The organism is Maricaulis sp. (genome assembly GCF_048268525.1).
In the GTDB taxonomy this organism is placed as follows: Bacteria; Pseudomonadota; Alphaproteobacteria; order Caulobacterales; family Maricaulaceae; genus Maricaulis.
Genome location: NZ_JBLWVH010000014.1, coordinates 1 through 88,873, shown reverse-complemented (window position 1 = coordinate 88,873; position 88,873 = coordinate 1). Strand labels below are relative to the sequence as shown.

The following is an 88,873-nucleotide window of genomic DNA, read 5'->3' as shown; positions in this document are numbered from 1 at the left end:
CCGACGGGGTGTTGTTTGTCGAAGAGCCCCGCCATCGCGATCTGCAACGCCCGCACCGCCTCGCCGAGGACTTCCGCGAGCCGCCCTTCAACCTGTTTTACGAAGACCTGCGCCTGGACGTCGCCCAGCGCACCTTCGCGCTGACCAGCATCCTGCAGGAAGAACGGCGATGGGCGCCGCCTCTCGATCTCATCGAGGACGTGGATGACGCCCCGGTCGTGCCGATACCGGACCGGCGGGACTTTTGACCGCTCAGTAGCCCTTGGCGAGGGCGTCAAACTCCAGCAGACGCTTTACCAGCGCTTCAAACTCGCCCAGCGGCACCATGTTGGGGCCGTCCGACGGCGCGTTGTCTGGGTCCGGATGGGTCTCGATGAAGACCGCCGCCACGCCGACCGCGACAGCGGCGCGAGCCAGGGTCGGCACGAATTCACGCTGACCACCCGACGATGTACCCTGCCCGCCCGGTTGCTGCACCGAGTGGGTCGCGTCGAACACCACCGGAGCGCCGAACTGTGCCATGATCGGCAGGGAGCGCATGTCGGAAACAAGCGTGTTGTAACCAAAGCTGGCACCGCGCTCGCAGGCCATGATGTCGGGATTGCCCGCTGCCGCGATCTTCTCGATCACATTCTTCATGTCCCAGGGCGCCAGGAATTGCCCCTTCTTCACATTGATCGGCTTGCCGGTCTTGGCGGCGGCGATGAGGAGATCGGTCTGGCGGCACAGGAAGGCCGGGATCTGCAACACATCAACAGCTGTCGCGGCAATCCGCGCCTGTTCTTCGCTGTGCACATCGGTCAATACCGGCAACCCGCTGGTTTCACGGATTTCCTGAAACACCGGCAGCGACGCCTCAAGTCCAAGGCCGCGCTGGGCGCTGGCACTTGTGCGGTTGGCCTTGTCGAATGAGGTTTTATAGATCAGGCCGACATCCAGCCGGTCGGCGATCTCGCGGAGCTGGGCGGACACATCCAGCCCATGCTGCCGGCTCTCGAGCTGACACGGCCCCGCGATGATGGAGAGCTTGCGGTCATTGCCGATCTCGATCGGGCTCTGACCGGGGCGCGGGATGGAAATCACAGAATTGACCTGGCTCACGCGGTGTCTCCTTCGTGGATACGCAAATTCCTGTCGGCGATGGGCGCCGAGCGGGCCGCTGCTGAGCGACTGATCCGATATCGGGTCCGCAACGTAGACCGACAAGGCCCTTATTGAGCGACAGGACAGGAATGGCAAGTTCAAGCGCCACCGCAACAGCCCTGGTCTGGTTTCGGCGAGACCTGCGACTGCACGACAATCCTGCGCTGTGGGCGGCGGTCCGCAGTGGCCGGCCGGTGGTCTGCGTTTTTATTGAAGACCCGGATCGGGTTGCGCAACTGGCCCCCGGACGGGCCTCGCAATGGTGGCAGCATCATTCACTGGCAGCATTGTCGGAGTCGATCCGCCAACGGGGGGGACAGCTTGTTCTGCGGCGGGGCGACACGATCAGCGAACTGGTCCGCCTGTGCGAGGAAACAGGCAGCACGGAAGTCTATTGGAACCGGGGCGACAATCCGGCCAGCGACAGCGCCGACACGGCGCTGGCGGCCCGGCTCGCCGACGCCGGCGTGAAAGCACGTGGCTTCGCCGCCGGCATCCTGTTCAACCCGGCAACCCATCTCAATGGCAGCGGCAAGCCCTACCGCGTTTTCACCCCGTTCTGGAAAGCCTGCCTGCGCGCGCCAGAGCCGTCAGCCCCACTGCCAGCCCCGGACAGACTGCCGGATGTCGCTGCTATCGCCAGTGACCAGCTGGACGACTGGGGCCTGCGCCCCCAAGCCCCCGACTGGGCCAGTAGTTTCAGCGCGGACTGGGAACCGGGCGAAGACGGCGCCCTCAACAGGCTCGAGACCTTCCTGGCCAATGACCTTGCCGGCTACCCGCAATCGCGTGACCGCCCGGACGAGGACGGGACATCGCGCCTGTCGCCGCATCTGGCCTGGGGCGAAATCTCGCCGCGCATGATCTGGCATACGGTCCGCGACCATGCCGAACGCGGCGGCAGTTTCCAGGGCGCCGAAAAATTCCTGTCCGAGCTGGGTTGGCGCGACTTTGCCATCTATCTTGCCCATCATTTCGGCAGCCTGCGGATCGAAAATTTCAACCGCCAGTTCGATCACTTCCCCTGGCGCAGCAATGCGGCGGGGCTGGAGGCGTGGAAGCGCGGCCAGACCGGGATCCCCATTGTCGATGCCGGCATGCGCCAATTGTGGACGACCGGGTGGATGCACAACCGGGTCCGGATGATTACCGCGTCCTTCCTGATCAAGCATCTGGGCGTACACTGGCGCGACGGCATGGCCTGGTTCGAGGACACGCTTGTCGATGCCGACCTGAATGTGAATGCCGCCAGCTGGCAATGGGTGGCAGGCTCCGGCGCCGATGCCGCGCCCTACTTCCGGATCTTCAATCCGGTGACACAAAGTGAACGGTTCGACCCGCAGGGCGATTATGTTCACCGCTGGGTGCCGGAACTGTCGGGCCTGTCCGGCAAGTCCGTTCACGCCCCCTGGACCCGTCCGGCAGCCGAGTTGCGCGCTGCCGGCATCACCTTGGGCGAGACCTATCCCGCACCAGTCAAGGACTTGAAAACCGGCCGTGAGCAGGCGCTGGAGGCCTACCAGACAATGAAAGCCCGCGCCGAAGCCGTTTACGAGCCGGCCCTCAACGACTAGCTGTCGCGCAGACGGTATTCGATATCTTGCCCACGCACGGAAAAGGCACAGCCAACCCAGCGGCCGTTCAGATCATACCAGAGATCGACCACAACCGATCCGGTCATCCGTATCCGGCGGGCATCAATCTGTCCCGCCTCGGTCCGGATCGACTCGATGCCAAATTCCTCGATCTCGACCGGCATCGGCTCGCCGGTCTCTGTGTTCAGCACCGCCGGCAGGCCGGGCGGGTAGCCGGACCAGTGACTGGACGGGACCAGGCCCGCCAGACCCTCATCGCGGGTATCGCTGCGTGTGAGGCGGACTTGGACCCGCTCACCATCCTTCAAGGTCGATGCCGACAGGCTGACAAGGTCTTCTTCAACCCAGATCTCCTCGGCTTCATGTTCATAGCGAAAGACGGTCAATGGGCCGAAGCCGACCCGCAACTCGATATCGACCATGACCTGGAGGGAGCCGTCGGCCTGATCATCAAACCGCACCACATGCTGACCAAAGGGTGAGCCGTTGCGGTAGACATCAAAGGCGACGTCGCCGGGCGTGTCGCCCAGGGCGGGCGGTGCGAGACTCAGCGCAACCAGGCCGCCGGCGACCATCAGGGGGAAACGGGTTCGGGTGTTGATCATGATGGTTCTACGCACAGAGCGATCATCCGGATTGCAGCCCTTGCCATTTTCTTCGCCATCCGCGACACCCAAATAACTGCCGTCCTTTGCAATTCAGGAGATCTGCCTCGTGTCCCACGCTGCCAGCGTCATCGATTTGATCGGCAATACGCCACTCCTGCGCCTCAAGGCTGCCTCCGAGGCAACCGGATGCGAAATCCTGGGCAAGGCCGAGTTTCTCAATCCGGGCGGTTCGATCAAGGACCGCGCGGCGCTGGGGATCATCCGCGCGGCCGAGGCCAGCGGCGCCCTGCGCCCGGGCGGCACGATCGTCGAGGGCACCGCCGGCAATACCGGTATAGGTCTCGCCCTGGTCGGCGCGGCCCTGGGCTATCGAGTGGTGATCGTCTTTCCGCGCACCCAGTCGCGCGAGAAAAAGGACGCCATCCGCCTGCTGGGTGCCGAATTGATCGAGGTCGATGCGGTGCCCTACGCCAATCCCAATCACTACGCACGCTATTCGGGCACGCTGGCGGCCGAGCTCAATCAGAGCGAACCCAATGGTGCGGTCTGGGCCAACCAGTTCGACAATGTCGCCAATCGCGATTTCCATGCGGCCACAACAGCGCAGGAAATCTGGGAGCAGACCGATGGCAGGCTGGACGGCTTCATCTGTTCGGTCGGTTCGGGCGGAACACTGGGCGGTGTATCGAACGGGCTGAAAGCGAAGCGCGCTTCGGTGCAGATCGGCTTGGCCGATCCGGGCGGCGCGGCCCTCTATGGATTTTACACCGACGGTGTCCTGAAAGCCGAAGGCAATTCGATTACCGAGGGTATCGGGCAGAGCCGGGTCACCGCCAATCTCGACGGCGTTGCTGTCGATCGCGCCTACCGGATCAATGACGAGGAGGCCCTGCCGCTCATTTTCAATCTGGTCCAGGAAGAAGGCCTGTGCCTTGGCGGTTCGTCGGGTGTCAATATCGCCGGCGCCATGCGCCTGGCGCGCGATCTGGGACCGGGCCACACCATTGTCACCATCCTTTGTGACCACGGCGCCCGCTATCAGTCCAAGCTCTACAATCCGGACTTTCTTCGTGAGAAGGGCCTGCCTGTGCCGGGCTGGCTGAGGTGATGCCGAATTCCCTGATCGCCGCCTCCGACGCGATCGCCCGATCGGGTGACGCCCGAACCGTATTTATCGATGGCAGCTGGACCTTTCCCGCCGGTCCGCAGGATGGCGCCAATGGATGCATTCCGGGCAGTCGCCATTTTGACATCGACGAGATCCGCGACACCGCCAATCCACTTCCGCACATGCTGCCGGACGCCGACACGTTCACGCGACATGCACAGGCCATGGGCATCAACCGCGACAGCCGTCTGATCGTCTATGACCGGTACGGCCTGTTCAGCGCCGCCCGGGTCTGGTGGATGTTCACGGCCATGGGCCACACCGAGGTTCAGGTTCTCGATGGCGGGCTGCCAGCCTGGGTCGCGGCCGGTGGCCCCATCAACAGCGATCATGCCCCCGAACCGGAACCCGGTGACTTCGTCGCCCGTTTGCGGCCGGACCGCCTTGTTGACCGGGACGGCGTGCAAACTGCCATTCGAACCGGGGGCGCTCAGATCTTCGATTCGCGCGGCAAGGCCCGCTTCGCCGCAAGGGTGCCGGAACCGCGCGAAGGCATGCGCGGCGGCCACATGCCTGGAGCCCGCAACCTCCCCTACACCAAATTACTCGACCGGGACGGCAAGCTACAGGTCGACCCGAAGCTGTTCGATGAGGCCGGGCTGGACCCCGACAAGCCGGTGATCACCAGCTGTGGCTCCGGGGTCACGGCCTGCATCCTGTCACTGGCACTGGATTGCCTGGGCCGGGAATCAGCCGTCTATGATGGCTCCTGGAGCGAATGGGGCAGCCGTCCCGACACCGAAATTGAAACAGGACGTGCGCCATCATGAAGGACGATACCAGACTGACACGCCTCGGGCGGCCGCATGATGATCGCGGCCAGGTGAATCCGTCGGTGGCGCGTGGTTCAACCATGCTCGCCCCGTCAGCCTCCGCGCTCTATGACTTCCCGCCGGGCCGAAAGCATTATGGCCGGGTCGGACTGGAAACCCATGACGCGCTGCGTGGCGCGCTGACCGAGCTGCAGGGCGGGGCCGGCTGCGCCCTCACCTCGTCCGGCCTGATGGCCAACACCCTGTCCATCCTCGCTGCCACCGAGGCGGGCGGGGAAGTCCTCGCAGCCGATTGCATCTATGGTCCGGTGCGTAATTTCCTGACCACCCAGATGTCGCGCTATGGCGTCAGGACGCGCTTCTTCGCCCCGCAAATGGGGGCGGAGATCGGCGACCTCATCACCGATGAGACCCAGGCCATCCTGCTGGAAAGCCCCGGTTCCTTGACCATGGAAATGCAGGACGTTCCGGCCATCGCCAAGGTGGCAAGAGAGAAAGGTGTCATCACCATCATCGACGACACCTGGAGTGCCGGGCTGACGATGAAACCGCTGCAACTGGGCGTCGACTACGCGGTCCAGGCACTGACCAAATATGTCGGCGGCCATTCCGACCTGCTGATGGGCGCCGTGGTCGCGCGTGACGACGCCCTGTTCCAGCGCCTGCAGACCACCGAACGGGCCTTTGGCTTCCACACCGGCCCGGACGACGCCTATCTCGCCCTGCGAGGCCTGCGCTCGATGGGCGTAAGAATGCAGCGTAGCGCCGAGAGCAGTCTGGCCATTGCCGACTGGCTGGCGGCGCGCTCAGAGGTTGGCGCCATTCGCCATCCGGCCCGGCCCGACCATCCCGACCACGCCCTTTTCAAGCGCGATTTCACCGGCGCCTGTGGCCTGTTCGCCTTTGAAGTGCCCGGCTGGGACATCGCGACCTCGGAGCATTTCCTCGACGCCCTGGAGGTGTTCGGAATGGGCTTTTCCTGGGGCGGATATGAGAGCCTCGCCATCCATTGCGACCCGCAATTGAAGCGCACCAAGACTGACCACAAGCATGAAGGCGCCCTGATCCGACTGTCGATCGGCCTGGAAGCGCCGGAAGATTTGATCGCGGACCTGGCGCGCGGTTTCAACGCCGTGAATTGACGGGAGCACGGTCCGTGCCCCGACCGCCCGAATATGCAAATTGGAAAAGATGTCCATGACACTCAGCGAAACCCTCATCCCCACCTATCGGCAAATGCTCAAAGGACTCGCCTCTTGGCTGGAAAAGGCCTCGGAACAGGTTGATGATCGCGACGCACTGATGGCAGCGCGCCTGGCACCGGACATGTTCCCGTTGTCGACCCAGATCCGCTTTGCCTGCCTCCAGGCCCATGAAGGCGGGCACCGGCTGAGCCACCAGGACTTTCCCGAAGCTCTCGACATCCTGCTCGAAGAGGGCCGGAATGGCGGCGAAAACCCGGGCAGCATGACCGACGCCCTGAAACGCATCGACGAGGCTGTGACAGCCCTGGACGCGTTTGTTGCAGACGATATGGACAAGGCTGCCGATCAGCCCCTGGCGCTGGAGCTTCCCATGGGCCTCGCCTTCGACCTCGACGGCAAAACCTATGCTCGCGACTGGGCCCTGCCCCAATTTTACTTCCACATCACCATGGCCTACGCGATCCTGCGCCAGCAAGGCGTTGAATTGGGCAAGGCGGATTATGTCGCCCACATGTTCGGCTATCTCCGACAGCCAGCCGATGCCTAGGTTTGCGCGCGCGAAATGATGTGAAACACAGGAAATGGCGCTTCCGGCAGGACTCGAACCTGCAACCATCCGCTTAGAAGGCGGGCGCTCTATCCGGTTGAGCTACGGAAGCGGAAATCCGGACGGTCAGCGCTAGTGCGACCAGGGCTGTTTGCGGTCCGCCGAAAAATTCTCGGAATAGGACTTGGTATAGCGCTTGGGCTCTTGGGGTTCGACCACCTGGAAGGGAATGCCCTGACGCTTGGCGTAGGCCACAGCGTCGTCCTGGCTGTCGAAATCGAGCTTGATCTGGCCGCGCATGTCGGAAGAAGAGGTCCAACCCATCAGCGGATCCGGCTTTTTGGCCATTTCCGGAGAAAATTCGAGCACCCAGCGCTTGGTCTTGCCGCGGCCGGATTGCATCGCATTGCGAGCGGGACGGTAAATCTTTGCGAACATTCGCCTCTCCCAGTCAAATCCTCGTCACGCCAATACCCGCCTGGCGCCTTGTCCGGTTGAGCTCCCGGACAACTGGTCGGGGCGGCAAGATTCGAACTTGCGACCCTTCGCTCCCAAAGCGAATGCGCTACCAGACTGCGCCACGCCCCGACTGACTGACCTTATGTAAGCGCTCTCGCCTTAAGGCAAGCCTACTGAGCGTCGGCAGGTGCATCGAGTGCAGCATCACTCTCATCGACCGGCGCTGCATCGGCACCGTCATTGCCGAAAATGGCGTGCTGGATGGTATCGCCGGGACGGATTCCCATGGCAACGGCCTGACCGGCGCCCAGTTCAAGCACTCCGCCAACAATCGCGTCCGATCCCAGACTGCGCAGTGATTCCGCTTGGGCAAAGGCAATGATCTTCACGACCTGCCCATCCGGATCAATGAAAACGAGATCGAGGTCGACCAGCGTGTTTCTCATCCACATGGAAGCGGTTTCGGCCGGCGCATATTCGAACAGCATACCGGTGCCGGGCTCGACCGCCTCACGCCACATCATGCCGCGCTGTTTCTGCGCCGGCGTCGAAGCGATCTCGGCCATGATCACATGCTCATCCCCACTCGCCGTGCTGATCACAACGCGGTCGGGCCCACCAAAGGCGACTTCGGCGTCCTGGGAGGTGGGATCTGCAACAGGTTGGGAAGCGGGCTGCTGGGCCGAAGCGGCGGCAGCAACGCCAAAAGCCAGAAGGCTGGAAAGGATCAGATTGCGCATGGCCGGAACCTAGCTGCGGGCCCGAATGGACGCAACGCCCAAACGCAAGGCGTGCCGCAGCGCTCTTCGCCCGCCAGGCCGGAATGCTCCGCCCCCCTCCCGACTGAATTCACGCCAGTCCGGCGGCCTTGATCTCGGCGGCCAGCGCCCCTTTGGGCCCCTCGACACACCGGACTTCCAGGCGGTCACCCGGCTGGATGTCCTCGAAACCGGCACGGCGCAGCGTCGCGGCGTGCAGGAAAACATCGCCCTCGACATCGTCACAGGTGACGAAGCCATAGCCTCGCAATGCGTCGAACCACTTCACCACCGCATCACAGAACGGCGTGTTGACCACTGCGTAGGGATGGAAACGTCTCGGGCGCGCCTCGGTTTCGCTGTCGCCGCCGGTCATCTCGACCAGCTCGACCGCCTGACGGCCCTTGTCACCCTGGACCGCCTTGCAAAGGATTTTTGCATTCGGCAGGGCCGGCCCCTGACCGAACCGTCTCAAGCAACTGGCGTGAAGGAGAATGTCACCCTGACCGTCGCTTGCATCGATGAACCCGTAGCCCCGAGCCGGATCGTACCATTTTACCCGGCCTTCGAGCTCAAGCATCTCTGTGTCTTCAAAGACTTCGTGAGCCAAAACCATAATGTCACTCGCTTAAACAACCCTCGAGCGAATGATTGTTACACAAATGACATTGTTAAGAGAAGGTGAAACCGGCGCTTGGTTGCATAACAAGTATTCCAAATATTGATACTGAAATCCATTCTCAGGACTTAAGCCACAATATCTTGTGGCCAGACTGATTTCCCCACGCTACCTGATGCGATTGTGATAACATATTCACGACCTGCTATTTTTCGCCTCAAAGGCGAATTATCCGGTCAGCGTTTGCGGGTACATCCCACAGATCCGGGGTCTGTCGATCGAAATACCGTCCGTGGACGGTCAATCACGAATCAATCATCAGCCAGATCGTCATGCATGCGTTCGACTTCGACCAGCCGCGTCATCGCGGTGGCCGAGCGATAGATGGCAGAGTTGGATGCGTGTTCGGAGCATTCCACGGACTCGACCCAGCACCGCCCACCCGTTGCCGCCCGGACGACTTCGGACGCCTTGTTGAAAGCCATCTCGGCCATGCGCTCGCAACTGGTGCCGGCCACCACCTTGACGCGGGCCAGTCCCCGCTCACCCAGAGCCTCGAGGACCGCCCGCTCGGGATCATCCTCGGCGACAAGAATCGTATGGTCGAACATGTCATGCAGCCAGTCCTTGATCGGCCCAAATCCACCCTTGCCGAAATCCAGGACCCAGCCGCGCTTGTCCAGCTGTTCGGCGGCAAACACGAAATTGAACCCGAATGAATAGCCATGAAGCAGGGCGCAATGGCTGTCGGCTGCCCATTGCCGGGAGCAACAGGTCAGTCCGCGTTCATTGCCATAGGATTTGGTCGACAAATGCGCCATGCCTGAACTCCTGTGTCGTATTCGGTGTCGGCCTATAGCCTGCGGCATGCAACGACGCAAACCCGTGCGCACGCGCGCTTGGTGAGGGTCGACTGAAAGCCATTCGTGTGGGGAAGAACATCGTGGCAGTCCCTAGGGGAATCGAACCCCTCTTTCCAGGTTGAAAACCTGGCGTCCTAACCGATAGACGAAGGGACCGCAGCGATGTGAGGGCCGTCGTATAGAAAAGCCTGAGCGACCTTGCAAGCGGGATTTCCGCAAAATGTCATCGAGCTGCAGTTGAAAGATCTTCCAAGTGAAGCTGGACACGCTCGCGACCCTGCCAAGCGTCCAGTTTAAGTCGACCGAAGGCATGGAACAAGCCTGGCCCGGCGGCCAACAACGCCTCACCGATCGGTGTATCGGCACAGCGAAAACAAATCCCGTCCACGCGCCGGCTGTCCGGGTCACTCAGGGTAAAGCGCACGTGGTCGGTTCCGACCCGCTTGGCAAAACTGACCCGCATGCCCGGCAGGACGAAGCGCGGTTCGGCATTGCCCTGACCGAACGGGGCGGCACGCTCCAGCATTCTGGCAAGCTCGAGGGTGACACCGGAAGCCGTCAGGACACCGTCCGCCTTCAACGCCATCTCGTCAGCCGCGGCAGCGAGTTCCGGAGCCAGGCGCTCGTCAAGGAAGGCCACCAATTCAGTTATCCGGTCCGGATCCATGCTGAGCCCGCCGGCCATGGCGTGACCGCCTCCGGATGTCAGCAGACCGGCCTCGCGCGCAGCCGCGATGGCGCCTCCCAGATTGACCCCCGGTACCGATCGGCCGGAGCCCTTGCCCACTGGCGGCTGAGCCTCGCGGTCAATTCCGATGACAATCACCGGCTTGTCAAAGCGTTCCTTGAGGCGCCCGGCGACGACGCCGATCACCCCGGGATGCCAGCCCTCACCCGCAGCGATCAGGATCGCCCGGTCAGCGGCCTGCCCCTCCAGCTGCTGCGAAGCCGCCTCAAGCACGTCGGCTTCAATCGCCCGGCGTTCGGTGTTGAGACCATCAAGCTCGCCGGCAATGCGCCGTGCCAGGGTCTCATCCTCTGTCGTCAGTAAGGTCGCGCCCAGATCGGCCCGACCGACCCGGCCACCGGCATTGATCCGCGGCCCGATCAGGAAGCCGGCATGATAGGTACCGGCCTCGCCTTCAACGCCGGAAGCCTCTGCCAGGCAGCGCAGGCCGAGATGGCGCCAGCCGCCCATGGCCTTCAGCCCCTGTGCGGTGATCGCGCGGTTGACCCCGGTCAGGGGCACCACGTCGCAAATGGTTCCGAGCGCCGCCAGATCGATCCAGTCGAGCAGGCTGGGCTCATTGTCCGGGGTGATGAGGCCCCGGCGACGACCTTCCCGGTTGAGCGCGGCGAGAAAGACGAAGGTCACACCAGCGGCCGCCAGGTGTCCACAACCGGACCGGTCGTCCGACCGGTTCGGGTTCACCAGCGCCGAGGCGGGCGGCATGTCGGCATCCATCAGGTGATGGTCGATCACGATAACATCCAGACCGATCGACGCGGCATGCGCCAGCGCGGCGTGGGCCGCGGCACCGCAATCCACGGTGATGACCAGTTCAGCGCCACGCGCCTTCAAGGTCTCGAAGGCCGCGCCGGAAGGGCCATACCCCTCCTCGACCCGGTCGGGGACATAAATGTCGGCGGTCCGGCCGAAATGTCGGAAATAGCGGATCAGCTGGGCTGCCGAGGTGGCGCCATCAACGTCGTAATCGGCGAACACCGCCATCGGGCGTTCCGCGTCGATCGCATCCCAGACCAGACCGGCCGCCTTGTCCATGTCCGCGAAGTCCGACGGGTCCGGGAAGCTATCACGCAATCGCGGCGACAGGTAGCCGGCTGCCGTCCCGGGCGTGATCCCCCGCGCCGCCATCACTCGCGCCAGGGCGTCGGGTATCGACTGCTGACGGGCGATCGTCACGACGTCGCCCTCATCCGCCTCGCGCAATCGCCAACGCTTTCCGGAAAGCGAACGGCTCACCCCCAGGAGTGGAGATGAGCCGTCTGTTTCGTTCAGCGTTTCTTCGAGCATCACACCATCAATCAAGGCGCCGCAATCAAATCACCTGCATTCAGGCAACCGGTCGGGCTGACCGGATACGGCGGATCGAATGATCGGCTGAGTCGAGCAAAAGCGTATGGGTGTGCGCCATGCCGCCAGAAAAGCTGACCCCGTCAACCAGATCACCATCGGTGACACCGGCGGCCACGAAGAGGCAGTGGCTGGCGGCGAGTTCGGCCACATCATACTTGCGATCGAGATCGGTCACGCCGGTCCGTGCGGCGCGGGCCCGCTCGTCATCATTGCGGAAAACGAGGCGCGCCTGCATTTGCCCGCCGATACAGCGCAGGGCTGACGCCAGCAACACGCCTTCCGGCGCCCCGCCCTGACCGATATACATGTCGACGCCAGCTCCCAGCCCGGCCGTGCCCATGCCACCCGCGACATCGCCATCCGGGATCAACCGGATACGACCGCCGGCGGCCTTCACACCGTCAATGATCGGCTGATGGCGCTCGCGCTCCAGGATGCAGACCGTGATTTCAGACGTCTCGACACCCTTGGCCTTGGCCAGGTTGCGGACATTGTCAGCGGGCGACGCATCAAGATCGACCACACCCTCCGGCAGACCCGGACCGACCGCGATCTTGTCCATGTAAGTATCAGGAGCATGCAGCAGACCACCCCGCAGGGCGAATGACACCAGGACCAGCGCATTGGCCTGCCCCTTGGCGGTCAGCGTGGTCCCCTCCAGCGGGTCCAGGGCGATGTCGATCTCGGGTCCCTCACCGGTACCCACTTCCTCGCCGATAAACAGCATCGGCGCTTCATCGCGCTCGCCCTCGCCGATCACGATCCGGCCCTTCATCGGCATGGCGTTGAGGCCGGTGCGCAGCGCGTCGACCGCGGCCTGGTCTGCCAATTCCTTTTCCCCGCGTCCGATCCAGTCACAGGCCGCAACGGCGGCACTTTCGGCGGCCCGAACCGCGTGGAAGGCCAGATTGGTCAGGGCTTGGGTATCGCTCATGTCGTCTTCCTTGCATGCCTGCACGGTTCCGGTCCGGCAGGTGTCGTCTCTGTTATTGCTGGGGCGGCTCGGTGCGGGCCTGCCCATCGGTCACAAAATCCTCGGCCGAACCGCGCTGGTTGGCCTCGGTCTGGCGGGCTGCCGCCGCTTCCATCTCGGCTTTCTCCGCCAACAGTCGCCGGGCAGCGTCATCCATCGCCTCACCCTCGCCGCTGGCCAGCGATGTTACCGGTACCACCGCCGGTGCGCGACGTCCATCCCCGGCATTGTCCAGCCGGTCCTCGACCCAATCGGGATGCCGGACCTCGGCGGTCGGCATTTCAATCACCGCACAACCTCCCAAGAGGAGCGTGATGGACAGGACGCAGGGGACGTGTTGCATGAGCTCTCCTCGCGCTGGACGCGCGTCGCGCTTTCTATACGCTGATACGGGTCTGAGTCACCCGTTGATAACAAGGGACCACCATGAGCGAAAAGTCGGAAAAAGGCAGTTCGGCATCCGACAGCAATGGTTGGAGCGCCATGACCGCAAAAGAGCTGGAAACGCTCGATGAGGTCTCCCGCAACATGATGCAGGCCTCGCTCAAATCCCAGAAACTCCTGTCCGACGTGATGAGCAAGGCGCTCGAGGGGGACCCCGTCCTGCCGAATGCCGATCCGTTCCATTCCGCCCCCGAATTCCACCAGGTCTGGGAAAAGATCGCCAGCCAGCCTGACCTGATGATGCGCGCGCAGGCGGATCTGATGAAGGGGTATATCGACCTGTGGTCCAATACATCGAAGCGCATGATGGGCAGCGAGCCCCCCGGCCCCGCAGCGATCCAACCCGAGCCGGGCGACAAGCGCTGGCGCTCGAGCGAATGGTCCGAGAATCCTGTTTTCGACGCGATCAAACAATCATACCTGCTCAACCAGCACTTCATGATGGGCCTGGTCGGCAGCGTCGACGGGGTCGATGACCGCACCAAGCGCAAGGTCGAATTCCTGACCCGGATGATGACCGATGCCCTGTCTCCCACCAATTTCGCGCTGACCAATCCCGACGTCCTGCGGGAGACCGTCGAGAGCCACGGCGCGAATCTCGCGCGCGGCCTCCAGAACCTGCTCGATGACCTCTCCTCGGGAGACGGCCGACTGGCGCTGAAGCAGACGGACATGGAAGGCTTCCAGGTCGGGCGCGACATGGCCACCGCCCCCGGTCAGGTCGTGTTCGAGAACGACCTGATGGAATTGATCCAGTACGCGCCGACAACCGACACGGTGAAACAGCGCCCGCTGCTGATCGCGCCGCCCTGGATCAACAAGTTCTACATCATGGACCTTCGCGAGAAGAACTCGATGATCCGCTGGCTGACCGGTCAGGGCTTCACGGTCTTCCTGATTTCCTGGGTCAATCCGGGGCCCGAGCTGAAAGACAAGACTTTCAACGATTACATGCATGAAGGCCTGTTCGCAGCACTGCACGCCATCGAAGCAGCAACCGGCGAAACATCGGTCAACGCAGTCGGTTATTGCGTCGCCGGCACGATGCTTTCAACGGCTCTGGCCTGGCTGGAAGCGGAAGGGCAAGGCGACCGGATCGCCTCGGCAACCTTCTTCGCTGCCCAGTCCGACTTTGAAAAGGCCGGCGACCTGCTGATCTTCATCGACGACATCTGGATGAAGGAAATCGAGCGGATCATGGACAGCCAGGGCGGCGTTCTCGACGGACGCTCGATGGCCGACACCTTCAACCTGCTGCGCTCCAATGACCTGGTCTGGTCCTTTGTGGTCAACAACTACATGCTGGGACGCCAGCCTCAGGCCTTCGACCTCCTGTACTGGAATGCCGACCAGACACGGATGCCCAAGGCCCTGCACCTCTGGTATCTCGACAATTTTTACAAGAACAACCGGCTGGCCAAGGGCGAGCTGGAGCTGGGCGGGCACAGGCTGGATCTCGGAGCGGTCAAGACGCCGGTCTACATCCAAGCCTCCAAGGAAGACCATATTGCACCCTACCCGTCGGTCTACCGCGCCGCGCGCCTGTATGGAGGCCCGGTACGTTTCATGATGGCCGGGTCCGGTCATATCGCCGGCGTGATCAATCATCCTGACGCGAAGAAATACCAGTACTGGACCAATGATGATCTGCCGGAGACGGTCGAGGAATGGATCGCCGGCGCCAGCGAGACGCCGGGCTCGTGGTGGAGCAATTGGCGCGACTGGCTCAATGAGAATTCAGGCGATGACGTTCCGGCCCGGCGACCCGGCGACGGCAAGCTGAAGCCCCTCCGCAAGGCACCCGGTCGCAATGTCCTTGTCCGAAGTGATGGCGGCAAGACCACGTCTGACGGGCAGGACCAGCCCCCGGAGTAGGGAGCGACGCTGCCCGGATGCGGCATCACGCCGGTGCCGGCGCCGTCTCCGTGCCAAATTGCAGCTCGACATAGCGGGCGTACAGGCCGCCGCGCTTCAGCAACGCCTCGTGCTGCCCGACATCGACCACCGCACCATCCTCCAGCACCACGATCCGGTCAGCCGACCGGACCGTCGCAAGGCGATGGGCTATGACCAGGGTGGTCCGGCCCTCGGACAGGCGCTCGACCGCGGCCTGGATCAGTTGCTCGCTCTCGGAATCGAGCGCGCTCGTGGCCTCATCCAGCAACAATACGGGGGCATCGCGCAGGATCGCCCGAGCGATGGCCAGACGCTGACGCTGGCCGCCGGACAGGGTCGCAGCGCGTTCTCCCAGACTGGTTTCATAGCCCTGAGGCAAAGTGTCGATGAAGCCATCCGCATTGGCGGCGCGTGCGGCCGCCCGGACTTCCTCGTCACTCGCGCCGGGACGACCGAAACGGATATTGTCCGCCACACTTCCCGAAAACAGCGGCGCATTCTGCTGCACGATGGCCAGATTGCCCCGCAGGTCCTGCGGATCGAGAAGGCTGATGTCTGTCCCGTCCAGCCTCACCTGTCCGGTGACCGGGTCATGCAGCCGCAGCATCAACTGGAACAAGGTGCTCTTGCCGGCGCCCGACGGACCGACAATCGCCACGGTTTCGCCAGGCTCGACGGTCAGGGACACAGTCCGCAATGCCGGATCATCCGGCCGGGTCGGGTAGGCAAAGGAAACGCCCTCGAATTCGATGGCGCCACGCACCGGTTGCGCCAGTGTTGCAGGCGGATCGTTCACCGGCAGGGTCGAGCGCGAGGCGAGCAGTTCCATCAATCGTTCGGTCGCGCCGGCGGCCCGCATCATTTCGGTATAGGTCTCGGTCAGCATGCCGACACCACTGACCGCCACAAAGGCGTACATCACGAACTGGGTCATGGCCCCCGGTGTCATGGCGCCGGCCTGGACCTGCAGCGCGCCGAACCACAGCACAGCGATCAACCCGCTCAGAATCACCGAGAAAATCAGCGCGGTCATGATCGAACGCACGCCAATCCGACGCATCGCCGAGGCGAAGGTCATCTCTACCGCTTCGGCGAAGCGACGGCTCTCCTCGGTCTCGCGCGTGAAGGCCTGGACCGTGTCGATCGCCTGCAGGGTCTCACCGGCCCGGGCCGACGCATCGGCCAGATTGTCCTGGCTGACCCGCGAAAGCCGTTGGATACGCCGCCCGAACAGCATGATCGGACCCAGGATCAACGGACCCAGGGCCAAAACCAACAGGGCGAGTTTCCAGCTCACAACGACCATCAGGACAAGCGCGCCGGTGGTGGTGGCAACGGTCCGCAAGGCCACTGAGATCGACGATCCGACCACCGTCTGGATCAGCGTTGTGTCGGTGGTCAGGCGAGACAACACCTCGCCGGTCCGCGTGGTGGCGTAGAAACCGGCATCGAGTGAAAGAAGGTGTCCGAACACATCACGGCGCAGATCGGCAACGACACGCTCGCCCAGGCGGCTGATGAAGTAGAACCGGAAGGCACTCGCCAACCCCAACAGGATGGCGACCCCCATGCCGGCGACAAAGTAGACACCGAGGCCATCGCCAGTCCCCAACGGCGGACAGGATGCAGGCGGTGTCGCACCGGCGAACCCGCAATCAACCACCAGACGGAAGGCCGCCGGCAACAGCAGGGTCAGGCTCGAAGCCAGCACAAGGAACACCGCGAAAGCCAGCAACAGGCCCGGATAGCGGGTGATGTAGGGCAGCAAGCGACGCAATGGCTGCACGCTCTTCGCCTTGTCGCGATGCGCCTGATCGCGCTCAAGCTCGGCCGCGAAGCCGGACCCGCGTGCCTCGTCTACGGCATCGGCCGCCGCTTCGTGTTGGCTCATTTTTTGATCCCGGTCTCCTGGTGCTGGCGCTTGGTCACTCGGCTGGCTTGCGCGCCACCACGAACAGCGCTGCCGACGGCTTCGGTCGCCACTCATAGTCCAGCTCGAAACCGGTATCGGCAATCTCCTGCCTCAGCCGCTTGCTGCCAAACGCCTTTACCGGCGGGAAGGCGCCCAGCATCCGGCCAATCGGCAGGATCGGAACCATGAACCACATGCCATCCATCAGGCAGGCCGTGCTGGTGATGAAGACTCCACCCGGTTTGAGCAGGCGCATGGCCTTGTCCATGGCCGCCTGGCGATCCTCCAGCAGATGCAGGATGCTCATCCCGAGCACCACGTCGAACTCGCCTTCCGGGAGGTCAAGCTCAAGAAAGTCGCCGCGCTGGTAGCGGATATTGGTCACCCCCTCCTCATCGCCCCGGGCCGCGGCGATTCGCAGCATTTCTCCGGAGATATCCGTCGCCAGGATGGATCCGGCCGCGTCAGCGAGCCGGCGCGCCGTGCCGCCTGTCCCGCAGCCGAATTCCAGGAGGCGCGTATCGGAGGTCAGGTTTTCGCGGATTTTCGCCAGCTTGAATTCCCACGACTTCACGTCCGCGATCGGGTCGTTGGAATATTTTTCTGCGATCTTGTCCCACCAGCGGTGCGCTTGCGTCATGTCATCTCTCTCCTGTCGCCCCTCGCCGTGTGCGATGGTGTCAGCTGTCATTTAGACATACACAGACCGGATATGAATTGCGGCGAAACGGGTTTCTGATATACGCAAATCCATGAATTGGTCCGCCATTGCCTTCGACTGGAATCAGATCCGCGCCCTCCTCGCCACCATCGAGGAAGGCTCCTTTTCCGGCGCCGCCCGCGCCTTGGGACAGACCCAACCCACCCTGAGCCGGCAGATCGCCGCGCTGGAGTCGGATCTGGGCATCACCCTGTTCGAACGCAACCGCCGCGCAACCGTTCCGACGGGCGCCGCGCTGGAACTGGTCGAGCATGTCCGCTCCATGGGCGAAGCGGCACAACGGATATCCCTGACCGCCTCCGGCCAGTCCAGCGCCATCGAAGGTCGGGTGACGGTGACGGCGACCAATATCATGGCCTCCTACTACCTGCCGCCGATCATCAAGCACATTCGCGAGACGGCGCCGGGCATCCGGTTGGAGATCATCGCCTCGAACGAGCTGCAGGACCTGCAAAAGCGTGAGGCCGACATCGCCATTCGCCACGCGCGCCCGGAACAGCCCGACCTGATTGCCCGGCTGGTCGGCGAAACCACCGGCCATCTCTATGCCCATCCGGATTATCTCGACCGGGTCGGGCGGCCGACCTCGATCGAGGACATCAACCGGCTGGATTTCATCGGTTTCGAGCAGAATGAGCGTGTCATCGAACACCTCAACGGGATCGGCCTGAACCTCACCCCCGACAATTTCCGCATCAGCTGCGGCAGCAGCACCGTGCACCATGCCCTCGCCATGCAGGGGCTCGGCGTCACGCCGATGACGCGCGACTGGATCGAACAGCATTCAGAGCTGGAAGAGCTTTGGCCGGACCTGCCCGCCATTCCGATCCAGACCTGGCTCGTCACCCACCGGGAATTGAACACCAGCCGCCGCATACGCCTGGTCTTCGATGCCATCGCCGACGGGCTGGACCAGCAAAGGCGGGCGAGCCGGGACCGGATGGCGACGAGCTAGCCGTTTTCGTCAGGCGACGTCGTGGCAGCGGCTCCGCCTTCTGCCTCGTGCGGCGTTTGCACCGGGTCGGTCGAGGTGTGAGGCGTCGCCGCCTGTGCCCCGGGACGGACCGGATTGTGGGTCGAAAGAAAGCCGAGCACATTGCGTAAAATCGCAACTCGCTGAGGCACGGACATGGCGCTGTATTGGTGTCGGGCGCCGTCGATGGCCGCACCGCTGACCAATGCTCCCCGACCGGCCTCATTGGCCGCTTCGGCAAAAATCTGACTTTGCGCAATCGACACGATTTCGTCGGCCGATCCGTGCAAAAGCAGAAGCGGGCGGGTCAGGTTGGCGGCACTCAAGGCCGGAGACAGCCCGATCTCATCCCGACCCCAGGCCCGCCAGTCCCCGATCACTCGCGCCCAGTACAGGCGTTGGTAATTGGCCCGCACGGTGGCTGAGTCCATCAATTCGCGAATGTCGGAGACACCGGCAATCGCGACTGTGCACAGGAAACGATCGGTCTGGTCGACCGCCGACTGAAGCGCGACATAGCCGCCATAACTCCAGCCCACCATGCAGGCGGCATCGCCATTGACCGCCGGATTGGCGAGCGCGGCGTCCATACCGTCATAGACGTCGTTTTGCATCGCCAGCGCCCACTGCCCTTCACCGGCATCCTGCAAGTCGAGGCCGAACCCTTCCGAGCCGCGAAACTGCGGTTGGAACACTGCATATCCGGCATGAACGAGGCTTTGCAGCAGTGGATCATACTCGTCATCGTCGCGCGATTGTGGCCCGCCATGCGGCATGACGATCAAGGGCGCCGGCGCGGCCGCTGAAGCCCCCTCGGGCAGCGTCAGATAGCCAAATTGCGACATTCCATCTCGTGTCGTGTACTCGACGATGCCGGGCGTGCTGAATCCGCTGTCTTCGATCTCGGGGTAAAGCGCACCGAGTTCGGTCACCGCACCGGTCGCCGGGTAGTAGAGCCGCAAGGTCTCGGGGTGCCCGACCGCACCGGTCCTGAACAGGACCACTTCGAGGTCGGCGTCCCAGTCTTCCAGTGAAACGCGTTCGCCCGGAAAGGCGGTCTCAAGCGCTGCCTGGATCTGCGCGAAGGTCGGCGACACAAAGACATCATGACGGATCGGATCCTGGATGCGTGCGCCGATGACCCGATTATTGCGCCAGTCGGTCCAGGTGGAGTTGACGTCCACAATGTCCGAATTGAATACCGGGCCATCGATGACACCATCCTCAAGGTCCATGCGGTATATCGCGCGGCGCCGGCCCGGGCTCCGGGCCTCTGACGGGGCGGCGGCGGTCGGGGAGAAGAACACGAAGTCGCCGGGTTCATCGAGACCCTCAAGCCGCTCGACAATGCCACTCCAGCGCGACCAGTTATTGGCCTCGAAGCGGACTTCGCGGTCCAGCGAAAAGTCCTCGCGGTGAATGATTCCGCGACGCTGCGACGAGGTGGACGAATGGACACGGAAACGACCGTCCTCACCGATCAGGGTCGCCACACGTCGCCCGCGGCGCGACAGCGCAAAGGAGGCCGGTGGACCGTCCTCGCTGACAATCCGCGAGTGCCGGTCCCAACCGAAGCCGTCAAACTCGAATTCGAATATGTTGGCTCCGCCCGCAGTGTATTCGACAAACAGGGCTGAATCGTCATGGCCGAGAGCCGTTGATTCCAGCGCCACCCCCCAGGGCAGGACGACCATGACGGCATCCTCGATCCGGTAGATCAGCTGCAGGTTCCGGAATGTCCGGTAAAAACCATCCTCGGTCTGGGCGACATAACCGATCCGGATCAGCAGGTGCTCGTCATCCAGCCAGTGGATTGCATCCAGCCGACGATAGTCCGGCAATTCCAGATAGGTCACTTGGGCGGTGCGCGAGCTGCGCGTGGGCGCCGCCTCACGAATGCCGCGCGGAATGGTGATTGTTTCAAGCTCGATGGTCCGCAAAACCGTGTCCGGATCGGCGGTATCGGCGATCACGATCGAACGGTCAGCCACCGTTGGCCCCGAAATATACGCGATCTGCTCACCATCCGGCGACAGGTCCGCGGACTGGAATTGTTGCAACTGGGCAAATCGTGTCGGCCAGTCCTGAAAGGCTGCGGCTGGCGCGGACAGGGTGAGGAAGGCGGCGACCGCGCTCAAGCAGATGCAGATACGGAACATGGGAACACTTTCGTTTCAGATCCGTGCGCAGCTTAGTCCGGTCAGCTCTGGTTGCAATCTCAAGCCTGAAACGAAAAACGGGCGGTGCCAGTGGCACCGCCCGTCTTGCATGCGTGTTGTTCTGTAAAGCTTAGCGCTTCGAGAACTGGAAGGAACGACGGGCCTTGGCCTTGCCGTACTTCTTACGCTCAACGACACGGCTGTCGCGGGTCAGGAAGCCACCGGCCTTCAGGACCGGGCGCAGGCCCGGTTCGAACAGCTGGAGGGCCTTGGAGATGCCGTGACGCACAGCACCGGCCTGGCCGGACAGACCACCACCGGTGACGGTGGCGATGATGTCGAATTCATCGACGCGTTCGGCAGCTTCCAGCGGCTGCTGGAGCAGCATGCGAAGGACCGGGCGTGCGAAATAGGTTTCCTGATCGCGGCCATTGACCGTGATCTTGCCATTGCCGCGCTTGATCCAGACGCGGGCGACCGCGTTCTTGCGCTTGCCGGTGGCGTAGGAACGGCCATGCTCATCAATCTTGGGCTCAGCCGGAGCAGACTCTTCGGCCACCACGGCGCCGGCATCGGCTTCCTTGATGACTTCCTTGAGGTCTTCGAGCGAGCGGGCTTCTTCAGACATATCAGCCTCGCGTATTCTTGGAGTTCATGGACTTGAAATCGACCACTTCAGGCTGTTGCGCCTCGTGTTTGTGATCGGGACCGGCATAGACGCGCAGGTTCGAGTACTGCTGACGGGCCAGCGGGCTGTCTTTCGGCAGCATGCGCAGCACGGCTTTCTCGACGACACGCTCAGGGAAACGACCGTCCAGGATCTTGGCCGGGCTGGTTTCCTTGATCCCACCCGGGTGACCGGTGTGGTGGTAGTAGCGCTTGTCGTCACGCTTCTTGCCCGTGAACACGACCTTGTCGGCGTTCACGATGATGATGTTGTCGCCCATGTCGACATGGGGCGTGTAGTCCGGACGGTGCTTGCCGCGAAGGCGGGTGGCGACGTAGGCAGCCAGGCGACCGACAACGGCACCCTCTGCGTCGATCACGACCCACTTCTTTTCGACATCCGCCGGTTTAACGGAGATGGTTTTCATAATAATCCTGCCTCAGGCCTGAATGGCTCAGGTTGAATTCGAAGGCGCCGTGTAGGGGGCATTTTCAGTTCGGTCAAGCGGGTGTCGAAATTCGACTGCAATTTTATACACCTATCAGTACGGTTACATAATACCGCAAGCTGCCAGAGCGTCATGCATCCGTCGTGAAGTCGTTGTAGTTACAGGGGGATCAAGCCCGCCCCTGGAGAGCCCCATGTCCCTGTCCCGCCGTCATTTCCTGCGCAACAGCGCTGCCACCACCCTCGCCTTTTCCGGACTGGCCGCCCTGTCCGCCTGCCAGCGCCGCTATCCAGCCGAGCAGGGGTATTTCAACCAGGTCGAGGGTTTCGGCGACCTGCGGGTCGATCCGGACGGGCTTTTCGACCTGCCGCGCGGCTTCACCTATGACGTGATCTCCTCGGCCGGACAGCCGATGAGCGACGGGCTGATCGTTCCGGGCGACTTTGACGGCATGGCCTGTTTCGAGCGGGCCGACGGACGCCTGGTCCTGGTTCGCAATCACGAACTGCGCATCGGCGAGGTCGAGAAAAGCCCGTTCGGCGTGGACAATGCCGGGCTCGAGCTGATCGACCGCTCACGGGTGCATGATTGGGACGAAGACGGAAACCCGCACATCGGCGGGACCAGCCATGTCATCCTCAATCCCGAAACCCTGGCGGTGGAGGACGAATACCTGTCCCTGGTCGGCACCATCAATAACTGCGCCGGTGGACCGACACCCTGGGGCACCTGGCTGACCTGTGAGGAGAATGAAACCAATATCGGGCCGCAAGCCGGTATCGAGCATGGCTATGTGTTCGAGGTCCCGGCCGATGCGACCGGCCTGGTCGAGCCCGTGCCGCTGAAGGATATGGGCCGCTTCCGCCACGAAGCTGTCGCCATCGATCCTCGGACGCTGATCGCCTACCTCACCGAGGACCGGTACAATGAATGCCTGTTCTACCGCTTCCTGCCCAACGTCCCAGGTCAGTTGGCCGAAGGCGGACGCCTCCAGGGCCTGGCCGTCCGCGGACGCCCTTCAATGGACACCCGCAATTGGGACAATGCCGCCATTGCACAGGGCGAGTGGCTGGATGCCGAATGGATCGATCTCGAGGATGTGCAGGCGCCTGAAGCCGATCTCGCCCTGCGCGGGATCGAAGCCGGTGCCGCCAAATTCACCCGTGGCGAAGGAATCTGGTGGGGTGACAAAGAATGCTATTTCACCTGCACCGACGGAGGCCCGCAGCAGCTCGGCCAGATCTGGCGGTATCAGCCCAGCCCAGTCGAAGGCGAGCCGGGCGAATCGGCACAGGCCGGACGCCTGCAACTCTTTTTCGAGAGCGATGACGAAGCGGTGATGGAGCGATGCGACAATCTGTGTGTCGCGCCATGGGGCGATCTAATCGTGGTCGAGGACGGACCTGAAGACCAGTACATCCGCGGCGTGACGCCCCAAGGAGAGGTGTATACCATCGGACGCAACGCGGCCTCCGGGCCGGAAGGTCAAAAAAGCGAGATTTGCGGTCCATGTTTCAGTCCCGACGGTTCGACCCTGTTTTTCAACGTTCAGCGCTATCCCGGCCAGACTTTCGCCGTCCGCGGTCCCTGGCCCGCGCGTGCGCTGTAGGCGCATCGCTTCTGGCGCTGGCCGCCTGCGGCCCGGCGACCGACGAGCTGCCCGAGGATATCGGGCTGGAAGAGACCGGCGGGCCGGTCGAATTGCTGGTCACGGCCGCCTTCACGGCAGTCGAGGGCGGCAGCAGTGCGGTCGGCTTCCTGCCGGACCCGCAAGCGCCGTCTTTGGGACTGATCCTGTCGGCACCTCGCGTCGGCGGCCTTGACCTGTTTGATCTGGACGGTGTCCTGAAGACGCGCCACACCGGTGAACGCCTGACCGGACTCGCCACCGCTCCGAATTTCGAGCTGCGCGGCGAATCATTGCCCCTGATCTTCGGAGCCGCGGCCGACAGCCAGGCCGTTCGCGGCTTCGCCGTGGTGCGTGATGGTACCCAGGTGCTTGACCTGCCGCTCGGCGCCATCGAGCCCCTCGACGGCGTGTCCGGCCTGTGCCTGATGCGCGAAGGCGCAGGTTTTGTGGAACTCGTGGTGCTCAACACCGGCGCCCACGCCGAGATCTGGCGCGTCCGCGATGCCGGCGAAGATCAGCTCAGCGTCGAGCGCATCCGCGACTTCCCCCTGCCCGACCCGGCCAGACATTGCGCCACATTTGATGGTGATATCTACACCGCCAGCCCGGCCGGCGGCCTCGCGCGCCTGACCAGCGACGGGACACTGCTGGCCGATGCCAGCTATCCGGCATCCAGCCTGACCGTCGGCGAGTTCAACGGCACCCGCCTCGTACTGGCCGACAATGGCAATGGCGAGACTGTGGAGACCTTCGACGCGGCGACCCTGGAAGCGGGAATTTCGATCGACATCGTGGACGGACTGTCGACGCAGGGCGTACAGGTGCCCGGATCCTTGGCAGTCACCGCTGCCGACTACGGCTATACCGCCTACGCCAACGGCCTGCTGGCTGTTTACGATACCGCTGCGGGTCGGTTGAAGGTCGTCTCCCGCGACGCCCTCACCCGCGCCGTTGTGGCGGCCGACTAGCGACGGCCAATCGGCTGACTGACACCAAGGTGAGCCGCGCGAGCGGCTCATTTTGATTGGGCTGGACCCGGTCAGGAAATGCGGTCGACCAGCGGTCTCGCTTTCAGGGACTGCACCGCCTCAACTGCCTTGGCGGCCAGGTCGACACCCAGCTCGTCAAACAGCGCGTCCATGGCGTCGCGTATTTTTTCGAGCATCACCATCATCAGACCATACTGGTCCCGGCCAAGGGCAGTGAACTCCAGCACCTTGCGACGGCTGTCGGTTGAGTGCGGCCGTTTCGAGACGAGGCCGAGCTTGATGAGGAGCGCCACGCGTTGCGTCGCCACCTGGTGCGGTTGGTCCAGCGATGTGGCGATATCGGCGGCTGTCACGTCCGGCACCTCACCGATCATCAGCACGGTCGAAATGGCGCGCGGCGGAATGACGATGCCGGCCGCCGTCAGCAATACCTCGCCCTGGTCGGCAATGGTTTCGACCAGCCGCAGCAGCTTGTTCGAAACGAAAGCCCGGCTCAGCCGGTGGGTATCCATGATGTTGCTGTCGCGCATGACTTGCCTTTTATACAATCAATTGTACAATTAAGTGTATAAAATACACTCGTTGGTCCAACCCGTAAAGGAAAGCCACACATCATGACCGCCGCGCAAACCGACAAACGCTCAACGATCATCACCCTGCTGACATTCCTCGGCATTTTGACGGTCGCGAGTGCCCTGGCCCACTACGCCATTGTCGCCCTGGTGCCGACCTCGCTCTATGTCGGCACGCTGATGATGATGCCGACGCTGGCCGCCTTCCTGACCCTCAAACTCCGCGGCCGCAAGATTTCAGACCTGCCCTGGGGATGGGGCAGCCTTGGCGCCAATTGGGCCGGCTACCTCATTCCGGTTCTCTATGTCTCGATTGCCTACGGAATTGTCTGGCTGACCGGGCTGGGAGGCTTCGGTAATCCGGAAACGATCAGTGAGTGGAGCCAGCAGCTCGGCCTGCCAGACGCGCCGGCCTTTATCGTGATCGCATTGATGGGCTTGTTGATGGCGTTTGTGCAGTTCGCGAAATCGCTGGGCACGATTGCCGGCGAGGAAATCGGCTGGCGCGGCTTCTTTGTATGGGAGTTGCGCAAGATCTTCTCATTCAATGCCACATGCCTGATCAGCGGCAGTATCTGGGCCGTCTGGCACTACCCGGTCATCATCGCCTATGGCGGCGGGAACACCCTGTTTCAGCTGGCGTGCTTCACCGTGATGATCATCGCGATGAGCGTCATCATGACCTATTACACCTTCAAGAGCCGCTCGCTCTGGCCCGCCATCATGTTTCACGGCGCCCACAATATCTACATCCAGAAAATCTTCACGCCCTTGACGGTGGACAATGCCTCAACCGCCATGTGGACGGATGAGTACGGGCTCATGATCCCGATCATGGTGAGCCTGATTGCTGTGGTTTACCTGCGCCGCGCACGCAAGGCCGGTCTCTAGGGACCAGACCTGCGCTAAACGGCCCGCCGGGCCGTCCAGGCGGCCCAGACCGTGGCGATGAAGAGCAGGATCGCTCCGGCCTGGTGGGCCAGGGAGAGCGAGAGCGGCACGACGGCCAGGAGGGCGGCAATGCCAAGCGCAATCTGGCCGATCACCAGGGCTGGCAGGATCAGCATGAAGGGTTTCAGGGAGACGCGCGGCTCACGCCAGATCAGCCACGCATAGATGAAGACGCCGAGCGCAACGAGATAGCCGGTCCAGCGATGATGCATCTGCACGGCTGCATGGCTCTCGAAAACCGCCGGGAAGAAACTCATGCCGCCGAGATAGCCCTCTGGAATGAGGTCACCATTCATCAGCGGCCAGGTGTTGTAGATGCGTCCGGCATCAAGACCGGCCACGAATGCGCCGAGGATGATCTGCAGGAAGACAAGGCCCAGAAGCCCCGCCGTGACGCCCGCGAGGCGCCCTCGCCGCAGCGGTGGCGGCCCATAGCGGGCTTCCAGGGAAAACCAGATAGACAGACCCAGGATGACGAAGGCCATGCCCAGATGGGTGGCCAGCCGATATTGGCTGACATCGAGCCGGTCAGACAGACCGCTCGCCACCATCCACCAGCCGATCGCGCCCTGCGCCCCACCCAGCAACAACAGCCCGAACAGGCGCGGCTTGAGGCGGGCGCTGAGATGGCCGCGCAGCCAGAAAAAGACGAAGGGCACGAAATAGACCAGCCCGATCAGACGGCCCAGCTGGCGATGGCCCCACTCCCACCAGAAAATGAATTCGAACTCCTCCAGCGTCATCGCCGAGTTCTGGATCTGGAACTCGGTGGTCTGCTGGTAGAGCGCAAACTCGTCCTGCCAGTCCTGTTGGCTGAGCGGCGGAATGGCACCGGAAATCGGCTTCCATTCGGTGATCGACAGGCCGCTATCGGTCAGCCGTGTCGTGCCGCCGATGATGATCATGGCGCAGACGAGTGCGGCGACGACGAGCAGCCAGGTCGAGACGGCGCGGCTTTTGGTGCTGGAATGATACGGCATGCAATCTCCCGAACCGGCTAGGTAGCCCATCCACACATCGGCGCAAGGCTTGGGCTTCACCAGGCCGCCCCTCCATGCTGATATTGCACTCGCAGGACTGGGACGGACGCGCCATCATGTCGCAACCGGGCAGCGAATTTGGGGGACTTTGGTGAGCAATTCCGAACAGACGGTGATCATTCTGGGTGCGGGCCAGGCCGGGGGGCAGTGCGCTGCCTCTCTTCGGCGCAATGGCTTTGAGGGCCGCATCCTCCTCGCCGGCGACGAGCCCCACCCGCCCTATCAGCGTCCGCCGCTGTCCAAGGCCTATCTGTCCGGCGAGATCGACGAGAGCCGTTTGTGGCTGCAGCCGCCGGAAACCTGGACCGAGCAATCGGTCGAACTGCGCCTGTCCAGTCGCGCCAGCGCCATTGATCGCACCGGCAAAACCGTCCGCTTCGAGGATGGCAGCGAAGAAAGCTATACCCGGCTGGTGATCGCCACCGGCTCGCGGGTGCGCACCCTGCCCGTGCCCGGCGCCGATCTGGACGGCGTGCGCTATCTGCGCTCGATCGCCGATGTCGATGCGCTGAAAGCCGATTTCGCACCTGGCAAGCGGATCGCCATCATTGGTGGTGGCTATATCGGTCTGGAAGCTGCGTCGGTCGCCTTGAAGCTGGGCGCGAAGCCAGTCGTGATCGAGGCCATGGACCGGCTGCTGGCCCGGGTCGCCGTGCCGGAAATGTCGGACTTTTATCGCCAGGCCCACGAAGACCGTGGTGTCACCGTGCGCCTCGATAGCCAGGTCGCCGCCCTGAAACCCAAATCGGGCCTGTTCGGGCGCGGCAAGGCCGTCACCGGGGTCGAGCTGACCAGCGGCGAAACCATCGCCTGTGACAGCGCACTGGTGGGTATTGGCGTCATTCCCAATCAGGAACTCGCCGCAGAAAATGGCCTAGAGACCGGCAATGGCATTCTCGTCGACGAGGCCTGCCGTACCTCCGACCCGGACATCTTCGCCATCGGCGATTGCGCCGAACAGCATAACTGGCTGGCCGACAAACGCCTGCGCCTTGAAAGCGTTCCGAACGCGCTCGACCAGGCCAAACGCGCCGCCGCCGCGATCTGTGGATCACCGGCGCCCAAGCCGGAAGTGCCCTGGTTCTGGTCCGACCAGTATGATCTCAAACTCCAGACCGCCGGCCTGATCGGCGATCACGACAGCACAATCATCCGCGCCGGCAGCGACGAAACCCCGCGCAGCTTCTTCCACCTCGCAGGTGGCATCCTCATCGCGGCGGACTGCATCAATGACCCGCAAAGCTTCATGGCCGCCAAGATGATGATCGCCAAACGCGCCAAGCCGGATCCGGCGGCGCTGGCCGATCCGGAGATGGCGATGAAGGATGTGATGAAGGCGGCGCTGGCGGGGGTGTAGTCTTGGAAAATTCAACAATCATCGAAGCGATCACGAACGCTACAACGGGGCTGGTTCAAGTCTTAGCCGCGCTTCTGACACCAACAATAGCCATTTTGGCCTACTTACTTGCTAGGCGGCAACTAGCCCTAGCCAACAAGCGCTACAAGATGGACCTGTACGATCGCCGTTTCCGCATCTTCAATTCTGTCCGTATTTTCCTTAGCGATATCGTTGCAAACGGGCGGGTGAGCTACAATGAGGTTTCACGGCTTAGATCGGAGGTCGTTGACGCTGAATTCTTGTTCGGCAAGGCCGTTTACGACTACCTCGAAAGCTTGATGAAACGAGCAAATAAGGCCGCGCACTTTTGTCGCGAAGCCGAACGCTCCGATGAGAATGCAGCCGCGCTCGATAATGAGCGCGCTCATCTCGATTTTCTGTCAGCGCAAATTCTTGGCGAGACACCACCACTAAAGACGGTGTTCAAGCCGTTTCTCACCCTCTAGGCGCTCAAGAAATAGGGAAAGCGAGAGAAGCAAGCAAATGGTCGGAGCGGCGAGATTCGAACTCGCGACCCCCGGTCCCCCAGACCGGTGCGCTAACCGGGCTGCGCCACGCTCCGACACTCACTTGCTGGACAGGCAGGCCCGTCCGATGGGGAAGTCGCTTATAGGGGCAGGTTTGCCGCTGGGCAACAGGGCTGTCAGCGTGTCCTGCGGTCATTGCAGACCGGGACCGGAAATCAGGGTTCCAGCGCCGCTTTCAGCTTGGCCTGGGCGTTTTCCAGATCAGCCAGGATGTCGTCCAGCTGACGCTGTGGGCCATCAGCCGGTCGCGGCCGCGACGGCTTTGCCACCGTCGGATGTTCCTGGTCGGACGCATCAACCGCCAGCGCGTCGCGCGGCGAGGCGGAATTCGCCTGAGCCCCGGATTGATCACCCAGCGCCATGACAGCGGCGACGCCGTGATCCTTGATGTATTTGCGGGCGCCCTTGATCGTGTAGCCGTCTTCATAGAGGAGACGCTTCACCCCGCGCAGCAATTGTAGGTCCTGCGGACGATAGAAACGGCGACCGCCGGCCCGCTTCAAGGGGCTGATCTGGGGGAATTTGCTTTCCCAGAAACGCAGGACATGCGCCTGGATATCGAGTTCTTCGGCCGCTTCGCTGATCGTCCGAAATGCGTCTGCAGACTTGGTTGTGACCGACATGCGCTGTTCGCGTCAGTCTGCGGGTCCGCCCTAATCCTTGGACAGAGCCGAGTCGACGCGCTCCTTGAGAACTTGAGACGGTTTGAAGACCAGAACCCGGCGGGCATCAATGGGCACTTCCACCCCGGTCTTCGGATTGCGGCCCACCCGCCCGCGCTTGTCGCGCAGCAGGAAGGAGCCGAAAGATGAGAGCTTCACCGATTGGCCGGCGGCCAGATTGTCCGACACCATGGCCAGGACCGACTGGACCAGATCCGCTGACTCCTGGCGAGACAGGCCGACCTCCCGGTAGACAGATTCAGCCAGATCAGCTCGCGTCAAGGTTTTATCCGACATAGGCATCCCCACAAAGACGAGCCAAGGCTACGCCTCGAAGCCCGGTCAGGTCAACGCCAAGGTCTTGGTTAGGTGCGTGAAACTGGTGGAATAAGATATCAATATCGCGCGAGCGCCGCGCCCCAGGTGAATCCACCACCCAGCGCTTCCATCAAAACCAGGTCGCCCCGCTTGATGCGGCCGTCCTGCACAGCCCGGTCAAAAGCCAGCGGGACCGAGGCTGCAGACGTGTTGCCATGGTCTGCAACCGTAGAGATCACTTTTTCCGTCGGGATCGACAAACGCCGGGCAACACCCTCCAGGATGCGCTGATTGGCCTGGTGCGGCACGAACCAGTCGACCTCCTCGATGGTCACACCGGAGCGCGAGGCGATCGTGGTCATCGACTCGGCGATATTGGTGATGGCGTGCCGGAAGACCTGGTTGCCGACCATGCGCAAATGCCCGACCGTTCCCGTCGAGGATGGTCCGCCGTCGACATGAAGCAGGTCCTTGAATCGCCCGTCCGAGCGCAGATAGGTGCCCAGAATGCCGGACCGGTCGGTACCCTCGCCCGCCGGCTCGGCGGCCTGCAACACCATGGCGCCGGCGCCATCGCCGAACAGCACGCAGGTCGAGCGGTCGGTCCAGTCGAGAATGCGCGACATCGTCTCGGCGCCAACAACGAGTGCCGTTTTCGCCTGGCCACGCGCGATCATGTTGTCGGCCATGGACAGGGCATAGACAAAGCCGGTGCACACGGCCTGGACGTCAAAGGCCGCGCCTTTTGTCGCGCCCAGCCGGGCCTGGAGCATGGTGCCGACCGAGGGGAAGGTGAAGTCCGGTGTGGTCGTCGCGACGACGATCAGGTCGAGCTCTTCAGCAGCAATGCCGGCATCCTCGAGCGCCCGGCGGGCGGCGCGTTCGGCCAGGTCGCAGGTGGTGACCCCCTCGCCGGCAATATGGCGCTGGCGGATGCCGGTGCGTTCGCGGATCCAGCTATCGCTGGTATCCACCATGGCGGAGATTTCGTCATTGGTCAGGATCCGCTCGGGCAGATGCGAGCCGATGCCGGCGATACGCGCACTCAGTTCAGTCATGACGCTGCTGCGACTTCCTGTTCTTCAAAACTGGCAAACTTGTCGAGATTGGCGCGGATCTGGGCCATGAAGTCGCTTTGCGCCATGACATAGGCCAGGCCCAGGGCGGAGGCGAAGCCCTCGCCATCAGCGCCGCCATGTGATTTCACCACAATGCCCTTGAGGCCCAGAAGGACTCCGCCATTGATGTAGCGCGGATCCATGCGCTGACGCAGGCGCTCAAGCGCGCCCAATGACAACAGACCGGCGGCCAGCTTGGCCAGCAGCGAGCTGGTCAGCGCGTCGCGTACCCATCCAGCCACAAGACGGGCCGTACCCTCAGCCGTCTTCAGCGCGATATTGCCGGTGAAACCATCGGTGACGACGACATCAATGCCGCCGGCGGAAATGTCATTGCCTTCGATGAAACCCTGATAGGCGATGTCCAGATTGGCCTTGCGGATCAGCTGATCCGCCTCGCGCACGGTATCATTGCCCTTGAGTTCTTCCTGACCGACATTCAACAGGCCGACGCTGGGTGCCTCGCCACCGAACACGGCGCGATGATAGGCCTCGCCCATGATCGCAAACTCGACCAGCTGGGTCGCATTGCACTGAACATTGGCGCCCACATCGAGCACCACGGTGTGGCCCTTCGGGGTCGGCCAGTTGGCCGAGATCGCCGGGCGATGGACGCCCTTTTTCATGCGCAGGATGACCTTGCCGATCGCCATCAGCGCGCCGGTATTGCCTGACGAGACGATCGCCCCGGCCTCGCCGGACTTCACACACTGGATCGCATTCCACATCGACGAACCACGGGCGCGACGCACCGCTTCGCTGGGCTTGTCGGTCATCTGGACAAGCGTCTCGGTGTGCCGCAATTCGCAGACCGCCGCGACCTTGGGATGTTTGGCCAATAATGGCCCCAACAGGGCCTCGTCGCCGTGCAGGAGATAGGTCGCCTTGCGGTCCGGCCAGCGCTTGAGCGCATAACCGATACCTTCGACGACCGCGTCCGGTCCGAGATCGCCGCCCATGGCGTCGACCGAAATCGTTGGAATGGCTGTCATGAGTAGCGGTGCCGTGTCCCTCGCAGAGGCGCAAAAGCGCCAAAAAAGCCCGCGGAACTTAGCCCATGACCCAAGCAATGCAAGGCGGCAAGGCGGCGATCAACGCGTCGGGAAATCGGGCCGCCCACCGTCAAGCAGGGCTGCCCCGCCCTGCGCGTCCAGACGGTCAATGGCCGAGTTGACGTATAGGGCAAGGGCTGGCGCCCGCGCATCCTCGCCATCCGCATTGTAGACATTGCGCGCCAGCACCGTCTGCAATTGGGCCGGATCCTCATCGCCTGCGGCCAGCCGCAGGGCCTCGGCGCGGCCATAAAACCCTTCCGCCATGAAGCGGATCTTCTTGCCGACCCCCGAATCCCCGACCCCCATCTCGCGCATGGCGGCGTCAAAATCATCGAACATGGTGTCGAACAGCGCCTGCGACAGCTTGCGGGCATCATCGTCATCTCTGAGCGCCTGTAGCTGCAACACGACAAGTGCGCAGTGCAGGATGATCATCTCGAAACGGCCTTCGACCGTGTCGGGAACACCCAGCCGGGCATAAAGATCAGGTGACCGTGCCGCCGTCACGACATGGCGGTAAAGCGCTTCGGCGCGAGCTTTTTCCGGCTTCTTGCCGAAAAGACGGTTCAACATGCGATCCGCACTCCCAAGAATTGGCGCTTGAAGCTAAGCTCGCCCCCGGTTAGGTCAAGACAGGGCCGCACGCGACACCACGTCGCGCGGGGTCATACCATCTTGCAGGAGTTCCTGATGAAGCGTCGCGTTAGCCTTACAATCCTGATCGCCGCCTGCGCGATCGGCGCCTCGGCCTGTAACCCGGTCCTGCGCTCGCACGGCTATCGCTACACCACGCAGGACGTGCCCGAAATCGTCGTCGCCGAAGACACCGAGAGCTCGGTGCTCTCCCGCCTCGGCAACCCGTCGACCCGCGGCACTTTCGAAGAGAACACCTGGTATTACATCTCGGCGACCCGCGAGAGCCTCGCCTATCTGCGTCCCGCCACGCGTGACCGTCGCATCATCGCGGTGACTTTCGACGAAGACGGTCTGGTCAGCGATGTGTCGGAATACGGTCTGGAAGACGGCCGTGTGGTCGCCATTGCCGACCGCGAAACCCCGACCCGCGGCCGCGAGCTGACCTTCCTGGAGCAGCTGCTCGGCAATGTCGGTCGCCTGCCCACCGAACAGTTCGGGGGCGAGCAGACCCTGCCAGGCGGCGCCGGTGGCCCACGTCGCGACCAGTAGTCGATCGACACGACAGCGTCACATCCAGAAAAAGCCCCGACCGGACGGTCGGGGCTTTTCTTTGCTCAAGGCCCGGTCTTGCTGATTATCCGGGGCAAGCGGGCTGCAACGGCGTGCCGGATTATTCGCCGCATCCCATCATGGTTTCCAGCAATCGCGCTGACAGGGCGAACATTTCACCCTGGCTTTCATCCACATTGGTCAGCATGGCCACGGCATGACCTGACTGGATGTCGTAGGCCGACGTCATGTTGGAGGCGCCGTTGGAGCCTGACTGGGTGGAGACCGGGCGGGTCTCGCCACACAGCTCCCAATCCCGAAAGCGACCGCCAAACGCATAGGCTTGCTGGGGCGCCTGAACCGTCCGGAACAGATCCAGGCTCGCCGCGCTCAACACCTGCCCGTCTGCAAGCGCACGCTCCAAGGCAATCATGTCCGCCGCCGTCGTGTAACTGCCCCGAAAGAAGCTCGGCGACCAATAATCGCCCTGCCCTGCCGGATCGCCCGGATCGAATCCGATCGCGACATCATCCACCCGCGGATCGGTATTGGACAGGTCGTTGAGATAGCCGCCACTCTGGCGCATTTGCGCCGGTTCGAAGACATGGCGCGCCCGCAATTGCGGGTAAGGCAGGCCTGTCACTTCCTCCAGAAGGTATTGAACCAGAAGCCAATTAGAGAGGACATAGTCGAATTGCGTTCCCGGCTCGAAGGCGAGATCGCCGCTGGCGTAGAGCGAAACAGCTTCGGGGACACGGATCGCCTCGACCGCCTCCATCTCGCCATTGGCAGCCCGTCGGAAGGCCTGGAGAAGGTCATTGGGAAGACCTGACTGATTGCTCAGGACATGGCGCAGGGTCAGCTGGTTGCCGGTATCGGGCCGGTAGTCGGGAAGATAGGCCGAGATCGGGGTGTCGATGTCCAGCACCCCCTCATCCATCAGGGCGAAAACCACGAGGGCCGCGAAATACTTCTCGACCGAACCGGTCTGGAATGCCGTGTCCGCTGTGAGCGGCCGCGCCGTATCCGGGTCCGCCACGCCCACGACCAGTTGATAGGGCGGAAGGCCTGGCACGCTCGACATGATGACACCATTGAAATCATGCGCTTCGACCCATTCTCGCGCTATCGCGTCCACCGCCTGATCCTGCGCCAGCACAGCCGGGGCTGACCCGGTATTGGCGAAACATGCGGCCAGCCCCACCGCCACGGCACTCATCAAAATATACTTCATGGAAGACCTGTCTCCTTGATGCCGCGGCGGGTTCCGGTGCCGCAGCCATGACTCAAGACTAGCCGATCGCCCCCGCCAATCATCGCCGCTCGACGAACCATCACCACCGTTGGCCGATTGCTCCAGTCCCACGCGCCGCATCGACGCGCCTACCCCCACTATGCGCCCCTTTCCGTCTCCCCCGGGAGACGGCGCGCGCAGTGCGGATGAGAGGGATTCCTCCTGCTCTCACCGGGATTCACCCCTCACCCTGACCCTCTCCCAAGGGAGAGGGAAAGCGCGCCACATCAAAAAATCGAGAAAACTTGTCCGCCCTCCTTTTCGCCCACCCCATGATCACTCCCGTTCCCGGGCCATGGACCGGTTATCCAGGGGATTTGGGAGAGCGAACCGCATCCGGTCTGGCGGGCCTGTCAGGCCGCCTATTCCGACGCCGAGGAAACCTGGAAATCGCGCTGCGAGACCCTGGCAAAAAGAAAGAGCTCCGGCCGCTGGCCGGAGCTCTCAGATCGTCTCGATGATGATGACTAGTGGGCCAGGAAGGCCAACAGCAGCAAAGCCACGATATTGGTGATCTTGATCATCGGGTTCACAGCCGGGCCGGCGGTGTCCTTGTAGGGATCACCCACGGTGTCACCGGTCACGGAGGCCTTGTGGGCTTCCGAGCCCTTGCCGCCGTGATGGCCGTCTTCGATATACTTCTTGGCGTTGTCCCAGGCACCGCCGCCGACGGTCATGGAGACCGCGACGAAGAGACCGTTGACAATGACTCCCAGAAGCATCGCACCGACAGCCGCCAGTGCCTGTGCCTGACCGGCGATGGCATTGATGGCGAAGTAGAGCACGATCGGCGACAGGACAGGCAGAAGCGATGGCACGATCATCTCACGGATCGCTGCCTTGGTCAGGATGTCCACGGCGCGGCCATAATCCGGCTTTGCCTTGTACTCCATGATGCCCGGGATCTCCTTGAACTGACGGCGCACCTCGGCAACAACAGCCGTGGCCGCACGGCCAACCGCCATCATCGACATGCCGCCGAACAGGTAAGGCAGCAGACCACCGAACAAGAGGCCGACGATCACATACGGGTTCTCGAGCGAGAAGTTCGGCTCGATCCCCAGCAGGTGTTCGACATCGGTGGTGTAGGCCGCAAACAGGACCAGGGCACCCAGACCAGCCGAGCCGATGGCATAGCCCTTGGTGACAGCCTTGGTGGTGTTGCCCACCGCGTCCAGCGTGTCGGTGGTGTTGCGGACACTCTCGTCCAGACCCGCCATTTCAGCGATACCGCCGGCATTGTCGGTGACCGGACCAAAGGCATCGAGGGCCACGATCAGACCGGCGAGCGCCAGCATGGTCGTCACCGAGATGGCGATGCCGAACAGGCCAGCCAGCGTATAGGTGCCGAGGATGCCGCCGATGATGATCAGGGCCGGCAACGCCGTCGATTCCAGCGAGACCGCGAGACCCTGGATGACATTGGTGCCGTGTCCCGACTCGGACGCCTTGGCGACCGATTTCACCGGACGGTATTCAGTCCCCGTATAGTATTCGGTGACCCAGATGATCGCCGCGGTGACGATCAGGCCGATAATGCCCGAATAGAACAGGTTCATCCCGGTGATCATCTTGCCGTTCACTTCGGCTATATCGCCCATGCCGATGGTGTAGTCCGTGACCAGCCACAGAGCGCCGATCGACAATACACCAGCAACGATGAGACCCTTGTAGAGGGCGCCCATCACATTGGTGCCCTTGCCGAGGCTGACGAAAAAGGTGCCGACAATCGACGTCACGATGCAGGCCGCACCGATCATCAACGGATACAGCACCATCGTCGAGGCCAGCTCGCCGGTGAAGAAGATCGCGGCCAGAACCATGGTCGCAACCACGGTCACGGCATAGGTCTCGAACAGGTCCGCGGCCATGCCGGCACAGTCACCGACATTGTCACCGACATTGTCGGCAATGGTGGCGGCGTTGCGGGGATCATCCTCCGGAATGCCGGCTTCGATCTTGCCGACCATGTCACCGCCGACATCCGCACCCTTGGTGAAGATACCGCCGCCGAGACGGGCGAAGATCGAGATCAGGGAGGCGCCGAAGCCAAGGGCGACCAGCGAATCGATGATGATCCGGCCGGTTTCATCGCTTCCGAGAACGAGGCCCATCGGACCCGTCAGGACCCAGTAGTATCCGGCGACACCCAGCAGGGCCAAGCCGGCCACCAACATGCCTGTAACGGCACCGGAGCGGAACGCGACGGCCAGGCCGGCAGCGAGGCTGGTACTGGCAGCCTGGGTGGTGCGCACATTGGCGCGGACCGAGACCAGCATCCCGATGAAGCCGGCGGCTCCCGACAGGATGGCGCCAATGGCAAAGCCCAGTGCGACCTGCCAGCCAAGGAAGACAGCGATCAGGACACAGACGGCGACGCCGACGATACCGATGGTGGTGTATTGACGTTTGAGGTAGGCGTTCGCGCCTTCCTGAATGGCCGATGCGATTTCCTGCATCTTTTCAGTGCCCGCGCTTGCCGACATCAGCCGCTGGGTCTGAACGACCCCGTAGATGATGGCAAGAACAGCGGCCGCGATGGCCAATAATAGCATGTTCATGGATTCCAGCCCCGTTTGTTCACAACGTTATGGTCTCGGAAGGAAAACGGGAAAGCATGCGCGTGTGACCACGCCGACCTTAGACATCTCCCCCGTTATTCTTTTTATTGTTGGGGGGACTATGCCCAATGGAACAGGGCGGTGCAATACGCGCTCTTTGTCCTGTCAGGGCATTGACTTGCTGCGGTGCAATATAGTTTTAGCGCCGGAACATCCGGGTGTCGGCCTGGCGAATCTCCACCTGGTCGATCGCCCGCTGGCCGTAATGCTCGCGAAGTGCCGCTTCCCAGACCTGGACGGCACGTTCCGGATCGAGACCGGAACCCTCATCATTGGAGACAGAATGGCGGTAGCTGGCCCGAACGGCTGCATCCAGCGCGTAATGGGCAGCTTCGCGGACATCCCAGATATTCTGACCATCGGTCACTCGGACCCGAAGCTGGACATACGCATAGCCTGTCAGCCGCCCGTCGCGGGACAGGGGTGCGACCACGGTCGGCATGGTGAAGGCGCGCGGGTCGTCCGAATCGTCTTCCTCGGCCTCGTCCTCGTCATCGGATCCAGCCAGGTTGAACAGGGTCAGGATACGGTTTCCGCGCCCGCCTTCCTGCGATCCCCCATCGGATTCTGCCGGCGGCGACGCCATTGCGAAAACAGGCGCTGCAGTCATCGGCGACAGCAACAGGGACAACAGGACAGCGAACAGAATGCGCATGACAGCCTCTCAATCAGCGCAGAGACTGACAGGATTGCCTCAAAAATGCGTAAATCCGGCCCGCGCGGGCTGCATCAGGCGGCCATCATGATATCGGGCCTGCACGCCCTCGCCTGGCTGCACCGCCCCGATGCGCGTCAGAGGCACATCCCCGGCTTCGCCCAGGGCCTCAACCCTGTCGCGACCGTCAGCGGGCGCCGTGAACAGGAGCTCGTAATCATCGCCGCCGGTGACCAAGGTCTCCAGACTGCCGCCCGCCGACAACCAGGCTGTGGCTGTCGGCGATACGGGCACGGCATCGACATCGAGCGCGAGACAGCATCGGCTCGCCGATGCGATGTGTCCGGCGTCAGCCAGCAAACCGTCCGACACATCAATTGCTGCGCTGGCGAGACCGCGCAAGCCCTGCCCCAAAGCCAGCCGCGGCTCGGGCGACTGATAGCGCGACAACGCCCCGGCAAGCGCTCCCGTCAGCACCCCGGCGCCACTGCGCGCCGAATTCAGGCCAAGCACGCCATCTCCGATCACTCCCGAGACCCAGACATCATCACCGGGCATGGCCCCGGACCGGCGAAGGGCGGTGCCGGTCGCGACTTGCCCGACCAGGGTCAGCGACAGGGTCAAAGGTCCAGGGGTCGACGTGGTGTCGCCGCCGATCAGGGTCAGACCGAACAGGGATTGCTCGCGATGAAGCGCCCGCACGAAGGCCTCGCGCCAATCCGCACCCAGCACGTCCGGCCAGGCAATCGCCGCCAGATAGGCCCGTGGCCGGGCCCCCATCGCGGCAAGATCCGAAAGATTGGACCGCAGGGCACGCGCGGCAACCACGGCAGGCTCATCACTGTCGAGAAAATGGACGCCGGCGACCAGGCTGTCGCAGGCCAGCACCATTTCCCGGCCTGGCCCGGGCGGCAGCAAGGCGGCATCGTCGGCGAGGCCAAGCGCGGCCGGATCGCCCTCTGTCAGCGGCAGGAGCTGATTGCGGATGAAATCAAATTCGCCGTCCCCGGCCATCGCCTAGAATTCGTCCGGACGGGCGCCACGTGCGCAGCGATCAAAGGCCGCATTGATGAATTTCGGCTCTGCGCCCTCGAAGAAGGCATTGGCGACTTCGATATATTCGTCGATCACCACGCGGGCCGGCACATCCTTGCGATAGAGCAGTTCGAACCCGCCAACGCGCAGGATGGCGCGCACAGTCGCATCCAGACGTTCGAGCCGCCACTTGTCAGCCAGCAGCGCATCCATCGCCGGGTCGACATCGGCCTGACGCTCGACCACCCCGGCAACCAGGCTCTCAAAGAAGTCTTCATCGGCCTCGACGAACTCCGGCGCCTCATCATTGGCGCCGAAACGGTGTTCGCGAAACTCGCGGATGACGGCGCTGGCGCCAAGGCCACCGATCTCCATCTGATACAGGGCCTGAACGGCAGACAGCCGCGCAGCACGCCGCAGACGGGCTCGGTTTTCAGATGGTGATTCCTTGCTGGCAGTGGCCATGCTCATGCGCTCCTGAACCGGTTGCGCAGCTCGATCAGCATCATCGCCGCATTCGCTGCATCCGCGCCCTTATTATTGTCGATCGCCCGCTTCAAGGCCTGAGCGCGGTTCTCGACGGTCAGGATACCATTGCCGACCGGGATCGCCTGCAGGTTCAAATCCATGATTCCACGAGCCGACTCACCGCAGACATAGTCGTAATGGGTGGTCTCGCCACGAATGACACATCCCAAAGCGACATAGCCATCATACCCGGCGCCAGCCTTTTCGGCCTGGGCGATCGTGCCCGGAATTTCCAGTGCGCCCGGGACCTCGACGATGTCGAAGGCGAAGCCCTTGGCCTCGATAGCCTCGCTGGCGCCCTTTATCAGGCCATCGGCGATGTCGCGATAAAACGTCCCCGCGATGATGAGATATTTCGGCGCGCTCATGCGTCACCCTCCGGAAAATGCCGCTCTTCGCGGATTGAGAGACCATACCCTTCCAGGCCGACAATCGTCTGAGGCTTGGTGGACAGGAGCACCATGTCGCGCACACCCAAGTCCAGCAGGATTTGCGCACCGACTCCATATTCCCGCAAGCGCCGGGCTTCACGCTCGTCCTGGGGCAGAACAGGATGAGCGCCGAGACGCTCCATGATGGCGGTGTGGGAGGTCTCACGGATGAAGACCATCACCGCCGGCCCGCCAGCCTCGGAGATCGCGCGGATTCCGGCCTCGACGAGGGCACCGCGCGGTCCGCTTTCGTGCAGGACATCGTCAACGAAGCTGACCTTGTGCATGCGCACGGTGGTTGGCTCGGACGCGTTCGGCTGCCCCTTGACCAGGGCCACATGCTCGGATCCATCCAGCGTGTTACGGAAGACGAACAGTTTGAACGGGCCACCGAATTGCGATGAGAACTCGCTCTCGATCCGGCGTTCGATGAAACGGTCATTCTTGCGGCGATAGGCGATCAGGTCGGCAATCGTGCCGATCTTCAGACCGTGAAGCTGGGCAAAGGCGACCAGATCCGGCAGGCGCGCCATCGAGCCGTCTTCATTCATGATCTCGCAGATCACACCGGCCGAGCCGGCACCGGCCAGCCTCGCGACATCGACCGAGGCCTCGGTGTGACCGGCCCGGACCAGCACGCCGCCATCGCGGGCGACCAGCGGGAAGACATGGCCCGGCGTCGCGATATCATCGGCGCCCTTGGATGGGTCCGTCGCGACCTCGATGGTGCGGGCCCGGTCGTGGGCCGAAATGCCGGTGGTGACGCCTTCTCGTGCTTCGATCGAGGTGGTGAAGGCAGTCTGGTGGCGCGAGCGATTGTCGCTGGACATCAATTTGAGATCGAGCTGTTCGACCCGCTCCTGGCTCATCGCCAGGCAGATCAAGCCGCGACCATGCTTGGCCATGAAATTGACCGCGTCCGGTGTGGCGAATTTCGCGGGGATGACGAGATCGCCCTCATTCTCGCGGTCCTCGGCATCGACCAGGATGAACATGCGCCCGTTGCGCGCATCCTCGATGACGTCCTCGATGGGGGAAAGTGGGATGTCGCTCACGCGCGTCTCCAGAAATCAGGTCGGCGAGAATTCGCTCAGACGGGCGGCGTAGCGCGCCATGAGGTCAACCTCAAGATTGACGTGTGCGCCAATTTGCAGCGCGCCCAGCGTCGTGACGTCGGCGGTATGGGGAATGATCATCAGGTCGAAGGTCTCGTCTGTCACGCCATTGACGGTCAGCGACACGCCATCGACCGTGATCGAACCCTTTCTGGCGATGAATTTGTTGAGCGATGCCGGTGGCTTCACGGTCAGCACAATCCACTCGCCGTCATCGCGGCGTTCCACGAGCTCGCCAATCCCGTCAACATGTCCGGTCACCAGATGACCGCCCAGCTCTGCGCCGAGTGCCAGCGCGCGCTCCAAATTGACGGCATCGCCCTCGCTCCAGCGACCAAGCGTGGTCAGTGCGAGTGTCTCGGGCGAGACCTCGACTGCGTACCAGCATCCATCACCCAGACGGTGTTTTTCGACGACTGTCAGACAGGCACCAGCATGGGCGATCGACGCGCCCAGCGCGATCCCGTCGGGATCATAGGGGGCTTCGATCTCGAACCGCCGCATGGTCTCTCCGCGGATCGAACGAACCCGGCCCCTGGCTGTCACTATTCCGGTAAACATCAGCGAATCCGTTCGTACGTTTCCTGCAGGTCGGCACCACGTTCAACCACGCCCGTCCGACTGAAGATGGGCGCCTTGTCCAGCGTCTCAAGGCCTAGCGCTGCAAGAACCGGCAATCCATCGCCGCCCAGCAGTACCGGCGCCCGGAACCATTCGATCCGGTCGACAAGGTCAGCGGCAATTGCGGCGGCGGCAATCTGCGCGCCGGCTTCGACCATCACCCGCTCATACCCGGCCATGGCCCGGACCAAGTCACGATGCGGGATCAGCGTCACTGCGCGATCACCGCCCTTGAACACTTGCGCCGAGGCCGGGGTCCGGCCCTGGCTGTCCATGACGATCACGTCGGGCTGCCGCTCGCAGCCGCCTTCAGGACGCGCGGTGAGCATCGGATCATCGGCCAGAATGGTGCCGATCCCTGTCAGGATCGCATCATGGGCGGCCCGCATGCGATGAACGACCGCACGGCTTTCCCGACCGGTTATCCATTGCGAGGCGCCATTGGACAGCGCGATTTTTCCGTCGAGCGACGTGGCAAGCTTCAGAGTGACACGCGGACTCGCCGTCCCGCTCATCCGTCGTCGTCTTCGCGGCCACCGAAATGGGCTGTGAGCGCTTCATCGGTGATGAATTCGCGGAAATCCTCGACCTTGTGGAAATCCTTGTACACCGAGGCGTAGCGGACATAGGCGACGGCATCGAGATTCTTCAATCCCTCCATCACCAGCTCACCGACACGGTCGGAGGTCACGTCGGTCTCGCCGGTCGATTCCAGACGGCGGACAATGCCGGAAATCATCTGGTCGATCCGGTCCGGCTCGATATTGCGTTTCTGCATGGCGAGCTGGATCGAACGATTGAGCTTGTCACGGTCGAACGACACCCGCCTCCCCGACTTCTTCATCACCGTCAGTTCGCGCAATTGCACGCGCTCAAACGTGGTGAAACGAGCTGAGCACGACGGACATTGCCGCCGGCGACGGATGGCGTTCCCGTCCTCGGCTGGACGGGAATCTTTGACCTGGGTGTCGGGATGACCGCAAAAAGGACAACGCATTCGGGTATCTTAGGCCAGTTCGGGATAGATGGGGAAGCGGGCTGTCAGAGCCTTCACCGTCTCACGGACTTCCGCCTCGACTTCGGCGTTGCCATCGGGCTGGTCAACGAGCGCGTCGAGCACCTTGACCATCAACTCGCCGACCAGCGTAAACTCCGCCTCGCCAAAGCCTCGTGTAGTCGCTGCCGGCGAACCGACCCGAAGGCCGGAGGTCACGGTCGGTTTCTCGGGGTCGAAGGGGACGCCGTTCTTGTTGCAGGTGATGTAAGCACGCTCAAGGGCCTGCTCGGCCGAATTGCCCTTCAACCCTTTCGGGCGGAGGTCGACCAGCGCGAGATGGCTGTCAGTACCGCCGGACACAATCGCATAGCCACCATCGGTTATGGCCTTGGACAAGGCCTGGCAGTTGGCCACCACACGGGCAACATAGTCCTTGAATTCAGGCTGCAGCGCCTCACCAAAGGCCACTGCCTTGCCGGCGATCACATGCATCAGCGGGCCGCCCTGGAGACCCGGGAAAATGGCCGAGTTGAATTTCTTGCCCAGGTCAGGATCGTTGGAGAGGATCATGCCGCCACGGGGGCCGCGAAGGGTCTTGTGCGTGGTCGTCGTACAGACATGCGCGTGCGGCATCGGATTGGGATAGACACCGCCCGCGACGAGCCCGGCGACATGCGCCATGTCGACCATGAAATAGGCCCCTACCTCATCAGCAATCTTGCGGAATTCGGCAAAGTCGATTTCGCGCGGATAGGCGGAGCCGCCGGCGATGATCAATTGGGGCCGGACTTCCAACGCCTTGGCGCGCACGGCGTCATAGTCGATCCGGGCGTCGCTCTCGCGAACGCCGTAACTTTCAGCCTTGAACCATTTGCCGGACATGTTGGGCCGCGCGCCATGGGTCAGGTGACCGCCGGCGTCGAGCGACATGCCCAGGATCGTGTCGCCCGGCTTCAGAAGGGCGAGAAAGACGCCCTGATTGGCCTGGCTGCCCGAATTGGGCTGGACATTTGCGTACTGGGCGCCAAACAGCGCCTTGGCACGCTCGATCGCGAGGGTTTCGACGACATCGACGTGTTCGCAGCCGCCATAGTAGCGGCGACCGGGATAGCCCTCGGCATATTTATTGGTCAGCGGCGAACCCTGTGCTTCCAGAACGGCCCGGGAGACGATGTTCTCCGAAGCAATCAGCTCGATCTGGCTTTGCTGACGCTGGATTTCCTCATGGATGGCATGGGCCACCTCACGATCACTCTCGACAATGGAGCGTGTGAAGAAAGGGCTGTCGTTTCCGGCTTCGATCTGGGTATCAGGCATGACGCATCCTCAGGTATTTTGACCCGTTTGATAAGGTGCTGCTCGAGGCGGGGCAAGCGGACAATTGGCCCGCGCGCAGATAGATCTGGCCAGCGCCGGGGGCCGATGCGTTTATTTGCCAATTTCAGACTGCGCTGCTGCGAACCAAATATATTCAACTTTCCACACTTGAACTCAAGATCGACACATAATATCGATCTGATGTTGCAATAATCAATGAAGTCACCACCTGTGACAGTAACAAGACAGCGTTTCCCGAAAGGTTTGCCCGATGGCCGATGACATGCTCCCCGATATCGACAAGGAAGAATTGCTGCGGATGACGACAGATGTCGTGGCATCCTATCTCTCACACAACTCCATGCCGGCCGACAATGTGCCGGATCTCATCCGGTCAGTTCATGCGACAATGAAGGAAGTCTCCGAGTCCGAGATCAAGCCGGAACCGAAGACCAAGCCTGCCGTGGCGCTCTCCAAATCAGTCGCCGACGACTACATCGTCTGCCTGGAAGACGGCAAGAAGTTGAAGATGCTGAAGCGCTACCTGCGCTCGCAATACAACATGTCGCCAGACGATTACCGCCGCAAATGGAACCTGCCATCCGATTATCCGATGGTGGCCCCGGCTTACTCGCGCAAGCGGTCACAATTCGCCAAGGACATCGGTCTGGGCCGCGGCAAGAAGGACGGCTAAGTTCGACCTGACTAGACTTCGATACCTCGACGGCCGGGCCTTGTGTCCGGCCGTTTCTCGTTGGCAGCCGCCCGCTTGAGTTTCCAGGCCAGCTTGGCGCGGGCCAGGGTGTCTATATCAGCGCGGGGTGTCCGGGCCGGAACCTGAAACACCACTTCTTCAGCCGTCGCGCCATCGATGGCGGCGACGCGCAAGGCGTTTCCGACTTTCTGGATTTCGACGAAGATTTCGCCGGGCATTGGTCACCTCGGGATCCGGGCTGCTGACGATCAGCCCCGGGCCACCCCGGTCTGCTCGCTTGCCCGTTCCCAGACATCTTCCAGCGCCTCGGCCAACTGGTCAAACATTGCGTCCGTATGCAGCGGCGTCGGCGTCAGCCGCAATCGTTCGGTGCCACGGGGGACCGTCGGGTAGTTGATGGGCTGAACATAGATTCCGTGCTCATCAAGGAGCATGTCGGAGATCCGCTTGCAAAGCACCGGATCACCGACCTTGACCGGGACGATGTGGGTTTCGGACGGCATGACCGGGAAACCGGCTTCGGCCAGCTTGACCTTCAGGCTGGCGGCCCGCTCCTGATGCTGCTCGCGCAGGTGATGAGCGGCCTTGAGGTATTCCACGCTGGCCCGGGCGCCTGCAGCCAGGGCTGGCGGCAATGCCGTGGTGAAGATGAAGCCGGGAGCCAGCGAGCGGATCGCGTCGACGATCGCGCCATCAGCCGCGATATATCCGCCCATGACCCCGAAGGCCTTGCCCAGCGTACCTTCAATAATGTCGACCCGGTCCATCAGGCCGTCCCGCTCGGCGATCCCGGCGCCGCGCAGGCCATACAGCCCCACGGCGTGGACCTCGTCGAGATAGGTCAGCGCGCCATACTTGTCGGCGAGATCACAAACGGCTTCCAGAGGACCGATATCACCGTCCATCGAATAGACCGACTCGAAGGCGATGACCTTGGGCGCGTCTTTCGGCGCCGCTGCGAGCAATTCTTCCAGGTGCTCGACGTCATTGTGACGCCAGATCCGCTTTTCGCAGCGAGCCCCCTTCACGCCCTCGATCATCGAGGCGTGGTTCAGCTCGTCGGAGAACATGATCAGGCCGGGCAGGATCTTGCCGAGCGTCGCCAGCGTCGCCTCATTGGCAATATAGCCGGAGGTGAAGAGCAGCGCAGACTCTTTCTGGTGCAGGTCGGCGAGCGAACGCTCAAGCTCGACATGGTAATGCGTGGTACCGGAGATGTTGCGCGTGCCGCCGGCACCCGAGCCCACATCATCGATGGCTTTCTTCATCGACTCCACGACGCAGGGCAATTGCCCCATGCCGAGATAGTCGTTGGAACACCAGACCGTGACATCACGGACCTTGCCCTCTTCAGATCGCCAGCGCGCGACAGGAAACTCACCCTTGCGACGCAAAAGGTCCGCAAAGACTCGATAGCGCCCTTCCGCCTTGACGCGGCGGACAGCATCCTGAAACGCGGATTGGTAATCCATGGGCGGGCCTTTCACGACGAACCATATATGCCGACACGACAATGAGTCGACGTATAACGCCTCGGCAGCCATCCGTATAATGGACGAAGCGCCGCACCCAATGGATATTTTCAGTGAAGGTCTGGCCCTTGCCTACATCCGGAAGCGGATATGGTCAGCCCAGAAGCGCTCGATACGCGCCAGCGCGGTGTTCATCGCCGGGAGTTGGTCGACATCGACACCGCCGACGGGGGTCAGCGACGTGCCCTGACGTTCGAACAACGCGTTCAGATGTCCGCACACCGCATGGCCGCTCTCGGTCAGGCTGACACGGACAGAACGGCGATCAACGGCGGATCGCTCGTGGCGGATATAGCCGGCGTCGACCAGCTTCTTGAGATTATAGGAGACGTTCGAGCCCAGATAATGACCACGGGTCCGAAGCTCACCGGCGGTGAGTTCCTGGTCACCGATGTTGAACAGGAGCAGCGCCTGAACACTGTTCAGATCATCCATTCCCTCGCGATCAAGCTCGTCCTTGACGACATCGAGCAATTGCCGGTGCAGTCGTTCCACCAGCTGGAGAAGCTCAAGATAATCGGAACTCGGCGCCGCTTCCGGTGCCACGCTTTCTGCCATCGCCATCACACACACTCCACCCGACCTTTGATGGTCGTTTTATTGCTTACGGAGTTGAGGCTAGCGGCAAAGGGCGAAAATCCCCTTAACGGGCTTGGTTAAATTGCTGTCAACGCTTGTCCCAGCTGCCATCGAGCAATTTGTAGATACCCGAGAAGTCGGATGCCCCACCGCCCAGATTGTCAAACATGGCGTAGAGCGCTTCAGCCTGCGCACCGAGCGGCGTGGTCGCACCGGCATTCTGGGCGGCGTCCTGGGCCAGCTTGAGATCCTTCAGCATCATCGCCGTGGCAAAACCGGGCGTGTAGCCATTATTGGCCGGCGTGGTCGGGATCGGGCCCGGCACCGGGCAATAAGACGTCATCGACCAGGACTGGCCGGACGCCTTGGACGAGATGTCGAAGAAATTCTGCGCGTCCAGTCCCAGCTTTTCCGCCAGGGCAAAGGCCTCACAGGTTCCGATCATGGTGATCGCCAGCAGCATGTTGTTGCAGATCTTGGCCGCCTGGCCTGCCCCGACATCGCCGGCCCGGATCACTGCCTTGCCCATGGCGTCGAGGATCGGTTCAGCCGCCGCGAAGTCCGCTTCACTACCGCCGACCATGAATGTCAGCGTGCCGCCCTGGGCAGCCGCGACGCCGCCGGAAACCGGGGCGTCGACGAAGCGGAAGCCCTTGTCGACGGCCAGGCCACCGACATGACGGGCGCTGTCGACATCGATGGTGGAGCAATCAAGGAAGAGCGTGCCCAGGGCTGCGGCCTCGAATATCTGGCCTTCATAGACACCGCGCACATGCTTGCCCGCGGGCAGCATGGTCACCACCGCATCCGACCCGGTGACGGCGTCGGGTGCGCTGGAAGCGGCTACGGCGCCCTGCCCGACCGCTTGCGCGACCGCATCGGCGCTGAGGTCAAAGGCGTGAACCTCGTGCCCGGCCTTGACCAGGTTGGCGGCCATGCCGGAGCCCATGTTTCCAAGTCCGATAAAGGCGATGCGGGCCATATTTTTCTCCCCGGTGGATAATGGTGTTCTTCGTGGTGTCTTGCTGGTGGTCTGCGTGTCGTGACCGTCAGGCCTCGTCGAGAAAGCTCATCTCATGGGCCGCATCAAGCGGTGCGAAGGCCTTTTCAATCGCGGCGTCATCCGCAGCCGGCGCCCATTTCGGTGCATGATCCTTGTCGATGATGACCGCGCGGACGCCCTCGTAGAAATCGGTCCCGGTCAGGCACCAACTCGATACGCGCAGGTCCTGGCGCATCACATCCTCAAACGAGAGCTCGGCACCCTTGCGCAGGCAGGCCAGGGTCAGCTTCAGGGCAGTCGGAGACTTGGTGCCGAGGATTTTCGCCTGCTTGGCCGACCAGGGATCACCCGCCGCTTCGATCCGAGCGAGGATGTCGTCCACACTGTCACCGGCAAAAGCCGCATCAATCAGGCCTCCGGTCACGGACAAATCGCTGTCACCCGGATCACCGGAGAATTCCTCGAGCAGGACTTCCAGAGAGTCCTCACCGGTCAGGTCGGCACTCTCAAGCGCCTCAATGAGCGTATCGTACTGGCCTGACGGGCAGTAATGCGTCGCCAGACCCGCCGCGACACAGTCAGGCGCTTTCAGGCGGGCGCCGGTCAGGCCCATCCAGGTACCGATCTCGCCAGAAAGGCGCGGCAGGAAATAGGCGCCGCCAACATCCGGGTGAAAGCCGATCCCGGTTTCCGGCATGGCCAGCATCGTCCGGTCGCCGGCGACCCGGTGCGAGCCATGCACCGACACACCCACACCGCCGCCCATGGTGATGCCGTCAATCAGGGCGACATAGGGTTTGGGATAGTGATGGATGAGCGTGTTGAGCTGGTACTCGTCACGCCAGAACAGCCAGGCCTTGTCGTCGCCCGCCTTGCCGGAATTGTGCAACTGGAGAATATCCCCGCCAGCGCAAAACCCCTTCTCGCCAGCCCCGTCCACGACGATGGCCTGAACGGCGTCATCATCGCGCCAGGCTTGCAGCGCTTCGATCATCGACAGGCACATGCCATGGGTCAGCGCATTGAGCGCCTTGGGACGATTGAGCGTGATCCGGCCGACCTGGCCAATCTTGCGGGCGATGATTTCGGGTTGGTCGGTCATGTTGGCTCCGCTCTACTCACTCAAGTCGTGACACGGGATGGCGTGCGCCCGCGCCGCCGTCAACAGGGCGCGGTCACGGGAGACCAGTTCGGCTTCCGATTCCACAGCGAGGGCTAGATAGGCCGCGTCAAACAAGCTCAGGCCCAAATCGAGCGCCAGTGGTGCGAGACTGAAAATCTCACTCGCCGACCGGGACCGGGGGAACGCGATTCCCAACTCATCGAAGAGTCCCATCGCACTGTCGAACTCCAGCGCACCGGCCCGGGCAAAGCGCCGGAAGAGATTGGCCATCTCCCAAGCGAAGACATCCGGGGCGATCAGTTCATAAGCGACCAGCCGCGGCTCAAAGCCCGCGCTGCGTGGCCCTGACTGCGACGCAACAAACCAGCTGATCGCGGCCGATGCATCGACGACAAGCCGGGTCATTTCCTTGTCTCGTCCTTCAGCTCGTCCCAGGACAATCCGTCAAGGTCCGGCGCCGCCCTCTGGCTGTCGCGAAAAGCCTTCAGCCGTGCCGCCAATGTCTCGCCCGACAGGCGGGGCGGTTCGGCGTAGGCCACGTCCTTCGACAGGACTGCCACGCGCTTGCCATAACGGGTGATGACAATCGGCCCCTCGCCCCGCTCGATCATTTCCAGCAAAGCGGAGAGCCGCGTTTTGGCTTCCAGGACACCGATCTCGATCATGCGAGTCTCCTGACCATAATTCTGGTCAGAATATAACGTTGCTGTCGACCATTGCAAACAAGGCAAGGTGATTGCCCGCAGCGCCGCCACGAAAGCCCCTCGGCATCACCTCAGAGCTATTAGACGTCCAACTGCACACATAAAATCCCTACGAGGTCCCCCTCCACGAGACCCGTGGCAAAATCAAAAGTCGCCGGGGACATCGGGGTATGGGCTGACGCCGTGGCAGAGATTTGCTCTCTATTGCAAAACGCACGGGCGCTGTCAGTGAAATAAGACGCGAACGTCTTGATGGACCTGTAGTCCGCGCGCGTTCGGATAAAAATGTCGTCCTTGGCCGAGGCGCGCCAATTGTTCAAACGGTGCAGTGCGACGTCGACGGGCTCATCACGCCATCCACGACCGAGCGGGTTGGCAAATCCGGATGACAGACCAAGCGGGAGATTGGGCGCCAATCGGTCCAGCCGGGCTCGGGCTGAACCGGAGGAATACTCGCGACAGACGATCCACGACAAACCGCCGCGACTGTCTTGCGCGATGATGTCTAGCGCATCGCTCACTTGCCCCTATCTCATCACATCCTTCGCAATGATCACCCGCATGATCTCATTCGTGCCTTCCAGGATCTGGTGGACGCGGAGATCGCGGAGGATGCGTTCGAGCGGGTAGTCCTGGAGATAGCCATAGCCGCCATGCAGCTGCAGGGCCTGGTTGGCGACGTCGAAACAGGTGTCGGTCGCAAACCGCTTGGCCATCGCGCAGAATTTGGCGGCTGACGGGTCACCGGCATCGATCGCCGCGGCGCCGCGATAGAGCATCATGCGCGAGGCTTCGAGCTCGGTGGCCATGTCGGCCAGCTTGAACTGGGTGACCTGGAATTGCCCGATCTCGCGGCCGAACTGCTTGCGCGTGCCGACATAGTCTTTCGCCAGCTCGAAAGCCTCGGTCGCCCCGCCCAGAGAGCAGGCCCCGATATTGATGCGGCCGCCATTGAGGCCCTTCATCGCCAGGGTGAAGCCCATCCCCTCTTCCGCCAGCAGGTTGGCGGCAGGCACGCGGCAATCCTCGAAGGTGACGACGCGGGTCGGCTGGGCATTCCAGCCCATTTTCCGCTCGTTCGCTCCAAAGGAGAGGCCCGGCGTGTCTTTCTCGACCACGATGGTCGAGATGCCCTTGGGACCGTCACCGCCGGTGCGGCACATGACAACATAATAATCCGACGTGCCAGCGCCCGAAATGAAGGCCTTGGCGCCATTGAGCACATAATGATCACCATCGCGCACAGCCTTGGTGCGCAACTGGGCCGCGTCGGAGCCGGCGCCCGGCTCGGTCAGGCAGTAAGACGCGATCTTTTCCATCGTCATCATGCCGGGCAGGAAGCGCTGGCGCTGCTCCTCATTGCCCCAGCTATCGATCATCCAGGCGCACATATTGTGGATCGACAGGAAGGCCGCGGTCGGTACACAGCCGCGTGAGAGTTCTTCAAAGATGATCGCGGCATCAAGGCGCGACAGGGCCGATCCGCCAACGTCATCGCGCGTATAGATCCCGGCGAATCCGAGCTCGGCGGCCTCGCGCATCACCTCGACGGGGAAGTATTTTTCCTCGTCCCATTTGGCCGCATTGGGCTTCAAACGGTCATCGGCGAATTTTCTCGCCATGTCGCGGATCAGGGTCTGATCTTCTGTGAGAGCGAAATCCACAGCAGCACTCCTGTTGCTATTGGGTTGTTTGGCGGACAAATCTTGTCCGACGGCTTTGGCCGGAGCCGTAACGCGGGTTTGCCGCGGCGGCAAGTTTGATATGTCATTGCAGACGAACAAAACCAGAGGCCGACATGTATCCCAATACCCGCCTTCGCCGCACCCGCCAGGCCGACTGGTCACGCCGCCTCGTGCGCGAAAACTCCCTGTCGGTGAATGACCTGATCTGGTCGGTCGTGGTCTCAGACACCGCCGACCCGGTCGAGCCGGTCGCCGCCATGCCGGGCGTCGAGCGCCTCTCCCTCGCTGCACTGGCGAAGGCGGCCAAAGAAGCCCACGCGCTGGGCATTCCGGCGATAGCGATCTTCCCGCATATCGATCCAGCCAAAAAAGACGATGCCGGGTCCGAAGCGCTCAATCCGGACGGCCTCGTCCCCAACGCCATCCGCACCATCAAGGATGCTGCCCCCGATCTCGGTGTGGTCTGCGATGTCGCGCTCGACCCCTTCACCACGCACGGCCATGACGGCATTCTGCAGGGCGACCGGATCGCCAATGACGAGACCGTTGAACGCCTGATCGAACAGGCGCTCGTCCAGGCCGATGCCGGCTGCGATGTCGTCGCCCCGTCCGACATGATGGATGGCCGGATCGGCGCCATTCGCGAGGCGTTGGAGGGTGAAGGCCATCACGACACGATGATCCTCTCCTACGCCGCCAAATACGCCTCGGGGTTTTACGGCCCCTATCGCGAGGCGATCGGTTCGGCGGCCCTGAAGGGCGACAAGCAGACCTATCAGATGGACCCGTCCAATCGCGATGAATGCCTGCGCGAGGTCGAACTCGACATCGCCGAGGGCGCCGACATGGTCATGGTCAAGCCCGGCCTGCCCTATCTCGACATCGTCCGCGCCCTCTCCGACACCTTCCCCGTCCCGGTCTATGCCTTCCAGGTCTCCGGCGAGTACGCGATGATCGAAGCCGCTGCCGCCAATGGCTGGATCGATGGCGAGCGGGTGATGATGGAGAGCCTGCTGGCGTTCAAACGCGCCGGCGCGGCGGGGGTTGTGACGTATTTTGCGAGGCGCGCAGCGAGGAAGCTGGGATGAAGGTCGCGAATACAGGTTTTTTGACCCGCTTGGGCTTGGCCATTTTCGTTGCGTGGCTAGCGGCCCTGATCACAAGCGGTTTGATCTTTGTCATCGCTTTTGAGCTGTACAATCCTTGGTTCCACCCGGGCGGGGAACGCGAACACTGGCGTTCAGATATTGTTATCAATGCCTTGGGAAACGTGTTTGAGCATGGCTTTTACCCGTTTCTCGTCTTGCTGCTTGGCCCAATCTGGTTTCTCGGGATGCCCGCCGACCGCCTCGTGGCAAGGACCGCCGCCATTTTATTTGGCCTTGTCGTCGGCAGCGTAATTGCCTGGGTGGCAGCATCCGTGCTCGGCCACGACATGGCCAGACTCACATACACCGATGATCGCGTTCTCTATGTCGCGTTTTGGCAACGTATCTACGTTCCCAATTTCCTTTATGTCGTTGCGGCATTCGCGATGCCAATTTTGGCCGCCATTCTGTTCGTGGGCGTCGAAGGCGGGATGGCAAACGTCAAAAACCGGACTTCCCGACCCTCGCGTTGAGTTCAAAAGCGCGGCTGGGCGCTCTCAGCGCTCACCCCGCCATAAATTACTTGCCGAGAGAAAGCCGTATCCGGTTCTTGAGCTCAAGGGTTTAAACCGCGAAGCGGGGCCTGCGGCGCCCTTGACCTCAAGAACCGGATACGGCCCGCTGGCTGACAAGTGATTTAAGGTCGGCTCCGCGCGAGGCGCGGCTTGCGACAAAATCGTCGTGACTACCATTTGTCATCCCGGCATTTGTCATCCCGGCCGAATGGCCTGCGAAAGCAGGCCGTAGAGCCGGGACCCATACGCGCTGATGTCGGCCACACCGGGCTTTTGGGTCCCGGATCTGCGCCCTGATCAAGTCAGGGCTCCGTCCGGGATGACGGAGTGTTGTGACGCGATGTGGAGCGACGCGTGCGCCGCAAACATGTCAGCATCCCGCAAACGCTGTAGTCTCAGGCCAGCATTCACCAACGCCCGGACCTGCCCATGACCGCCCCTTCCCGCACCACCCTCACCGTCCAGGCCATGCACGCCATCGACCAGCTGACCGGCGCGGTCATCCCACCGATCCATCCGGCGACAACCTATGCCCGCGGCGCTGACAATCAGCTGATCGGCGACCAGGATTATCGCCGCCCCTCTGGTCCGACCGAGAAACAGGCGGCCCGGGTTCTGGCCATGCTGGAGGGCGCGCCGGAGGCAAAGCTCTTCTCTTCCGGCATGGCCGCCATCGCTGCCGTGATCGAGAGCGTGCCGACGGGCGGCCATGTGATCGCCCAGACCGAGATGTATTACGGCGCCAAATTGCTGCTGCAGAGGGCGGCGGCGAAACAGCGGATCAGGCTCGATCTCGTCGCGCCCGGTGACCTGGACGCGCTCGCGGCTGCCGCGCGGCCCGATACCGATCTGGTCTGGATCGAGAGCCCGGCCAATCCGTCCTGGGCAATCGTCGATATCGCAAAGGCTGCCGGTATTGCCCACGCGGTAGGCGCGACGCTGGGCGTGGATTCCACCTGCGCCCCGCCCTGCACCACCCAGGCCCTGGCGCTGGGCGCCGACATCGTCATGCATTCGGCGACCAAATATCTCAACGGCCATTCCGACGTGCTGGCCGGTGTTCTGGCAACACGTGAGGTCGATGATCGCTGGGCCGAGATCGGCGAGATACATTCCAAGACCGGCGCGGTACCCGGGGCCTTCGAGACCTGGCTGTTGATCCGAGGCCTGCGCACGCTCTGGGTCCGTTTCGAGCGGCAGAGCGCAAGTGCGCTCACGATCGCCTTGGCGCTGCAGGGCGAGGCCGGGCTTGAGGCCGTCCTCTATCCGGGACTGCCGGAACATCCCGGTCATGCCGTCGCGGCACGTCAGATGACCAACGGTTTTGGCGGCATGCTGTCGCTGCACATAGCCGGCGGCTATGAGGCAGCGGCCCGCTTTGCCTCCGCGACGCGACTTTTCACCCAGGCGACCTCGCTGGGCGGGGTGGAAAGCCTGATCGAACACCGCAAGCCGATCGAGGGGCCCGACAGTCCGGTGGCCGACAATCTGGTGCGCCTGTCGGTGGGGTTGGAGGATCCGGCTGACCTCATCGCCGATATCCGGCAAGCGCTCAGTCACCTGCAGGTGTGAAGCCTGTGGACCGCTTGCGACCCTGCCCTAATCACCCAGCTTGATCGCCGGCAGCGACCATTTGAACTGGATCGCGCAGCCGCGCAGGACCAGCGCCAGCAAAGCCGAACCGAGCGTCACCAGGCTTGGATTGAGACCCAGCGTCATCCCGCCGACATAGGCGGCGGCGCCCGCGAGGGCCGCGAGCGCGTAGATATCCTCGCGCAGGACGAGCGGCACGTCATTGACGATGATGTCCCGGAGCAGGCCGCCAAAGGCCGCACTCATCATTCCGGTCAAAAGCGCGATCGTCCAATGGGCGCCAGCAGCGAGACCGGCCTGGGCGCCCAGAACGCAGAAGACCGACAGGCCGATCGCATCGGCCCAGATCAGGGCGGCGCGGCGGGTGGCGATGGCCTGCGCCCAGGGCGAGGTGAAATAGCCCAGCAATGCGCCGGCCACCGCGACCGCAAGGTATTTCGGCTCGGCGATCCAATAGACCGGCAAGGAACCCAGAAGGATATCACGCAACGTGCCGCCGCCCATTCCGGTCACAGCACCAATAATCGCCGCACCAAAGGGATCGAGCGCCTTGCGCGCCGCCAGCATGCCGCCGGAATAGGCGAAGAAGCCGATTCCGGCATAATCGAGAACGACAAAGAGAAGCTCGATACTCACGCGCCTGCCGTCTCGTCACTGCTTGGAGCTTGCGCCTGCGCGCGTTTGAGCGCGCGGCGGGCCTTCTCCAGCTCCAGGAGGTCCGAAAGGTCACGGGCCCGCCAGGCCGCTGCCATCAGGACGCCGCTGATCATGATCCAAAGGCCGAGAATGAAGACGATTGTTTCGAACCGCTCAAATCCCAGACGCGCCCAGATTCCCTGATCAATCTCGGATATCCCGAATACGGCCGCGACCGGAATGGTGACCAGCATGAGTGCGACAGACCGGAAAATGCGCTCGGTCCGCTCTGCATTGAGCCGGGCCCACTCGGCCAGAAAAACAACCTGCGCCTCATCCAGCCCCCCGAGCAGGCCAAGGGCGAGCTTCCAGTGGCGCGAGCGCATCAGCGTGCTCATCTGGTCATTGGTGACGTGATACAGCGCACGCTTGGAAAAGCCTGCGAATACGATCAGGCGCCAGACCGCAAACAGCTCGGTCAGGCGCTTCCACACACCCATGACGACCGGATCATTGGCTATATAGCCCTTGGGTTCGCTCATCACTGGCTCCCGCTCTCCGGGCGCTCAAGCCGCGCAATCAGGCTGGACGTGTCCCAGCGATTTCCGCCCATGGCCTGGACGTCAGCATAGAATTGATCGACCAGAGCCGCGACCGGCAGGGTCGAGCCATTGCGGCGGGCCTCGTCCAGCGTGATGCGAAGGTCCTTGCGCATCCAGTCGATGGCAAAACCATAGTCGAACTTGCCGGCGACCATGGTCTCCCAGCGATTTTCCATCTGCCAGGACTGGGCCGCACCCTTGGAGATCGCACCGATCACCAGTTCCGGGTCAAGACCGGCGCGCTGGGCAAAATGCAGGCCTTCGGACAGGCCCTGGACGATGCCGGCAATGCAGACCTGGTTGACCATCTTGCACAGCTGACCGGCACCCGCGGAACCGATCAGCGTGATCGCCTTGGCATAGCTGCCCATGACCGGCTCGGCGGCGGCAAAGGTGTCCGCCTCGCCGCCACACATGATGGCCAGCTGGCCGTTCTCGGCTCCGGCCTGACCACCCGAGACCGGGGCGTCGAGGAAACCGATCCCGGCGTCGCGGGCCTCGATGTCGAGCTCGCGCGCCAGTTCGGCCGATGCGGTGGTGTGATCGACCAGCACGGCACCCGGCTTCATGGCCGGTATCGCCTGCTCGGCCACGCGACGGACGTCGGGGTCATCCCCCAGACACATCAGGACGAAATCCGCCTCGGCGACGGCGGCTTCGACGGTTTCAGCGGCCAAACCGGCATACTGCTCGGCCCAGGCCTTCGCCTTGCTGGCCGTGCGGTTCCAGACCGTCACCGTGTGGCCGTTGGCGGTCAGGTGACCGGCCATCGGATAGCCCATCACTCCGAGACCCAAAAACGTGCAGCGTGCCATTGCGCTCTCCCCAATCAATCAGACCCTTGCTAGTCTCGCCGCGAATGGGGAGCAAGTCATCATGATCAAACGTGTTCTGCGCTATCTCGGCTGGGCCGCCGGAGGACTGGTCGCGCTGGCCCTTGTCGGCGCGCTGGTCATTGCCAACCGGCTCTATGCCTCCCTGCCGCAAACGACCGGCGAGATGAGCCTGGCCGGTCTGCACGCCGAGGCGACCATCGCCCGCGACAGCCATGGCGTTCCCCATATTTTCGCCCAGACCGAGCATGATGGTTTTTATGCCATGGGCGTCGCCCATGCCCAGGACCGGCTGTGGCAGATGGAAATCACCCGCCGCGCCCTGCGCGGACGACTCGCCGAAATCCTGGGAGAGCCAGGGCTGGATACCGACATCTTCTTCCGCACCATGGGGCTGGGGACGGCCTCAGATACCGCGGTCGACAATCTGCCCGATGATGTCCGTGCCGCCTTGCAAGCCTATGCCGACGGCGTCAACGCGGTCATCAATGCGCCCGGCTTCGTGCCGCCGCCGGAATTCCAGATCCTGATGTTTGATCCCGAGCCCTGGCAGCCGGCCGACACCGTCGTGGTCTACAAGGCGATCGCACTGGACCTGTTCGGCAATGCCTTCCAGGAACCGCGCATGGCAGCCCTGGTGGCCCAGCTGGGCGAACAGCGCACGGCCGAGTTCATCGGACGCTACCCGGACGACGCGCCGCGCTCGCTGACCATGGCCGATATCGGCATCGAGGCAACCACCCTGCCCCCGGCCGAAGAACCCGCACCCGTCATGGGGCCCGAGGACAATGGGCGCGACGGGTCGAACAACTGGGTCCTGTCCGGCTCCCGGACCACGACCGGCCTGCCGATCCTGGCGAATGACCCGCATCTGGGCCTGGCGGCGCCGGCGATCTGGTATCTGGCCCGCCTGACCACGCCGCAAGGCTCGGTCGTCGGCGCCACCCTGCCCGGAACACCCTTTGTCACGCTGGGACGCACCGACGAGATCGCCTGGGGCTTCACCAATACCGGCCCCGATGTCGGTGACCTGCACGCTGTCACCGAAGCCGATGTCACCGGCCAGCGCGAGGAGCACATCACGGTCCGCTTCGGCGAAGACGTCATCATCACTCGCCGCGAGACCGCAACAGGACCGGTGCTGGATCCCAAGCATTTCAACTATCCAGTGCCGGACGGCAGTGATTTCTTTGCCCTGCAATGGATGCTCGATGAGCCGGACGATGCGACGACCGGTGTCGGCCTGCACATCATCGAGGCGGATGACTGGGACGGATTCGTCTCGGCGATCCGCAATTTTGTCGCGCCACAGCAGAGCATGGTCTTTGCCGATCGTGACGGCGATATCGGCTTTTACGCGCCGGCCCGGATCCCGGTCCGCGACGAGGCTGGCAACTGGGTCTCGACCATTCCGTTCGAGGAATTGCCACACACCCTCAATCCCGACCGTGGCTTCGTCGCCACCGCCAACAACAAGATCGTGCCGGACGACTATCCGCACTATCTGACCTCGGAATGGTATGGCGTCTCGCGCATCCGGCGGATCCACGACGGAATCAATGCCGCCCCCATCCACGACATCGAGACCATACAGGCGCTGCAGGTTGATACGGTCAGTGACACAGCGCTGCGGCTATTGCCGGTCCTGCTGCAGGCCGAGCCGCAGACACAAGCCGGGCGCGATGCGCTTGCCCTGCTCGCTGACTGGGACGCCGACATGGCCGTCGACCGGCCCGAGCCGCTGATCTATTCGGCCTGGATGCGACAGCTCTCGAGCGACATTTATGGCGACGAGCTGGGTGAGCTCCTGCCGGCCTGGCATGGCGATCGCCGCGTCTTCATGATGGACGTGCTGACCGGCGATCTCGGTCACTGGTGCGACAACCCGGCGGTCGCGCGCGAGGTGAGCTGCCAGGAGCTGACCGGCCCGGCGCTCGATCAGGCGATGGCTGCAGCCATGGCCGATTATGGACCGGATGTTTCAGAATGGCGCTGGGGCGAGGTGCATTATGCCCGCCATGCCCACCGACCGTTTTCCGATTTCCCGGTGCTGTCGGACTGGTTCACCATCACCACGCCGGTACCGGGTGACGGGTCGACGGTGAATGTCGCCCACTACTCATACCGTACGCCCGGCTATGAAGTATTCCATGGCGCGTCCTACCGGGCGCTCTACGACATGGCGTCGCCGGACACCTCACGTTTCATGATCACAACCGGGCAGTCCGGCAATGTGATGTCACGTCACTATGATGATCTGGCACCGATGTGGGGCCGCGGCGAGTACATCACCATTCCCACAGGCTGGACGATGGACAACGCCCCGGACGGTCTGTCAGTGCTGCGGCTTCAGCCCGGTTCGCAATAGGTCGAGCGGTAGAAAACAAGCGACGGCACGTCACGCGGCGTGTCGATCGCCAGCACGCGGCCGACCATGATGTCGTGATCGCCGCCGGCATGAACCGCCTCGGCCTTGCAGGTCAGACGGGCCACCGCGCCATCGATCAGCGGGACCGTGTCACCGCTCCAGCCCGTACGGCAGGCGGCCAGATCGGCCTCCAGAGCGCAGGCATGCGCCAGGCCGGCCTGATCTCCCGCCAGGATATTCACGCCCCAGTGTTCGGCCCTGTCGAATATCGCGTAGCGCTCGCTGGCGGTCTCGATCGACCACAGCACCAGCGGCGGGTCCAGTGAAACCGAGGCGAAGGAATTGACCGTCATCCCGAGCGCCTTGCCATCGACAAAGGCAGTCACAATGGCGACCCCGGTCGGGTAGCGCCCTAGGGCATCGCGGAAGGAGCGGCTGTCGGCCAAGGCTAGTCCCCGTCGGTTTGCGGCAGGTTCGGGTTTCGAAACCGGACCTTAAGGATAACGGTCTACAAGACAGCAAGGTATGTAAACAAGGTGGGTGGACATGGCAGCCTCGGATCAGCCGATTGTCATCAAGAAAGTCGTCAAGGGCGGCGGCGGCGGACACCATGGTGGCGCCTGGAAAGTCGCCTATGCCGACTTCGTCACCGCGATGATGGCCTTCTTCCTTCTGATGTGGCTCATCAACACCACCACACCCGAGCAAAAACGCGGCATTGCCGACTATTTCGCGCCCGCCAGCGTCTCGCCATCCAATTCCGGATCCGGCGCCCCGCTCGCGGGTACCTCGCCAGGCGATGACGGCGTGCAGGGTTCCGGAGACAGCTCGCAGCGTCAACGCCTTGCGCCTACCGCGCCGCAACTCAATGACCGCGACCGTCAGCAAACGCCGGAGGGATCCCCGGAAGCTGTGGAATCGGTCACCGAGATTACCGCCTCCGCCATGGCCGAGGCCCAGCAGCGCCGCGACGCGGCAGAGCTGCACTCCGCCTCCATGTCCCTGCGTCAGGCGATGCAGGAGATGCCGGAGCTGGCGGAACTGTCCAATCACGTCCTGATCGACGAGACGCCGGAAGGCCTGCGCATCCAGTTGATCGACCAGGAAGGCCGGCCGATGTTCGATCCGGGCGCGACCCGGCCGAACGAGCGCGCGGTCACGCTGTTGCGCGCCGTCGCCCGTATCGCGGAGCGCCTGCCCAATCGCCTCTCGGTTGCCGGTCACACCGACAGCGCCCCGGCCGCGCCAGGGTCAGACTACACCAATTGGGAACTCTCCGCCGACCGCGCCAACGCCGCCCGCGCCGTGTTGCAACGTGCCGGCATCAGCGATGACCGCATCTATGAGGTGCGCGGCAAGGCGGGATCAGAGCCGCTTTATCCGGATGATCCCTACATGCCGGGCAATCGCCGTATCTCGGTTGTCCTGCTGCGCGAAGCCCCGGTCATGCCGAACGGGCACGAGCTCTAGGCTCGCACCAAGGCGTCCGACAGTTTCTCGAATGCCTGGTTCCAGCCGCCTTCGCCGGCCGTGCCCGCCGGTACGCCGACATGGGTCATGACCATAACTGTCCTGCCATCCCGTTCGCTCAGGTCGACGATCACCTCGGTAAATTCGGGCGTCCCCTCCGGCATGCCCATCGCTTCGGGCTTCAGGATATTGCCGTCCGGATCACACATGCTTTCTGTATAGCGCAGGCGGTGGGGCGCCGAGATTTCCCGGTATATGCCGGTAAACCACATCGTCATGGTTCGGTCTGGCGCCTTCATCTCCATACAGATTTTTCGAGTCCCCCCGACCTTGAGATCCATCTCGGCCACCGGTACGGAAAAACCTTTCGGCCCATACCAGCCGCTGAACAATGTCGGCTCGGTCCACATGCGCCAGACAAGCTCAATAGAAGCGTCGAACGTCCGCTCGATCCTCACCCAGTCGTGTTCGTCAGCCATCTGCCTTGTCCTTCGTCTTGATCGTCCTGATGATGCCGTCCATGGCGTCGAACCGGGCGTCCCAGATGTGGCGATATTGATCGCTCCATCGGGTCACCGCTTCGAGCGGTTCCGTATTCAGATGACAGGGCCGGAACTGGGCGCGCCTTCCCCGCGAAATGATTCCCGCAGCTTCCAGTACCCGCAAATGCTTGGATATCGCCGGCAAGCTCATCTCAAAGGGTTCTGCCAGTTCATTGACCGTGGCGTCGGCCTCGGCGAGGCGGGCCAAAATCCCCCGGCGAACGGGATGTGCGAGCGCGGAGAACACTCTGTCGAGCTGGTGTGAATCAGTCATGCCCCCTTATTACACCAATTGGTTATTTAACCAATCAGTTATTTTTGTGAGATCCGGATTGACTGTCTGGCTCAGGTGACAGGGCCAGCCCCCGCGCAGCCCGCACGACGAGAAGCGTCTGTGCAAACAAGCGCATGAAAGGCTTCGCAAGCCGGCCAGCCGCGTGCTAGCGTTTTGCTGCGGATATATCGGATCCACGGCTTCCTGAAATTTGCGATGATTGAATCAGCATCACTTGATGTGTGGCAAATGTGGGCAATTCTCGGCGGGTTGACGCTGGCGATTGTTTTTTACGTCTGGGACCGCGTGCCGATCGAAATCGTTTCGGCTTCGATCGTGGCCGTTCTGATGGCGTTTTTCCATCTGTTTCCGCTCGAGACCAGCAATCCGAGCACGGCGGACCTTCTGGCAGGCTTTGCCAATCCGGCCCTGTTCACCATCCTGTGCCTGCTGATCGTCGGTCAGGGCATATTCCAGACCGGAGCCATGGAAGGCCCGACCCAGCGCCTGCTGGATTCCTACGACCAGCACCCGAAAATGACCCTGGTCGGGATGTTCGCCTTCGTCTTTGTCATCAGTGCCTTCATCAACAACACACCGGTCGTGGTGATGTTCGTGCCGATTCTGGTGGCAATCGCCAAACGAATGGAGAAAAGCCCCTCCAAGCTGATGATCCCGCTGAGCTATCTGTGCATCCTCGCCGGCATGACGACGCTGATCGGTTCGTCCACCAACCTGCTGGTCGCCGATACCCTGCTCAATGTAACAGGCGAGCAACTCGGCTTTTTCACGCCGACCATTCCCGGCCTGTTCCTGGCCGCGGTCGGCGTTGTCTACATTGTCTTCATACTGCCTTACCTCCTGCCCGACCGAGCCTCGATGGAGAGTGAGATCGCCGGAGCGGGCGGCAAGCAATATATCGCCCAGCTGGAAGTCACGAGCGACCATCCACTAGTCGGCAAGAAGCCGGTCGCCGGCATGTTTGTCGACCTGCCTGACATGACGGTCCGCATGATCCAGCGCGGCGAACACGCCCTGCTCCCGCCCTTCGACCAGATCGAGCTGAAGACCGGCGACCTGGTGATTGTTGCCGCGACCCGTCAGACCCTGACCAATCTGCTCGCCAAGCGCGCCGACTTCATGCGCGGCATGCTGGAGGCGTCCGGCCCCGGCGAAAGCCCGACACCAGGCGAAAACCTTGTCATGGCAGAAGCCGTCGTGGCTCCGGGCTCAAGGGTCATCGGCCGCACCATTGCCCAGATCGGCTTCCGGCACGCGACCGGCTGCGTGGTGCTGGGGATCCAGCGCCGCTCTCGCATGATCCGTTCCCGCATGGGCGAGATCCGCCTGGAAGCCGGTGACACCCTGCTCCTGTTCGGCGCCTCCTCCTCCTTGCGCAGCCTGCGCGCCGACCGGGATTTGCTGGTCATGGAGTGGGCGACGACTTCGCTGGCCGACCCCCGCCGCGCCAACCTGGCAAGGTTGATTTTCGGCGGCGTCGTGGTCACCGCGGCGACCGGTATCCTGCCCATCATCCTGTCCTCCTTCCTCGGTGCCGTTGCGATGATCGTGGCCGGCTGCCTGAATACACGGCAGGCTGCCCGGGCTTTTGACATGCGGGTCTATCTGCTGATCGGCTCAGCCATCTCGCTGGGAACGGCGCTGCAGGTGACGGGCGGGGCTGACCTGCTTGCGACCGGCGTCGTCTCGGTATTCGCGCCATTCGGCCCCATCGTGTTGATGTCGGCGCTCTTCCTGCTGGTCGCGATCCTGACCAATGTATTGTCCAACAGCGCCACGGCCATCCTGTTCACGCCGATTGCCGTCGGCGCGGCCAATCAGATGGGGGCAGATCCGACCATGTTCGCGATGACCGTTTTGTTTGCGGCAAACACCTGTTTTGCCACGCCAATCGGCTATCAGACCAATCTTCTGGTGATGGGGCCCGGCCATTACCGCTTTGCGGATTATTTGCGGGCCGGCGCGCCGATGGTGGTTCTGTTCTGGATTGCCTACACGGTCTATGTCAGCCTGCAATACGCATTCGGACTGGCCTGATCGAGATGACAGGGCCAACCCGGCAAACCCGGCGCGACAGAAGGCAACAGGCGTGACACACCCGTTCGCGACCAAGCAGATCCCCTTCTTCCTCACGGCCTCGGCGCCGTGCCCCTACCTGCCCGGACGCTATGAACGCAAGGTCTTCACCCGTATCGATATCGGTGAAGGCCCGGCTCTCAATGATGCGCTGACCCATGCCGGTTTCCGGCGCTCCCAGGGCGTCCTTTATCGTCCTGCTTGCGAAGCCTGTGACGCTTGCAAGTCTGTTCGCATCGACGCCGAAGCCTTTGAGTGGAAGCGTCGCTGGCGCAAGATCGCCAACCGCAATCGCGACCTTCACGTTTCGGTCGATGCCCAGACAGCAACGATGGAGCAGTTCGACCTGCTCTCGCGCTATCTCGACAGCCGCCATGGCGATGGCGACATGGCCGGCATGTCGTTCGGCGAATACGTAATGATGGTCGAGGAAGGCGCCCAGCGTACCCATGTCGCGGAGTATCGCGACAGCGACGGTGTGCTGCGGGCCGCCGCCCTGACCGATGTCCTGAAAGACGGTCTGTCGCTGATCTACAGCTATTTCGATCCGGACTGGGAGCACCGAAGCCCCGGGGCCTACATGATCCTGGACGCCGTCAGGCAGGCCGAACTGGCCGGCCTGCCCTTCGTCTATCTGGGCTATTGGGTCCGCCAGAGTCGCAAGATGAGCTACAAGGCGCAGTATCAGCCGCTGCAAGTTCTGACGCCGTCGGGCTGGCAGCCACATGCCGAACTCGCTAACCATGATATCGAAGACGAAGAAGACGATTTCGACTGAGCGACAACGCTTGGCGAAATTGCGGGGGAGTTGAACATGGATCGACGCACATTCATCAGCGGCGGCGCTGTCGCTGCGGCCACGGTTGCCACCGCTTGCGGGGAAACCGGCCAGGATACATCCGGCGCACCGGTGGCCCCGAACATCAATCGCGGTGTCACCCGCCTGCGAATGGTCACCACCTGGCCGGCCAACTTCCCGGGCCTGGGCACCGCCGCCAATAATGTCGCGGACTATATCAACCGCATGTCCGGCGGGTCGCTGGAAGTGCGCGTCTACGCCGCCGGCGAGATCGTCTCGGCCTTCGAGGCCTTTGACGCGGTCTCCGAAGGCACGGCCGACATGTATCACGGCGCCGAGTATTACTGGCAGGGCAAGTCGCCGGCCTTCAATTTCTTCACCGCCGTGCCGATGGGTATGACCGCCTATGAGATCATGGGCTGGGTTGAAGCCGGTGGCGGCCAGGCGCTATGGGACGAACTGTCAGCCGGGTTCAACATCAAGCCTTTCCAGGCCGGCAATTCCGGCCATCAGATGGGTGGCTGGTTCAAGCGCGAAATCAATACGCTGGAAGACTTCCGCGGCCTGCGCATGCGCATTCCCGGTCTCGGCGGCAATGTCCTGCGCGAGCTCGGTGGGGCGGCGGTGACCCTGTCCGGCGGCGAGATATATCCGGCGCTGCAATCGGGGGCGATCGACGGCACCGAATGGGTCGGCCCGTGGAATGACCTGGCCTTCGGCTTCTATCGCGAAGCGCCCTATTATTACGGGCCGGGCTTTCACGAGCCGGGTTCCTGCCTCGGCGTCGGCATCAACAAGACCGTCTGGGACGGGCTGGCCAGCGACCACCAGGCGATCATCGCCTCGGCCTGCCGGACGGCGAACAATATCTCGATTGCCGAATTCCAGTACCAGAACGGCATCGCGCTGGATGTTCTGGTCAACGAGCATGGTGTCGAGCTGCGCCAGTTCTCCGACGAGATCTGGGCCCGGATCGGCACGATCGCCGAACAGGTTGTCGCCGATACCGGCAATGCCGACCCGTTCACACGCCGCGTCTATGACAGCTATTTCGCAGCCCGCGAATCAATGCGTGGCTGGGGCCGGATCTCCGAAATGCCCTACATGGTCCAACGCGAACGCGTCCTGGGACGATAGTCATGCGCAAGGGGGACGGGCTGCTCGCGTCGGTCATACTGCTGTCGCTCATCCTGTTGGTGACCGACATGATCACCGACGGCCAGTTCGGCGCCCTGTTGGATCAAAGCCTGCCCGGGCTGGCGCAGCGGACCGGTGAACGCCTGGCCCAGCTTGGCCTCTGGACATCGCCCGTCCTGCTTGTGCCGCTTGTCTGCGGAGCAATCGGCCGTTTTGCCCGGTTGCCCGGACCGGTCTGGACCGGGCTCGCCAATGTCGCCATCCGCATCGATGCGATCACCGAAATCATCGCCGGTGCCGCCCGCTGGTTTGCCCTTGGCCTGGTCATCGCCACCGCCATCATCGTGATCCAGCGCTATGTGTTCGGCTATGCCTCGACCAAGCTGGCGGAGAGCGTGATCTACATGCACGCCCTGCTCTTCCTGCTCTCGTCCGGCAGCGCCCTGCTGCATGGCGGGCATGTGCGGGTTGATGTCTTCTTCGCCAAAATGAGCGAGCGCGGCCGCGCTTGGGTCGACCTTCTGGGCACCTATCTCGCCCTGATGCCGATGAGCGCGCTGATCCTGTGGTCCTCGACCGGCTATCTCAACTCCACCTGGCGTATCCTGGAGAGCTCACGAGAGAGCGATGGGCTGGCCTTCGTATTCCTGCTCAAGACCGCTATCCCGCTGTTTGCCATCCTGATGATCCTGCAAGGATTCTCGATGGCGGCACGCGCGGCCATGACCCTGGCCGGGCAAACGCCCCCTGCGCTGCCTGCCGCGGCAGAGGGCGAGATCTGAGCCATGACACTCTTCATCGAACTCCTGCCCTTCCTGATGTTCCTGGCCGCCTTTGCGGCGCTGCTACGCGGCTATCCGGTGGCCTTCACGCTCGCTGGCGTCGCCCTCGCCTTCGCCCTGATCGGCATGGCCATTGGCGAGTTTGACCCGATCCATTTTAGGGCCTTCCCGCAGCGCATCTACGGCAATCTGATGGAGATGGACCGGCAGATCCTGGTCGCCGTGCCACTGTTTGTCTTCATGGGCGTGATGCTGGAGAAGTCGAAGATCGCCGAGGAATTGCTCGAGGCCATGGGCGCCCTGTTCGGCTCGATGCGGGGCGGTCTCGGGATCTCGGTGGTCATCGTCGGCGGTCTTCTGGCCGCCTCGACCGGCATTGTCGGCGCGACCGTGGTGACGATGGGCCTCCTCTCCCTCCCCACCATGCTCAAGCGCGGCTATGACCCCGCCCTGGCCACCGGTACAATCGCTGCGTCTGGCACGCTCGGCCAGATCATCCCGCCCTCCATCGTCCTGGTGCTGCTCGGCGACCAGATTTCCAACGCCTATCAGGAAGCCCAACGGGCGCAGGGCATCTTCTCGCCCGACATCGTCTCGGTCGGCGATCTGTTCGCCGGCGCCCTCATTCCCGGCATCCTGCTGGTCACGCTTTATATCGGCTATCAGATCGTGATGGCGATCATGAAGCCGGACAGCGCCCCGGCCGCGCCCGCCGAAGGCAAGGTGACGCTGGGCAGCCTGTTACACGCGCTGGTACCGCCACTGGCCCTGATCATCGGGGTGCTCGGTTCGATCCTGACCGGGCTGGCGACACCCACCGAAGCCGCCGGTGTCGGCGCCGTCGGTGCGACCTTCATCGCCGGAGCCCGCAATGCCGGGCGCGACAGCAATCCCCGCCTTGGCCAGCTTGTCAGCTATCTGGGTCTGGCGGCGCTGCTCGGCCTGATCGCGCTTGTTGTGGTGGCCAATATCGGCGCCGAGCGCCGCCTGTATGTGACCGATCTGGGCACAGTCGGCGGCGTGCTGACGGGCGCTCTGGTGGCCATCACCGTGCTGGGTGCTGGCTGGAGCCTGATCCGTCTCAAGCGCTCCGGCGTGCTCGATGAGGTGATGAGCTCGACCGCGATGATCTCGGCCATGGTGTTCGTGATCCTGATCGGCGCGTCCCTCTTCTCCCTGATCTTCCGCGAACTCGGCGGCGACGACACGGTGGCTGCAGCACTGCACGCCGTACCGGGCGGCGTGTTCGGTGCCGTCGCAGTGGTCATGCTGGTGATGTTCATCCTCGGCTTCTTCCTCGACTTCATCGAGATCACCTTCGTGGTGGTGCCGATCGTCGCGCCGATCCTGCTGATGATGGGTGTCGATCCGGTCTGGCTGGGCGTGTTGATGGCGATGAACCTGCAGACCAGCTTTTTGACCCCGCCCTTCGGTTTCGCCCTCTTCTATCTGCGCGGTGTGGCGCCCAAGACCGTCAGGACGACCGACATCTATCGCGGTGCCATCCCCTTCGTGATCATCCAGATACTCGCCATCATCGCGGTCGCCGCCTTCCCGTGGCTGGCGACCGGTCTGCCGCAATGGCTGTACGGCTAGGAGGCCCGCCCCATGAGCCCGTCACGCAAGCTGGAACTGCAACGCGCCTTCATCGCTGCACTGGCCCTGATCATCTCCGGCATCTTCCTGTGGATGATCCGCGACTATCTCGCCGCGCTCTTCCTGGCCGGCGTGATCACCCTCTTCCTGGCAAAGCCGCATGACTGGCTCAGCGGCAAGCTGGGCAAGCGGCGCGGACTGGCTGCCGGCCTGCTGGTCACCGGGGCTGTGCTGGCCTTCGTCATTCCCGCGGCCATCCTGCTGGGACTGGTGGCCGAACAGGCCATTGATGTGACCGGCATGGTCACCCCCTGGGTCCAGTCGCAGGTCACCGAGATCCGCACCAATGGCCTCGACGGGCTGCCGGACTGGCTGCCCTTCCGTGACGAGATGATCGAATACCAGGCGACGCTGACCGCCCAGATCGGCAATCTGGCCGGGTCAGTCGGACGGATGCTGGTCGGCTCCTTGCGTGCCGGCACGGGCGGCTTCCTGGTGGCGACACTGAATTTCTTCATTCTCGTCTACGCACTGTTCTTCTTCCTGATGACAGGACGCAATGCGGCGCGTTCGGCAGTGACACTGCTGCCGATGACCGTCGAGGCGCGCGAGTTGCTGGCCGAGCGGGCCCTGTCCACCATCCGCGCAACGGTGAAGGGCTCTTTCCTGATCGCCCTGGTCCAGGGCGGTTTGACCGGGGTGGGTCTTTTCGTCGCCGGTGTACCAGGCGCGATTTTCTGGGCCGCCATCGCCGCCCTGCTCTCGATTATCCCGATGATCGGACCGCCGCTGATCTGGGGCCCTGCTGCGATCTGGCTGGCCGCCACAGGGCATCCGATTGCCGCCGGCGGACTGGCTGCCTGGGGCGCCATCGTGGTCTCGACCTCGGACAATATCCTGCGCCCGGTCCTGGTCGGCAAGGATGCCAAGATGTCCGACCTGATGGTGCTGATCTCGACCCTGGGCGGTCTGACCCTGTTCGGCGCCGTCGGCATCATCATCGGCCCGGTTATCGCGGCGCTCTTCACCTCGGTCTGGTTCATCTTCCGCGAAAGCTATGCAGGACTTCTGGACGAGCACGAGGACGAAGTCGACAGCGCCGCGAACACAGAGGCGGACGACATAGAAGACCATGCCGGCGCCGCCGGGCCTGACCGGGATCCTGTTGCCTCTCAGGATCCCGTTTCCAGCGCCGACCAGACGCCCCCGACCGCCTGAGTTTACCCTGTCACCAAAACATTCTTCCCCGAGCGATCCGGTTGCCCTAAGATACTGACTTGCTACCGACGGCTTTGCGGTCGGGACGTCAACGCGCGGACCCGGGGCGGCCGCAGACAAGGGATAGATGCTGAGAAATCGTCGACTTATCGCCGGGATCCTGATTGCGCTGATGGCGATCCCCGCATTTTTCTCGATCCAGATCCTTCTGGTCCTTGCCGGGCAATATCAGCTCACGCCCGAACCCGAGAACGCCCGCTATATCCTGCAATCGACACCGCTGTGGGCCCTGCTGGCGCCGCCATTGCGGATTCTGGTTCTGTGCGTCGCTCTGGCCCTGGCCATCCGTCGGTCACGCTGGATCGTTCTGGCGGCCTGTCTTGATCTGATACTTCACATCAGCGGCTGGCTGACGATCATCAGTAATGGCAGCTTCAACCTGCCGACCGGCTACATCACATTCGCCATCCAGGCAGTGCTCTTCTATACGCTCGCGCAATCAGGCGGACTGACGATCAAGCGCGTCTAGCTTGAGCTGGCACTCCGATCAAATCCGTCTTCGACATCGCGCAGGAAGCGGTTCACCTCACCCATGTCCAGCGTTCGGGCCAACGCATCGCAATCTAGCCGCGGGCGCGATGAATAATAGCCCCGCATCGCCAGGATCGCTACGCGGTGGCCGTCAATATCTCCCTCCGGCAATGCACGCAGATCCCGCTTCAGCCGGGCGAGCGCATCGCGATCGCTTGCCGTATAGCGTTCCAGCGCATCAAACAGCGCCTCAATATAGGTGATGTACAGCTCGCGCCGATTGCCCACGAGATCAGGCGCATGTCCATCCATCGCGTGACCGTAAAGCTCGCCATAGGCCTCGCCAGCCGGATTGGTATGCGCATAACTGTCGCCAAGGGCATGGATCAAAAAGCCGGTTTGCCAGTCCACACTGTCAGACGACCTGACGCGTGCCTCGACCATGGCGGCAAGGTCGGCTCGCCGCCGCGCAACAGCGTTGCGGTCTCCGCCATGCAGGGAGTGCAAAACGGCGTTGATCCGGTGACGATAGCCCCAAGCCCCGAACAATCCCCAAACGCTCACCTGGGGCGCTGCATAGCGCAGCGCCAGGTCGTCGGCCGCCTGGTTGAAAAAGGCGAGACGCGCCGCATCCTCGTCCGAGTGCCCCGCCAGCCTTGCGATGACATAGGTCGTGTCCTGATGACCGTCGCGCTGGTATTTGGGTGCCCCGTCGAGGCTCAGGCAGGATGGATTCAGCGTTCGGTATCCCGGCGTCGAACAGGCGGTAAGCCCACCCAATCCGATCAAGATGGCGGCTTTGAGCAGGTATTTCATGATGTTCCCCCGGAAAACCCCGTTCCCGCGAAACAGCCTAGCTGTTGCTACGCGGCGGCGCCAATGAAAGGCGGTGCGCGCCTACACTTCCGGCACCGCGCTCCCGCGCCCACGCCGCTTTCCACCCGCATGCTCGACCAGCATCTTGATCCGTTTTTCGATCGGGGGGTGAGTGGCAAACACGCCCATGAAGCCGGATTTCGGATTCTCGATGAACATCTCGCGGACTTCATCCGGTGAGTCCTCAATGTCGGAATTCCCGGAAATCTTTTCCAGCGCCGAGATCATCGCGTCGGGATTGCGGGTCAGCTCGACGGCGCCGGCATCGGCCATGTATTCGCGCCGACGCGACAGCGAGAAGCGGATCATGATGGCGAGGAAGTAAGCCACGACGATGATGGCAATGGCGATCACGATGACCAGCCCGCCGCCGCGGCCGCCGGAACGCCTGTCGCCACCCGCGCGCATCCCCATCCAGAACATGCGCCGGAACATGATCTCGGCAACAAAGGAGATGATGCCGACAAAGATGATGGAGATGACCAGCAGCCGCACATCGTGATGGCGGATATGCGACAGCTCGTGCGCCAGCACGGCTTCCAGCTCGGCCTTGTCGAGACGCTGCATCAGACCGCGGGTCACGGTGACGGTATATTGCCCCTCGCGCACACCCGAGGCGTAGGCATTGAGTGCACCGGTCTCGATCACCGCCAGTTTCGGCATGGTCAGCCCGCGCGAGATGCACAGGTTTTCCAGCAGATTGTAGAGTTCCGGCTCGGCCTTCCGGTCAACCGGACGCGCCCCTGTGGCGGCATTGATCATCGACTGGTGAAAGAACCAAGCAATGACGAACCAGATGGCCGCAATGCCCAGGGACCAGGCCGCGATCATGGGCAGTCGCGAGGCTTCCGAAGTCAGGAAATCAAGCCCGGCCCCGTCCTTGCCCGACTGGGTATAGGACGGGTCGCCGAAGCCGGTCATCAATATGGTCAGCGCATAGCCGATGGCGACCAGCAAGACCGGAAAGGCCGCCAGCAGAAAGACCGAGCGCAGATTATTGTTCCAGATATGGGTGCGGAGCCCTGCCGCGCCGCCCAACATGACCTAGAACTGCACCTTCGGGGCGCCGCGCTCGGCTTCACCGACTTCGAAATATTCGCGCTGCTTGAAGCCCATCGAATTGGCAATCACCACGGCCGGGAATTGCTCGGTCGAGGTGTTGTATTCGTTGACGGCGTTGTTGAAGAAGCGGCGGGCCGCAGCGATCTTGTTTTCCAGATCGGACAGCTCGGCCTGCAGCTGCATGAAGTTCTGGTTGGCCTTCAGGTCGGGATAGGCTTCCGACAGGGCAAACAGCTGGCGCAGCGCGCCGGAGAGCATGTTCTCGGCCCCGGCCAGATCCTTTACCGAGGTCGCATCAATCGCGGTCTGGCGCGCCTTGATGACGTTTTCCAGCGTCTCTTTCTCGTGGCTGGCATAGCCCTGGACCGTGCTGACCAGATTGGGCACCAGATCATGGCGCTGTTTCAGCTGGACATCGATATCGCCCCAAGCCTGGTTGCAGGTCTGCCGCAGCGCGACAAGCCGGTTGTAGACCATGACCAGAAACACGCCGAGGGCGATGATCACGAGCAATAGAATGAGGCCGGTATCCATGCCTGTCTCTCCTTGAGGGGCAATATTACAGGGCGCTCAACCCCCGAACCGGGCGTTGCGCATTCAAATCACTACTTATTCCGCTTTCGCCTGTGAAGCGAGGAATTCCGAGCCGCGCGGCGAAAAGCGCAGCGAACGCGGGAAACCGCGCGGAATCATCTTGCCGGCCTGGGCCCGCTTGGCGGTCCATAACAGCCAGTCATCCAGATTGAAACGCCGTCCGGCCCCGTCCAGCCAGGTCAGCCCGTCTTCGGCATTGAACACGGTTGCGTCCGCCAGTTTGGCACCCTTGCCGCCCAAGAGCTTGACGCCCTTGCCGCGGCTCATGACCGGGATTTCCTCCAGTTCGAAGACCAGCAATTTCTTGTTCTCGCCGATCAAGGCGACGCGGTCGCCAGTCGCCGGGATGCACAGGAAGGCCTCGTCGCCTTCGGCCAGGTTGAGAATCTGCTTGCCGCCCTTCTTCAGGGCCAGGCAATCCTTCTCCTGGACGCGGAAACCGGAATTACCGTCGGATGCCACCAGAAGCGTGCGTTCGGGATCGTATTTGAACAGACCGATCGGCGCGGCATCGTCAGGCAGGTCGACATGCAGGCGCACCGGCTCGCCATGGCCGCGGCCGCCAGGAAGTTTGGAAGCTTCCAGCGTGTAGAACTTGCCGTCGGTGGCGAACATCAACAGGCGATCGGTGGTCTCGCATTTCACCGCGAAGGCCGACTTGTCGCCTTCCTTGAACTTCAGCTCTGTGACGTCGTTGATATGGCCTTTCAGCGCCCGCACCCAGCCGCGTTCTGACAGCACAGCGGTGATCGGCTCACGCACCACAAAGGCTTCGATCGGCGCTTCGCCGGAAATGTCGGGCGCCTTGTCGAAGACGGTGCGGCGCTTGCCCAGCGGCGTGGTCTCGGCATAAATCTCGCCCAGGTTTTTCACCTCGCCGCGCACCTTGTCCCACTGCAGCGCCGTCGACCCGATCAGTTCTTTCAAGGTCTTGCGCTCGCCGCGGAGGTTCTCGTCCTCCTTGCGGATTTCCAGCTCTTCCAGCTTGCGCAAGGCGCGCAGGCGCATGTTGAGAATGGCTTCGGCCTGACGCTCGGTCAGTTCGAAATGCGCCATCAGCTTCGCCTTGGGTTCATCCTCGAAGCGGATGATGCGGATCACCTCGTCCAGGTCGGCATAGACGATGAGATAGCCGGCCAGCACTTCCAGCCGGTCCTCGACCTTGGCCAGGCGTGTCGTCGCCCGCCGCACCGCGACCTCGCGGCGATGCTCCAGCCATATCTGCAGCACCTCGCGCAGGCTCATCACCCGCGGCACGCCCTTGGGGTCGAGCACATTGAGGTTCAGCGAGACCCGGGTTTCCAGATCGGTCAGCTTGAACAGGCTTTCCATCAGCATGGCCGGATCGACCAGCTTGGATTTCGGCTCCAGCACCAGGCGGATATCCTCGGTACTCTCGTCGAGCACATCGTCCAGCAGCGGCAGTTTCTTGGCGTCCATGAGCTGGGCGATGCGTTCGACCAGCTTGGATTTTTGCACCAGGTACGGGATTTCGGTGACCACGATGCGCCACATGCCGCGCGGCATGTCTTCCTTTTCCCACTTGGCCCGCACCCGGAAGCCACCGCGCCCGGTCTCATAGGCCGAACGGATGGCTTCGGGTGGTTCGACGATCGTGCCACCGGTCGGCAGGTCCGGCCCCTTGATATGCTTAAGCAGCGCTTCGGTTTCGGTCTCCGGATTGTCGATCAGCGTCATCGCGGCGGCGCAGATCTCGGCGACATTGTGCGGCGGCACCGAGGTCGCCATGCCGACGGCAATACCGGTCGAGCCATTGGCGAGGAGGTTGGGGAATGCACCGGGCAGGACCAGCGGCTCGCGCTCGGAGCCGTCATAGGTCTCCTCGAAATCAACCGTGCCCTGGTCGATATCCTGCAGCAGCAGTTCCGCCGCCTTGGTCAGGCGGGCTTCGGTATAACGCATGGCGGCCGCGCCATCACCATCGATATTGCCGAAATTGCCCTGCCCCTCGACCAGCGGATAGCGCGAGGCGAAATCCTGGGCCAGGCGGACCAGCGCCTCATAGACCGACTGGTCGCCATGCGGGTGGTATTTACCGATCACATCACCGACCACACGGGCCGATTTCTTGAACGCCTGGTCCGGGTTCAGCTTCAGCTCGCGCATGGCGTACAAGAGACGCCGGTGGACAGGTTTCAGGCCATCACGGGCATCGGGCAGCGCCCGCTGGGTGATCGTCGAGAGCGCATAGGCGAGATATCGCCGCGACAGCGCCTCGTTGAACGTCTCCTCGATGATATGCCCGCCGTCGGGATCAAAATGATCGCCCATGAAGCCCACCTGACTGATTCGCGTTTGGGTCAGTATAGGCAGGGCTGGCGAGGTGCGCAGGGGTGAGACGCAGGATTAGCTGTGGGGAATGGTGGTGCGTGCGAACTAAAAAGGGCCGCCCATCGCGCGACCCATTATATATCCGAGCGCGTTGCCAACCGCGATCTCTCGGCTCGAAGCCTCTACCCTTCCGGGTGTGTGGGGTGGCTGTTCCCACCTCATCGGATATCGGGGCATTGTAACGAAGAACAGACAAAAAGCGAGGCTCCATTCCGTTCACCAGCGCTCTGGATACCTTTCGAAAGATTGGGCGAGTTCCGGCAAAATACTCGCCAAGCGTTCTTCAATCCCGTTGCCAGCGCTACCCCCCAGGTCGCAGACCGTGCTGAATTCCAATCGAGGAGTTCCTCTGTGACGAAGAAAGCCAATCCGCACACCATCGCTTTCCAAAACCAGAACCTGAAAATGATCAAGCTCATCGTGCCCGGAATCACACGACATGCCGAGCTTGGATGCGATATTCGGAGGATCAAGCGAAACACATCCGACGCCTGTCTCAAACAGGACAAGGTCAGGCGTGTATGGAAGGCGGGTCCATTTCACGGCCATCACAACCGCCCGACCCGTTCCAGCTCCGCCATCAAGCGCCCGCGCGCTTCCGGCAATTGCTTGTCGATCGGCCACAAAACCCGGCGTTCGAGGAAATAGCCGGTCAGGGCCAGGCCTCGGGCGATGTCGCCCTCCTCGATCTTGCCGGATCCGGCCATGAAGGGCGGGAGTTCGAGGAGTTTGGGGGCGTAGGGGGCGGCTTCCTCGCGGCAGACGGCGCGGCCGGTGCGCGGCGAGATATGAGTCAGGTCCTCAGTGACGCCGGTGACGGCACAGGCCGACATGTCGAGCCCATAGCCGAGGTCTGACAACAGGCCCGCCTCCCAACGCACATACAGCGCCGGCCAGATGTCGGGATCGTCGAAGGCGCCCAGCAGGAGCTGGAAGCCTTGATGCACACGCGGATGGGCTTCGCGTTCGGGCAGGCACATCACCGCCACCGCACAAGCGGCGTTGAGTCCGGCCAGCGCGGTGCGGTCCTCCATCACCATGCCGGCAGTGAGATCATCCGCCTCGATCTGGAACATGCCGAGATGTTCCGACAGGCGGGCGCGCCAATTGACCGTGATCTGGTTGCCCGGCTGCAGGATCGGCCGCATCGAGCGCGACCGCCCGCCTCGGACCAGCCCGGCATGACGCCCCTGCCCGGCCGTCAAAACCTCGACAATTGCCGACGTCTCGCCATGCGGCCGAACCGCCAGCACTATGCCCTGATCACGCCATTCCATGGGGTGGTTGTAGGTGAGTCTTGTCCCTCACACACTGGGGCTACTCAGACGTCGAAATCCAGCCCCACATCCTTGTAGTGCGAGCGTCGCGCCATCCATTTGGCGTCGACTTTCACATTGAGGAAGAGGTGGACCTTGCAGCCCAGCACCTCTTCCAGCTCCTTGCGGGAGGCTTCGCCGATCGATTTGACGGCGCTGCCGCCCTTGCCCAGGACGATGGGTTTTTGGGTTTCGCGTTCAACGATGATGGATTGCTCGATGCGCAGGGAGCCGTCGCGCAGCTTCTTCCAGACCTCGGTCTCGACCATGGAGGCGTAGGGCAGCTCCTCGTGCAGGCGCAGATAGACTTTCTCGCGGGTGATCTCGGCGGCGAGGATGCGGGCCGGCAAATCGGCGACCTGGTCGGCGGGATAGTGCCAGACGCCTTCCGGCATCAGGCCGGCGATGAATTCGCGCAACTGCGGCACGCCCGACCCGGTCTTGGCCGAGATCATGAAGACCTCGGAATAGACGCCGGTCTCGTAGAGTTCCTGGGACATGGCCAGCAACTGGTCACGCGGCATCAGGTCGACCTTGTTGAGGACCAGGATGGCCTTCTGCTCGGTCTTCTTCAGACCTTCGGTGACACGGTCATCATCCTCGACCATGCGGCTGTCGCCACTCTTGGCGCCACCATGGATCATGCGGGCACGGGCGCCGGCATCGACGACATGCATGATGGTGTCAGCCTCTCCGGCACCGGACCAGGCGGCCGCGACCATCGACTTGTCGAGCCGGGTCTTGGGCGCGAACACGCCGGGCGTGTCGACCAACACGATCTGGGTCTCGCCGGCCAGCGCCACCCCGCGCACGGCGAAGCGGGTCGTCTGCACCTTGTGGGTGACGATGGTGACCTTCTCGCCGACCAGGGCATTGACGAGGGTCGACTTGCCGGCATTGGGCGATCCGATGACCGCGGCAAAACCGCAGCGTTTGGGAGTATCAGACATGCTGTCCTTCGCGTTTCAGCAATTCCTCGGCGGCGGCCCGTTCGGCTGCCTGCTTGGAACCGCCCTCGCCCACAGCGGGCGCAAGGGGTGTGACCGTGACCTGCACGGTGAAGACCGGCCGGTGGTCCGGGCCGGAACGTTCATTGAGTTCATAACGCGGAACACCGCGGCCTGTCTTGGCCGCCCATTCCTGCAGCGCGGACTTGGGATCCGATGGCTTGGCCTTGAGCGCCTCGATGCGCGGCCCCCAATGATGGTCGAAGAAGACCTGGACCGCCGCCCGGCCGCCATCGAGATAGATCGCCGCCATCAGGGACTCGCAGGCATCGCCGAGGATGGAGGTCTTGTTGCGACCGCCGCCCTTTTCCTCCGACTTGCCGATCCGCAGCGCCGCACCGAGATCGACCGCGCGGGCGACATCGGCGCAGGTTTCCTTGCGCACCATCGAGTTGAGCCGCGGTGCGAGGGCGCCCTCATCGGCCTTGTCGAATGATGTGAACAGCGCTTCCGCCGTCATCAGGCCGAGCACCCGGTCGCCGAGGAATTCCAGGCGCTCATAGGTTGGGATGGTCTTGCGACCCTCGGCGAAACTGCCATGGGTCAGGGCGCGCTCGATCAGGCTCTTGTCGGTAAAAACATAGCCAATGCGCTGTTCCAGCCGGGCAATCGGATCAGCCATGGGCGAGCCCGTCAAAATGATGGCCGATCGGCCGCGCTTCGAGCACCACAAAGGCCTGCGCCCAGGGATGGTCGTCGGTGATGGTAATATGCGCGAAGGGCTCATGCCCATGCGGGGTCAGCGCCAGGGCGCGCTCCAGGGCCCGGCCCTTGAACTCCAGCGTCGGTTTGCCGCCGGGTAGATTGACCACGCCGATCTCCTTCCAGGACACGCCGCGCGCAATCCCGGTGCCCAGCGCCTTCGCGCCGGCCTCCTTGGCCGCGAAGCGCTTGGCATAGCTGGCAGCGCGCATGCGGCGCTTGTCCGACTTGGCCTGCTCGATCTCGGTGAAGACACGCTGGATGAAGCGGTCGCCAAAGCGCTCGATCGATCTCTCGATACGCCGGATATCCATCAGGTCAGAGCCGAGGCCGATGATCATGACGCTGCCCGCGCTTCCTCGATCAGCCCACGCATCGTCCCGACCGCCTCACGCAGACCGCGGAAGATCGCCTCGCCGATCAGGAAATGGCCGATATTGAGCTCGATCACTTCAGGGATGGCGGCGATGGGCTTGACGGTGTCATAGGTCAGGCCGTGGCCGGCATGGACTTCCAGCCCACGCTCATGGGCGACCGTCGCGGCGCTCTGCAGGCGTTTGAGATGGCGTTCGACCTCGGCCGTGTTGCCCGCCAGAAACGCTTCGCAATAGGCGCCGGTGTGAAGCTCGACGACGGCAGCGCCCATCGCTTCGGCGACGGCGATCTGGACCGGGTCGGGCTCGATGAAGAGCGAGACGCGGCTACCGCCCTCGCGCAGCTGGCGCACATAGGGCGCGATCGTGTTGTGACCGGCAGCCACATCCAGCCCGCCCTCGGTTGTCCGCTCCTCGCGCTTTTCCGGCACCAGGCAGACCGCGTGCGGCTTGTGACGCAGGGCGATGTCGAGCATTTCCGGCGTGGCCGCCATTTCCAGATTGAGCGGCAGGTCGATCTCGGCCATCAGCCGGTCGATATCGGTATCGGTGATATGGCGACGGTCTTCGCGCAGGTGCGCCGTGATCCCGTCCGCCCCGGCTTCCGACGCCTGACGCGCGGCGCGCACCGGGTCCGGATGCTCACCACCGCGGGCATTCCGGATTGTGGCCACATGGTCAATATTGACGCCGAGACGAATGCTCACCGGCTGCTCCTGTCGATGCGTGTCTGCACGGCCTCAGGCGAGACCGCGACTGCCCGGCTTGATGGCCGGTATGGCTTCCAGTTCCGGCGGCAATTGATCAGCCGGATAGGCGGGAACCTTGTATTCGGTCAGCGCGATCAGCGGCACGCCGACATCGGCCTCACCGCCAGACCGGTCAACGAGGCAGGCCTCGGCGATGACCGTGGCGCCGGTCTTGTTGATGGCCTCGATGCATTCGCGCGAGGACAGGCCGGTCGAGACGATGTCCTCGACCACCAGGACCTTGTCGTCCTTGCTCAGCTCGAACCCGCGGCGCAGGGTAAACTCGCCATTCTCGCGCTCGACATAAAGCCCCTTGAGACCCATCTGACGCGCCATCTCATAGCCCGGCACGATCCCGCCGGTGGCCGGAGAGACGATAACCGTCGGGGCGTCGCCAAGTTCAGCCCGCACTTTCGCCGCCAGAGCCTTGCACAGGCGCTCGGTCCGTTCCGGCTCGGAGAAGACTCGGGCCTTTTGCAGGAAGACACCGCTGCGCAGTCCGGAAGAGAGGATGAAATGGCCCTCGAGCAAGGCGCCAGCGGCCCGGAATTCGGCCAGGACTTCGTCGCGTGTCATTCTTCCTTTATCTCCTCGATTTCCGCCCTCGCCCGATCGGCGGAGACGACGGTCTCACACATGCGGATGGCGGCCAGGATATTGGCCAGATGCCGGGTATCGAACACTTCGACGTCAAATTCCATGTCGAAAAAGTCTGCGGCACGGTTGCGGGTGGTCACGCTGGCGATATTGCCGCGGTTCTCCGACACCGTCTTGGCGATCTCGGCGAGGGCGCCCGGTTCATTGTGCATGACTGCCTGGATTCGCGCCATCGAGACGGCATTGCCTTCGGCTTCCGCGGTCCAGGCCAGGTCGAGCCAGTCATCCATCGCATTTTCCTCGAACTGGGCGAGGCGTTCGCAATCAATGGTGTGAATCTCGATCCCCTTGTCCTTACGCAGAAGGCCGACGATGCGGTCGCCAGGCAGAGGTGAGCAGCATTCGGCAAAATGAAGCGTCACGCCCTGTGTCAGGCCTCGGCCACGCACATAGAGACGGGCCTTGCTATCCTGGATCAGGTCCCGGCCAGCGGCATCCGGACGCTCGTCAAGACGACCCGGAAAGGCCGCGTTGAGCATGTCGACCGAGGAGATCCGGCCGCGACCAAGGGTCTCGTACATCTCGTTGGCGTCCTTCACCTCAAGCCGCGAGAACGCGTCCTTGAGATCCGCCTCGATCAGCGTCCGGCCTTCGCGGCGGAAGGCGTGCTCGGCCATGATCTTGCCAATGCGATGGAACTCGTCGCGTTCGCTCTCGCGGATGAGGCGCCGGATCGCGGCACGGGCGCGACCGGTAACAGCGAGATTCTCCCATCCAGCCGGTGGTTGACGCACGCCGCCCTTCACGATGGCAACCACATCGCCATTGCGCAGCTGCGTGCGCAATGGGCGTTCGCGGCCATTGATCTTGGCCGCCACGGTCGTGTGCCCGAGCTCGGTATGGACCGCGTAGGCGAAGTCCAGCGGGGTCGCACCGACCGGGAGCGAAATCAGGTCGCCCTTGGGTGTGAAACAATAGACCTGGTCGGCAAACATCTCGAGCTTGGCGTGCTCGAGAAACTCCTCCGGATCGCCACCCTGGTTGAGGATTTCCACGAAGGGCCGCAGGCGCTCCAGCGGGTCGCCACCGGCGGCTTGAGCGGCATCGGCATCATAGGTGTAGGAGGAATTCTTGTAGCGCCAGTGCGCGGCCACGCCGCTCTCGGCCACCGCCTCCATCTCCTCGGTGCGGATCTGAAGTTCGACCCGGACATTTTTCGGGCCCATCACCGTGGTGTGCAGGGAGCGGTAGTTATTCGGCTTGGGCAGGGAGATGAAATCGCGGAAACGCTCCGGCACACAGCGCCAGGACTGATGGATCACGCCCAGGGCGCGATAGCAGTCATCCGGCGTGTCGACGATCAGGCGAAAGGCGTAAATGTCCGCGATTTCCTCGAAGGTCAGCCCCTTGCGCTCCAGCTTGCGCCAGATCGAATAGGGCCGCTTCTCGCGCCCGAAGATGCGTCCCTCAATCCCGGCTGCGGCGAGGCTGTCGGTCATCGCGGCTGAGACGACCGAAACTTCCTCGGCATGGGCATCGCGCAGGCGCTTCAGTCGGGTGTTGATCGATTCATGGGCCGAGGCGTTGACGTGCTCGAAGGCCAGGTCCTCAAGCTCGACGCAGACCCGGTTGATCCCGATCCGGCGCGCCAACGGTGCATAGATTTCCAGTGTTTCCAGCGCGATCCGCTCGCGCTTGTCGGCGCGCGATATGGCGTCCAGCGTGCGCATATTGTGCAGGCGGTCGCACAGCTTGACGATCAGGACCCGGACATCATCCGAGATCGCCACCACCAGTTTTTGCAGGTTTTCGGCCTGTTTGGTGCGTTTGGAGCGCAGCTCCATCTGGCCCAGCTTGGTGACGCCGTCGACCAGGCCCGCCACCTCCTCGGAAAAGGTAGAGGTCAGGTCCTCCAGCGTTGCCGGCGTGTCCTCCACCGTATCGTGGAGCAGGCCGGTGCAGACCGTGGCCACGTCCATGCGCAGGTCGGCGAGGATCATCGCGACCTGGGCCACATGGGCAAAATAGGGTTCGCCCGACTGGCGGCGCTGCGGCCGGTGTGCTTCCTCGGCAAAGTCGTAGGCACGCCGCACGAAGTCGGCGTCGACTTTAGGGAAATACCGGCGGATACGCGCTATCAGCTCGTCCGCGCTGGGTATGGCGGGCGGCGACGGGTCCAGTTCGGGTGACGTCGCGCCGGAGGTCAAGACGCGTTAGAGGCGGCCGTCAGGCGCGCCATCCCGGTCGTTCTGAAGCGCCTTGAGCATCTCGGCCTCGTCGAGCTCGACCGGCGGTGCCGGCAGGGCTTCCATTTGCTGGCCACGCTCTTCGCGCGCCGCATCTTCCTCGTCCTCGCTCGGCAGCACGCGCTGCAGACCGTTGACCAGGCTGTCCTTCAGCGCATCCATGTCGAGCGTTTCGTCCGCGATCTCGCGGAGGGCAACGACAGGGTTCTTGTCATTGTCGCGATCAATCGTCAGCTCGGAGCCGGCCGAGATGTTGCGGGCACGGTGTGCCGCCATCAGAACCAGACGGAAACGATTGGGAATTTTTTCAATGCAGTCTTCGACAGTGACGCGAGCCATGCGCGCGAACTCCTTGAACCAGCGCTAGAGGTTTTGGAACCGCGTTACCTAATCCCCTCGCCCTTCAAAAGCAAGGCTGTCGGGTGAGAGTTTTCCGGCCTCTTGCAGCTTGTATGTTGCGCTGCGATCCGCCTGCGGCAATGCGGCGATCAGGTCGGCGATGGCAAGCCCACTGACCGGATCGGTCCAAGCGGGTGCGATCTCGGCCAATGGCAGCAGGACGAAGGCCCGCTCGACGGCCCTAGGATGCGGCACGGTCAGCCCGTCCGCGGCCTCGATCCGCTCGCCACGACAATCGATGAGGTCTAGATCAAGCGGCCGAGGCGCATTGCGCACGGTGCGCGCCCGTCCGAAGGCAGATTCAATGGCATGCAGCGTGTCAAGGATGGCCCTGGCGGGCTGGTCCGATGTGATCTCGGTGACGGCATTCACATAAGGGGGCTCGCTGGGGTCGGGCCAGGCCGGGCTGTGCCAGTCCGAAGAAGCCGCGACGATCTTGAACCCTGCCTCTTCCAGCGCGAAGCGTGCCCGGTCCAGGGTCTCACGCGGACTCCAATCCCCCAGTGGAAGATTGGCTCCGAGCGCGATATATACCGGCGCAGATTGGTTTCCCGTATTCATCGCGTTTCCCAAGGATATTCCCATGGCATTTTACCCTGACGAACGGATCGGTCTTTTTATCGACGGCGCCAACCTGTTCTCAACGACCAAGGCGCTCGACTTCGATATCGATTTCAAACGCCTTCTCGAGGAATTCCGCAAGCGCGGCAAGCTGATCCGCGCCAATTACTACACGGCCCTGCTCGAGCACGAGGAATACAACCCCCTGCGCCCGCTGGTCGACTGGCTGGACTATAACGGCTTCTCGGTGATCACGAAGCCGGCCAAGGAATACACTGACGATCATGGCCGACGCCGGATCAAGGGTGACATGGATATCGAACTGGCGGTCGACATGCTGCAGGCCGCCACCTATCTCGATCACATCATCCTGTTCACCGGTGACGGCGACTTCCGCTATGCCCTCGCCGCGGCCCGCGCCAAGGGTGCCCGGATCTCGGTGGTCTCATCGCTGAAGACCAACCCGTCCATGATCTCCGACGATCTGCGCCGGGAGGCCGACGCCTTCATCGAGCTGGATGATTTGCGGGCGATGATCGGTCGGGCGCCGGCGAGCTCGTGAGCGCCTCCATTCCACCGGAAGCGCCGCTCGATTGCCCGCTCTGCCCTCGCCTGGTCGCCTTTCGTGAGGCGACGGCGGCTGACCACCCGGACTGGCACAACGCACCTGTGGAGTCCTTCGGCTCGGATCAGGCCCGCCTGCTGATCATCGGCCTGGCGCCCGGTCTGCGCGGCGCCAACAGGACCGGCCGTCCATTTACCGGCGACTGGGCCGGCGACCTGCTCTACGCCACCCTCGACCGTTTCGGCTTCTCGCGCGGAACCTATGCCAGCCATGCCGAGGACGGCGTCGAGCTGGTCGATGCGATGATCACCAATGCCGTGCGCTGCGTGCCGCCCGAGAACAAGCCGGTCGGGGCCGAGGCCAATGCCTGCCGCCCCTTCCTGACCAGTCGCATCGCCGCGATGCCGCGCCTGAAGGCCGTGTTGTGCCTGGGAAAGATTTCGCACGACAACACGCTTCGGGCGCTGGGCCTGCCGCTCAAAACGGTCAAGTTCGGGCATGCGGTGACCGAGGACATTCCCGGCCCCAACGGGTCCCTGCGGCTGTTCGACAGCTATCATTGCTCCCGCTACAACACCAATACCGGTCGTTTGACCGAGGCCATGTTTGATGCCGTTTTCGGCGACATCCGGGCCTGGCTGGACAGGTCACCGTGATATCCTGCCAAGTGTGCACAGCGAACGAATGCACGCCTGACAGGCGATATTGCGCTCGCCAACTCGCGTCAGACTTGTGTGTCGATGGCAGAATCCGAGGCTGATCGATCAAGCCGGCCATCAAAATGTGTCATGGCGACCTCGAACTTGTCCCGACATCCCGGATTGCAGAAGCCGACAACCGCTTCGCGGTATCGGGTTAGCGCGTCAGCGGCCACCGGCAACCCCGACCAGGGGCATGTCGTATTGATGACATCTTCAATCGCTAACTTCATCCCATTAACCTTTTCCCGCCTTTCCCATTGTTCCTGCTGGATATACCGGCACATTGATGGCATAAATGACCACATGCTCCCTTTTTCTGCCAATCCTGACCAAATCGAACGCTGCGTCGCCTTTGTCACTTTTCCCGGCGTGAAGCTGCTGGATGTGACCGGTCCGCTGCAGGTGTTCGAGGATGCCAATACCTTCCTGGGCCGCACCGCCTACTCCACACCCATTGCGTCCTATTATGGCGGCCCGGTCGAGACGGATGCCGGCGTCCTCCTCAACACACGACGCCTGGCCGGGATCGGGCTGGACGAGGATGACACGCTGATGATTGCTGGCGGCGGTGGTGTCTTCCCAGCCTGCCGCGAGGCCCGTCTGGTCCAGGCGATCCAGAAATCTGCCGAGAAATGCGGGCGGATTGCCTCAACCTGTACCGGCGCTTTCCTGCTCGGCGCCGCCGGCCTTCTGGACGGCAAGCGTGCCGTCACCCATTGGCGCCATTGCGAGCGCCTCGCCGAGGACTGCCCCGACACGGACGTCGATCCGGACCCGATCTTCATCGAGGATGGACGGGTCTGGACCTCGGCCGGTGTCACCGCCGGCATCGACCTAGCCCTGGCGATGGTCGAGCGCGATCACGGCCGCGAGCTGGCGCTGGAACTGGCCCGCTCGCTGCTGGTCTATGTCAAACGCCCCGGCGGCCAGTCGCAATTCTCCGAGGCCCTGAAGCAACAAAAGCGCTCCGCGACGGGACGTTTCGACGCCCTGCACTTCTGGATGAAGGACAATCTGGTCGCCGATCTGAAAGTCGAGTCGCTGGCCGAACGGTCCGGTATGAGCCCGCGCAACTTCGCCCGCCTCTATACCGAGGATACCGGCATGACCCCGGCCCGCGCGGTGGAGCAATTCCGGGTCGATGCGGCCCGGGCGATGCTGGAAAATCCCAATGTCTCGATCAAGACCGTGGCCAGCCAGACCGGTTTCGGCAATGACGAGCGGATGCGGCGGTCATTTGCCCGCCTGCTGGGCGTGACGCCGCAAGCCTATCGCGAACGTTTTGCCGTCGAGACGGCTGCGAGCGTCTGATCATCCGGCTCCTTGCCGGTCAGCCGTAATTCTTCATCAGGCGGGACTTCTGCTTGTTCCACTCGCGGTCCTTGATTGTCTGGCGCTTGTCGACAGTCTTCTTGCCGGTCGCCAGACCGATCTGGAGCTTGGCCAGCCCCCGACCATTGAAATAAAGACGCAGCGCGACAATCGTCCGGCCCTGCTGGGTCGAAGCGCCGGTCAGCTTGGCGATTTCCTTGGCCTTGAGCAGGAGTTTGCGGTGCCGCTTGGGTTCGTGGTTGAAGCGGTTCGCCGGCCCGTAGGGCGGGATGTCGGCATTGATCAGCCACAGGCCTTCACGCTCGGCGCTGACATAGCTCTCGGCGATATTGGCGCGACCTTCGCGCAGGGATTTCACCTCCGAGCCCATCAACATCAGGCCGGCCTCGTAGGTTTCTTCAATCTCGTAATCAAAACGGGCGCGCCGGTTGACGGCGACAGGTCCGGTTTCGGATTTGGGTTTGCTCATGGTGCTTTCAATCAGGCCCGGTCAAGCAGGCCGGCATGGACAAGGGCGGCGCGGACCTGGGCATTGGACGCCTCGTTAGGCTCGGTCAAAGGCAGGCGCAATTCGGTATTCATCACGCCCAGCACGGACAGCGCATATTTCGCCGGTCCCGGGCTGGACGAGGAAAACAGCGCGTGATGCAGCTGCATCAGCTTGTCGTTAAGTGTCCGCGCGGTCTCCCAGTCACCGTTCAATGTGGCGTCCTGGAACTGCGCGCACAAGGCCGGGGCCACATTCGAGGTGACCGAGATCGCCCCGACACCACCGGCAGCATTGAAACCGAGCGCCGACGGATCATCACCCGACAGCATCACAAAGTCCGTACCGATCAGCCGGCGATGGTCGGATACCCGTGCCATGTCGCCGGTCGCATCCTTGATGCCAACAACCCGCTCCAGCCCGGCGATCCGGGCGACCGTCTCCGCCTGGATGTCGACCACGGTCCGGCCGGGGACGTTGTAGACCACGATTGGCAGATCGACGGCGTCGTGGATCGCCTTGAAGTGCTGGAACAGGCCCTCCGGATTGGGCTTGTTGTAATAGGGCGCGACCACAAGCCCGGCATCGGCACCCAATTCCCGGGCCCGGCGCTGGTTGGCAATCGCGACCGCGGTGCTGTTGGAACCCGTGCCGGCGACCACCGGCACACGCCCCTTGGCAGTGGCGACAACGATCTCCACGACGCGCATGTGCTCGTCAAAGGTGAGGGTCGCGTTCTCGCCCGTCGTCCCGCACGGCACCAGGCCATGCGTGCCGGCGGCGATCTGGCGCTCGGCCAGTGCAGCGACAGCCTCTTCGTCAACGGCCCCATTCTTGAATGGGGTGACGAGCGCAGTCATGGATCCCTTGAACATGTTTCATTCCCGGATACGGCCAAATCAGCGCGCGACCATATCGACCGCGTCGCACACGGCCAAGTGTTCTTGTCAAGTCTGGACAGGGCGCGAGATTTGCTGTGATGATGGATATTCCAGTCGATCGAAGAGTGTCCCGTTTGCCATGATCGCACGTTGCGTTTCCGCGTTTGTCCTGCTCGTTGTCTCCGTCGCCGCCGAGGCCCAGATTCCCTCGCCCCGTATCCGGCCGGAACCCGTCAATTTCTCGCAATACCTGTCAGACGCCGACTTTACCCGTTTCCGCGAAGGGCTGGACGCGGCCGATGACGAAGACTGGGACCGTGTCCGCGAACTGCGCCTGGAACTGACCGACACCGCCGCGCGAGACATCCTGTTGTGGCGGATCGCGCTGAACGACGCCCGCGCCAGCTTTCTGGAACTCGACCTGGCACTGACCGAGCTCGACAACTGGCCGCGTGACAGCTTCATCCGCTCCGAGGCCGAGTCGAAGATTGACGGCTCCGGCCTGACGGCACCTTTCATTCTTGGCTGGTTTGAGGAAAATCCGCCGACGGCCGGCCGTGGGCGGATTGCCCATGCCGAAGCCCTGATCGGGGTTGGCCGGATCGCCGAGGGCGAGGCGCTGTTGCGTGAGACCTGGCGTTCGGGCCGCCTCGCCAGCCGGGTTCAAAGCGAGACCTATTCGCGCCACAGCGATGTCTTCACGGAAGACGACCACATGGCCCGGATCGACTATCTGATCTGGTCTAACCAACGTACGCTGGCGCGGCGCGTCCTGCCGCTGCTGTCGGGGAATAACCGCAATCTCGCTGACGCCCGCCTGCGACTGGCGGGCCGACAGAGCGGTGTCGACCGCGCCGTCAACCGGATACCGGCGAGCCTGTCGAATGATCCCGGCCTGGTATCCGAGCGCGCCCGCTGGCCCCGCCGCTCGGGCATGCGCGACTCGACCCTGCCACTTTTGCTGCAGCTGCCCGACAGCCACACCGATGTAACCGCGCTCGAATTGATGTGGACCGAGCGCAAGCTGATGATCCTCACACTGGTGCGCGACCAGGACTATGACACCGCCTACCAACTCGCCCGGGCGCATGGCATGTCGTCCGGTGCCGACTTTGCCGATGCCGAGTTCATGGCCGGCTGGCTGGCTCTGGTCCATCTGGGCCGCGCGGAAGACGCGCTCGCCCATTTCACCCGCTTGCGCGACAATGTCTCGACCCCGGTCAGTCAGTCACGCGGTTCCTACTGGATGGCCCGCGCCCTCGACGAGCTGGGACGCGCCGGCGAAGCGGCGAGGCTCTATGCCGAGGCCGGTCAGCACTCGACCGCCTTTTACGGTCAGCTCGCCCTCACCCAGCTGCCCGATGCGAGCGGCCAGCTGGCGTTGGAAAGGGACCCCGAGCCGACCCCGGAGGCGGAGATCCGCTTCGAGGCCCGCCCGCTCGTCCGCGCCATGCGTCTGCTCGCCGAACAGGATGAGGACTATTATTTCCGCCTGTTCAGCTACCGGCTGGACGACCAGCTGACCGATCCGCAGGAGGCTGTCCTGCTGGCTCGCCTGGCCAGCAACTATCTCTACCTGCGCCAGTCCGTGCGCGCGGCCAAGGCGGCGCGCCAGCGCGGCATCATCCTGCCGCAAAGCGCCTATCCGACGATCCGGCTGCCGGCCCAGACCAATGTCCGCGCCCAACGTCCCGAAGATGCGCTGACCCATTCCATCATCCGCCAGGAGACCGAATTCGGACAGCACGCCGTCTCCGGTGCCGGTGCGCGCGGCATGATGCAGCTGATGCCGGCCACCGCCCGCGCCACCGCCCGCGATCTGGGCGAGACCTACCGCTATAGCTGGCTGACTGACGATCTCGACTACAATCTCACCCTGGCGATGCATCACCTCGCCGAAGTGGTGGACGATTATGACGGCTCCTATGTCATCGCCCTGGCCGCCTATAATGCCGGTTCGCACCGCGCCAATCGCTGGATCCGCGACTATGGCGACCCGCGCGATCCGGATGTCGACCCGGTTGACTGGGTCGAAAGCATCCCCTTCTCGGAGACCCGCAATTACGTCCAGCGCGTGATGGAAAACCTGCAGGTCTACCGCTCACGCCTGAATGACGACGCCGCTGTCCCGCTCCTCATCGAGGACGACATGCACCGCGGTGCGGCCCCGGTGCGGATCATGGTCGATCCGGAGGAGTAGGCGGACGCACCCGCTTCTCTGGGTGCCACTTATCCCCCGCATAACCCGCCACACACCGTCATCCTGACGAAGGTCAGGACCCGGTCTCGCAGGCCGGATTTCACCCGTAGTGGCAACGGCTTCGCATCGCAAACTGGGTCCCGATTGTCATTGGGGTAGACGGTGATTGGGGTGGGGATAGGCACAAACTTGTCCTCCCCCTCGCCAGCCGCCGCATAATGGCTTTGGTTTTCGGGACGGGAGGCACGAGCTCAGTCACTTGTGCCCGGAAACGAGCGGAGCCTGTCCGCGCGTCGGGGGT

93 protein-coding genes, 4 tRNA genes and 1 pseudogene are annotated in these 88,873 nt (G+C 62.9%); 31 read left to right on the top strand and 67 right to left on the bottom strand.

Annotated elements, in window-relative coordinates:
• Positions 1 to 248 (top strand): annotated as a pseudogene (locus ACN0X9_RS09075) (DUF3089 domain-containing protein); the annotation flags it as partial.
• Between the two features lie 4 nt (positions 249 to 252).
• On the opposite strand, the gene kdsA reads toward ACN0X9_RS09075, so the two are convergent.
• Complete coding sequence (gene kdsA / locus ACN0X9_RS09070) at positions 253 to 1,101, bottom strand: 3-deoxy-8-phosphooctulonate synthase (protein WP_417487289.1); 849 nt, start codon at positions 1,099 to 1,101, stop codon at positions 253 to 255.
• Between the two features lie 131 nt (positions 1,102 to 1,232).
• On the opposite strand from kdsA, the gene ACN0X9_RS09065 reads away from it, so the two are divergent.
• Positions 1,233 to 2,717 carry a cryptochrome/photolyase family protein gene (locus ACN0X9_RS09065; RefSeq protein ID WP_417487288.1) on the top strand — a complete coding sequence of 495 codons (1,485 nt, stop codon included), beginning with the start codon at positions 1,233 to 1,235 and terminating at the stop codon, positions 2,715 to 2,717.
• Here ACN0X9_RS09065 and ACN0X9_RS09060 read toward each other — a convergent pair.
• A complete protein-coding gene (locus tag ACN0X9_RS09060; RefSeq protein WP_417487287.1) occupies positions 2,714 to 3,343 on the bottom strand; it encodes a DUF6134 family protein in 630 nt (209 codons plus the stop codon). The two genes, ACN0X9_RS09065 and ACN0X9_RS09060, sit on opposite strands and share 4 nt — an antisense overlap.
• Before the next feature lie 109 nt (positions 3,344 to 3,452).
• Between ACN0X9_RS09060 and ACN0X9_RS09055 the strand changes: the two genes are divergently transcribed.
• The 4 genes from ACN0X9_RS09055 to ACN0X9_RS09040 are packed head-to-tail and all read left to right on the top strand — an operon-like array spanning position 3,453 to position 7,039.
• Positions 3,453 to 4,454 carry a cysteine synthase A gene (locus tag ACN0X9_RS09055; protein ID WP_417487286.1) on the top strand — a complete coding sequence of 334 codons (1,002 nt, stop codon included), beginning with the start codon at positions 3,453 to 3,455 and terminating at the stop codon, positions 4,452 to 4,454.
• Entirely contained in the window at positions 4,454 to 5,284 is an 831-nt protein-coding gene (locus ACN0X9_RS09050) for a sulfurtransferase (RefSeq protein ID WP_417487285.1), read from the top strand. The genes ACN0X9_RS09055 and ACN0X9_RS09050 overlap by 1 nt, the downstream gene beginning before the upstream one ends.
• Positions 5,281 to 6,429 carry a cystathionine beta-lyase gene (gene metC / locus ACN0X9_RS09045; protein WP_417487284.1) on the top strand — a complete coding sequence of 383 codons (1,149 nt, stop codon included), beginning with the start codon at positions 5,281 to 5,283 and terminating at the stop codon, positions 6,427 to 6,429. Before ACN0X9_RS09050 ends, metC begins: the two co-directional genes overlap by 4 nt.
• Positions 6,430 to 6,484: 55 nt before the next feature.
• The gene (locus ACN0X9_RS09040) at positions 6,485 to 7,039 is read left to right on the top strand and encodes a DUF1993 domain-containing protein (RefSeq protein WP_417487283.1); all 555 of its coding nucleotides are present in this window, start codon (positions 6,485 to 6,487) and stop codon (positions 7,037 to 7,039) included.
• A 35-nt stretch (positions 7,040 to 7,074) separates the two neighbouring features.
• Here ACN0X9_RS09040 and ACN0X9_RS09035 read toward each other — a convergent pair.
• From ACN0X9_RS09035 to ACN0X9_RS08990, 10 genes are all read right to left on the bottom strand, one after another.
• Positions 7,075 to 7,151: transfer RNA gene (locus ACN0X9_RS09035), tRNA-Arg, on the bottom strand.
• Between the two features lie 20 nt (positions 7,152 to 7,171).
• Positions 7,172 to 7,477, bottom strand: a complete 306-nt coding sequence (locus ACN0X9_RS09030; RefSeq protein ID WP_417487282.1) for an ETC complex I subunit — start codon at positions 7,475 to 7,477, stop codon at positions 7,172 to 7,174.
• 73 nt (positions 7,478 to 7,550) lie between these two features.
• A tRNA-Pro gene (locus ACN0X9_RS09025) sits at positions 7,551 to 7,627 on the bottom strand.
• A gap of 41 nt (positions 7,628 to 7,668) precedes the next feature.
• Positions 7,669 to 8,238 carry a DUF192 domain-containing protein gene (locus ACN0X9_RS09020; RefSeq protein WP_417487281.1) on the bottom strand — a complete coding sequence of 190 codons (570 nt, stop codon included), beginning with the start codon at positions 8,236 to 8,238 and terminating at the stop codon, positions 7,669 to 7,671.
• Positions 8,239 to 8,347: 109 nt separating this feature from the next.
• Complete coding sequence (locus tag ACN0X9_RS09015; protein WP_417487280.1) at positions 8,348 to 8,836, bottom strand: cold-shock protein; 489 nt, start codon at positions 8,834 to 8,836, stop codon at positions 8,348 to 8,350.
• Between the two features lie 350 nt (positions 8,837 to 9,186).
• Positions 9,187 to 9,696 (bottom strand): 6-pyruvoyl trahydropterin synthase family protein, encoded by a 510-nt coding sequence (locus ACN0X9_RS09010; RefSeq protein ID WP_417487279.1) that lies wholly within the window; start codon positions 9,694 to 9,696, stop codon positions 9,187 to 9,189.
• A gap of 123 nt (positions 9,697 to 9,819) precedes the next feature.
• Positions 9,820 to 9,894, bottom strand: a tRNA-Glu gene (locus ACN0X9_RS09005).
• 67 nt (positions 9,895 to 9,961) lie between these two features.
• Positions 9,962 to 11,773 carry a single-stranded-DNA-specific exonuclease RecJ gene (gene recJ, locus ACN0X9_RS09000; protein ID WP_417487278.1) on the bottom strand — a complete coding sequence of 604 codons (1,812 nt, stop codon included), beginning with the start codon at positions 11,771 to 11,773 and terminating at the stop codon, positions 9,962 to 9,964.
• Positions 11,774 to 11,813: 40 nt separating this feature from the next.
• Positions 11,814 to 12,770 (bottom strand): class II fructose-bisphosphatase, encoded by a 957-nt coding sequence (gene glpX / locus ACN0X9_RS08995; protein ID WP_417487277.1) that lies wholly within the window; start codon positions 12,768 to 12,770, stop codon positions 11,814 to 11,816.
• Between the two features lie 52 nt (positions 12,771 to 12,822).
• A complete protein-coding gene (locus tag ACN0X9_RS08990; RefSeq protein WP_417487276.1) occupies positions 12,823 to 13,152 on the bottom strand; it encodes a hypothetical protein in 330 nt (109 codons plus the stop codon).
• An 83-nt stretch (positions 13,153 to 13,235) separates the two neighbouring features.
• Between ACN0X9_RS08990 and phaC the strand changes: the two genes are divergently transcribed.
• Entirely contained in the window at positions 13,236 to 15,128 is a 1,893-nt protein-coding gene (gene phaC / locus ACN0X9_RS08985; protein WP_417487275.1) for a class I poly(R)-hydroxyalkanoic acid synthase, read from the top strand.
• 25 nt (positions 15,129 to 15,153) lie between these two features.
• On the opposite strand, the gene ACN0X9_RS08980 is transcribed toward phaC, so the two are convergent.
• Both ACN0X9_RS08980 and ACN0X9_RS08975 read right to left on the bottom strand, forming a co-directional pair.
• Positions 15,154 to 17,040 (bottom strand): ABC transporter transmembrane domain-containing protein, encoded by a 1,887-nt coding sequence (locus ACN0X9_RS08980; protein ID WP_417487274.1) that lies wholly within the window; start codon positions 17,038 to 17,040, stop codon positions 15,154 to 15,156.
• Between the two features lie 34 nt (positions 17,041 to 17,074).
• Positions 17,075 to 17,701 (bottom strand): class I SAM-dependent methyltransferase, encoded by a 627-nt coding sequence (locus ACN0X9_RS08975; protein WP_417487273.1) that lies wholly within the window; start codon positions 17,699 to 17,701, stop codon positions 17,075 to 17,077.
• A gap of 112 nt (positions 17,702 to 17,813) precedes the next feature.
• Here ACN0X9_RS08975 and ACN0X9_RS08970 point away from each other — a divergent pair, with 112 nt between their 5' ends.
• Positions 17,814 to 18,737, top strand: a complete 924-nt coding sequence (locus ACN0X9_RS08970) for a LysR family transcriptional regulator (RefSeq protein ID WP_417487272.1) — start codon at positions 17,814 to 17,816, stop codon at positions 18,735 to 18,737.
• On the opposite strand, the gene ACN0X9_RS08965 is transcribed toward ACN0X9_RS08970, so the two are convergent.
• From ACN0X9_RS08965 to rplM, 3 genes are all read right to left on the bottom strand, one after another.
• Positions 18,734 to 20,914 carry an alpha/beta hydrolase family protein gene (locus ACN0X9_RS08965; protein WP_417487271.1) on the bottom strand — a complete coding sequence of 727 codons (2,181 nt, stop codon included), beginning with the start codon at positions 20,912 to 20,914 and terminating at the stop codon, positions 18,734 to 18,736. The two genes, ACN0X9_RS08970 and ACN0X9_RS08965, sit on opposite strands and share 4 nt — an antisense overlap.
• 130 nt (positions 20,915 to 21,044) lie before the next feature.
• On the bottom strand, positions 21,045 to 21,542 hold the full coding sequence (gene rpsI, locus ACN0X9_RS08960; protein WP_011643452.1) for a 30S ribosomal protein S9: 498 nt from the start codon (positions 21,540 to 21,542) through the stop codon (positions 21,045 to 21,047).
• Between the two features lies 1 nt (position 21,543).
• Positions 21,544 to 22,008 (bottom strand): 50S ribosomal protein L13, encoded by a 465-nt coding sequence (gene rplM / locus ACN0X9_RS08955; RefSeq protein WP_011643453.1) that lies wholly within the window; start codon positions 22,006 to 22,008, stop codon positions 21,544 to 21,546.
• A gap of 214 nt (positions 22,009 to 22,222) precedes the next feature.
• Here rplM and ACN0X9_RS08950 point away from each other — a divergent pair, with 214 nt between their 5' ends.
• Together ACN0X9_RS08950 and ACN0X9_RS08945 are read left to right on the top strand one after the other, a co-directional pair.
• Positions 22,223 to 23,638, top strand: coding sequence for an alkaline phosphatase PhoX (locus tag ACN0X9_RS08950; protein ID WP_417487270.1), 1,416 nt, complete (start codon positions 22,223 to 22,225; stop codon positions 23,636 to 23,638).
• Positions 23,539 to 24,627, top strand: coding sequence for a hypothetical protein (locus ACN0X9_RS08945; protein ID WP_417487269.1), 1,089 nt, complete (start codon positions 23,539 to 23,541; stop codon positions 24,625 to 24,627). The genes ACN0X9_RS08950 and ACN0X9_RS08945 overlap by 100 nt, the downstream gene beginning before the upstream one ends.
• A 71-nt stretch (positions 24,628 to 24,698) precedes the next feature.
• Here the strand turns inward: ACN0X9_RS08945 and ACN0X9_RS08940 are convergent, their stop codons facing one another.
• The gene (locus ACN0X9_RS08940; protein ID WP_417487268.1) at positions 24,699 to 25,178 is read right to left on the bottom strand and encodes a MarR family winged helix-turn-helix transcriptional regulator; all 480 of its coding nucleotides are present in this window, start codon (positions 25,176 to 25,178) and stop codon (positions 24,699 to 24,701) included.
• Positions 25,179 to 25,262: 84 nt separating this feature from the next.
• Here ACN0X9_RS08940 and ACN0X9_RS08935 point away from each other — a divergent pair, with 84 nt between their 5' ends.
• Positions 25,263 to 26,111, top strand: coding sequence for a CPBP family intramembrane glutamic endopeptidase (locus ACN0X9_RS08935; RefSeq protein ID WP_417487267.1), 849 nt, complete (start codon positions 25,263 to 25,265; stop codon positions 26,109 to 26,111).
• A 14-nt stretch (positions 26,112 to 26,125) separates the two neighbouring features.
• On the opposite strand, the gene ACN0X9_RS08930 is transcribed toward ACN0X9_RS08935, so the two are convergent.
• A complete protein-coding gene (locus ACN0X9_RS08930) occupies positions 26,126 to 27,151 on the bottom strand; it encodes a COX15/CtaA family protein (RefSeq protein ID WP_417487266.1) in 1,026 nt (341 codons plus the stop codon).
• Positions 27,152 to 27,302: 151 nt separating this feature from the next.
• Here ACN0X9_RS08930 and ACN0X9_RS08925 point away from each other — a divergent pair, with 151 nt between their 5' ends.
• Together ACN0X9_RS08925 and ACN0X9_RS08920 are read left to right on the top strand one after the other, a co-directional pair.
• Entirely contained in the window at positions 27,303 to 28,568 is a 1,266-nt protein-coding gene (locus tag ACN0X9_RS08925) for an NAD(P)/FAD-dependent oxidoreductase (RefSeq protein WP_417487265.1), read from the top strand.
• A 2-nt stretch (positions 28,569 to 28,570) separates the two neighbouring features.
• Complete coding sequence (locus ACN0X9_RS08920) at positions 28,571 to 29,056, top strand: hypothetical protein (protein ID WP_417487264.1); 486 nt, start codon at positions 28,571 to 28,573, stop codon at positions 29,054 to 29,056.
• 38 nt (positions 29,057 to 29,094) lie between these two features.
• Here the strand turns inward: ACN0X9_RS08920 and ACN0X9_RS08915 are convergent.
• From ACN0X9_RS08915 to ACN0X9_RS08890, 6 genes are all read right to left on the bottom strand, one after another.
• Positions 29,095 to 29,172: transfer RNA gene (locus ACN0X9_RS08915), tRNA-Pro, on the bottom strand.
• A gap of 120 nt (positions 29,173 to 29,292) precedes the next feature.
• Positions 29,293 to 29,760 (bottom strand): MerR family transcriptional regulator, encoded by a 468-nt coding sequence (locus tag ACN0X9_RS08910; RefSeq protein ID WP_417487263.1) that lies wholly within the window; start codon positions 29,758 to 29,760, stop codon positions 29,293 to 29,295.
• Between the two features lie 30 nt (positions 29,761 to 29,790).
• Positions 29,791 to 30,096 (bottom strand): integration host factor subunit alpha, encoded by a 306-nt coding sequence (locus ACN0X9_RS08905; protein WP_011643461.1) that lies wholly within the window; start codon positions 30,094 to 30,096, stop codon positions 29,791 to 29,793.
• A gap of 98 nt (positions 30,097 to 30,194) precedes the next feature.
• Positions 30,195 to 31,175 (bottom strand): beta-ketoacyl-ACP synthase III, encoded by a 981-nt coding sequence (locus ACN0X9_RS08900; protein ID WP_417487262.1) that lies wholly within the window; start codon positions 31,173 to 31,175, stop codon positions 30,195 to 30,197.
• Complete coding sequence (gene plsX, locus ACN0X9_RS08895) at positions 31,172 to 32,227, bottom strand: phosphate acyltransferase PlsX (RefSeq protein ID WP_417487261.1); 1,056 nt, start codon at positions 32,225 to 32,227, stop codon at positions 31,172 to 31,174. Before plsX ends, ACN0X9_RS08900 begins: the two co-directional genes overlap by 4 nt.
• 99 nt (positions 32,228 to 32,326) lie before the next feature.
• Positions 32,327 to 32,863 (bottom strand): ubiquinol-cytochrome C chaperone family protein, encoded by a 537-nt coding sequence (locus ACN0X9_RS08890; protein ID WP_417487260.1) that lies wholly within the window; start codon positions 32,861 to 32,863, stop codon positions 32,327 to 32,329.
• A 117-nt stretch (positions 32,864 to 32,980) separates the two neighbouring features.
• On the opposite strand from ACN0X9_RS08890, the gene ACN0X9_RS08885 reads away from it, so the two are divergent.
• Positions 32,981 to 33,475 carry an outer membrane protein assembly factor BamE gene (locus ACN0X9_RS08885; protein ID WP_417487259.1) on the top strand — a complete coding sequence of 165 codons (495 nt, stop codon included), beginning with the start codon at positions 32,981 to 32,983 and terminating at the stop codon, positions 33,473 to 33,475.
• A 121-nt stretch (positions 33,476 to 33,596) separates the two neighbouring features.
• Here ACN0X9_RS08885 and ACN0X9_RS08880 read toward each other — a convergent pair whose 3' ends face one another.
• From ACN0X9_RS08880 to glyA, 11 genes are all read right to left on the bottom strand, one after another.
• On the bottom strand, positions 33,597 to 34,709 hold the full coding sequence (locus ACN0X9_RS08880; protein WP_417487258.1) for a serine hydrolase domain-containing protein: 1,113 nt from the start codon (positions 34,707 to 34,709) through the stop codon (positions 33,597 to 33,599).
• A 527-nt stretch (positions 34,710 to 35,236) separates the two neighbouring features.
• Positions 35,237 to 37,330: a sodium-translocating pyrophosphatase gene (locus ACN0X9_RS08875; RefSeq protein WP_417487257.1), complete on the bottom strand. Its 2,094-nt coding sequence runs from the start codon at positions 37,328 to 37,330 to the stop codon at positions 35,237 to 35,239.
• Between the two features lie 199 nt (positions 37,331 to 37,529).
• Positions 37,530 to 38,045, bottom strand: coding sequence for a hypothetical protein (locus ACN0X9_RS08870; RefSeq protein ID WP_417487256.1), 516 nt, complete (start codon positions 38,043 to 38,045; stop codon positions 37,530 to 37,532).
• A gap of 39 nt (positions 38,046 to 38,084) precedes the next feature.
• Positions 38,085 to 39,059, bottom strand: coding sequence for a thiamine-phosphate kinase (thiL, locus tag ACN0X9_RS08865; RefSeq protein WP_417487255.1), 975 nt, complete (start codon positions 39,057 to 39,059; stop codon positions 38,085 to 38,087).
• 3 nt (positions 39,060 to 39,062) lie between these two features.
• A complete protein-coding gene (gene nusB, locus ACN0X9_RS08860) occupies positions 39,063 to 39,545 on the bottom strand; it encodes a transcription antitermination factor NusB (RefSeq protein ID WP_417487254.1) in 483 nt (160 codons plus the stop codon).
• Between the two features lie 2 nt (positions 39,546 to 39,547).
• The gene (gene ribH, locus ACN0X9_RS08855; protein WP_417487253.1) at positions 39,548 to 39,976 is read right to left on the bottom strand and encodes a 6,7-dimethyl-8-ribityllumazine synthase; all 429 of its coding nucleotides are present in this window, start codon (positions 39,974 to 39,976) and stop codon (positions 39,548 to 39,550) included.
• On the bottom strand, positions 39,973 to 41,094 hold the full coding sequence (gene ribB, locus ACN0X9_RS08850; protein ID WP_417487252.1) for a 3,4-dihydroxy-2-butanone-4-phosphate synthase: 1,122 nt from the start codon (positions 41,092 to 41,094) through the stop codon (positions 39,973 to 39,975). The genes ribH and ribB overlap by 4 nt, the downstream gene beginning before the upstream one ends.
• Before the next feature lie 15 nt (positions 41,095 to 41,109).
• The gene (locus ACN0X9_RS08845; RefSeq protein ID WP_417487251.1) at positions 41,110 to 41,715 is read right to left on the bottom strand and encodes a riboflavin synthase; all 606 of its coding nucleotides are present in this window, start codon (positions 41,713 to 41,715) and stop codon (positions 41,110 to 41,112) included.
• A complete protein-coding gene (locus tag ACN0X9_RS08840; RefSeq protein WP_417487250.1) occupies positions 41,715 to 42,290 on the bottom strand; it encodes a RibD family protein in 576 nt (191 codons plus the stop codon). The genes ACN0X9_RS08845 and ACN0X9_RS08840 overlap by 1 nt, the downstream gene beginning before the upstream one ends.
• Positions 42,287 to 42,772 (bottom strand): transcriptional regulator NrdR, encoded by a 486-nt coding sequence (gene nrdR / locus ACN0X9_RS08835; RefSeq protein ID WP_417487249.1) that lies wholly within the window; start codon positions 42,770 to 42,772, stop codon positions 42,287 to 42,289. The genes ACN0X9_RS08840 and nrdR overlap by 4 nt, the downstream gene beginning before the upstream one ends.
• 9 nt (positions 42,773 to 42,781) lie before the next feature.
• Positions 42,782 to 44,089: a serine hydroxymethyltransferase gene (gene glyA / locus ACN0X9_RS08830; protein WP_417487248.1), complete on the bottom strand. Its 1,308-nt coding sequence runs from the start codon at positions 44,087 to 44,089 to the stop codon at positions 42,782 to 42,784.
• Between the two features lie 271 nt (positions 44,090 to 44,360).
• On the opposite strand from glyA, the gene ACN0X9_RS08825 reads away from it, so the two are divergent.
• Complete coding sequence (locus tag ACN0X9_RS08825; RefSeq protein WP_417487247.1) at positions 44,361 to 44,783, top strand: MucR family transcriptional regulator; 423 nt, start codon at positions 44,361 to 44,363, stop codon at positions 44,781 to 44,783.
• A gap of 11 nt (positions 44,784 to 44,794) precedes the next feature.
• Here the strand turns inward: ACN0X9_RS08825 and ACN0X9_RS08820 are convergent, their stop codons facing one another.
• The 8 genes from ACN0X9_RS08820 to ACN0X9_RS08785 all read right to left on the bottom strand — a co-directional run bounded on the left by ACN0X9_RS08820 (position 44,795) and on the right by ACN0X9_RS08785 (position 51,409).
• Complete coding sequence (locus ACN0X9_RS08820; protein ID WP_417487246.1) at positions 44,795 to 45,022, bottom strand: DUF6898 family protein; 228 nt, start codon at positions 45,020 to 45,022, stop codon at positions 44,795 to 44,797.
• Between the two features lie 30 nt (positions 45,023 to 45,052).
• Positions 45,053 to 46,276 (bottom strand): 5-aminolevulinate synthase, encoded by a 1,224-nt coding sequence (gene hemA / locus ACN0X9_RS08815; protein WP_417487245.1) that lies wholly within the window; start codon positions 46,274 to 46,276, stop codon positions 45,053 to 45,055.
• A 132-nt stretch (positions 46,277 to 46,408) separates the two neighbouring features.
• Complete coding sequence (gene ldtR / locus ACN0X9_RS08810; protein WP_417487244.1) at positions 46,409 to 46,900, bottom strand: transcriptional regulator LdtR; 492 nt, start codon at positions 46,898 to 46,900, stop codon at positions 46,409 to 46,411.
• A 103-nt stretch (positions 46,901 to 47,003) separates the two neighbouring features.
• A complete protein-coding gene (mmsB, locus tag ACN0X9_RS08805; protein WP_417487243.1) occupies positions 47,004 to 47,897 on the bottom strand; it encodes a 3-hydroxyisobutyrate dehydrogenase in 894 nt (297 codons plus the stop codon).
• A 67-nt stretch (positions 47,898 to 47,964) separates the two neighbouring features.
• Entirely contained in the window at positions 47,965 to 49,020 is a 1,056-nt protein-coding gene (locus ACN0X9_RS08800) for an enoyl-CoA hydratase/isomerase family protein (RefSeq protein ID WP_417487242.1), read from the bottom strand.
• Between the two features lie 12 nt (positions 49,021 to 49,032).
• Positions 49,033 to 49,446, bottom strand: a complete 414-nt coding sequence (locus ACN0X9_RS08795; protein ID WP_417487241.1) for a type II toxin-antitoxin system VapC family toxin — start codon at positions 49,444 to 49,446, stop codon at positions 49,033 to 49,035.
• Complete coding sequence (locus ACN0X9_RS08790; RefSeq protein WP_417487240.1) at positions 49,443 to 49,706, bottom strand: type II toxin-antitoxin system Phd/YefM family antitoxin; 264 nt, start codon at positions 49,704 to 49,706, stop codon at positions 49,443 to 49,445. The genes ACN0X9_RS08795 and ACN0X9_RS08790 overlap by 4 nt, the downstream gene beginning before the upstream one ends.
• Positions 49,707 to 50,272: 566 nt before the next feature.
• The gene (locus tag ACN0X9_RS08785) at positions 50,273 to 51,409 is read right to left on the bottom strand and encodes an isobutyryl-CoA dehydrogenase (RefSeq protein WP_417487239.1); all 1,137 of its coding nucleotides are present in this window, start codon (positions 51,407 to 51,409) and stop codon (positions 50,273 to 50,275) included.
• Positions 51,410 to 51,543: 134 nt separating this feature from the next.
• Here ACN0X9_RS08785 and hemB point away from each other — a divergent pair, with 134 nt between their 5' ends.
• The 3 genes from hemB to ACN0X9_RS08770 all read left to right on the top strand — a co-directional run bounded on the left by hemB (position 51,544) and on the right by ACN0X9_RS08770 (position 54,665).
• Complete coding sequence (gene hemB, locus ACN0X9_RS08780; RefSeq protein WP_417487238.1) at positions 51,544 to 52,518, top strand: porphobilinogen synthase; 975 nt, start codon at positions 51,544 to 51,546, stop codon at positions 52,516 to 52,518.
• On the top strand, positions 52,515 to 53,051 hold the full coding sequence (locus ACN0X9_RS08775) for a hypothetical protein (protein WP_417487237.1): 537 nt from the start codon (positions 52,515 to 52,517) through the stop codon (positions 53,049 to 53,051). Before hemB ends, ACN0X9_RS08775 begins: the two co-directional genes overlap by 4 nt.
• Before the next feature lie 471 nt (positions 53,052 to 53,522).
• The gene (locus tag ACN0X9_RS08770) at positions 53,523 to 54,665 is read left to right on the top strand and encodes a trans-sulfuration enzyme family protein (RefSeq protein WP_417487236.1); all 1,143 of its coding nucleotides are present in this window, start codon (positions 53,523 to 53,525) and stop codon (positions 54,663 to 54,665) included.
• A 27-nt stretch (positions 54,666 to 54,692) separates the two neighbouring features.
• Here the strand turns inward: ACN0X9_RS08770 and ACN0X9_RS08765 are convergent, their stop codons facing one another.
• From ACN0X9_RS08765 to ACN0X9_RS08755, 3 genes are read right to left on the bottom strand one after another with little or no spacing between them, the layout of a single operon-like run.
• Positions 54,693 to 55,322 (bottom strand): trimeric intracellular cation channel family protein, encoded by a 630-nt coding sequence (locus ACN0X9_RS08765; protein ID WP_417487235.1) that lies wholly within the window; start codon positions 55,320 to 55,322, stop codon positions 54,693 to 54,695.
• Entirely contained in the window at positions 55,319 to 55,864 is a 546-nt protein-coding gene (locus tag ACN0X9_RS08760; protein WP_417487234.1) for a hypothetical protein, read from the bottom strand. Before ACN0X9_RS08760 ends, ACN0X9_RS08765 begins: the two co-directional genes overlap by 4 nt.
• Positions 55,864 to 56,739 carry an NAD(P)-dependent oxidoreductase gene (locus ACN0X9_RS08755; RefSeq protein ID WP_417487233.1) on the bottom strand — a complete coding sequence of 292 codons (876 nt, stop codon included), beginning with the start codon at positions 56,737 to 56,739 and terminating at the stop codon, positions 55,864 to 55,866. The genes ACN0X9_RS08760 and ACN0X9_RS08755 overlap by 1 nt, the downstream gene beginning before the upstream one ends.
• Before the next feature lie 61 nt (positions 56,740 to 56,800).
• On the opposite strand from ACN0X9_RS08755, the gene ACN0X9_RS08750 reads away from it, so the two are divergent.
• A complete protein-coding gene (locus tag ACN0X9_RS08750) occupies positions 56,801 to 59,125 on the top strand; it encodes a penicillin acylase family protein (protein ID WP_417487232.1) in 2,325 nt (774 codons plus the stop codon).
• On the opposite strand, the gene ACN0X9_RS08745 is transcribed toward ACN0X9_RS08750, so the two are convergent.
• Positions 59,107 to 59,571 (bottom strand): flavin reductase family protein, encoded by a 465-nt coding sequence (locus ACN0X9_RS08745; RefSeq protein WP_417487231.1) that lies wholly within the window; start codon positions 59,569 to 59,571, stop codon positions 59,107 to 59,109. The two genes, ACN0X9_RS08750 and ACN0X9_RS08745, sit on opposite strands and share 19 nt — an antisense overlap.
• A gap of 100 nt (positions 59,572 to 59,671) precedes the next feature.
• On the opposite strand from ACN0X9_RS08745, the gene ACN0X9_RS08740 reads away from it, so the two are divergent.
• On the top strand, positions 59,672 to 60,595 hold the full coding sequence (locus tag ACN0X9_RS08740; protein ID WP_417487230.1) for a flagellar motor protein MotB: 924 nt from the start codon (positions 59,672 to 59,674) through the stop codon (positions 60,593 to 60,595).
• Here ACN0X9_RS08740 and ACN0X9_RS08735 read toward each other — a convergent pair.
• Both ACN0X9_RS08735 and ACN0X9_RS08730 read right to left on the bottom strand, forming a co-directional pair.
• Entirely contained in the window at positions 60,592 to 61,074 is a 483-nt protein-coding gene (locus ACN0X9_RS08735; RefSeq protein ID WP_417487229.1) for an SRPBCC family protein, read from the bottom strand. The two genes, ACN0X9_RS08740 and ACN0X9_RS08735, sit on opposite strands and share 4 nt — an antisense overlap.
• Complete coding sequence (locus ACN0X9_RS08730; RefSeq protein ID WP_417487228.1) at positions 61,067 to 61,411, bottom strand: ArsR/SmtB family transcription factor; 345 nt, start codon at positions 61,409 to 61,411, stop codon at positions 61,067 to 61,069. The genes ACN0X9_RS08735 and ACN0X9_RS08730 overlap by 8 nt, the downstream gene beginning before the upstream one ends.
• Positions 61,412 to 61,660: 249 nt before the next feature.
• On the opposite strand from ACN0X9_RS08730, the gene ACN0X9_RS08725 reads away from it, so the two are divergent.
• The 7 genes from ACN0X9_RS08725 to ACN0X9_RS08695 all read left to right on the top strand — a co-directional run bounded on the left by ACN0X9_RS08725 (position 61,661) and on the right by ACN0X9_RS08695 (position 69,569).
• Complete coding sequence (locus tag ACN0X9_RS08725; protein WP_417487227.1) at positions 61,661 to 63,469, top strand: SLC13 family permease; 1,809 nt, start codon at positions 61,661 to 61,663, stop codon at positions 63,467 to 63,469.
• Between the two features lie 52 nt (positions 63,470 to 63,521).
• The gene (locus ACN0X9_RS08720) at positions 63,522 to 64,286 is read left to right on the top strand and encodes an arginyltransferase (RefSeq protein WP_417487226.1); all 765 of its coding nucleotides are present in this window, start codon (positions 63,522 to 63,524) and stop codon (positions 64,284 to 64,286) included.
• A 36-nt stretch (positions 64,287 to 64,322) separates the two neighbouring features.
• Complete coding sequence (locus ACN0X9_RS08715; RefSeq protein WP_417487225.1) at positions 64,323 to 65,444, top strand: TRAP transporter substrate-binding protein; 1,122 nt, start codon at positions 64,323 to 64,325, stop codon at positions 65,442 to 65,444.
• 2 nt (positions 65,445 to 65,446) lie between these two features.
• Positions 65,447 to 66,226 carry a TRAP transporter small permease subunit gene (locus tag ACN0X9_RS08710; protein ID WP_417487224.1) on the top strand — a complete coding sequence of 260 codons (780 nt, stop codon included), beginning with the start codon at positions 65,447 to 65,449 and terminating at the stop codon, positions 66,224 to 66,226.
• A 3-nt stretch (positions 66,227 to 66,229) separates the two neighbouring features.
• Positions 66,230 to 67,822 carry a TRAP transporter large permease gene (locus tag ACN0X9_RS08705; RefSeq protein ID WP_417487223.1) on the top strand — a complete coding sequence of 531 codons (1,593 nt, stop codon included), beginning with the start codon at positions 66,230 to 66,232 and terminating at the stop codon, positions 67,820 to 67,822.
• A 12-nt stretch (positions 67,823 to 67,834) separates the two neighbouring features.
• Positions 67,835 to 69,040 carry an AI-2E family transporter gene (locus ACN0X9_RS08700; RefSeq protein ID WP_417487222.1) on the top strand — a complete coding sequence of 402 codons (1,206 nt, stop codon included), beginning with the start codon at positions 67,835 to 67,837 and terminating at the stop codon, positions 69,038 to 69,040.
• A 127-nt stretch (positions 69,041 to 69,167) separates the two neighbouring features.
• On the top strand, positions 69,168 to 69,569 hold the full coding sequence (locus ACN0X9_RS08695; protein ID WP_417487221.1) for a hypothetical protein: 402 nt from the start codon (positions 69,168 to 69,170) through the stop codon (positions 69,567 to 69,569).
• On the opposite strand, the gene ACN0X9_RS08690 is transcribed toward ACN0X9_RS08695, so the two are convergent.
• The 14 genes from ACN0X9_RS08690 to folK all read right to left on the bottom strand — a co-directional run bounded on the left by ACN0X9_RS08690 (position 69,566) and on the right by folK (position 82,406).
• Positions 69,566 to 70,387, bottom strand: a complete 822-nt coding sequence (locus tag ACN0X9_RS08690; protein ID WP_417487220.1) for a hypothetical protein — start codon at positions 70,385 to 70,387, stop codon at positions 69,566 to 69,568. The genes ACN0X9_RS08695 and ACN0X9_RS08690 overlap by 4 nt on opposite strands.
• An 81-nt stretch (positions 70,388 to 70,468) precedes the next feature.
• Entirely contained in the window at positions 70,469 to 71,488 is a 1,020-nt protein-coding gene (locus ACN0X9_RS08685) for a M48 family metallopeptidase (RefSeq protein ID WP_417487219.1), read from the bottom strand.
• A 3-nt stretch (positions 71,489 to 71,491) separates the two neighbouring features.
• Positions 71,492 to 72,043: a LemA family protein gene (locus tag ACN0X9_RS08680; protein WP_075190624.1), complete on the bottom strand. Its 552-nt coding sequence runs from the start codon at positions 72,041 to 72,043 to the stop codon at positions 71,492 to 71,494.
• A gap of 75 nt (positions 72,044 to 72,118) precedes the next feature.
• Positions 72,119 to 74,395: a DNA topoisomerase IV subunit A gene (gene parC / locus ACN0X9_RS08675; protein ID WP_417487218.1), complete on the bottom strand. Its 2,277-nt coding sequence runs from the start codon at positions 74,393 to 74,395 to the stop codon at positions 72,119 to 72,121.
• Positions 74,396 to 74,671: 276 nt separating this feature from the next.
• Positions 74,672 to 75,004: a hypothetical protein gene (locus ACN0X9_RS08670; RefSeq protein WP_417487217.1), complete on the bottom strand. Its 333-nt coding sequence runs from the start codon at positions 75,002 to 75,004 to the stop codon at positions 74,672 to 74,674.
• On the bottom strand, positions 75,004 to 75,732 hold the full coding sequence (gene recO / locus ACN0X9_RS08665; RefSeq protein ID WP_417487216.1) for a DNA repair protein RecO: 729 nt from the start codon (positions 75,730 to 75,732) through the stop codon (positions 75,004 to 75,006). Before recO ends, ACN0X9_RS08670 begins: the two co-directional genes overlap by 1 nt.
• A gap of 44 nt (positions 75,733 to 75,776) precedes the next feature.
• Positions 75,777 to 76,721 carry a GTPase Era gene (gene era, locus ACN0X9_RS08660; protein ID WP_417487215.1) on the bottom strand — a complete coding sequence of 315 codons (945 nt, stop codon included), beginning with the start codon at positions 76,719 to 76,721 and terminating at the stop codon, positions 75,777 to 75,779.
• Positions 76,714 to 77,400 carry a ribonuclease III gene (gene rnc / locus ACN0X9_RS08655; RefSeq protein ID WP_417487214.1) on the bottom strand — a complete coding sequence of 229 codons (687 nt, stop codon included), beginning with the start codon at positions 77,398 to 77,400 and terminating at the stop codon, positions 76,714 to 76,716. The genes era and rnc overlap by 8 nt, the downstream gene beginning before the upstream one ends.
• The gene (gene acpS, locus ACN0X9_RS08650) at positions 77,393 to 77,821 is read right to left on the bottom strand and encodes a holo-ACP synthase (RefSeq protein WP_417487213.1); all 429 of its coding nucleotides are present in this window, start codon (positions 77,819 to 77,821) and stop codon (positions 77,393 to 77,395) included. The genes rnc and acpS overlap by 8 nt, the downstream gene beginning before the upstream one ends.
• Entirely contained in the window at positions 77,818 to 78,561 is a 744-nt protein-coding gene (locus ACN0X9_RS08645) for a pyridoxine 5'-phosphate synthase (protein WP_417487212.1), read from the bottom strand. Before ACN0X9_RS08645 ends, acpS begins: the two co-directional genes overlap by 4 nt.
• Positions 78,562 to 78,594: 33 nt before the next feature.
• The gene (gene pyrE / locus ACN0X9_RS08640; RefSeq protein ID WP_417487211.1) at positions 78,595 to 79,179 is read right to left on the bottom strand and encodes an orotate phosphoribosyltransferase; all 585 of its coding nucleotides are present in this window, start codon (positions 79,177 to 79,179) and stop codon (positions 78,595 to 78,597) included.
• The gene (locus ACN0X9_RS08635; protein ID WP_417487210.1) at positions 79,176 to 81,407 is read right to left on the bottom strand and encodes a RelA/SpoT family protein; all 2,232 of its coding nucleotides are present in this window, start codon (positions 81,405 to 81,407) and stop codon (positions 79,176 to 79,178) included. Before ACN0X9_RS08635 ends, pyrE begins: the two co-directional genes overlap by 4 nt.
• A 6-nt stretch (positions 81,408 to 81,413) precedes the next feature.
• Entirely contained in the window at positions 81,414 to 81,785 is a 372-nt protein-coding gene (gene rpoZ, locus ACN0X9_RS08630) for a DNA-directed RNA polymerase subunit omega (RefSeq protein WP_417487209.1), read from the bottom strand.
• Positions 81,786 to 81,833: 48 nt separating this feature from the next.
• Positions 81,834 to 82,406, bottom strand: coding sequence for a 2-amino-4-hydroxy-6-hydroxymethyldihydropteridine diphosphokinase (folK, locus tag ACN0X9_RS08625; RefSeq protein WP_417487208.1), 573 nt, complete (start codon positions 82,404 to 82,406; stop codon positions 81,834 to 81,836).
• A gap of 22 nt (positions 82,407 to 82,428) precedes the next feature.
• Here folK and ACN0X9_RS08620 point away from each other — a divergent pair, with 22 nt between their 5' ends.
• Together ACN0X9_RS08620 and ACN0X9_RS08615 are read left to right on the top strand one after the other, a co-directional pair.
• Positions 82,429 to 82,968 carry an NYN domain-containing protein gene (locus tag ACN0X9_RS08620; protein WP_417487207.1) on the top strand — a complete coding sequence of 180 codons (540 nt, stop codon included), beginning with the start codon at positions 82,429 to 82,431 and terminating at the stop codon, positions 82,966 to 82,968.
• The gene (locus ACN0X9_RS08615; protein WP_417487206.1) at positions 82,965 to 83,627 is read left to right on the top strand and encodes a uracil-DNA glycosylase; all 663 of its coding nucleotides are present in this window, start codon (positions 82,965 to 82,967) and stop codon (positions 83,625 to 83,627) included. Before ACN0X9_RS08620 ends, ACN0X9_RS08615 begins: the two co-directional genes overlap by 4 nt.
• Positions 83,628 to 83,695: 68 nt before the next feature.
• Here ACN0X9_RS08615 and ACN0X9_RS08610 read toward each other — a convergent pair whose 3' ends face one another.
• A complete protein-coding gene (locus ACN0X9_RS08610; protein WP_417487205.1) occupies positions 83,696 to 83,902 on the bottom strand; it encodes a glutathione S-transferase in 207 nt (68 codons plus the stop codon).
• 73 nt (positions 83,903 to 83,975) lie between these two features.
• Here ACN0X9_RS08610 and ACN0X9_RS08605 point away from each other — a divergent pair, with 73 nt between their 5' ends.
• The gene (locus tag ACN0X9_RS08605; RefSeq protein WP_417487204.1) at positions 83,976 to 84,983 is read left to right on the top strand and encodes a GlxA family transcriptional regulator; all 1,008 of its coding nucleotides are present in this window, start codon (positions 83,976 to 83,978) and stop codon (positions 84,981 to 84,983) included.
• A gap of 19 nt (positions 84,984 to 85,002) precedes the next feature.
• On the opposite strand, the gene smpB is transcribed toward ACN0X9_RS08605, so the two are convergent.
• Both smpB and dapA read right to left on the bottom strand, forming a co-directional pair.
• Complete coding sequence (gene smpB / locus ACN0X9_RS08600) at positions 85,003 to 85,473, bottom strand: SsrA-binding protein SmpB (RefSeq protein ID WP_417487203.1); 471 nt, start codon at positions 85,471 to 85,473, stop codon at positions 85,003 to 85,005.
• 11 nt (positions 85,474 to 85,484) lie between these two features.
• Entirely contained in the window at positions 85,485 to 86,366 is an 882-nt protein-coding gene (dapA, locus tag ACN0X9_RS08595) for a 4-hydroxy-tetrahydrodipicolinate synthase (protein ID WP_417487202.1), read from the bottom strand.
• A gap of 145 nt (positions 86,367 to 86,511) precedes the next feature.
• On the opposite strand from dapA, the gene ACN0X9_RS08590 reads away from it, so the two are divergent.
• Positions 86,512 to 88,572, top strand: a complete 2,061-nt coding sequence (locus ACN0X9_RS08590; RefSeq protein ID WP_417487201.1) for a transglycosylase SLT domain-containing protein — start codon at positions 86,512 to 86,514, stop codon at positions 88,570 to 88,572.
• Positions 88,573 to 88,873: the final 301 nt, after the last annotated feature.

What these genes read in the sequence shown, in the direction of transcription:
- nrdR (WP_417487249.1), bottom strand. Translation starts at nt 42,772, where the DNA reads ATGCGTTGTCCTTTTTGCGGTCATCCCGACACCCAGGTCAAAGATTCC.
- ACN0X9_RS08900 (WP_417487262.1), bottom strand. Translation starts at nt 31,175, where the DNA reads ATGACTGAACTGAGTGCGCGTATCGCCGGCATCGGCTCGCATCTGCCC.
- ribH (WP_417487253.1), bottom strand. Translation starts at nt 39,976, where the DNA reads ATGAGCGCGCCGAAATATCTCATCATCGCGGGGACGTTTTATCGCGAC.
- hemB (WP_417487238.1), top strand. Translation starts at nt 51,544, where the DNA reads ATGTATCCCAATACCCGCCTTCGCCGCACCCGCCAGGCCGACTGGTCA.
- era (WP_417487215.1), bottom strand. Translation starts at nt 76,721, where the DNA reads ATGTCTGATACTCCCAAACGCTGCGGTTTTGCCGCGGTCATCGGATCG.
- ACN0X9_RS09015 (WP_417487280.1), bottom strand. Translation starts at nt 8,836, where the DNA reads ATGCTTGAGCTCGAAGGCCGGGTAAAATGGTACGATCCGGCTCGGGGC.
- thiL (WP_417487255.1), bottom strand. Translation starts at nt 39,059, where the DNA reads ATGGCCGGGGACGGCGAATTTGATTTCATCCGCAATCAGCTCCTGCCG.
- ACN0X9_RS08760 (WP_417487234.1), bottom strand. Translation starts at nt 55,864, where the DNA reads ATGAGCGAACCCAAGGGCTATATAGCCAATGATCCGGTCGTCATGGGT.
- ACN0X9_RS08965 (WP_417487271.1), bottom strand. Translation starts at nt 20,914, where the DNA reads ATGTTCCGTATCTGCATCTGCTTGAGCGCGGTCGCCGCCTTCCTCACC.
- ACN0X9_RS08740 (WP_417487230.1), top strand. Translation starts at nt 59,672, where the DNA reads ATGGCAGCCTCGGATCAGCCGATTGTCATCAAGAAAGTCGTCAAGGGC.
- phaC (WP_417487275.1), top strand. Translation starts at nt 13,236, where the DNA reads ATGAGCGAAAAGTCGGAAAAAGGCAGTTCGGCATCCGACAGCAATGGT.
- ACN0X9_RS08910 (WP_417487263.1), bottom strand. Translation starts at nt 29,760, where the DNA reads ATGTCGGTCACAACCAAGTCTGCAGACGCATTTCGGACGATCAGCGAA.
- ACN0X9_RS08620 (WP_417487207.1), top strand. Translation starts at nt 82,429, where the DNA reads ATGGCATTTTACCCTGACGAACGGATCGGTCTTTTTATCGACGGCGCC.
- nusB (WP_417487254.1), bottom strand. Translation starts at nt 39,545, where the DNA reads ATGGCCACTGCCAGCAAGGAATCACCATCTGAAAACCGAGCCCGTCTG.
- ACN0X9_RS08930 (WP_417487266.1), bottom strand. Translation starts at nt 27,151, where the DNA reads ATGCCGTATCATTCCAGCACCAAAAGCCGCGCCGTCTCGACCTGGCTG.
- ACN0X9_RS08825 (WP_417487247.1), top strand. Translation starts at nt 44,361, where the DNA reads ATGGCCGATGACATGCTCCCCGATATCGACAAGGAAGAATTGCTGCGG.
- folK (WP_417487208.1), bottom strand. Translation starts at nt 82,406, where the DNA reads ATGAATACGGGAAACCAATCTGCGCCGGTATATATCGCGCTCGGAGCC.
- ACN0X9_RS08755 (WP_417487233.1), bottom strand. Translation starts at nt 56,739, where the DNA reads ATGGCACGCTGCACGTTTTTGGGTCTCGGAGTGATGGGCTATCCGATG.
- ACN0X9_RS08875 (WP_417487257.1), bottom strand. Translation starts at nt 37,330, where the DNA reads ATGAACATGCTATTATTGGCCATCGCGGCCGCTGTTCTTGCCATCATC.
- ACN0X9_RS08950 (WP_417487270.1), top strand. Translation starts at nt 22,223, where the DNA reads ATGTCCCTGTCCCGCCGTCATTTCCTGCGCAACAGCGCTGCCACCACC.
- mmsB (WP_417487243.1), bottom strand. Translation starts at nt 47,897, where the DNA reads ATGGCCCGCATCGCCTTTATCGGACTTGGAAACATGGGCTCCGGCATG.
- rplM (WP_011643453.1), bottom strand. Translation starts at nt 22,008, where the DNA reads ATGAAAACCATCTCCGTTAAACCGGCGGATGTCGAAAAGAAGTGGGTC.
- ACN0X9_RS08940 (WP_417487268.1), bottom strand. Translation starts at nt 25,178, where the DNA reads ATGCGCGACAGCAACATCATGGATACCCACCGGCTGAGCCGGGCTTTC.
- ACN0X9_RS08725 (WP_417487227.1), top strand. Translation starts at nt 61,661, where the DNA reads ATGTGGGCAATTCTCGGCGGGTTGACGCTGGCGATTGTTTTTTACGTC.
- dapA (WP_417487202.1), bottom strand. Translation starts at nt 86,366, where the DNA reads ATGTTCAAGGGATCCATGACTGCGCTCGTCACCCCATTCAAGAATGGG.
- pyrE (WP_417487211.1), bottom strand. Translation starts at nt 79,179, where the DNA reads ATGACACGCGACGAAGTCCTGGCCGAATTCCGGGCCGCTGGCGCCTTG.
- rpsI (WP_011643452.1), bottom strand. Translation starts at nt 21,542, where the DNA reads ATGTCTGAAGAAGCCCGCTCGCTCGAAGACCTCAAGGAAGTCATCAAG.
- ACN0X9_RS08770 (WP_417487236.1), top strand. Translation starts at nt 53,523, where the DNA reads ATGACCGCCCCTTCCCGCACCACCCTCACCGTCCAGGCCATGCACGCC.
- recO (WP_417487216.1), bottom strand. Translation starts at nt 75,732, where the DNA reads ATGGAATGGCGTGATCAGGGCATAGTGCTGGCGGTTCGGCCGCATGGC.
- ACN0X9_RS08680 (WP_075190624.1), bottom strand. Translation starts at nt 72,043, where the DNA reads ATGGATACCGGCCTCATTCTATTGCTCGTGATCATCGCCCTCGGCGTG.
- ACN0X9_RS09050 (WP_417487285.1), top strand. Translation starts at nt 4,454, where the DNA reads ATGCCGAATTCCCTGATCGCCGCCTCCGACGCGATCGCCCGATCGGGT.
- acpS (WP_417487213.1), bottom strand. Translation starts at nt 77,821, where the DNA reads ATGATCATCGGCCTCGGCTCTGACCTGATGGATATCCGGCGTATCGAG.
- ACN0X9_RS08970 (WP_417487272.1), top strand. Translation starts at nt 17,814, where the DNA reads ATGAATTGGTCCGCCATTGCCTTCGACTGGAATCAGATCCGCGCCCTC.
- ACN0X9_RS08905 (WP_011643461.1), bottom strand. Translation starts at nt 30,096, where the DNA reads ATGTCGGATAAAACCTTGACGCGAGCTGATCTGGCTGAATCTGTCTAC.
- plsX (WP_417487261.1), bottom strand. Translation starts at nt 32,227, where the DNA reads ATGACAGCCATTCCAACGATTTCGGTCGACGCCATGGGCGGCGATCTC.
- ACN0X9_RS08670 (WP_417487217.1), bottom strand. Translation starts at nt 75,004, where the DNA reads ATGGCCGTGAAATGGACCCGCCTTCCATACACGCCTGACCTTGTCCTG.
- smpB (WP_417487203.1), bottom strand. Translation starts at nt 85,473, where the DNA reads ATGAGCAAACCCAAATCCGAAACCGGACCTGTCGCCGTCAACCGGCGC.
- ACN0X9_RS08935 (WP_417487267.1), top strand. Translation starts at nt 25,263, where the DNA reads ATGACCGCCGCGCAAACCGACAAACGCTCAACGATCATCACCCTGCTG.
- ACN0X9_RS08990 (WP_417487276.1), bottom strand. Translation starts at nt 13,152, where the DNA reads ATGCAACACGTCCCCTGCGTCCTGTCCATCACGCTCCTCTTGGGAGGT.
- rnc (WP_417487214.1), bottom strand. Translation starts at nt 77,400, where the DNA reads ATGGCTGATCCGATTGCCCGGCTGGAACAGCGCATTGGCTATGTTTTT.
- ACN0X9_RS09010 (WP_417487279.1), bottom strand. Translation starts at nt 9,696, where the DNA reads ATGGCGCATTTGTCGACCAAATCCTATGGCAATGAACGCGGACTGACC.
- ACN0X9_RS08730 (WP_417487228.1), bottom strand. Translation starts at nt 61,411, where the DNA reads ATGACTGATTCACACCAGCTCGACAGAGTGTTCTCCGCGCTCGCACAT.
- ACN0X9_RS08705 (WP_417487223.1), top strand. Translation starts at nt 66,230, where the DNA reads ATGACACTCTTCATCGAACTCCTGCCCTTCCTGATGTTCCTGGCCGCC.
- recJ (WP_417487278.1), bottom strand. Translation starts at nt 11,773, where the DNA reads ATGCTCGAAGAAACGCTGAACGAAACAGACGGCTCATCTCCACTCCTG.
- ACN0X9_RS09040 (WP_417487283.1), top strand. Translation starts at nt 6,485, where the DNA reads ATGACACTCAGCGAAACCCTCATCCCCACCTATCGGCAAATGCTCAAA.
- ACN0X9_RS08610 (WP_417487205.1), bottom strand. Translation starts at nt 83,902, where the DNA reads ATGAAGTTAGCGATTGAAGATGTCATCAATACGACATGCCCCTGGTCG.
- ACN0X9_RS08800 (WP_417487242.1), bottom strand. Translation starts at nt 49,020, where the DNA reads ATGACCGACCAACCCGAAATCATCGCCCGCAAGATTGGCCAGGTCGGC.
- ACN0X9_RS08845 (WP_417487251.1), bottom strand. Translation starts at nt 41,715, where the DNA reads ATGTTTACCGGAATAGTGACAGCCAGGGGCCGGGTTCGTTCGATCCGC.
- ACN0X9_RS09065 (WP_417487288.1), top strand. Translation starts at nt 1,233, where the DNA reads ATGGCAAGTTCAAGCGCCACCGCAACAGCCCTGGTCTGGTTTCGGCGA.
- ACN0X9_RS08975 (WP_417487273.1), bottom strand. Translation starts at nt 17,701, where the DNA reads ATGACGCAAGCGCACCGCTGGTGGGACAAGATCGCAGAAAAATATTCC.
- ACN0X9_RS08710 (WP_417487224.1), top strand. Translation starts at nt 65,447, where the DNA reads ATGCGCAAGGGGGACGGGCTGCTCGCGTCGGTCATACTGCTGTCGCTC.
- ACN0X9_RS09060 (WP_417487287.1), bottom strand. Translation starts at nt 3,343, where the DNA reads ATGATCAACACCCGAACCCGTTTCCCCCTGATGGTCGCCGGCGGCCTG.
- ACN0X9_RS08775 (WP_417487237.1), top strand. Translation starts at nt 52,515, where the DNA reads ATGAAGGTCGCGAATACAGGTTTTTTGACCCGCTTGGGCTTGGCCATT.
- metC (WP_417487284.1), top strand. Translation starts at nt 5,281, where the DNA reads ATGAAGGACGATACCAGACTGACACGCCTCGGGCGGCCGCATGATGAT.
- ACN0X9_RS08590 (WP_417487201.1), top strand. Translation starts at nt 86,512, where the DNA reads ATGATCGCACGTTGCGTTTCCGCGTTTGTCCTGCTCGTTGTCTCCGTC.
- ACN0X9_RS08695 (WP_417487221.1), top strand. Translation starts at nt 69,168, where the DNA reads ATGCTGAGAAATCGTCGACTTATCGCCGGGATCCTGATTGCGCTGATG.
- ACN0X9_RS08790 (WP_417487240.1), bottom strand. Translation starts at nt 49,706, where the DNA reads ATGATCGAGATCGGTGTCCTGGAAGCCAAAACGCGGCTCTCCGCTTTG.
- ACN0X9_RS08685 (WP_417487219.1), bottom strand. Translation starts at nt 71,488, where the DNA reads ATGTTGGGCGGCGCGGCAGGGCTCCGCACCCATATCTGGAACAATAAT.
- ACN0X9_RS09030 (WP_417487282.1), bottom strand. Translation starts at nt 7,477, where the DNA reads ATGTTCGCAAAGATTTACCGTCCCGCTCGCAATGCGATGCAATCCGGC.
- ACN0X9_RS08715 (WP_417487225.1), top strand. Translation starts at nt 64,323, where the DNA reads ATGGATCGACGCACATTCATCAGCGGCGGCGCTGTCGCTGCGGCCACG.
- ACN0X9_RS08885 (WP_417487259.1), top strand. Translation starts at nt 32,981, where the DNA reads ATGAAGCGTCGCGTTAGCCTTACAATCCTGATCGCCGCCTGCGCGATC.
- ACN0X9_RS08690 (WP_417487220.1), bottom strand. Translation starts at nt 70,387, where the DNA reads ATGAAATACCTGCTCAAAGCCGCCATCTTGATCGGATTGGGTGGGCTT.
- ACN0X9_RS08700 (WP_417487222.1), top strand. Translation starts at nt 67,835, where the DNA reads ATGAGCCCGTCACGCAAGCTGGAACTGCAACGCGCCTTCATCGCTGCA.
- rpoZ (WP_417487209.1), bottom strand. Translation starts at nt 81,785, where the DNA reads ATGGCTCGCGTCACTGTCGAAGACTGCATTGAAAAAATTCCCAATCGT.
- glpX (WP_417487277.1), bottom strand. Translation starts at nt 12,770, where the DNA reads ATGAGCGATACCCAAGCCCTGACCAATCTGGCCTTCCACGCGGTTCGG.
- ACN0X9_RS08820 (WP_417487246.1), bottom strand. Translation starts at nt 45,022, where the DNA reads ATGCCCGGCGAAATCTTCGTCGAAATCCAGAAAGTCGGAAACGCCTTG.
- ACN0X9_RS08840 (WP_417487250.1), bottom strand. Translation starts at nt 42,290, where the DNA reads ATGAGCGGGACGGCGAGTCCGCGTGTCACTCTGAAGCTTGCCACGTCG.
- ACN0X9_RS09020 (WP_417487281.1), bottom strand. Translation starts at nt 8,238, where the DNA reads ATGCGCAATCTGATCCTTTCCAGCCTTCTGGCTTTTGGCGTTGCTGCC.
- ACN0X9_RS08890 (WP_417487260.1), bottom strand. Translation starts at nt 32,863, where the DNA reads ATGTTGAACCGTCTTTTCGGCAAGAAGCCGGAAAAAGCTCGCGCCGAA.
- ACN0X9_RS08870 (WP_417487256.1), bottom strand. Translation starts at nt 38,045, where the DNA reads ATGCGCATTCTGTTCGCTGTCCTGTTGTCCCTGTTGCTGTCGCCGATG.
- ACN0X9_RS08795 (WP_417487241.1), bottom strand. Translation starts at nt 49,446, where the DNA reads ATGACCCGGCTTGTCGTCGATGCATCGGCCGCGATCAGCTGGTTTGTT.
- ACN0X9_RS08735 (WP_417487229.1), bottom strand. Translation starts at nt 61,074, where the DNA reads ATGGCTGACGAACACGACTGGGTGAGGATCGAGCGGACGTTCGACGCT.
- ACN0X9_RS08980 (WP_417487274.1), bottom strand. Translation starts at nt 17,040, where the DNA reads ATGAGCCAACACGAAGCGGCGGCCGATGCCGTAGACGAGGCACGCGGG.
- ACN0X9_RS08605 (WP_417487204.1), top strand. Translation starts at nt 83,976, where the DNA reads ATGCTCCCTTTTTCTGCCAATCCTGACCAAATCGAACGCTGCGTCGCC.
- ACN0X9_RS08880 (WP_417487258.1), bottom strand. Translation starts at nt 34,709, where the DNA reads ATGAAGTATATTTTGATGAGTGCCGTGGCGGTGGGGCTGGCCGCATGT.
- parC (WP_417487218.1), bottom strand. Translation starts at nt 74,395, where the DNA reads ATGGGCGATCATTTTGATCCCGACGGCGGGCATATCATCGAGGAGACG.
- glyA (WP_417487248.1), bottom strand. Translation starts at nt 44,089, where the DNA reads ATGCCTGATACCCAGATCGAAGCCGGAAACGACAGCCCTTTCTTCACA.
- hemA (WP_417487245.1), bottom strand. Translation starts at nt 46,276, where the DNA reads ATGGATTACCAATCCGCGTTTCAGGATGCTGTCCGCCGCGTCAAGGCG.
- ldtR (WP_417487244.1), bottom strand. Translation starts at nt 46,900, where the DNA reads ATGGCGATGGCAGAAAGCGTGGCACCGGAAGCGGCGCCGAGTTCCGAT.
- ACN0X9_RS08945 (WP_417487269.1), top strand. Translation starts at nt 23,539, where the DNA reads ATGTTTCAGTCCCGACGGTTCGACCCTGTTTTTCAACGTTCAGCGCTA.
- ACN0X9_RS08750 (WP_417487232.1), top strand. Translation starts at nt 56,801, where the DNA reads ATGATCAAACGTGTTCTGCGCTATCTCGGCTGGGCCGCCGGAGGACTG.